Source organism: Gordoniibacillus kamchatkensis, from assembly GCF_000829455.1.
GTDB classification, from domain to species: domain Bacteria; phylum Bacillota; class Bacilli; order Paenibacillales; family NBRC-103111; genus Gordoniibacillus; species Gordoniibacillus kamchatkensis.
In genome coordinates this window covers 57,167-157,281 of sequence record NZ_JXAK01000006.1, presented here as the reverse complement: position 1 = coordinate 157,281, position 100,115 = coordinate 57,167, and the positions used below count along the sequence as shown (strand labels likewise).

Below are 100,115 nucleotides of genomic sequence, written 5' to 3'. Positions count from 1 at the left end.
GAGCGCAAAGAAAGCTAAACAAGCTGACGCCGGCAGAGTACCGACGTCAGCTAGCAGCTTAGGGCTTTTTTCAATGTCCGCTATTTGGGGTCTTGACCAGTCCGGGCCGGGTGCTTTGTTTTTTGACTTGGCAGACTCATTCCGGCTTATCGCTGCCGGCGATGCCGCACGAACCCGGATACCCGTCGTTCATGCGCCACTCCTCGAGTTTGCCGCGCATCTCTTCGTCGCTCGGCGCTTCCGCCACGAGCTTCGCCGCAGGCTGCCGGAACCCGACAAGACCTTTGCGCTTTCGATCTTGCATAGTGCGTTCACCGCCGTTTCCGCCGTATAGTATGGGCTCCACCACTATTGTGCGAAGCGGCAAGGCAATTATGCGGAAGAGGCGCTTGCCGGGATAATCGCCCCAACAATCGGAAAACATATCCTCTAAAAAGGAGGGAACGTTTGCGATGCCCGACGAAAAGCTGCGCACGGAAACCGACGGCGACCCGACAACCGCCTTCGAGGATACGCAAAAACACGAACGGACGGGGCTGAAGCTCGGCGAAGACGACGAAAATCGAAAGTCGTCGCATTGGGACGGCTACGAAATATAACGCGAACACACTCTTCGCACCTGGCGCCAGAAACCCGCATCGGTTACGAGCGGGTTTTATGGCGTGGTGCCGGGCTCTCGCGGCGCAGCAGCTCGACGTCTTCATCTGCGATGTCTCCGTCGCCGCCGCTGTAGCGCGCCTTATAATAGAGCTCGATGAGCTTATCGGCTTGCCCGCTGCCGGCGCCAGACACAGAGCTGCGGCCCGCGGCAGCTTCCCGCTCCCAATCGGCGGCGGCGCGGCGTATTTCTTCCGGCGTCAGATGGCCCGGCGCCGCGAAGCCCGCGCGGCGCAGCCGGCCGAGCCATTGCCGGTATAAATACCGGACCCGTTCGCCATTGCTGCGCAGTTCGTTCCACCGCACGCCCGCGGCGCCGCCGGCGAACCGGCGCAGCCAGCTCCGTTTCAGCGCCTTCTCCGCCAGCTCCCACGACCAAATGACGGATTCTTCATCGGTGTAGCCGGCATTTTCGGCCGGCCGGCTTGCGCGGCCGAGCAGCGCCGCGATTCGCGCCAGCATGCGTCCGGCCCAGGCCGCGATTTCGCGGCGACGGCGGTACGCGCTGCGGGCCAGCAGCAGAATGGCGGCCGCCGCCGCGGCGATGCCCGCAACATAAACCAACAGGTCCAGTGCGCGAGCGAGCCAGCCCGGCTCTCCTGGCGGGGGCAGCTGCGGCGGCGGGGGCTGCGGCGGCGGCGGCACGTCCGCTTGCCGTTTGCCGGGAGCGGAAGCAAGGATGCCGATGAGCTCGCGCAGCAGCTGCAGCAGCATGCGTCCGACCGCTTCCGACGTAGCGGCGGCAACGAACGTGCTTAGCACGATGACAGCCGCGACCATGAGACGGTTATGCCGCCGCGCCGCGGCCGGAACCGGCCTGGACTCTGCCGACAGCGTCTCGCGCTGGAGCAGCTGGCCGTTCCAGCGAAATAACAAAATCGCCAAAGAAACGATGCCCGCAGCCGTCAGCCACGGCATATATGCCGACCATTCCGGCAAACGGCTGCAGACGATACCGCTGATCGCATAGGTGGCGATGCCGACGCCATACCGCGGGACATCGGCCGCCCGCGATGCGGCGGAAGTAACCGCCATGCCGCGCCATACAGCGGCTCCGCTGCCGGCGGCGATCAGCGCCCCCGGCCACCAGAACGTCGGCGCAAGCAGTGCCCCTTCCAGCGCTCCGGCGGCGAAAGCAAGCACCCCGCGGAGCCAGACTCGCCGGACAAAATGCGCGGATAAGGCGCCGACAAGGACGGCGAGCGGCAAATGGAACAGCCACAGCAGCTGTCTGTAGCCTGTATCGAAGCCGTAAACGGCCGGGATGAGCCATACCGGCGCATACAGCAGCAGCTCCGTTACGCCGCGCAGCCAAAACAGGAGCAGCCTCCTTATCCGGCCATTAAGCTCGATTTCCGGTTGCTGACGTTCCATAGGCTTCATCCCCCCCGTTCACGCCGGTGTCCGGAACGATGACGAATTCGACGCCGTTGCCGCTTCGCCGCAGCGCCTCCGCTCCGGCGATCATGCCGTCTGCCTGATGACAAGTGAGAATGAGATAGTCCGCGCCCGATTCACCGCTCTCCAGCTCTTCCTGCAGCAGATCGGCAAACATCATGACCGATTCCAGCTCGAGCCGCGCCATCGCTTCCAGCAGCAGCTCCAGCTGGCCGGAGCCTCCTTGCGGCGCGATGCGGACCGGACGTTTGGCCGAGCCAAGGCACCAGGCGTTGCAGAGCAGGCCCGTCTCGATTCCCCGCTCCAGCGCCGCTTGCGCGATTGAAGCGGCGTAACGGATCGCTCGCTCGATGCGCGGCGGATCCGTCACCTGCTTCCACATCGATTCGCTGATTTCGACGTTGAGGGCGATCCACATCCTATGGTCGGCGGTCGCCGGCCGTTTGTGCACTTGCAGCGTTCCGGCGCGGGCCGTCGCTTTCCAATGAATGGAACGAAAGCTGTCGCCAGCCTCATACTCGCGCACCCCCGTCGTCAGAAACGGATCTTCCAGAATCCAGCGTTTGACCTCGAGCTCGCCGAGCCAGCTGTGGCTCGGCAGCGGCACGTCCCGAAGCGGCAGCGGCTTCGGGTATACGAGCAGCTGCAGCGATAACGGGCAGCGGACGGACACAGTCCCGAAGCCGAACGGATCGCCCGCCGTCATCGTCGCCGAATCGAGCGCGTACACGCCTCTCGCCGCGCAGCGCACCAGGTGGCGGCGCACGATGAGACGATACGGGCGCAAGCTGAACAAGCTTATATGATTTTGGAACAAATCGCCGCCGCGAATGTCGAGATCGGCTTGCCGCTCGAACACGAGGCGCGACGACAAGAGCGATTCGAGCCGCAGCCACGGCAAGGGCAGCAGCTTGCGGTTCGCGATCCGCTCGATCATCTCGATCGTATCGCCTTCGCTCGCTGCCGCCGTGGAGAACGTACGCTCATAGGAAACGTGCCGCAGCGCCCGCCGCTTATACAGCCAGGCGAGAGCCGCAAACACGAGGCCGGTTATGAACAGGAGCTGCAGCATGGCCGGCCCCTCTAACGCATATCCGCCGGTTCGGCCGGCACTTCGACCGACGCCAGCAAGCCGGCTACGAGTTCGCCGCTGCGGCGGGCGTCCGGCCGAAGATCGCGCCTGGCGACTAGACGGTGGCCGAGCACAGGCGCAGCGAGACGTTTGATATCGTCAGGAACGATATACGCCCTCCCTTGGACGAAGGCGTATGCCTGCGCTGCGCGCAGCAGCGCCTGGCTGCCGCGCGGCTGACGCCAAGGGCGACGTCCGGGTGCCGGCGCGACGCCTCGGCGATGCGGACGATGTACCCGAGCAAATCGTCGCTTACCCGCACATCCGCCGCCAGCCGCTGTGCATCGGCCACTTCCGCCGCGGATGCGACCGGGACCACTTCGCCCAGCGGGCTTTCCGCGCGGAACCGTTTGAGGATGCCGACTCCTTCTTCAAACGACGGGTAGCCCATGCTCAGCCTCATGAGGAACCGGTCCAGCTGCGCCTCGGGCAGCGGAAACGTACCGTGCTGCTCGACCGGATTTTGCGTCGCGAGCACGAGAAAAGGCTGCTCCAGCCGGTGCGTCACGCCGTCGATCGTCACCTGGCGCTCTTCCATGCACTCCAGCAGGCTGGACTGCGTGCGCGGCGTCGCCCGATTGATCTCGTCGGCGAGCAGCACGTTGGTGAACACAGGCCCAGGCCGAAACTCGAAATCGCTCTTTTTCTGATTGTAAAAATAAATGCCGCTCAAATCCGAAGGAAGCAAATCGGGCGTGAACTGAATGCGTCTGAACGTGCCGCTTATCGTGCGGGCGAGCGCCTTCGCCAGAAGCGTTTTGCCGGTGCCGGGAACGTCTTCCAGCAGCGCATGCCCTCCTGCCAGCAAACAAGCAAGGAGCAGATCGACCGTGTCCGTCTTCCCGACGATGACGCGTCCGATCTGCTCCCGTATATCGCGAATCATATCAACCGGCCGACTCCAACCGTTCTCCGTCATGCCGCCTCTCCACCTTCCGCTCTAGTGTAAGCTGCCAGTTTCTATTGTAAACGATTTCCTGATAGCTGACAAAACAATTGCGAGACGAAAATTTCCGCCCCAAGACAAAGAGAGGCTGCCCGGTTTTGTCGAAAAAGCGGGGCTGCGCTGCGGAACGGGAATGGGGGGCCTCCGCCCTCCTCGATAGCCTGAGCTGCCCGGAGCGGGCGGCTCACTGTTTTGCATTGGACAGCTCGGATTTGTTCAGAAATTTGCTGTGCACAAATCCCCAGCTGCACATATCCGTCAAAATCGGCCCCAAAGTTTTGCCGTGTTCGGACAAGGAGTATTCCACACGGGGCGGCACCTCGGGATACACCTTGCGGACGATCAATCCGTCCTGTTCCATTTCCCGAAGCTGGCTGGTCAGCATGCTTTGCTTCACTTCCGGGATGAGCCGCCGCAATTCCCCGAATCGTTTCGTCCCCTCGTGCAGCAGGATGAACAGGATGAACGGTTTCCACTTCCCCCCGATCGCCTGCAAGGTCGCCAAAATCCCGTTTGTATCGGCAGAACCGTAAAAACGCTCGTGCATCGTTACCTCCTCCCTAAGCCAAGTGCGCTAAAGCCGCTTTATCCCTCAAAGGTATGGAAAATAGAACTAAGTTCTGAAAAAAAGCGTACTTTTCAACGATTCTTTAACGGTCCATAATGAACGTCGTAGAAACCATCACACTTCCGCGAAAGGATGATCGTAATGAAAACGATGGTCATTGTTGCACATCCCGATCTGAAAAACTCGCGTGCCAACCGCGCCTTGGCGCTTGCGCTGAAAGCTCAAGCGGATATCGCCGTTCGCGATCTTTACCGGGAATATCCAGACTGGAGCATCGATGTGGAGAAGGAGCAGCAATTGCTGATGGAATACGACCGGATTGTATTTCAGTTCCCTTTCTACTGGTACAGCTGCCCGCCGCTGCTGAAAAAATGGTTCGATGACGTGCTTACCTTCGGATGGGCGTACGGACCGGGCGGCGAGCGCTAGCTCGGGAAAGAATTTGTCGTCGCCACTACGGCGGGAGGTACCGAAAAAGCGTACCGCTCTGGTGGAGACAACTGGTTTACGATCAGCGAATATCTCAAACCGGTACAAAGGACGGTCACCCGCTGCAACGGTACGTTTCTTCCCGCTTTTGTCGTGTACAACGCTTCCCGGGCGACGGATGACGAGCTTGCACTGGAAGCTGCGCGGTATGTGGAGCATATCCGGACTCCTTCGCGCATCCTCGTTCATTGAGCAGCGAGTAAATTTTAGCGAAGCGCCGCCGGATCGATTGTCGGCACGAGCCCTTCCTCGGCGGCCCGGCCGAGCAGCGCATTGACGGCCGCGTAGCCGTCGTCGCCCAAGTTCGCCGTGAAGTCGTTGACGTAAAGGTTAATATGAGCCTCGGCTACTTTCGGGTCCATCTCCTGTGCATGGCGCAGCACGTAATCGCGCGACGCTTCCGGATGCGCCCAAGCGTACTCGACGGATGCACGCGTCCACGCGGCAATCGCCTGCAGATCGAGCGAACGGCGCGCAACGATCGCTCCGAGCGGGATCGGCAGCCCCGTATCGGCTTCCCACCAGCTGCCCAAGTCGGCCAGCATCGTAAGCCCGTAGGACGGATAAGTGAAACGCGCCTCGTGGATGACGAGGCCGGCGTCAATCAAGCCGTCTCGCACCGCAGGCATAATTTCGTGAAACGGCATGACGACGATTTCGCCCACGCCGCCCGGAACGTTTTGCGCCGCCCATAAGCGGAACAGCAAGTAGGCGGTGGAGCGCTCGCTCGGAACGGCTACTTTGCGGCCGGCAAGCGCCGCCGGAGCCGTCATTCCGGACGTGCCGCCGACCGTCAGCACGAGCGGTCCGCAGCCTCGCCCCAGAGCGCCTCCGCAAGGGAGCAGCGCATATTCCGACAATACCCACGGCAGGGCTGCATACGAAATTTTCAGGACATCGAGATTGCCTTGGCCTGCGGCGAGTCCGTTTGTAATATCGATATCCGCATAAGTGACGTCGAGCTTCGGCGCGCCGGGCACGAGCCCGTGCACCCAGGCGTGAAATACGAACGTATCGTTCGGACAAGGGGAAAATGCGATTTTCATGATAGCACCTCCGATAAATGTGAAGCCGCCTGCTCCAGTGCCCGGAGCGCGTCGGCGATCCGCCAAGCGCTTCGGTCGCGCGGACCGACGGCGTTCGAAATAGCGCGAATTTCCAGCGCCGGCAAACCGAACGCTTGGGCTGCGACCGCTACGCCGTACCCCTCCATCGCTTCGGCCGCCGCACCGGGTACGCGGGCTCCGAGCTCGGCAGCTGTGGCAGCCGTTCCGGTCGCCGTACTTACGGTAACGATTGGCCCGAGGATAGCCGCGCACCCTGCCGTCACCAGCGACTCCGACAGGCGGGCGGCAAGCTCTGCAGGGGCGGCAATGCGGGCGGAGCCGAATCCAAGCTCGTCCACGCTGCGAAAGCCTTCCGGCGTCTCCGCTCCGAGATCGGCGGCGATCATCTCGCTTGCAACAACGAGCGAGCCTACGCCGGCGCGCCCGGCGAAGCCGCCGCCGATGCCGGCGCTTACGGCCAAATCGTATTCGCGGGCCGCGAGCGCGCGCGCAGCGCCGGCCGCGGCCGCAGCCGGACCGACGCCGGCCGCCACTACGTCAAACCGGCTGTCGCCGCCAAGTCCGCGCACAACCGCGTCCCGCTCCGCAGCAACCGCGGTGACAACGAGTATTCGCCTATAGCCGGAACGCAGCCTGGCGGGGACCGATCCCGATCCCAATTCCGATTCTATGAACATACGTAAACTCTCCCAGCAACGTGTCATTTCGATTCGCGGCGCAAAACAAAATAAGCCTTGCACGCACAAAGCTTCGCCTTTCGCCTGATGAACCGAATTCGCTATGCAACCGTGCCGAAGCGGCGGACGTTTGCAAGCCTTCTGTAATAGTACCGCAAAATGCCTGCCCTGCGCAACGCAGAAGCAGACATCCAGGCTGCCCGGGAAAGTATGGCTGCGCTGCAGATTGGAAATGCGGGTCTCCGGCTTCCTTGAACTCGTGTTCCCTCGAATTGTAATGTGGTGGGAACACGAGTTCAAAGGCGCACGCTGCGCTCCAAGGCCCACATTCCCATCCTCCTCTCCGCCTTCTCGGGCAGCCCGAGGCATTTTGCTTAGGCAGCACGGGCCCGTTCGTTTTTTTGAAACCATATAAACAAGTCGGTTATCCATTTCGACAACAGCGTAACGACCATATAACCGACGAACAAGTAAAAATAATTCATCCAGCCGTACATCTCAAACAGATGCAGCGCCGTCAAAAACGGCTTGATCACGCCCGCAAACACGATGCTGACCCCGGTTTGCACGACATAGTAGTTGTAGCCGCGGTTAAGCGACCATTGGTACATCAGCATGTAGGCGACGGGCACGAACGACGTGTCCAGAGCCAAATTGATCGGCACGAAAGGGAGCGCCTTGTACGGGTACTCCCACCATCCGTTCTTCGAACCGAACAAGTCGATATACGTATAGCAGACGTGCACGCTAAATCCGTAAAAACCAAGCAAGAGCGCTTTTCGCCGATCCATCCATAAGAACACGGCGACAAGCGGCCCGACGAGCAATAGGACGATGAACCAAAACTGCCACGTTCCCATGTGCGAATAATGCATCCAATACGATGCCCACGAGCTTGCCGCATCGGATTCCAAATTTTTCAGCTGCTTCAAATGTTGAATTTGGTCGGGCGCCATGCGTTTACCACCATTAGTTTTTTTCTGTATTATGAGGAAGCGGACGCAAAGCTATGCGCAGATTACCGATTCGGACCTCCGCAATGATGACGACATGGAACAGGACTCGAACGCGTTCAGTCCTGTTCTGCGCCGCCTATTTCAAGTAAGCCTGCAGCTCCCGATGGATCAAACCGTTGCTGCAAAATACGTCCTTCGTCGCGAGCCCGAACGGATTGCCCCGCGTATCGGTAATGCGCCCGCCGGCTACCTGCACGATGAGAGCGCCGGCCGCCGCGTCCCATATGTTCAGGCCGTGCGGCAAGGTTAATTTACATATAAACCATGCATAGCTGCATCTCCGTTCGTTCATGTAGTATAGTTTTATAGGGTTGTTATTCAGAAAGGGTTGATGTTCAATGCAGGATGTTTTGAAGCAACAATACGGCTTAATTAAGTCCACGAGACAAACTTTGTTTGCGTTTCTGGAAGAGATTCCGTTGCAAACGTTACATATCACGGTTCCAAACTTCGGCAGCGGCAGCATTATAAAGACTCACATACACGTTGCTGATTGCTATCGCTACTGGCTTGGGTCCTTCGCCTTTAAACTGAGGCGAGCCGACTTTTCGTTCGCTTCCGCGCATGATATTGAGCATTCGGACGTCAGGAAGGTTCGGGACAGATTCGAGGCAGCGGACGAGGCGGTGCAGAAGTTTTTGGATGAATTCCATTCCCGCATGCTCGAGCCTGTGGCGAATCACGTGAAGTGGCAGGAAGAACCGTGGAGCACGACTCCGTTATGGCTCTTAACCCATACCGAGACACACGAGTTTCATCATAAGGGACAAATCGTCTCGATGGCTCGGCACTTAGGTTACAATCCTCCCGATACCGATCTTGTTTGAAATGAGCTGAAAATGCGAAGAAGCCTTGCAAAGCAAGGCTTCTTCACTTCATGCTAAGGTCTTAAATACAGCCATTTCCCTCTGATTTCGGAGGGGATTAAAAAGCTCAAGTCTTCCCCGTCCTTGGAGTACATTTTGTTGGTGACAGCCGATTTTATCGGGATTCCGGTTTTAAAATAATTTTCTGCCTCCTCAAAAAGGCACTCTTCCCAGACCGGGGTGGGAGCTGTTACTTCAGCCGTTGCCTTTGAAGATGCTTCATAACCGCTTTTGCGGTAGACCCACTTCCCTTTATATTCCTCGGGACTCAAATGAAGTTCCATGGTGCTTTTGGAAAACTCCTTATTGCTGACAAGAGATTTGATTAATTTGCCCGCATTATATTGGTTTTCCGCTTCTTCAAACGTGCATTCTTCCCAATCGGGGGGAACAATTTCCAAACTGAGAACTTCAAATGTCCTGACTAATAAGTCCTCCATATCGAACGGCTTATTAAAGCAATCCAGCGCTCCATATTCGAAGCTCCTTTATCATATCTAATTCGCCGTATGCCGAAATCATGATAATCTTTGCTATTGGATCCGTTTTTTTGATTTCTTTCAATACTTCGAGTCCATCCATCCCAGGCATTTTCATATCCAAAATCACGACATCCGGTTTCACTTCGCGATAGATCTCAAGCGCAAGTTTGCCATTCGATGCTTGGTATGGTTTTAAACCGTGCCTCCCAAACTCCACCATCAATAAGACTCTAATACCGTTCTGATCATCGACGATAAGTATCTTTTTTCCCGAAGCTTGCGCTTCCCTTTCTTTCTCCAGCCTTTGTTTCTCTTTTTCGAACCGCTTTTGTTCTTTTTCTTTCTCGAGAAGCAGTTGTTGCTCTTGAAATTTCTTTAGTCTTTCTTCCTCACGTCTTCGAAGTGCTTCTCGTTGACGGGTTCTTTCGTCAATTTTCATTCCTATTTTGTATAAAATAAAACTTATCACAAAAAGTATTAACAGCCCCACTATAGACCAAAAAATGATGGGATGATGGTTAAATATCCATAATACTCCCGAACCTATTAGTAAAACGATGACTATAACTGCAGTTCCTGCATCACCATCGCCGTTTTTATTTTGGTTATGGTAATCCGATCTTGCTTGCTGGCGTATCATTTCGTCGTTATAAATTCGCTGCTGTCTTTCAAATTCGTTCATCCGTGTTATCCTCCGCTGTTGATGCAACAAAATTCGACGCTCTTCCCGTTTTTTCCTGCACAAAAAAGATTGCCGCAGCAGTTCCCGCAATGATTCGTATGATAAGTTCCTCACAACAAAAAAAGCTCTTTTGCAAGAGCTTTTTTGTGATCGCCCCGGACCGATTTCGGCTATTGCGCCTTCAGTACGATGTGTACGGCCGTCAGCTTCGGGATCGTGTACGCAAAGGTCGAACCGCTGATGCCGGTGACCGGCGCCCGTTCCGTTACGGTCGGGCTGCTGCCGTCGAAGGCCCAGACTCTGGCCGACGCATACCGGGTTCCTCCGGCGATGTTGAAGACGGCGTTCATGTCAAAGTCGTTATTCTTGTTGAGCGCGATCAGGTGAAGGTCATTGTTGCTGTCTTTGAATACCGAGCCGTAGATGGAGCTGTTGTCGATATCCGATGTTTCCGCTTTGATCTTCGTATCTCCGAACGCGGAATGATTGCCGTCATAGTTGGTGTACAGGTTGAAAGCCGAATTGATGTAAGGAGCATCCGTCAAGCCGTTGACCATTTTCCAGAAATTCGTTTCGTACACCCCGTATTTGCCGAAAATACCGAGCAAATCCGCTTCCGCGATACCGCCGTATACGTTATTTTCTCCGCCGTAGTTGTATTCCGTAATGGCGATCTTCGTATCGGGATTGTACATGTCGATCGACTGCTTCAGCCTCGGAATGAGCGGCAGGTAGGAGCTGCGCCATTGGCTGATCCAGCTGTTCTCCGTGTAGCTCGGATCCCACAGCGACCGCGGCGCCTGCATGCGCGCTTTGTTCGCTTCCAGGTTGTCGTAGGAGGCGCGGTCCGTAATCCGGTAGCCGCCGGCCTGCACTTCGGGATACCAGTGAATATCCAGTACGTCAAGCAATCTCCGGCCCTCTTGAAGAGAAGCGATTCTGAATTTGTCCAGATAGTAATCCATATACCAGCTGTAGCTGCCCTTCACCGAGATCCAGTCGTCGGCGCCGTGCATATCGTACATTTCGTCGATGCCGTAGGAGACGGGACCGAACATTTGAGCGGAAGGGTCAACTTTCTTGACCGCTTTCGCCAGATCGATTCCTTTGCTCACCACTTCGGCGGCCCCAGGTTTGGAAGGATGCATATAAGGATGGGAGCTGTACCACAGGCTAGGCTCGTTATCGATCTCATAGCCTTTGATTCCCGTCGGTGTCGAGGCGTCGCCGAACTGGTGCGCCATCAGGTTGACGAATTCGTCCATGTACACGACATGATCGTTCAAATCCGGGGTCAAGCTGAACGGTGCTCCTTTGGCCGCCTTGACTTCGTCCCATCTTTCGGAAGGTGCCGTTTCCCCCTGCGTCACGTCCCCGTTCTTATCTCTTGCCACATACCCTGCCGTCTGCAGCGTCGCCAGGGTGAAGGCTTCCCTTCTCCAGAGATTTTCGATGGAAACCCGCCACGCCGACCCCGGGCTCATCCATATTCCCGCCCCAAGGCACGCCGCCATAGTACCAAGGAATGTAGTTGTCGCTTCTATTGAAATAGTCGGCACCGGCATTGGAAGCGTTGTTCTCCCAGTTGTAGGTGGACATCCGGTTGCCGCCAATTCTTCTGGCGCCCCACTTGTCGATTCCGGCAAGATCTTCGTTCGTCCCGTAAATATAAGGGCTGATCGGCGCTCTGTCCGCTGAAGTGTCCACCTGGAAGTTCACCGTGAACGGTCCTGTCGGCACAAAAATCGTATTCGCTTTGATCAAATCGCTCCAAGGACCGAGTGTGCCGCCGTCCTTCGCTCTAACCCTGTAAGAGTGCTGAGACCCGGAGACGAGGCCGCTATGCTGGTAGGTTGTGTTCGTGCTGACGTCCGTAACGGTACCGTCGACCTCGATGTCATAGCCTGTAACGGCTTCGGTCAAGCGGTCCCAGGTGACGGTCACCGCAGTCTCCGCCGGCTTCGCTTTAACATTCGCAGGCGCGGGCAGCACTTGCTGGCCTGTCGTCTTCACGGTGAGCGGAGAGCTCCATATGCTTACCTTGCCCGCTTGCTTGGTTCGCACTTTATAAGTGTGCCACGTTCCAGGCCGAAGCCAGGAGTCGGTGTAGCGCGATTCGGTCAAATTTTCGATAAGCCGGCCGTCCGCCTCCACATCGTATCCGGTTGCGTCCACTACGGCATCCCAGGTGACGGCAATGGACGTATCCGCCGCAGCGGCGGTCAGATTGGACGGATAAGGCGGGATGTCGAGCAGCGCGGGCTCAGCGCCCCAATTCAAGTGACCGGACAAGTAGCCGGTTGATTTTACGCTGTCCTGGACTGCGGAAGAGTTCGTAAACGAATAATCATCGGTCTGGTTGAAGGAGGACCAATCCTGCTTGTTGAACCATGTGTATACGCCGACTTTGGCGTTTGGCGCCAGCGTCCCGGCGGCGGCAGTAAACCCGATCTCCAAATAATAATCCGCGCTGGCCGACGGAACCGGCATTTTGACGAAGCGCGCCGTAACGTTCGCTTTTGCCGTTGTCGTCCAGAAGTCAACCGCCAACGGCTTCTCGCCGTCAATGGTAAAATAATATCTCGCTTTCATGTCGCTGAGATTCAGCGGCTCATTGCTCACATTCGTAATTTCGAGGCCTGGACTCGGCTGCTGGGTGGACGCGTTCGAGTTCGTTTTTACGCTTACTTTGATTTTGGAACCGCTCGTGGAGGAAGCGACCGTAAATTGCCCGGCATCCGCGTTCACATGGTACGTTTGGGTGCGGTCCGGTTTCAGGACGTCGATCTCCACTTTATACGGGCCTGCCGGCGCATCTTGCGGAACGGCCCATGAGGCGGGAAAATGTTTGGCTTGCGCCGCTTCAAACGTTTGCGCAAACGTTTGTACCAGAGCCTTGACGCCGTCCGGCCGGATCACATTGACGTCAACCAGCGCTTCGGCATATACGCTGGCCGTTACGGTAGCGTCAATGCCGACCGAATTGCCTGGCGCGAGACTGCTCGGGGTCGCCGCCGCGCTGCTCGTAAAGCCGGGCGCGGAGGAGCCGCCGCCGCTTACATTGATTTTGGCTGCTCCCGCTTGCCATTTGTACTGGCCGTTCCAGCCGGCGCCGAAGATGCCGAGGCTGACGATATAGCTGCCTTGCGGCAGATTGGCTGGGACGCTCCACGTGAACGGGACCGTCGTCTGCTCACCTGCAGTTACATTCACATTATCCTTGAACATTTGCGCCACTTTCTTCAAGGAAGCATCGAAAATTTCCAAATCGACTAAGACAGATAAATTTTCCGGAGACTTGACATTCACATTCACGACGGTGCTCGAACCGGGACTCACGGTCGCCGGGAGCGCTTCGGCGGACGTTTCTATGGAAACCTCCGCTGCCGCGGAATTGGCCGGACCGAACAATCCGAAGACGCTCAGCATCAGCACGCAAGCCATGAATGCTGCCGGCAGACGAAGCCGGATTTTGTTGAATCGTACGAACAATACAGGTATCTCCCTTCCAAGGTTTGGATGAACAACAAATCGGAGTATACCTGACAACTCGCGCTGCAGAAAGGGTGATTTTTCTCACCCCCTTCATTCGTCCTGACGATCGTCGGTCCGCAGTTTATTTCTGATGCTCTTCAGCTGAGATTTGATCGTGTTGACCGATTTGAACAGCTTTTCGGCAATTTGGTTTTTGCTTAGTCCCTTTTCCCGCCATTTATAAACCTCTTTTTCCATCGGGGTAAGAACGCTCAGCTGCATTTCCCGGACAAGCACCGGAGCGGCATCCGGATGGATGGCCGACCTGCCGGAGTAAGCGTCTCGAATCGCCTTCAGGATGTCCTCGCAGCTTGATTTGGTCATATAGTTCGTTGCGCCGTTCTGAAACGAGCGAATAATGACGTCTTCTTCGTCTATGGAAGTCAGCATCACGATCCGGATCGGGCGCTGCTGCGTGGATAGGCGGTTTATTTCTCTGGCTGCCTCCAAGCCATCGAGATTATTTTCCGTCAAGTTGACATCGAGCAGGACGACATCCGCCTCGCTCCGCCGCAGAACGGCTACCGCTTCCTCCCGGTCGGTGGCCGTTCCCACCACCTCGATATCCGCCTCGGCGCCCAAATCCCGGGACAATCGCGATCGCCAAAAAGCGTCGTCTTCCACTAGCAAAACTTTGATTTTGCTCATCGTATCCCTCTTTTAATGAAACCGATTTTCCATTAATATCTTCATTATATGGGCTTCTATTTTTTAGCAGAAGATCTCTTTTTTAGGGGGCTACTCCTATCGTTTATATCCTTATGTTTATAGCCGTTTGGTCTCTTTCGATTATCCTGATTCGCAACGGAAAAACCGGATTTCCGCTCATGATAGGAATCGCTTTGGCCATCGGGGGCTGCAGCAGCTTCTCGGCTTCTACGAACCTGGTCATCATCCCCTTCCTGGAACGACACCATCCGCTCCCGCTCCCGTTCAAACAAACGCTGATCACGATCACTGTCATCGCGGCATATATGTACTGGTACTTTCTACATTGGGCTTTCCTGGCCAGCTCCTTCTACTTCTGCAACTGGAAATTCAAGCGGAGGAAAACCGTCATCGCTCTTCTTGCGCTTCCGCCTCTCCTCCTGCTAATCTACCATCTCGCCACCAGTCCCTTTCACGTCATCGACATCGCGTCCATCCGATACAAAGTCGGCATCTATATGCTGGCCGGCTGCATCGGCTTTGTTATCGGCTGCTGGAAAGAAAAAAATGCCGCGATCCGCAAGGGCCATATTCGAACGGCCAGCGTCACTATTATCGCCCTTCTCTGGTCCTACTCTATGGATTTCGCCGGCACCTCCCGGCTGACGTTTGAGCTCTCGGGAGTGACCATCGAAAGCAACGGCCTGTGGCAGTTCAATTATTTGCTTATTTTGCTGATGGTTGTCTGCTTTATCGTTTACGGCGTGAAATACGGCATGTGGGGAATCAAAGTGCGGTTTGAGAGAGAGAGGTACGATTACTCGATGCGAGCTTTGACGTTAGGAACGTCCATCCTCAGCCATTCGCTCAAAAACGAAATCTCCAAAATCAATTACTTGAACGAACGAACGAAAACTTATATCGAGAACGGGCAACCTGAGACGGCTGTCGAACAGCTGGCGGTCATTCACCAGATTACGAGTCATATGCTGAACATGATCAACCGGATCAAGGAGAAGGCGAACAATATCATTCTGATCGAGCGCCCATATTCGCTCCAGACGATTATCGACTATACGATTCAAACGATTGCCCCGATCCTCGAGGCCAAGCATATGAAGCTCATGACCCGCTGCGAAGCGGACGGAGAATTGATCTGCGACATCGACCATCTGAAGGAAGTGTTGAACAACCTATGCCTGAATGCGGTTGATGCGATGCGGCCGGGCGAGGGGGTTCTCGAAATATCCACCAAATACAGCAAAAATAAATTGACGATCGCCGTCAAGGACAACGGTTCCGGCATCGCCGACGCAAACATCGAGAAAATATTCGATCCCTTCTTTACGACCAAAAGGAATCCGGACCGGTTCGGGCTTGGACTCAGCTATTGCTACGGCGTCATGCAAAAGCACGGCGGCTCTATTCTAGTAGCCGAAACGGAGCGCGACAAAGGAACTACTTTTGTACTGCGCTTTCCGGGCAAGCAGTTCACGCCAAAGCAGGTGCCCGGACATGGGTGACCGTCATCGAGCTCTCGAATCTCATTCGAGGCTTATTTTTTGGGATGAGCATAGCCGCTGTCGGGGGTGTTCGTCATCGGCTCATCGCACTTCAGGTAGACACTATAGGTCTTCTATCCGCTTCCGCCACCTGCGGCGCAGCTGCGACTTTCACCCTCGAGCATTGTGCGCTGCCGATCGCGCATCAAAAAAAGCCCTTTTGTTAAAGGGCTTCTTCCGTAATAAAACTAATGACTCGGACTGGGTTCGAACCAGCGACCCCCACCCTGTCAAGATGGTGCTCTCCCGGCTGAGCTACCGAGTCATGCTAGCGTCGTTTTGCGGCGACAAGTTGTATGATATCAAGGATTGGAACAGATGTCAACCGCGGACAAAGCATTTTTAACGAAAACAAGCTATCCGCCGACGACAACAATCGCCACGTCTTTCCCCTTCGCATGCCGCTAATCTGCAGCCGGTGTCGAACGCGACCGATTCCTGCGCTCGCCCGGGAAATAGAAGGGCCGCATCGCGGTTTGCGAAGCGGCTCCGAGGCAGGCTGCACCGGGCACAGCCTGTCTTATTTTTGTTCCAGGTTCGCCACGATGAAGTTGTCGCCGGATTTCTTCATCGTATAGACGGCTCCGTCCTTCGTCGTGAACTTCACTTGATCTTTCGTGTTGGCCGCGTCGAAGGCAATCTCTTCTTTCTTCGAGTCGGTGAGAGATTTTTTGTAGAAGTTGTCCTTGTTAATGATAGGCGAGTCGCCGGATTTTTTGTCGGTCACGTAGAACGCCACCATGCTCTTGACGAGCGCCGGATCATAAAATCCGGACAAGAACGCCGTTGCCTTGTCTTGATCAGGATAATACTTGTTCAAAATGAAATTGCCGTCTTTGTCTTTGTTATCGTGAAAGACAAAATCGATTTTTTCTTGCGCCATACGCGCTGCCAAATACGCTTTCGTATTGATCGCGTCCTGGGTTTCCGCGGGAGCGGCGGCTGGAGTCTGCTGCCCGGCGGCTGGCTGCTGCTGGCCTCCGGCGTTAACGGTTTGAGTCGCTCCGGAATCGTTCTTGCCGCAAGCTGCGCCGGTCGCAATAACAGATAAAAGCACTGCGCCGGTAACGAATTGTTTCATCATAAAGAATGCACCTCTTGCTGAAAATGGTAGTATTGGCGGATCATGCTATAAAACGACTAGTCGTTCTATTTAAGATCACGATTAGTACTATACCGAAATCCGCTCTTTTTGGCAAGAGTCTCCACCGGAAAAAATTGTTATAAATAAGTGGTCGGCGCTCCTCGAGCGCCGCTCCGATGTTCCCTAATAAGATTACTGCTCGATGACGATCCGCTTCCCCTCGCGAGCGGATGTAAGGCAAGCTTCCAGCGCTTTCATGTTCCTTACGCTATCCCACGGATCGAACGGCTCCGGCTCGCCGAACAGTATCGTCCTCGCAAACCGGTCTACCTCCAGCGCGAACTGGTTAAGCCGCTCCATCGGCTCCTCGCGCGTCTCCCCACGCACCGTCACAAGCAAGTTCGGATTCAGCGGGTCGCGCAGCGTAAACGCCGACGGCAGCACGATCAAGCCATCCGTCCCGCGGATTTCAAGCCTGTTCGTGAACTCCGCCCACATCCCGCATTGGAACGTAAACCCGACGCTGTTCGGGAACTCCAACAGACCGGAGGCCATCATGTCGACATCGTCATATTGCGGAGAAAACAGAGCCTGCACCGTCGCAGCGACCGGCTCTTGTCCGAGCACGTATCTGGCCGCGCTGATCAAGTAGCAGCCGACGTCGTACAAGCCGCCCCCTCCCATCTCCCGCGAGAAGCGTACGTCTTGGGCTACGGCAGACTTGTTGAACGTGTACGTTCCGTGCATCGCCCGAATGTCGCCTAGCTCCCCGGAAGCCACGATTTCACGGACACGGTCGTATCGGGGGTGATACCGGTATACGAACGATTCCTGCAGTTTCACACCGAACTGCTCGCACGCTTCGACCATTTGCACCGCGTGCCGCTCCGACAGCGACATCGGCTTCTCGCACAGAACGTGCTTGCCAGCCCGCGCGGCGCGAATCGTCCATTCGCGATGCAAATGATTAGGCAGCGGAATGTACACGGCATCGATATCCGGATCGGCCAGCAGCTCGGCATAGCTGCCGTAATGCTTCGCAATGCCGTGCGTTTCGGCGGCTGTACGCGCCTTCTCCCGGTCCCGGCTGGCAATCGCGGCGACCTCGCCGAACTGCGACTGCTTGACGGCCGGAATGAACGATCTGAATGCAATTTGGGCGCAGCGACAACGCCCCAGCGCAAACGTCGATTCATATGTAACACCTCCGCAACAGGATTGGAAAATGGTCCGATTGCTATTGTAGCATATCGCTACCATTTTATATGAGCTTATTTCAAATTTACTGCGCATTATGTACATGCATGCTTCCCCTGCCAACGACAAATAATGAGAAAGTTACGAGCCGAGGATGACGGGAGGTCAGGATCCATGCGACAAGCGAAACAAGCGGCGGTCCGGCTCGTTGTGTCGGTACTTGCGGCAGCGCTCGTTGCCGCCGCCGGAGCAAACGTACTGAAACCAGCAATAGCAGCGTCTGCTGCTAACACCGTCACAGCGGGCATAAGCGCACGAACCTTATCCTTCCTGCAAAATATCGCACCGGAACCGGAAGCTGGGGATGCGGAACAGCCCGGGCAACGTTCGGCTGCAAGCGACTCGCTCGATGCCGTCGTGCTGACGGTGCGAACATCCCGCACAGCGGCATATGAAGCGCGCGAGGAGCTGCCTAGCCGCGGCTTGCGCCGTGCGTTGGAAAATGCGGCGCAGCATCGGGAGGACGCTCCGCAATCGCGCACGCGCACGGAGCGGCTGGATACGTTCGTATCCTGGCCGGGCACGAACGGGACATACGCCGTCGACGAAGACGGGTCCGTCGTCGACCTTGCCGCGGGTGTCCGGCTCCAATTGTCCGAACGGTGGCGGCGCGAGCTGCGCAGCGCGCAGGAGCGCGTGCGAGCCCGCTTTTACGGGGTATTGCTCCCGTGGAGCGAGGCGAAAGCGGCGGTGCCTCGCATGGCCAAGTTCGATGTTATCGATCTCGAGACAGGGCTTACGTTCCAAGCACAGCGGCGGGCAGGCAGCGCCCATGCAGACGTTCAGCCGCTTACCAAAAACGACTCGGCCACGATGAAACGCATTTACGGCGGCAGCTGGAGCTGGGACCGGCGCGCGGTGCTGCTTCGTTACGACAACCGGCTGTTCGCAGCCTCGATGAACGGCATGCCCCACGGCGGCGACGGCATACCCGGCAACGGCTTCAACGGCCATTTCTGCATCCATTTTCTCGACAGCATGACGCACGGCAAAGCGAATATCGATCTCGCCCACCAAACGATGATTCACAGGGCCGCAGGAAAGCTGCCTTCGTTTTTGCGCGGCCTGTCTCCTTATCAAATCTCAGAGCTGTTCGTTATTGCTTATAATCAGCAAGACCGGCAATTGCTCGATATGCTAGCAGCCGAAGGCGATGCCCAAACCATCGTCTCGGACGCTTTCCGGGACAGGAGAGTGAAGCTTCTGCGCGTTAGCGAACCGCTCCCCCGGTGGGAAGATGCGGAACGGTTCGAAACGGGCGAACCGAGCGTCGCCTGGACGATGCACGTCACCTTATATGAGGAAGGATCGTCCAGAGGCCGCGGCGCCGATTTGACCTTCGACCTCGTCCGCAGCCCGTCCGAAGGTTGGCTCATTCGCAGCATCTCGCTATAAAAAATGAAAAAGCGCCGAGAGCGATCTCTTGGCGCTTTTTTTTCAGCCATCCCTGCCGAGATGGAACCGTTGCCTATTCCTAGACCGGGATCAGTTCTCGTCATCGGGCTGTTCCCATTTTTTCGCATAAGCTTTGTTTGTTACCCAGATCGTACCCCACAGGATGAGAGCTGCGATCACGAGCGAGAAAATTAAAGTGGGTATCACGGGAAGAACCCCTTTCAATGTCAGCACAAATGCGCGATTATCGTCACTTATGCATTTATTTTAGCACATCTGCCTTCGCTATCGCTACCTCGTGCGTCTTGCCGGTCAGCCAAATACGTCTATGCAAAAAAACCTGCCCGCAATCGGGCAGGCTTAATCAATATAAAAGGTTATGATGAAAAGCCTAAAAGCTAAAACAAAGATTTGTGCGACAATTCTGACTTCCACATCTCAAGTATAAACCTCTATATATAGTATGTCAATTGTAAATTAAATCAAAATATAGAGTTCGTCATGCTACTCGGCGGCAATGCTCTGGGAGATGCTTCTCGTTCGATCGATGATCGCGCTCAGCCTTTCACCCAGCTGCGCCAAAGTCCCGGCCAGATCTGACGACGCCTGGATCAATTGAACTTGTTCGTTCGATAGCGATGTAACGCCTTGGACGCTCTCGGCTACCGTCCCGGAAGTTTGCGAAATTTCTTTGAACGAACTTACGATTTGTTCGCTGCTGGCGGAAATTTGTTGGGAAATGGCCGACACGTTCAAAATTTCCTCGGCGACTTTCTGCGTAGATTCAAGAATATTGTTCAGCGCTTCGCCGACAATTTGAATCGCCTGCATGCCCTGCTCCACTTCCTGCCGCACTTCGCCCATGGACGTGCTTGTCGTCTCGATTTCGTGCAAAATATGCCCGATGAACTCGGAAATTTGGTTCGATGAGTTGCTCGATTGCTCGGCGAGCTTTCTTACCTCGCTGGCGACGACGGCAAACCCTCTTCCCTGCTCTCCTGCCCGAACCGCTTCGATACCGGCATTAAGCGCCAATAAATTCGTTTGAAACGAAATGTCCGAGATGACGGAGGCAATGTTGTTGATTTCTTCCGATCGGCTTTTTACGTTTGAAAATTTATCGATTGCCCGTCTCACCGCTTCGTTCGCCCCCGTTATGATGCGGACGGCTTCCGCGGCGGAAGTGGCGCCCTTCTCCACCTCGCCGCTAACGACCGAAGACGATTCGGCGACATGAGAGGATGTTTCCGCAATCGAGCTCACCCCGACGGAAATTTCCTCTATCGAGCGTAGGCTATCCTCGGAGCCTTGGTACAATTTTTCCGCTACGCGGTTGACATTCGCCATGAGGCCCGCGATGTTGCCGGTCAGCTGAAGCAGCTGGTCCGAGCTTCCCGCGAGTACTTTCGAATTTTGTTCGACATGGGACGAGGATTCGGAAATGTCCGATACGATGTGGCTGACAGCTTGTTGAAATTTGGCCTCCTGCTCTTGTTTATACGCGGCGGCCGCCCGCTTCCTGGCAACGAGCTGATACACGACGCTGGCCATAAAGAGCACAACGAAAACAAGATGGATGCAAACCATCGCGAAGGAGTAGTCTTTGGACCCGAACACAAGCTCCGGCATCACAAACAGACCCGCGATATGATGAATGGCGAAAAGGACGGCGCTGATCAACAGCAGCGGAATCATTTCGTAGTACAGCAGCATGGCCAGTACCATGAAGACGGAAAAATGATACTCCACCATACCCGAGCCGCCGGCTATGATCGAAATGCTTCCAAACGTTAACGTGAGCATATTGAGATACGGAATCCATACTTGGTTTTTGCGAATCGCGTAGCAAACGACGGTTATTGCGAAGAAGAGAACCGGGATGGCGAGCAGCACGTTCAGCGTTACGGCCCCGACGCTCCCTTCGCGATGAAAAAGATGACCGGAGCGGTGTAACGCGTGCACAATAAATGACAATACGATTAGCAGCAATGACATCAGGATCATGACTCGATTTTTGGCGGCAATCATGCTGAGCACCCCTCGATTAATAAAGAAATGAATTCTGTACAATAAGTTTGACAGAATCGGCCAAAATCCCTCTAATTTCCTATGAAATTTTAAATTTTTTTTGATAGCGAATGCGAAGTTTGGCGAACAAGTCGAAAAATGGAGAAAGACGCCTGTAATGCGTGGCGCTGCAAACGAAAAGCCCGCGCTGTTGTCTCGGCATTTTCAAGACAACGAATGGCGGGCTTCCTTTTGGGAAAAAATAAAAAAAACCTTACAATTGTAAGGGTTGCGCGATATCGAATGGGCCCTGCAGGACTCGAACCTGCGACCAATCGGTTATGAGCCGACCGCTCTAACCAACTGAGCTAAGGGCCCCTGCGAATGTGAAATTGGTTGCGGGGGCAGGATTTGAACCTGCGGCCTTCGGGTTATGAGCCCGACGAGCTACCGGGCTGCTCCACCCCGCGGTAACGTCCAATCGGCTGCAAATCGCAATTCGCAGCGACAAAAATAAATATACACTAATTGAAAGCTCGAAGTCAAGGAAAAAAGGAATTTTTTCTGCTTGGACAAACTAAAGCGAATAGCGGACGCCGAATCGTCCTTTGCGCGATTTGTACACTTCCACCTGCTGCGGGCATTCGTAGCCGTAGATCCACCAGTCTTCCTCCATCCGCTTCGCCAAGCATCCGGCTTGGAATTTGCTGTCGTACAGCTTGGCCCAGTACACCCATTGCATGACGGTTTGCACTCCTTGTTGTCAGGGATTGTCTGTCCTTTAGCATATCCAAAAACCGGCCCTTCTAACGGCTTGCTTCACGATATGCTGCTGCGATGCGTGCATCCTCCCAATTTAGGGTAAACTGTAGACGGTGCGGCTTTGCTTGCAGCCCCTGTTCCTTTATAATAGATCTAAACAGTCCGGAGGAGGGATTTCCGTGCAATTCGGCATCGCCGTCTTCCCATCGAAAGAAGTGCAGGATATCGCCAACAGTTTCCGCAAACGGTATGACCCTCATTACAGTCTCATCCAGCCGCATTTAACGATTCGGGAGAAGGATGAATGGACCGACGAGCAGCTGGAGCGGGCAGTCGCTTTGCTTGAGCAGGCCGCTCAAACGACAGCGCCGTTCACGATCCATTTCAACCGCTTTAGTTCGTTTTATCCGGTCGCGAATGTCGTCTACATGGCCTTGTCCGATACAAAGCCGATGCAGCGTCTGTACGAGGCAATTTGCACCGGCGGGTTAGAGGAGCCGAAACGGACGTACCTGTTCAATCCACACCTGACGATCGGCCAGGCAATGAATAGCGACGAGCTGCACGACGTGCTCGCCAGCGTCAAATCGAAAAAGCTCGACTTGACGAGCCGGATTGACCGTTTCCACCTGCTGTACCAGACCGACAACGGCGCCTGGACGGCGCACCAAACGTTTCTGCTGCGCGGCTGACGGCCGCAACTTCCCGCTATGGCAAAAATGCCGCGTCCGCCCTGCAGGGCGAACGCGGCATTTTTCATGGCGCGGTATTACTTCAGCGTCGTCAGCAGCCGTTTGGCCACCTCGCCGTTCGTGTTCGTGAACGATTCGTAAATGCGGAACGTGAACGGAATTTCCAGCTGCGTGGTAGCAGCGCTCAAAGAAATTTCGTTGGAACCGTTGATCAGCGCGTTCACGCCGGTCAAGCCCAAGTTCGGCAAGCTGGCGATAACGCGGCCGTCGGAGCCTACGACATCGATCTGCAGCTTCGGCGAAGAGCTGTCGACGATCGCTTGCGGATCTTGCTGAATATCGAGGTCCAGCTTGAGCTTGTACGTATATACGCCTTGGAAGTTGGCGCTGGCCGTCCAATTGTTCATTTTCAGCTTGAACGGATACATATTGAGCTCTGTGACCTGAATCGTATCGTCCAGCTGGGCATCTGCACGAATGGCAGCAATGACCGATTTGTACGGCTTCACCGTTTGCGCGTCGAGCAGGCGCAGCTCCAGATCCGTGCTCTCCTGCGACTTCGGCACTGTAAACGAGTACGATACGGTCGTCGCTCCGCTCGGGATGACGCGCTGTGCCGTTATCGCTTGAGCGAATCCGGCATAGACGTAGCCATCTGTGCTGACCAGCTCGGTCGCGAACGACGGCACCGGCAGCGGACGATCGCTTTTGTTCAGCAGCTTGAATTTTGCGATGGCTGTCTTGAAGCCGTCTCTGTCGTTATCCTGGACGTGAAGCTCGACGAGAGATACTTCCAAATTCTGGTGAATGATTTTGTTCAGCTTGTCGAATGCGATCGGCGTACCAAGCTTGTATTTGGCATCGCTTGCCGACGGAGCGGTCACTGTTGCTGTCGGCAGCACGATGTTCAAATGTCCGACATTAAACGTCTTCTGCCCTTCAGCGCTCGCATACTTTTCGACGGTAAGCACATTCAAGCTTTGCAGCACGGTATCGATATCCGTTTGGATGGCGAAATGCACGTAACGCTTCTCGCCGGCTTCAAGCACGATCGGGCCTTGCTCGACGAGCTGGCCGCTGTACACGTCGGTCGCCGATTTGCCGTCCATCGCCAAGTCCGGCAGTGCCTGACGGTCGGAGGTCGGGTTTTCGACGAGCACTTGAACGACGCTGACCGGGCTTTGGCCGTTAAAGTCGCGGGTCAGATCGACCGGCTTGTAGACGAGCGGAGAATTCAAAGACGGCAGCGTAAAACTTTCGCCCCATTTTCTCATCGCGTTGCTGTCCTCGATTGCGCTCTCTTTGCCTTCCCAGATCATGCCCGCGGCCGGAATGTCCAACATGAGCGTTTCTTTTTTCGGATAGACATAGAGATCGACGTCAACCCATTCGATATCGGCGATCTTGATGTCGTCGGAGCGGTCGACAGTCAGCATATAGCTCAGCTCACGGGTCGCTTTGCCGTTCACGGACGGCACGTTCGTCGCGCTCGGCTGCAGCGTATATTCGGTGCCGTCTTCCGTCTTCAGGCGCAGCTCGTAATCCGGCACCCGGGTTAATTTGCCGGTCGTGTTCGTCAGCCGGACGACCGCGCCGAGCCTTGTTCCGTCTTTCACCCGTTCGTTCAGCACGCTCTTCACTTCGACCCGCAGCGAGTCGTTCAACGTGTAGGACTGAAGCGTAGCCGGCGCGCCTGCCGGTTCGCCGTCGGCGCGAGCTGCCGGCAGAGCGGAAGTGGCGATGGCTGCGGACAACAGGACGGTTGCGAATGTTGTTTTCAAATATTTTTTCACGGATAAGTCCTCCTCGGTTATTTCGCTAGCTGTACTTTGTCTTTATCCTTCAGCAGATGCTGGCCGGTCACGACGAGCTGTTCGCCTTCCTTGACGCCGGACAGCACTTCCTGGTTCGCATCCTTCAAGCGTCCTAGCTCGACTTTGCGCTTCTCGACATGGTCGCCGTTTACGACAAACACATACGTATCGCTGCCTTCGCGCACGACGCTCAGCGTCGGAATGGCGACAACGTTCTGATCCTGCGCTTCGGTGAGCAGCACTTGCGCTTTCGTGCCGGGACGGATTTTGCGGTCCGGATTCGGCACTTCCAGCTCGAGCGTGTACGATTTGGTCGTTGCGTTCATAACGTCGGCCAAATAGCTCACTTTCGCCTTCGTCTTGTCGACGACGCCGGGTATGTAGAACGTGAGCTCTTGTTTGCCGCGGACGAGCTTGGCGGTTTCCTCCGTCAATTCGGCTTTGATTTTGATCGGATCGAGCTGTTGAACGGTGCCTGCCCGGAAACCCGACGGCACCGACATGCCGACTTCGATGCCAAGGTCCGTCACTACGCCGCTTGCCGGCGCTTTGACTTCCAGGTTGCCGAGCGCCCGGTCCGCTTGCTTCAGGCTTACGCCAGCGAGATCGGCGGCAACTTGGAGCTGCTCCAGCGATTTGTTCGTCTCCAGCGCATTCAGCTTGTCGCGGGCACTCTGCAAATCGAGCTTCGTATTGTTCAGCTGGGTTTCCGCCTGATCGACCTGCGGTTTGGCGACTAGTCCGGCGTCGTAATCGTTGCGCAGCTTGTTGTACGTCTTCTCCAGATCTTTGACCGCTTGCTCGAGCTTCGCGACTCCGTTGCGGGCGTCGGTTTTGCTGTTTTCGATATTATCTTTGGATATGCTGTACTGCAGCTGCGAATTGCGCTGATTCAGCTCCGCCTGCTCATGCTGGAGCTCGATATCAGTCGGGTCGATGCGGAAAATGACATCGCCCTTGTTCACCAACTCGCCCTTCTTCTTGACGATTTCCAGCACGTCCCCGCCAGTCTTCGCCACGACGTCGAGCTGAATGGCGGACACGACGTCCGCCACTTGCTCGAGCGGATCGGCGATCATCGTTTTGGCAATGGGCTGTACCCGGACGGCAGGAATTTGTTGTTCCTGGGCGGCTCCTTGCGCCGGTTTGGCCGGCGCCTTGGAGCAGCCGGCGGCCAGGGCCGCCGTCAGCACGACGGCGCTGATCAGCTTGGCGCTTTGGAAAGCTATTGTAGCCAGCGGCTTTTTCATTTCGTTCGTATGACGCATTCTCATTGGTTTTCTCCTTTATCCCCTCAGTGTGTTAGGCCCGCGTTCGAATGTCCGGCTTCGGCTTTGTCGTGCTTGTGAAATATACGGCGGGTACGTTTTTTGAACGCATCGATAAGTTCGTAAACGATCGGCACGACAACGAGCGTAAGCAGCGTGGAAGTCGTCAATCCGCCGATGACGACGATTGCGAGTCCCTTGGAAATAATCGTCCCCTTCGATAAACCGAGAGCAAGCGGCAGCAGCGCTATGATCGTAGCGCCGGCAGTCATAATGATCGGGCGCAGGCGAGTCATCCCCGCTTCCAGCAAAGCATCGCGCACTTCGTAGCCCTGCTCGCGCAGCTGTTGCACGCGGTCGATCAAGACGATCGCATTCGTTACGACGATCCCGATCAGCATCAGGAAGCCGATCAAAGCCGTAATGTCCAGCGTCTGGCGGGTGATCAGGAGGCCGAGCAGTCCGCCGATGAGAGCGAGCGGCAGCGAGAACAAAATGGCGAACGGCGCGCTGGCGTTTCCAAACGCCAACACCATGATTAAATAGACGATAAAGATCGATGCGGCCATAGCCAGGAACATTTGCATAAAGCCTTTCTGAATATCGTCGGAGACGCCCTGCACTTCGGTGCTGACGCCCGGCGGAAGCTTCAATTGGTCGAGTGCCGCTTTCACTTTGGCGCTGACGCCGCCTTTGTTGTTCGAATCGATCTTGGCGCTCACTTTCAGCGTCTGGCTTTGCATCTCGCGGTTAATGGAGACCGGAGCTTCCACTTCCGCAACTTTGGCGATTTCGTTAATTTGAATGACAGCCCCGGTCTGGGTTTTGATCGTAAATTCGCCGATTTTTTTGACGGAATCTTTGAAAGAAGTATCGATCATGACCTTGGTTTTGAACAGCGTATTGTCGAACTTCAGATCGCCCAGCTTCGTTTCGGCAATCCAGCCCGCGACGGTGCTCAGCACCATTCCGGAGTTCAATCCGTACATTTTTGCTTTGTTCTCGTCGACGGTAATCTCGATCTGGTTTTTCTTGTCCGCCATGCTGTCGGTAATGTCGCGCAGCTCGGGGAACTCTTTCATTTTCTCCTTGACCATCTGAACGGCCTGCTCCAAATATTGCTCGTCGTCGCCCTTCAGCGCATAGGAGAAGTCGGCGCCGCTGCTGCTTGGAGGTCCTGCCGAGAACGTGCTTCCATTCACCTCGGAGCCTTTCGGCACTTCCGCTTTAATTTTATCCTGCCATTCTTTGGCAGCTTTCTCCGCATTCGTTGTCGCGGATACTTCGGCGAACATGGTCGTCAAGTAGGAAACGCGGTCGCCGGAAGTGGCGCTGGAGGCGTTGGCATTGTACCCGACCAGCGATTCCACGTAAGTAAAAATCGGCTTCCCGTTCGAATCTTTCGCATCCAGCATCATTTGCTCGAGCTCTTTTGCCTTAATATTCATCGATTCGAAGGAAGTCTCTCTCGGCATCTTGATGGAGAAAAACATTTGCTTCTGCGACTCGTCGGCTCCAAAGAAGGCGACCGGGAGATTAGGTACAGTGACCACGAGCGTCAAAACAAATACGAGGAAAGCAAGTCCCAACGTTCTCTTCGGCCGGGTCAGCGTCCAATTCATAATGCCTTTGTAGCGGCGCATAATCGGACCGACGCGGTTCTCGTCGTGGTGGGGCAGCTTCTTCGACCTGAGCACAAGCAGCTTAGCCAGCATCGGAATAACCGTGAGCGCAACGATGAGCGACGACAAAATTGCGCAAACAATCGTAATTGCAAACGGGCGGAATACGGAGCCGACGACGCCGGATACGAAGGCGATTGGACCGAACACGCCGACCGTCGTAATGGTCGACGACGTAATGGCAGCCGCCACTTGCTGAGTAGCGAACTTGATGACCGATTCGTCGCGTTCATGGCGCTTTACCAGCTGGCTGTATATGTTCTCGATGACAACGATGCTGTCGTCGACGACACGCCCGATAGCGATCGCCATTCCGCCGAGCGTCATAATGTTGAGAGAAATATCCATAACACCCATCAGCATCAGTGTGATGAGAATGGAAAGCGGAATGGAGACTAAAACGATCAAGGTCATACGAACGTTTTTCAAGAAGAGCAAAATCATGATCGAGGCCAAAATGGCGCCCAGTATGCCTTCCTCCAGCATACCGCGAACCGATTCCTTGATGTCGGTCGCTTGGTTGTAAATCGTTTGGAATTTCACGCTGGGCAGCGTCTTCTTCCAGCTTTCAATCAGTTTGTCGGCCGCTGCGGAGAACTCGACCGTATTGGCTTCCTTCGTCTTGTAAAGAAGAACGCCGATCGCCGGTTTCCCGTTCAAACGGGCATAAAATGTCGATTCGTTGATCGCTTCCACTTTGGCGATTTGCTTTAGCATCAAGGTATCGCCCTTCGGGGTCATGAGCGGCATGTTCTGCAAGTTATATACGGTGTTCAATTGGCCTTTGATTCGCACCATTTCCGTATTGCCGTTAAAGTCTACGGTACCGGCCGGGCTGGATACGAGCGCCGCCTGCAGCATGCTCACCGCCTGCGGAGGGGTGAAACCGTAGTTGTTCAGCGCATTGACGTCGAGCTTGATCGTCATCGTCGCTTCGGCGTTGCCGACGGAGTCGACATGGTCGATGCCCTTGATCGAATTGAAACCTGGCAACATGGTGTCCTTGTATGCTTTATCCAGATCGTTTTGGTTCATGCCGTCTTCGCCGTACAAAGCCAAATAATAGACCGGCGACGATGCGAACCCTTGCGTCACCACTTTCGGCTTCGCCGCTCCATCGGGCAGCTTCACGTTGGAAATCAGGCTCTCTACGTCTTTCTTGATGTCCTCCGGTTTCTGGTCGCCGTCAAGAGTAATGAAAATTTGCGAATAGTTGTCGGCCGACGTAGATACGAGATTTTTGAGACCGGAGATGCCGGCGACCGACTTTTCCAGCGGCTTCGTCACTTGATCGAGCACATCGCTTGGCGGAGCGGTGTACTGCGTTACAACGGCGACGAAAGGAAACGAGATGTCCGGCATCGATTCCACTTTCAACGAGGAAGCCGAGTAGGCTCCTCCGCCGATCAGCAGCAGGATGAGGATAAACACTGCTGCCACGTTTTTCATGGCGAAATTGGTTAATTTGATCATCCTTAAAGTTCCTCCACTTTCCTCTTCCGTTTGCATGCCTTACTTGCGTATGTACATCCTGACCCTAATTGTAATTGGAGATCATTTGGAAAAAATGCGGCCATTGCGAATTTTTTGTGATATTTTTCCAGATACCTCCCACTCCTTCCGAGCCTCCCCTTCTATAGACGATGCCACTGTTGTCATTATAGCGGTTCTCCAGCCACCCGTAAGGTGAATACAGTCATGATTTGACGGTGAAAACAGTCATATCACTGCCGTATGACTGCGCATGACTGCATCTTACTTCGGGTTGAGTCAGCGGCCATTTCTCATTATAGCGGCTTCGCGCTTCGGCCAAATCATTCTCGAGACCGATCTCCACAGCAAAAAGACTCCACCTGCAGACGTAGCCAGGCGGAGTCTTTTTCAAGGTTATGATGGTAGCGATCGATTAGTCCTGAGAGTACGCAAACCAAGTATTCTTCACGGTGCCTACCAAACGGCGGTGGCCCTGGAATTCTTCGTAGATGTTGAAATCGTATTCCTTCAGGAATGAAAGCTTGTATATCAAGTCTTCGTTGTTGAGACTAATGTGGAAGCCTTTGTATTGGCCTACCCTCAGTTTCGTCTGGGCCGTATCCGGGCTATCGCTCGATTGCGGCTCGAAGCTGCTTAAATCGGTTGACCATTCAATGGCGCGCAGCCCGTTCGTATCGTTGAGCTGGAACACGACTTTGCGGCCTTCCGTATTCACTTGCGTGCCCGTATCTTTCGTAATTTCGTAGTCGAACTTTAATGTCAGCACCCTGTTTTCCAGCGACGTTCCGATATGATCGATCGACAGCGTATACGGCGCTAGCGGGATGTCTTTCAGCGGCGTCTTTACTTCGTTGTTCACTTGCGGCAGCCAGAACGCGAACGGCTTCACGTACATATCAGGGTCAGAAGTTGCAGTCGTGGTGGTATTGTTCGTGTTGCTTGTGCTTCCACCCCCACCTGACACGACCTTGCCGTCGGACGACACCGCTTCGCCGAGCAGCAAGTTCATGCCGCTAGCATTCGCGCCTTTTGGCAGAACGCAAGATACAATGAGCAAAGCTTTACCTCCCGGCCCCACTTTGTCCTTCACGTCCAGGACGCTTGCCGGATATACGGTCCCGTCAGCCGCCCGCAAGTTCGCGACCAGCTTCGCGACGTTGGCATACCGTTTCTCCTCGTTCGCCACCAGCACTTCCGCCGTATACAAATCGGTCGATTTGCCTTCGTACTTGCGCATGGCCTGAACCGAAAATTTGGAACGGTAGCCCGGGTCGGTAAGCGCGAACGAAGCGGCCGAATCGGAGATTGGCACGTTCAGCACTTCCGCCGGCGTTTCGAATTCCAGCACGTCTACCGGCGTTTGATCCGCCGCTGTTTTATCCGCCGGCTTCTCCTGCAGCACGAGCTTGAGCTTCTTGAACTCGTACGTGTACGGCACTTTAGCCGCTACCTGCAGTCCGACGGAGCTGCCTTTCGCCATGCCGAGCACTTTGGCCGGAGTAACGACTTTAGCTTCCACCTTCACCGCGTCATCCAGCAAAAAGTACCCGCTCATGTTCGGCACCGGCAGTGAGTCCGAACCGTTGTTCGACACCGTCAAATCGGCGGTCAGTATGTCCTGGTCTTCCCAAGGGAGACGGTACATGCCGTTCATTTTCGCCGTGTACAGCCCGTTCTCGTCCGTGAACTGCACTTCCTCGCCCGCTCCGCCGCTATCCTGCTGATTGGCGGCCGGAAGCTGGAAAAAGGCGATCGGCACGTTGAGCTTCAGATCGGCCAAGTTTTGCGTGATCACGAGCTGCAAGCCGTCGGTCGAGACGGAGATCGGGACGCTGCCGGACAACGTGACGTCCTTCGTCTCCTGCGGATTGATGACAAGGTCTTTGAGTCCTTTGGCTTCCATCGGATACGTGTACCCTTGCGACGTGCGGACCGCGAACTGATACGCCGGCATCGTCAAGCTGTGGTTGTCCACGTTTTCCAGCTTCAGCTTCACGTTCGGCAAGCTGTACTTCTCGTTTTTGCCGAGCGTGAATTTGTCGACGTAGAGCGACATGTTCGTACCCGACAGCTTGACGGTTTGCGAGCTGCCCGCCGGCGCCACGCCCGTGAAATCGTCCGGCACCGGAATTTCGCCGAGCGTGCGCTCGAAATTGTCGAGGGTGAAGTCCCACTTGATGATGCGGAACTTCAAGTCGCTCAGCGACGTCGCTTCGTTGACGGTCGAGTAGAACGACAGCTCTTGCGTCGAGCCCGCAGGAATGGTGTTTTTGTCCTTATCCTGCGGCATCATTTTCACCGTGAACTGGGCTCCGCTTTTGCTGATGAGGCGCACCCAATAATCGATGAACGAGACGTCCTTCCCGCCGGTGTTCGTTACGCTGAGCGTAAAGGTGACGACTTTGCCGTTTTGATCGGACAGCATGTTCACCTGCTTCACCTCGGCGTAGCTGCTGCCGTTCAGATCGACACGGCCGAGTGCGGCCGCCGTAATGGCGTCGCGGCCGTCGTCCGCGAATGCAGCGGCCGGCAGCGCCGAACCCGCCAATACTGCTGCGAGCAGAGCGGTCATGACGAGCGGGGCGCGCTTGCGGCTTTTGGTCATGGCTAGCATCCTCTCATCGTTTAATAGGTAAATTTCGTAAAATCATAGCTTCATTATACCTTATTTTTCCGCAGAAATCCCCATCGGGGTTATTGGTCCGGTCGGATTTTCTTTCATTTGCTTCAGCATCGCATCGCCGTCCGTTTGCCACTTTTTGAGCGCGTCGCGGACCGACATTTTGCCCTGCAGCGCTTGCATGAAGTTCTGCTGGCCGAGCCCTTGTACGGAATAAATGTTCGGCAGCTCGCGCGTAATTTTGTAATCGTTAATATTAATAGGCACCGGCTTCGTGTTGTAGAACGCTTCGATGTTGAACGTCGCTCCTCCCGGCGGGTTGATGTACTTTTTCCGAGAAACGAGCTGATACGAGCTGTGCGACTTGAGCCGCGCCCAGTCTTCGCCGTTGACGAACTGGATAAACTTCCAGGCGTCTTGCGGGTTTTGCGCTTTGACGTTGATGCCCATAATGCCGTTCATGTAAATTTGCCCGCCGATTCCGGGCGCTTCCGGATGCGTCGGCATCGAGACGACGTCCCACTCGATCGGCGTATAGCCTTGAATGGAGCTCTTGTTGGCGTTGATCAGCTGCGGCAGCCAGCCGTAATTAATTACCGCCATCGCCAGCCGTCCGGACATGAAGTCGTCATAGGCGAACGGCGTATTTTGGTCCGGCTGCACCATCTTGGCGCGGTTGCCCGGCTGGCTGAAATCGATCGCCTCCGGCATCACCTTGTCTTTCTGCAGCTGAATCATCGTCGTCCACACTTTTTCCCACTGGTCGGAGTCGACGGTCATTTTCTCGCCCTTCTCGTCCCACATGCGCAGCTGCAGCGGCTGGGCGTAAATTTGCGTCGCCCAGTACATGTCGCCGCCGTGCGCATTCGTGTTGAAATTGAAGCCGTAAATCGGCTTGTCGCCGTCCGGCTTCGCCACGCGCTTGGCGAGGTCGAACGCTTCCTGCCACGTCATGCCGTCTTTCGGGAACGAGACGCCGGCATCCTGGAACAATTTTTTGTTATAAATAACCGCCGAGGAGTTGAAGAGCGGCGACAGCGCGTACAGCTTCCCGTCGGGAGCGGCAGCTTGATGCCTTCCAGCACGGCCGGAACGATGCCGCTCGTATCGAGCTTATCTTTCTGAATGAGCGGGTCAAGCGGAGCCAGCAAACTGCTGCCGATCAGATCGGGCAGCTGTCCGTAATCGACCATGACCAAATCCGGCGGATTGTCGCCCTGCATCGCTTCCTTCATCTTCTCGAACGGATCAGGAATTTTCTCTCCCGGCTTCGGGCCGCCGCCATAGCGGAACCGGTCGTCCATCGTCGGTACAAATTCGATTTTAATGTTCGGATTGGCGAATTCGAATATTTCCGTGAACTGCTGGCGGAAATATTCGTTGTCGTCGCCGCCGCCGTACATCGTCGTCGCGATGCGCAGCGTATGGGGACCTTCCGTTTCTTTTTTCGTCGCCTTCGTACAGGCGGTGGCGAGCGGGACCGTCAGCGCCAGCACGACGGCGGCCGACAACGTTTTTCTGAGCAATGGTTTCATTCTCTTTATTCTCCTTCCAACGATTTCGGGGGTTTGATAATAATTTGTTCGCCGTCGAATTCCATCGACGCTTTGCCGCTAATGTTGAGCTGCTGCAAATATTCCTTCGGCACCTGAAGCCGTCCGGCCCGGTCAAGCACGACGTATTCCTCGTGCACCTGATAGACCGTGCTGCGCTCCTCACCTCCTTGCAAATTCAAGTTCGGATTGCGCTTCACGAATTCGGTGCTCGTCATGCCGTCGCGAATGGCGACGACCCGCCCGACTTTGCCGGCCATCGACAAGTCGTGGGTAACAATCACGATCGTGACGCCCAGCTCTTTATTGAAGCGGCCGAAAATGTCCATGATCATGTCAGCCGTCCGGGTGTCGACGGAGCCTGTCGGCTCGTCGGCAAGCAGCAGCTTCGGCTTGTTCGCCAGCGAGATCGCGATCGCTACCCGCTGCTGCTCGCCTCCGGACAGCTGGTGCAGCTTATTGTTCATCCGGTGGCCGAGACCGACCCACTCCAGCAGCTGGCGGGCGTACGCGCGGTCGTACGTGCCGCTCAGCATCATCGGCATTTCCACGTTCTCGAGCGCAGTCAGGAACGGAATCAGATTGCGGGCGTTGTTCTGCCACACGAACCCGACCGTGCTGCGCTTGTATTCGACAAGCTGCTTGTCGGTAATTTTGAGCAAGTCCCAGTCGCCGACTTTGACCTGGCCGGCGGACGGCCGGTCGAGGCCGCCGAGAATGTTCAGCAGCGTCGACTTGCCGCTACCGCTGTTGCCGATAATGGCCATCATCTCGCCTTGCTCGACGTGAATGTTGAGCCCTTGCAGGGCAACGACTTCGAGGTCGTCGGTTTTGTATATTTTGACGAGTCCGTCGCACGTAATCATGCCGTCACTTCTCCTCCCCGAGCTTCACGGCCTGGTGAACGCGCAGCCTGCGAATGTGCAGGAACAAGAGCGCAGCGCCGATGCCCATCATGACCGCAACGACAACGTACAGCTGGCTCGTGTCGCGGGCGTTGAACACGACCCGGAAAGGGGGGACTTCCGTCTGCACGTTTTCCGACGTTTGCAAAAACGGCAGGAACAAGTAGCTGGTCAGCTTGCCGATGCCGATGCCGAGAGCGATCGACAATCCGGCAGTGAATATTTGCTCGAGCAAGAGCATGCCAGTCAGCCCTTTGCGGGAAAGCCCCATCGCGCGCAGCACCCCGAATTGCACGACCCGGCTCGACAAGTTGAAAAACCAGTACAGCATATAGCCGATCAGCGAAACGGCTACCGAAACGAGGAAGCCGAGGCTGAGTATGCCGAACACGCCGCCGCGCGCCGGATGCTTGCCCTGGGTAATCAATTCGTTGCGCACGTCCTTGACGGAGGCGACTCCGATGTTTTTGGCCTGCAGCGCCTCCAGCAGCGGCGCCACCTTGGCGCCTTCTTTCATCTTGAGCCAAACTTCGTACGGAACGATCGGCGCCTGATCGTAGACGTAATCCAGATTCACGACAAAGAACGGCTTCTGATCCGGATACTGGCTCGGCCAGTATGGCAACATGCCGACGATGACGAACTCGACCGGCGTCTGGGCGATGCTGATCGTGACGAGATCGCCTTCCTTGAGCTGATACTTTTTCGCGAAGCCGGTCGGCACGATAGCCGCTTGCTCGTAGCTGCCGAGCAAATTCAAGTAGCGGTAAGGGTGGGCCGGAAACAAATCGTCACGCCACCACGCCACTTTGGCGAAGTCGACGTTGTCGATGCCCAGCACGCTGCCCTCGCCGACGCTTTTACCGGAGACGACGACGTTGCCGTTCGTGCGCAGCACGCGCGCCGCGTTCGATACGCCGGGCAGCTCGCGGAAGACGGCAAACGGCGGCTCGACGTAACGAATTTTCGCCGGCTGCTGAACGCCGCCGGGTCCGCCCGCACCGCCTTGCCCGGGCGCGCCCCCGTTCTGTCCGCCGCCGGTTTGGCCTGAGCCTTGCCCGCTTCCTTGACCGCCTCCGCCGCTTTGTCCGCCCTGGCCGCCCTGACCGCTCTGTCCCGCATTCGGGTCGGTCGGCAAATCGTCGGAAAACCCTTCCCACACCGCTTGAACGATGACGTCGGAACCGTACCGGTACAGCGTCCGCTCCGTCGAATTGAGATCGATCGTGCGCGCCGCCGACGAATTGTAAACGCCGAGGCCGAGCGTCAGCACCAGCAGCAGCATGAGCGGATAATACGACTTGGCCGAGCGCGACAATTGCGCCAGCGTCAAGTAGAGCGGCACCGGCAAAAACTTGCGCCCGAGCCATCCGAACAGGCGGAGCAGCCATGGGAATACGCGCAAGAAAAACAGTCCGAGCGCAAAAATCGATAGGGCCGGCACGAAAAAGAGCAGCGGATGCACTTGCAGCTGATCCGTCGTCAGTCCCGTCTCCACCGAAAGCAGATGGCGCTGGTCGAACAAATAGTAGCCGTAGGCGACGAGGCCGAGCAGCGCGACGTCGAGAAACCACCGCTGCCAAACGGGCGCCCGGTCGGAGCGCGCCAGCTGCTGCTTGTAGGAAACGATGGAAGCGCGGGCGAAGCCGACCGCCGGAACGACCGTGGCGGCGATCGCCACGGCAACGGCGGCAATGCCGTACAGCAGCGACTCGCGCGTAAAGCCGACAGGCACCGCTTTGCGGTCTACGAACTGGAGGAAGCCGTTCGACGAACCGATGCTTTTGGCCATCAGCCAGCCGAGCAGCGGACCGACCAGCAGCGCAACGATGCCGAGCAGCAGCCCTTCCAGCAAGTAAACGCCGATAATTTGCCGCGTCGATCCGCCCCGCGAGCGGAGCACGGCGATGACGCTGCGCTGCCGGTCGAGCGACTGGCGCGCGTTCATGACGATGTAAAAAAACACCATGGCGATCATCGGCGCCGCCAGCGTAAAGAGCATGATTTGCAGCTGCACGCTTTCCCGTTTGAAGTCGTTCAATATCGACACGAACGAGATGTCGACCTTCGTATTTTTGAGCGTCTGGTACAAGTTGATGTCGAGCCGGTTCAGCTTCGCTTCGAGCGGGCCGAGCTGGCTCGTCTTGATGTCCTTCAAATTGAACGCATAGTACCAGTTGGCAAGCTGCAAAGGAATGTTTTTCTCCTTCAGCAGCGTCCCTTCCATAACGGAAAGACTGACCGCCATCGTGCCGACAAGGCCTTCCAGGCCTTGGTACCAATAAGCGTCGGTATCGCTTTTCGGCTTGAAGCTGCCGACGATTTTCACTTTCAGCGGCGCCTGGCCGGTCGGCACCGGATACAGGAACACGTCGCCGATATGGATGTCGTTCCGGTACAGCGCTTCGTCGAGCACGACCGCTTCGATGACGCCGTTCTGCGGCGAAGCGGCGAACATCGTCCCGTTCGTCAGCTCGATATGGTCTTCCAGCTTCTCCAGCGAGGCCAGCGTCATTTGGCGCCGCTTGCTCGGATCGACTTTCTTCGGATCCTCAGGAGACAGCTGCGCGCCGCGAATCGAATACGTGCGGGCGAACGCATCGTAAGGAAATCCGATGTTGTTCGGGATATCGTTCTTGATGTACGCGTCCACCTGGCGCAAAGAGTCCAGATCGGCCCGGTCGGAGCCGGCCGCCTGGTAGCGAATGAGCAGCGAGCCTGCGGGCAAACCCGAGCTTTTCTCCTGCAGCGATTTGGCCACCACCCGCTTGAGCGAGCCATCGGCGTACATCGGAATGCTCGTCGTGAAGGCGACTGCCATGACGAGGCCGAGCAGCGTGCTGAGCGTCAGCCAGCGCGTGTTCCACATTTTGCGGTACAAAAATCGCAGCATTTGCATACGTTTATCGACCTACGACTTTCTGTCCCGGGGTAAGCCCCTTCACAATCTCCACGTCCGTCGCCGTCTGCTGGCCGATCTCGACGTCCACTTCCTTCTTGTTCCCCTTCTCGTCGACTACCTGCACGTAGTTGCGTCCCGAATACGAGCGCAGCGCCGCAACCGGAATCGTCACCGCCTTCTCCTTGCGCGACGTTATGACCGATACGCTCAGCGGCGTGCCGCGGTTCAGCCCGTCCGGAAACTTGTCCAGGTCAATCAGCACATAGTTGTCGATCGAATCGCGCTGCGCCCCGTTGCCGTCTCCGCCCGGGTAAAATCCGCCGCCGGCCTGGCCGCCGTTATTGGTTTGCGTTTTCGGGTTCGGCAGCTGCTTCACCTTGCCTTTATGCGTGCCGGCACCGTTAATGTCGACCTGTGCTTCCATGCCGACCGCGATTTTTTTCAGATCGTCGCCGCTAATGTTCGCCGCAACGGTCAGCTGGCTCAAATCGGCGACGGTAGCGATCGTATCGTACGCTTTCATCTGGTCGCCTTTCTTCACGTACAGAGCGACGACCGTGCCTGCGAACGGCGCCGTAAGCTTCGCCTTGTCCAGCTTCGTCTGCAGATCGGTCAGCTCTTTGCGCTTGAGCTCGAAATCGATTTTTTGCTTCTCGATCTGCTCCGGCGTCAATTCGTCGGACTTGCGCAGATTTTCAATCATCGTTAGCTCGTCGCTGCGCGTCTGCAGCTGTTTCTGCTTCAGCTGAGTCGCCAAATCGTCCACGTCAAGCTCGGCGATAAGCTGGCCCGCTTCGACATGGTCGCCGACTTTGACGGGCAGCGTCTTGATCCGCTTGCCGTCGTTCTCTTCGGTAAAATACAGCTCCTCTTCGGTCGTGCCATCAGCTTGCCGCTGCCGCGCACTTTCGTTTCCAGCGTTTGCGTTTTTACGTCGTAAGTCGGCTTTTGCGACAGCTTCGGCGGATTGATGGCCGGCAGCTGCTCCTCCTCTTGCTCTTTCGGCAGGAGCGAACAGCCGGACGCCAGCAATAGGGCGGCGGACATGCCGATCGTCAGCAGCGGTTTCATGCGGGAATTAGGATACGAACGTTCCGTCCACCATTTCGTAAACATGGTCGGCAGCCTCCATAATTGTAGGATCGTGTGTCGTCATGCATATCGTCACGTTCTCCGAACGGATAATGTCGCGGAAAACGGCCATCACTTGCGCGCCCATCTGTGAATCGAGCTCCGCCGTCGGCTCGTCGGCCAGCAGCAGGCTCGGCCGGTGGGCGATCGCCTTGGCGATGGCGACGCGCTGCTGCTCGCCCCCCGACAGCTCGAACGGACGGTGGTGCATCCGCTTCCCGAGCCCGACGAGCTCGAGGCAATGCTTCACGCGCGGCTTCCATTCGTCCTTCGGCGTACCGGCCATACGCAGCGAGAGCTCGACGTTTTCCCAGGCGGAAAGCAGCGGCAGCAGCGCGAACGATTGGAAAATGAAGCCGATCTCCCGGCGCCGGACGGCCGTCCGCTCCTCGTCGCCGGCTTCATGGAACTTGTGCCCCCGGAACACGATTTCGCCCCGGTTCGGCTGGTCGAGTCCGCCGATCAAGTTGAGCAGCGTCGTCTTCCCCGAGCCGGAGCGCCCCCTCAGCATGACAAGCTGCTGCGGAAACAGCTCCATTGAGATGCTCTTCAACACGGTCAGCTTTTCCCCGCCTACTTGAAACGAGCGCTCGACCCGCTGTACGGTCAAGATCGGGCTTCCCGGATCCGCCTTGCCGGCGCGCCAGGACGGCCGCTCATGCCCGGCTTCGCGGGCCGCCGCCTGCTCGGACTGTGCATCGCCCGGGCCGGGCCCGGAGTTCGCTGCTAACGACGGACTGTCCGGTATAACCGACGGCGAGCGTTTACGAAACCATCGTTTCATCTCTATTTCTCTCCCCCATCCGTTGGACTACTCAACTATAAACGGAACATAGAGTGAAAAAGTTACAAGCTGAGGGAAAATTTTCTGGTGAGGAGCCCCAAGCGGTTTGCATCGCGCCCGGACGGTTCGTTATGATGGAAGAGGCGGCAATAACCTGGCTTGCTGCCCAAATCGGCCAACAGCTGTGCGGCAGGATTTTCCTATGCGGTTAGGGAAATATAAATAAGTTACAACCAACAGACAGGAGCGGTATATAGCGATGGATGTTCAACAGCAATTGGAAGCTTATTTCAGGAACAAGCGCGAAGCGCATCTGGAGGAGCTGAAGCAGTTTCTGCGCATTCCGAGCGTGAGCGCGGTGCCCGAGCATGCAAGCGATATACGGCGCTGCGCGGAATGGACGGCGGACGCGTTCCGCAGAGCCGGCTGCGAGCACGTGCAGATCATGCCGACAGCGGGCCACCCGGTCGTGTACGCGGACTGGCTGCACGCCCCGGGCAAGCCGACGGTGCTCGTCTACGGCCATTATGACGTCCAGCCGCCGGAACCGCTCGAGCTGTGGCAAACGCCGCCGTTCGAGCCGGAGATTCGGGACAACAAGCTGTATGCGCGCGGCGCAACCGACGATAAGGGCCCGCTGTTCCTGTACGTGAAAATGATAGAAGCTTGGTTGCAAACGACAGGTTCGCTTCCGGTCAACGTGAAGTTTTGCATCGAGGGTGAAGAGGAAGTGGCCAGCAAGCATACGCCGGGTTTTGTCGAAGCCAATCGCGAGCTGCTGGCGGCGGATGTGGTCGTCATCTCCGATACGCCGATGAAAGAGAAGGGCCAGCCGGCGATCACGTACGGGCTGCGCGGGCTGATCGGCGCGGAAATCGAAGTGACGGCCGCCAATCAAGACCTTCATTCCGGCGTATACGGCGGCGGCGTGCCGAATGCGCTGCATGCGTTGACCGCACTGCTGAACTCGTTCCATAGCGATGACGGCAAAGTGGCCGTCGCCGGATTTTACGACACCGTGCGGCCCCTCTCGGCGGAAGAACGGGCTTCGCTCGCCAAAGTCGGCATCGACGAAGCGAAAATCCGCACAGAACTCGGACTGACCGAGCTATACGGCGAACCCGGCTACAGCTTCATCGAACGGACGACAGGCCGGCCGACGCTGGAAATCGTATCCGTTACCGGCGGCTTCCAGGGGGAAGGCATTAAGCCGATCGTTCCCGGCAAGGCGCTGGCCAAAATCACCTGCCGCCTCGTAGCCAACCAGACGCCCGACGAAGTGATGGATCTGATCGACAAGCATATCGCGTCGCACACTCCGGCCGGCGTAAAAGCAGTCATGCGGCGGTCGCTGCGCGGCAATCCGTTCCTTACGCCGATCGACCATCCGGTCATGCAGGCTGCGGCCGCCTCATACGAAGCGGTATACGGCAAAGCGCCGATCTTTACCCGCGGCGGCGGCTCGATCCCCGTCGTCGAAGTGTTCAGCCGGCTGCTTGACGCCCCGGTCGTCCTGATGGGCCTCAGCCTGAACGAGGAAAACATGCATGCGCCGAACGAATATTTCGATCTCGACAACTTCGACATGGGGCTGCGCACGCTCGCACTCTATTGGGAGAAGCTGGGGAATTTGCCGAAATAAACACGGTCGACGACGCCTAACGAAAACGCTGCTTACCCCAGAGCGGGGTAAGCAGCGTTTTTTCGTGTTACATCCCAGGGCCCGTTCCTTCGCTCAAAACCATTTCGATGAACTTCCTGTGCGCTTTCGACAGCCATTTGTTTTTGTGGTAAGAGAGTTGCGCATAGAACGTAAGATTGTCGCTCGAGGGCTTGATGATTTTCATTTTCTTGTCCCGCAGCAGCGCTTCCACGCTTATGTATGGCATCAGGCTGATTCCTAGCCCGCTTACGACGCACTGTTTCATCGTTTCCATACTGGTAAACTCCATATGGTTGTGCGTATCCACTCCTTTCTCGGCCAGATACGCTTCAAAAAAACACCGCAACGAGCAATTTTTCTCGCTGAAAATGAAACACTCGCCTTTGGCTTCCTCTATCGTTTTGATGGAATGGCCGCCTTCCCCAACAATAACCAGCGGTTCTTCCGAGCATATTTCCGTTGCGAGCTGCGGATCGCTTACCTTAGGCTCCAACGTTATCGCAATGTCCAGCTCCCCCTTATGGAGCCGCTCCCGCAGAAGGTGACAATGATCGTTGATTAGGGAAATAGCGACCTCGGGATAGCTTTTTTTATACTTGGCCAGCACGGGTCCCAGTTTGTATGCGGTCAACGTTTCCGCAGCTCCGATGCGAAGTTCGCCTTTCATGGCGGCGCCGCCCAAAGACATGTGCTTGATTTTGGAATATGCCGTCAGCAGTTCGACCGCATAAAGATACAGTTCCTGGCCGACCGCGGTCAGTTGAATTTGCTTTCCCAAACGGTCGAACAACGAAGCTCCGAGCTCGTCTTCAAGCTGCTGGATATGCGAAGTGATGGAAGCCTGGGAATACTGAAGCGCTTGAGCGGCTTTAGTGAAGCTATTCAATTCGGCAACGGTTTTGAATGATTGCAGCTGACGGATCTCGATGTGTATCCCTCCGTTGTTCATTTTGTTATCAGAAATTCCAAACGTGCTCATCAGGTATTTCAATTTTACTAATAATGAAGTATAACATATAATCCTCGCAAGGCGCCGAAATCTTGCTTGGAGGATTAAGATGAAAATCTCGTTGAACGCAGCTTTGCTCTTGATTGATGTACAAAATCATTTTGACGATCCGTCGCTTGGCAGAAGAAACAATCCGAACGCGGAACAAAATATGGCTGCCTTGTTACATGTATGGAGGAAAACGAATCGGCCGGTAATCCATATTCAGCACATCAGCGACCCTTCCCTGCCCCATCACTCCGGCCGAGATATAAAAGATATTGTAGCTCCGCTGCCGGGCGAACCGGTGCTGGTCAAGCATGTCAACAGCGCTTTTATCGGCACAAGTCTTGAACGCGATTTAAAAGAAGCCGGGATAGAAACTCTTGTCATTGTTGGGCTGACAACAGAGCATTGCGTCTCCACAACAACCAGAATGGCAAAAAATCTCGGTTTTAACCCGTTCATCGTATCGGACGCTACGGCCACTTTCGATACGGTTAGTTTTGACGGAAAATTGTACCGCGCCGAAGATATCCATAACCATGCTCTTGTCAGCTTGCACGATGAATTTGCTGCGGTCATAGCTACGAAAGGTATTTTGGCACTGCTGTGAGTTAGAAGGTGCAGTCAAACTGCAAATCGTACATCACAGAATGAGGAAGACAGCAAAAAAGCGGCCGCGAGATGCAAAAGGTACAGTTAAATTCGAGGAAATAACCTCATTTCGGCTTCTATGCTCGAAATTGATGCACAAAATGCATGTGATTTCATGTTTTGCGTTGATTTCCGCAATTAAACTGTACTTTTTGCATTTCGCATATTCCGTGCATCGACAAGCAAATCCCGTGTGAGCTTGGACAGCGTATGTTTCGTATCGTCGTCTCCCGGGACGGACGCTCCGGCGACCAGCCGAATGACGTCGGATTCGCTGTTGTCAATGCGGGTGTAAGGTGAAAATAAAACATTAGACTAGAGTCGTTGATTTAACGCGGTTTTTGAACTGAAGAGTCGTCAGCTTTTGAAAAAAAAGTTTTAGACTGATCCATTAAAAGAAACAGCGGCGGACCAAGACTTGAAAAATAAAGTCTTAGACTGCCGCTGTTGTCATTCAACTAACGTCTCCGTTAGTTGAGGAAAGCTGCCGATAACCCGAGGCAGCTTCGTGTTTTACTTTTATAGAGCTATCATATCCGTTAGTGATAATACCTTCCTTTCTTTACACATTCCTCAAACTACCGCTGCCGACCGTTGACTGACAGCCGACTTTCACTCCTACCTTCTACGGTTTAAGACGTTTAATAATGGACGCCAATTTACTGGCAAAAACAATCGGGTTCTCCACCGACTCTACATGTACGTACATCAAACGGGGCTTATCGAACAGCCAATGGTTGTGTACCGCTGTTACCTTTAACCCAAGTCTAACTGCCTGCCGTATAAATCGCTGAACTTCCCGCTGCAACAAAGTAATCTCGGCAGTATTAAGGGATTTCCCATTTTTTAAGGACTGGATTACTATCTCGTGCTCAGTATCATATTTTTTTCCTAAAATCCTTGCATTGAGATTGCGTTTTACCATGATTGTACACTCATCATTTTCGTGCTGGCCCTTTCCTCCAAGGATCCGGGCCAGACGCCGGCAAAGGGATGCGGTAACGGCCATTTATTGGTCCCTCCTCTACTATTGAATATAATATGTTATTCAATAAAATGAGGGAGGATTGGACGCATAAATCAGGTCAAAAACGCTAGAAAATATGTACAAAATCACGATTTATTAAGCATAACTGCCCGTTAGCTTAGCGCCCTAATTAGTCTAATACTTTATTTTCCTAGTCTAATACTTTAATTTTCAGTCTAATAGTTTATTTTCTTCTTACAGCGGGGAAAGCAGATTTCGGCAAACCAAATCTCGTACAACCACCTTTGCACTAAAAAAATCCGCCTGTGCTTGCGCCGCGCGCGTGACAGGCGGATTTTTTACGACATTGACTTCCTTACCCCGTCTGCAGCTCTTCCAAGCCGTGGCCGCCTTTGGCGTGCTCGTACAGCTCCTTGTAGTAGCCGCCTTGCTCGATCAGCTCAGCGTGAGTGCCTTGCTCGACGATGTCGCCGTGCTTCATGACGATGATCCGGTCGGCATGCATCACTGTCGACAGCCGGTGCGCGATGACGAGCGTCGTACGGCCTGCGGATACAACTTGCAGCGCGTGCTGCACAAGCTGCTCCGTGAAAGAATCCAGGTTCGCCGTAGCCTCGTCGAGAATAAGGATGCGCGGCTCGAGCAGCACGATGCGCGCGAACGAGAGCAGTTGCCGCTCGCCCGCCGACAACCCGCTGCCCCGCTCCGACAGCAGCGTGTCGTAGCCATCCTTCAGGCGGCGGATGAGCGGATCGGCGCCGACGAAGCGGCACGCTTCGATGACCTGCCCGCGCGTGTACCGCTCATCGAACATCCGGACGTTGTCGATAATCGAGCCCGAGTACAAATACGGCTCCTGCTGCACGAGTCCGATCATCCGGTGCAGCTTCGCCTGCGGAATGCGGCGCACATCGATGCCGTCGATCTCGATCGCTCCCGCCGTCACATCGTAAAACCGGCACAACAGGCTCATCAGAGAGCTTTTGCCTGCGCCCGTGACGCCGACGATGCCGATCATTTCGCCGGGGCGGATCGATAGATCGAGGCGGTTAATGACCCGCGTCCCTTCCAGGTAGCCGAACTCGACGCCGCGGTAGGCGATTGCGCCGCGCACGTCTTCCAGCTTCGGATCGACGGCCTGTTCCGGCTCCGGATCGACCACTTCCGGCTTGGTGGAAAAAATGCGCCACAGCCGGTCCATCGACACCGTCGCCGACTGCATCGTATTCCACTGCTGCGTAATGGCGTTAATCGGCTGGAAAAATTGCCGGATATAGTTGATGAAGGCGTACAATACGCCGAACTCCAGCTCGCGGTGAAATACGGCCATGCCGCCGATCCAGGTCAGCAAGGCCACCGACACGTTGCCGAGAATGTCGAAGGAACGGTTGAACAGCACGTTCGAACGAATTTCCTTTACGTTGGCTTTCCAATACCGCTGATTTCGCGCCTCGAACTGCTTGAACTGCTCCTCCTCCTGGTTGAACGCCTGAATGAGGCTCATGCCGGCGAGATTTTCCGCGAGGAAAGCGATCATCCGCGACAGCTGCGTGCGCGCCGCCTGGTACGTTTGGCGCAGCCACGAGCGAAAGACGACGGCGATGATTGCGATGACCGGCAGCAGCGTGGCGCTGATGAGCGCCAGTTTGACGTCTAGCTTGAACATAAAGATCAGTATGAAAATCAGCGTCATGCCGTCGCGGATAAGACTGAGCAGCACTTGCGTAAAAAACTGCGAAATCGACTCCGTGTCGCTCGACTCGTGCGTCACCAGGCTGCCGATCGGGAACCGGTCGAAGAACGACATCGACAAGCTTTGAATGTGGCGGAACAAATCTTTGCGCAGCTTGGCGACGATGCTTTGCCCGATGCGCTGCAGCAAATTGTTTTGCCAGTAAGTGAACAGCAAGCTGAGCAGAGCGAGCCCGGCGTAGGTCGCCCCGATCATCCACAGCAGCTTCGCATCCGCCTTGCCGCCCATCAGATGGTCGTCGATTGCGATTTTGACGAGGTATGGCTGCAGCAAATCGGCGAGAATTGCCACGAGCGAGCAGCCGAACACGAGCAGGAACGTTCCGAGATGCGGCTTCGCATAAGCGACGATATGGCGGAACGCCGCCTTGCGTTCGGCGGGAGTCGTCTGGTAGGAGCCGCTGATTTCGGGCTGTTCTTTCGCCCGCTTGCCTTGGCCGAAGCGGAACGGATTACGCATGGGCGATCCCCTCCTCCTGGATGGTATGGAGCGAAGCGTACAGCCCTTCTTGCTGCAGCAGCTCTTCGTGAGTGCCGCGCTGCACGATGCGCCCTTCGTCGAGGACGAGAATGATATCTGCATGCTTGACGGCCGACAGCCGGTGCGCGATCAAAATCGTCGTCTGCTTCGTCTTCGACTTGCGGAGGCCGGCGATAATGTTCGTTTCCGTTACGGCGTCGACGGCGCTGACGCTGTCGTCGAGGATGAGGATCGGCGCCCGTTTGATGAAGCCCCGCGCCAGGCTTGTGCGCTGCCGCTGTCCGCCGGACAGCGTAATGCCGCGCTCGCCGAGACGCGTGTCGAACTGCTGCGGCAAGCTCTCGATGCTGGCCGCGATTTGCGCCTGCTTCGCCGCCTGCTCCACTTCCCCGAGCTCTGCCGAGCGTCGGAGAAGGCGATGTTGTCGCGGATCGTCGTGCTGAACAGGAAGCCGTCCTGCGGCACGTAGGCGATTCGCCGGCGCAGGCTGTCGAGCGTAATGTCAGCGATGTCGCGCCCGCCGACGCGAATCGTGCCGCGCGGCGGGTCGTATACCCGGAGCAGCAGCTTGACGAGCGTCGTTTTGCCGGAGCCTGTCTTACCGACGATCGCAACCGTCTGCCCCGGTTCGATATCGAAGCTGATGTCCCGCAGCGCCGGCTCGGTTGCTCCGGGATAACGGAACGTCAGCCCCCGCACGCGAACCCCGAGCGGCCCTTCCGGCAGCGGCTCGGCTTCGCTTGCGCTGACGATATCCGGCTTCTGGGCGAGCAGCGCGTTAATCCGCTCGAGCGAAGCGCGCGAACGCTGCATCATATTGATGACGTTGCCGATTTGCTGCAGCGGAGTCATGATCATCCTGAGGTACAGCGTCAGCTCGACAAAGCTGCCGAGCGTAATGCGGTGCGTTGCGGTCAGCGTTCCGCCGACGATAATCGCCAGCACCAGCGAGAGCGCTCCCAAAAATGGCAGCAGCGCTTGGAAAAACGACGACACCTTAACGAGCCGCAGTTGGTTGTCGCGGATAGCGTCGACTTTTTCGCCGAAACGGCGCATCGCCATGTCTTCGGCGGCGAACGTTTTCGTGACGCGGATGCCCCCAAACTGCTCCTCCGCAGATTCCGTCATTGACGCAAGAGACTCCTGCACCTTCAGCGAGCGGCCGCGGATCACCGGACCGAAGCGGACGACGATGAACGGGATCGCCAGCAGCGGCAAGACGCAAATGGCAATCAGGTAAAACGGAATCGAACTGAACGACATCATCACAATACAGGAAAGAATGAGGAACACGGCGTTCGTCGTCTGGTTGACGCCGTTCGAGATCGACTCGCGCACGCTCGTGACGTCGTTCATGACGTAGCTGAGCAGTTTGCCGATGCCGTGCTGAGAGAAGTAGTGCTCGCTCAGCTTGGTGAAATGTGCGAACAGCTTTTGCCGCGTCACGAATTCGAAGTGCCGCCCGAGCCGCGCGACCGTAAACTGCCCGAGGCCGAACAGCAGCCCGTACGTAACGCCGATCGCCAGCAGCAGCAAGCCGTAATGCTCGATCGTAGCCGGCGTCATGCCGCCCTTCTGCAAATCGTCGGTGAAGCGGCCGAGCGTTTTCGGAAAAGCGGCGTTCACAATATTCGACATGATCAAAAATCCGATGGCCGTCGCATATATCGGACTGTTGCTGAGTAAGTACGAGGTAAGCAGCCCTCGTCTCGTTTCGGCCAAGATGTACCAGCTCCTCCCATCATGCTCTTTCCGGACTCATGCACCCACACCATTCTACCCCTGAAGGCGGGGTACGGCAAACCCGCTCCGGTCAGGAACGGGTACGGATCGCTTTCATACAGCGGCTATGGGGAACGGTGCAGAACGTTTCCTGCGATTTTGAACGGATTTCACGGTATTTCTCGCAGAAGTTGCATAAGGGAAACATTTGTGCGGAATCGTGTCGAATATATCGCTTAGCGCAGCGATCTTTGCAAGTCCCTCACCTGCCGCCACGAAATCAGCTTGATCTGTTCCCGTTCAAACAGCCTTTTGAACTCGGGATCGAGGAACAGCCTGTACTCCATTGCCCTTTTTGCCGCGTGGGGCATGGCGGCTCTCCCCGCGCCGGCCGCGGCGGGATGAATGACGATTTGCGTGACGCCCGGCCCGGCGTTGCTGATTGCCCGGATCATGGCGCTCTTAAACCGTTCGTACGTCTCGTCGGCTTCCAGCTCGTACGGGAGCGCGATCAGATCGTCGATCAGCATAATGCCGCGCCGGCGCGCCGATTCGATCCTTTTGCGGAACAGCTCCCGCTGCTCCAGGGTGAAATACGGCTGCTGCACCGCCCGCGTCGGTAACAAAAACGGCAGCCCGTACTTCTCGCACAGCTCGAACACGACCTCCAGAAAGTCTCGACCGGTCCGCAAGCCCAAAACGGTTCCGGCATGGCTGTCGAGATGCGTCGGGTCGATGCCCATCGCGAGGGCGAGCCGGATTTGCGCCTCCAATTCCAGCTTCACTTGATCGGGATCGGCCTCCCGTTCGACCGCCAACGCGTCGCGGGGCAGCAATCCTTCCTCTGTCGTCAAACTGTCCAGGCGGAAACGTCGAAAAACCGGCCGGCACTCCACCTGCTCGGTGCTTGTTAACGTCAAGTGGATGCCCGTACTGGCCTGCGGGCAGCTCCGGCATAATTTTGCCGCTTCCCGCGCCGAAGGGCACGGCATCATGATTGAAGCGGAAGTGATGGCACTGCTGCGGAACAAGTCGATAATGGCTGCGTTGGCGGCTGGGGAAAGTCCGAAATCGTCTGCGTTAATGATGAGTAACCGGGCATTCGAATCGAAGCCGAGGCATTCTATCATAATATAGTCCTCCCTAAAAAATATTGGACAAAAAAGGCCGTACGGTCTGCTTCACAGCCAACCCGCAGCGCCTCATTACCGGTGAGTCAAGCCACTGCGGCAATAAGTTGGCGCCCTAGGGCTCCTTCGAATTCGGGTCTTGGTCTCGATCAAGCCCTACTGATTAAATAACGCCCGTGTTCGCTAATCAGAGACTTTGCAGACGCTGAATTTGAGCCAAAATAAAGCATTTGGTCGTTACCGCCTCAAAGGTCGCTCCATGCGAATGTTCGTCGCTATTTATGGACCTTTGGGTCCCTACACCTTCATTTCGTCAAATCGTCGCTTAACAGCGTCCCGCAAGACGTTATATAGCGAACTGAGTCTTAAAATAGAGCACCCCTGCCTGCCCGCTTACGACGACTTTATGACAAGCGCGGTTACGTTAGCGGAATAAGCCTAAGCATAGTCGCGGCTTCTGCGTAGTGACGCTGATGCAGCAACAAAGCCGATCGGCTTGCCGGCTTCACCGCAACCTGCATAGCTTATTGCCGGCGAGTCCGGCCCATCCCGGAGCATTTTCGAAGGCGAGCGGCTTTCAAGTATTACGTTCTTTGAAAAGTGTAACTACACGCTATCGGAACAGAATTTTGGCCGCTGGTAGGTAACGGACTACAGGTACGTTATCTGGACAAAACGGTGGATTTTCTGGCTGCAGCGAACATAGGGTACGCTATTTCTGGAAAATCTGCCCTACCGCCTACATGACGCAGCAGATAACGGATTTTGTGTCCGCTACAACGTATATATAAGTAAAAAAACGAAAATAACGGATTCTGCGTCCGTTCGAAGACGCTTTCCGCAAAAGGACTTCTTCATTACCTGAAGTCCCGGGCGCTGGAATGAACACTAATTTAGGATAGTTATACTAGATTTGTATGGCGGTCCTCGCTTCGCATACCCCTTCCTCAAAACAAGAAAAAACGATCCTCTGGCCGCGACGCGTCGCACTGCCGAAGGATCGTTTTTGACTTGAAGTAGGTTCGGATGGAGCACCGCAAAAGCATCCGTGCCCATTTCATGTTATTCGCGTTACACTTGAGCGCCGTAGGCGGCCGGGTTGGCCCGCCATGCTTGCAGCAGCTCCAGGTCTTCGCTGCGGATCGCGCCTTGCTCGGCTGCGACTTCGAGCAGCGTCGGGTAGTCGGACAGCGTATGGAGCGGCATGCCCGCTTCCGCGAACGCCGACGTCGCTTTGTCCAGCTTGTAGGAGAAAATCGCCAGCACGCCGAGCGCCTGAGCGCCCGCCTCGTTCACGGCCAGCGCCGCCTTGAGCGAGCTGCCGCCCGTGGAGATGAGGTCCTCGATGACGACGACTTTTTGCCCGGGCTTCACTACGCCCTCAATCAAGTTTTCTTTGCCGTGTCCCTTCGCCTTATCGCGCACGTAAATCATCGGCAAGTTCAGCTTTTGCGCTACCCAGGCGGCGTGCGGGATGCCCGCCGTCGCCGTACCGGCGATGACTTCCGCCTCCGGATGATGGGCGCGGATGAGCTGCACGAAGCCGTCCGCGATTTGCTCGCGGATGTCGGGGTGCGACATGGTGAGCCGGTTGTCGCAGTAGATCGGCGATTTCAGCCCGGACGTCCAGGTGAACGGTTGATGAGGCCGCAGCGCTACAGCTTCAATGCGCAGCAGCGAGGCGGCAATCGTGCGGGATAACTGCTCCAGATTCGAGTTTTGCGAATTCATAGGGCGATATCTTCCTTTCGGATGGATTCGATGATCGCTTCCAGCGCGGCGCGCGGATCGGGCGCCCCCGTAATCGGACGGCCGATAACGAGATAGTCGGACCCTTGGCGAAGCGCGGCGGCCGGCGTCAGCACTCGCGACTGGTCGCCGAGGTCCGCTCCTGCGGGGCGGATGCCCGGCGTCACGGCGACGAAGCCGGCGCCCAGCTCGCGCTTGAGCGTAACAACTTCAAGCGCCGAGGCGACGACGCCGTCCAGGCCGGCCTCCTGCGCGAGCCGCGCATAGCGCAGAACCGCGTCTTCGACGGTACCGGGGATGCCGATTTCGGCGTTGAGCGTACTTTGGCTCGTGCTCGTCAGCTGCGTTACGGCGATGACGAGCGGCTTCGCTCCGCCGCCTCCGGCCAGCGCCTTGTCGACGCCTTCCAGCGCCGCTCCATCATCGCCTTGCCGCCGGCGGCATGCACGTTGAACATGTCGACGCCAAGCCGGGTGACGCTTTCCGCGCCGCCCTTCACCGTGTTCGGGATGTCGTGCATTTTCACGTCGAGAAAGACGCGATAGCCCCGCTCCTTGAGCCCGTGCACAAAATGTGGGCCTGCAGCGTAAAACAGCTGCATGCCCACTTTCAAATAGCACGGAACGCCTTGGAGCGACGCGATCAGCGACTCGGCCGCGGCGGCGTCCGGATAATCGAGCGCCACCATAATGCGGCTGGCGATATCGTTTCGGTCGTTCATCGCTTTCGTTCCTCCCGCATTAGGCTCAAGCGTGCGCCGGCATAGCCCGCGACGAGAAGTTGACGGAATCGAGCATGTACAGAAGCGCCCGCACCGTATCGAGCGACGTCAAGCAGACGACGCCGTTTTCGACCGCCTCGCGGCGGATGCGGAAACCGTCGCGCTCCGGCTCTTTCCCTTTCGTCAGCGTGTTGACGACGATTTGCGCTTCGCCGGTACGGATCAGGTCGAGAATGTTCGGCGAACCTTCGCTCAGCTTGTTTACATGAGTGACGCGCAAGCCCGCATCCTCGAGCGCTCTCGCTGTGCCGCCCGTCGCCACGACCTTGTAGCCGAGGCGGGTGAAGCCGGTCATGAGCTCGACGGCTTCCTGCTTGTCTTTATCCGCAACCGTCACGATGATGTTGCCGGTCGGCGGGATTTTCATGCCTGCACCGATAAGCCCTTTGTACAGAGCTTTCGCGTACGTCATGTCGCGCCCCATCACTTCGCCGGTCGACTTCATCTCCGGGCCGAGCGTCGTGTCGACGCGGCGCAGCTTGGCGAAGGAGAATACCGGCACTTTGACGGACACATGGTCGTCCTCGCGCCACAGTCCCGTCTCGTAGCCCATGTCCTTCAGCTTCTCGCCCATAATGGCGCGCGTCGCGACGTTCGCCATCGGAATGTTCGTCACCTTGCTCAGGAACGGCACCGTCCGCGAAGAGCGCGGGTTGACCTCGATCACGTACACCTCATCCTGGAAAATGACGAACTGGATGTTGACGAGACCGACGACGCGCAGCTCGCGCGCAATCCGGATCGTAACGTCGACAATCTTCTGCTTGATCTCGGCAGACAGCGACTGCGGCGGGTACACGGCGATCGAGTCGCCGGAGTGGACCCCGGCCCGCTCGACGTGCTCCATGATGCCGGGAATGAGCACCGTTTCCTTGTCGCAAATCGCATCGACTTCGACTTCTTTGCCAAGCATGTAGCGGTCGATCAGCACCGGGTGCTCCGGATTGATCTTTACCGCGTATTCCATATAGCTGAGCAGCTCTTCGTCGGAGTAGACGATTTCCATAGCGCGGCCGCCGAGCACGTACGACGGGCGCACGAGCACCGGGTAACCGAACTTGGCCGCAGTCCCTACCGCTTCGTCCACCGACGTCACCGTTCCGCCCGGAGGCTGGGCGATGTTCAGCTTGCGCAGCAGCGCTTCGAATTTTTTACGATCCTCGGCCGTATCGATGCTTTCCAGGTCGGAGCCGAGAATGCGTACTCCGGCGCGGGAGAGCGGCGCGGCGAGGTTAATCGCCGTCTGGCCGCCGAACTGGACGATGACTCCGATCGGCTGTTCGCGCTCGATCACGTTCATCACGTCTTCGAAAAACAGCGGTTCAAAGTACAGGCGGTCCGACGTATTGAAGTCGGTCGAAACCGTCTCCGGGTTGTTGTTAATGATGACCGCTTCATAACCGGCGGCTTGGATCGCCCATACGGCGTGCACGGTCGAGTAGTCGAACTCGATGCCTTGCCCGATGCGGATCGGACCGGAACCGAGGACGACGACTTTTTGCTTGCCCGTTTCGAGCACTTCGTCTTCGGTTTCGTACGTCGAGTAGTAATAGGGCGTCGTCGCTTCGAATTCGGCCGCGCACGTGTCGACCATTTTGTATACCGGCTTCAAGCCATGCTGCATTCGCAGCGTCCGGACATCCGGCTCGGCCGTGTAATCCGCAGCCCCCGCTGCGCTCCGCAGTTCGGCGATGGCACGGTCGGTAAACCCTAGCCGCTTCGCTTCGTACAGCAGCTCAGTCGTGAGCGGCTGCGCGCCGATCTTGCTCTCGAACGCGACGAGACCTTCCAGCTTGTGCAAAAACCACCAGTCGATCTTCGTCAGCTCCTGCAGCTGCTCCAAAGAATAGCCGCGGCGGTACGCTTCGGCGATTAGGAAGATGCGCTCGTCGTCAGGCTTGGCCAGCCGCAGCTTGAGCGTCTCGTCGTCGAGCGCTACTGCGTCTTTCAAGTAAAGGCGGTGAACGCCGATTTCCAGCGAGCGGATCGCTTTATGGATCGATTCTTCGAACGTGCGGCCGATGGCCATCACTTCGCCGGTTGCCTTCATCTGCGTGCCGAGCTTGCGGTTTGCGCTCGTGAACTTGTCGAACGGCCAGCGCGGAATTTTGCTTACAATATAATCGAGCGTCGGCTCGAAGCAGGCGTACGTTTGCCCGGTGACCGGGTTTTTCAGCTCGTCGAGCGTATAGCCGATGGCGATTTTGGCGGCCATTTTGGCGATCGGGTAGCCCGTCGCTTTCGAGGCGAGCGCCGAGGAACGGCTGACGCGCGGATTCACTTCGATCACATAGTATTGGTAGCTGTACGGATCGAGCGCGAACTGAACGTTGCAGCCGCCTTCGATGTTGAGCGCGCGGATGATTTTGATCGCCGCCGAGCGCAGCATTTGGTACTCGCGGTCGGACAGCGTCTGGCTCGGCGCGACGACGATGGAATCGCCCGTATGCACGCCGACCGGGTCGAAGTTCTCCATGTTGCAGACGACGATGCAGTTGTCGTTAGCGTCGCGCATCACTTCGTATTCGACTTCCTTCATGCCGGCGATGCTTTTCTCGACGAGGCATTGGCCGATCGGGCTGTAGCGGATGCCGGACGAAACGATCTCGACCAGTTCCTCGTCCGTGTTGCAGATGCCGCCGCCAGTGCCGCCCAGCGTATACGCCGGACGAACAATGATCGGGTAACCGATCTGGTTGGCAAAATCGACTGCCTGCGCCACCGTCGTCACGATCACGCTCTCCGGCACCGGCTGCTCCAGCTCGCGCATCAGCTCGCGGAACAGATCGCGGTCTTCCGCCTTTTCGATCGCGGTCAGCTGCGTGCCGAGCAGCTTCACGTTTTCCCGCTCCAGCACGCCCGCCCGCGCCAGCTCGACCGCCATGTTGAGGCCCGTCTGGCCGCCGAGCGTCGGGAGCAAGCCGTCCGGCCGCTCCGTGCGGATAATTTGCGTGACAAAGTCGAGCGTGATCGGTTCGATATATACTTTGTCGGCCATGTTCGTATCGGTCATGATCGTCGCCGGGTTGGAGTTGATCAGCACGACCTCCATGCCTTCTTCTTTGAGCGCTTGGCACGCCTGGGTGCCGGCATAGTCGAATTCCGCTGCCTGGCCGATGACGATCGGACCGGAGCCGATGACGAGTATTTTTTTCAGGTCTTTATTTTTGGGCATACTGCAGCTCTCCTTTCCGATTGTCTGCCGCTCCTGTACCGGCGCTTTCCCGCCACGCCGCCTGCATTTGCGCCTGGCGCGGCAGCTGCGGGTTGGCCAGCTTGTGGCTGCGGATCATGTCCAGGAATTCGTCGAACAGGTAGGACGAATCGAACGGCCCGGGAGCCGCCTCCGGATGGTACTGCACGGAGAAAGCCGCATGCTGTTTATGGCGCAGCCCTTCGATCGTGCCGTCGTTATTGTTGATGTGCGTCACTTCTAGCTCCGTGCCGGCGATCGACTCTTCGACGACCGTGTAGCCGTGGTTTTGCGAAGTGATGTAGCAGCGGCCGGACAGCAGGTCCTTCACCGGATGGTTGCCGCCGCGGTGACCGAATTTCAGCTTGCCGGTATCGGCGCCGCACGCGAGGGCGAACAGTTGGTGGCCGAGGCAAATGCCGAAGACCGGCACTTTGCCGAGCAGACGGCGAACCGTCTCAACGGCATGCGGGACGTCTTTCGGATCGCCGGGGCCGTTCGACAGCAGCACGCCGTCCGGCGACAAGCGCAAAATTTGATCCGCCGTTGCGTCCTGCGGCTCGACGACGACGTCGCAGCCCCGCTTCGACAAGTCGCGGATAATGCCGCTCTTGGCGCCGTAATCGATGAGCACGATGCGTTCCTTCGTCCCCGGCGCACTGAACACGCTTTTCGTCGAGACGCGGGACACTTGATCGGTCATGAGCGGAGTCGCTTGTAACTGCTCCATCAGCTCCTCTGCGCGCTTGTCGGACGTCGTCAGCAGCCCTTTCATCGTGCCGTGATGGCGAATGCGCCGCGTCAGCATGCGCGTGTCGATGTCGCTGATGCCGATGATGCCATACTCCTTGAGGAGACTGTCGAGCGTAAACTCGGCGCGCCAGTTGCTCGGCGCCAGCTCGTGCTGCCGCACGACGAAGCCGTGGATGAACGGCCGCACCGACTCGAAGTCGTCGCGCGTAATGCCGTAATTGCCGATGAGCGGATACGTCATCGTCACGATTTGCCCGCAGTACGACGGGTCGGACAGCACCTCCTGATAGCCTGTAATCCCTGTATTGAACACAACCTCGCCGACGGAATCGCCCGTAGCGCCGAACGCCTTCCCCGTAAAGATCGTGCCGTCTTCCAGCAGCAGCCTTGCCTGCATCGTCTTCAGCTCCTTTACTATCCTTGTGTCTGTTTAAGCCAGCTTTGTATGTGTGAAAAATTTTTTGAGCCCGGCGCCAAGCCGCGCTATGTTACTCCGCCCATACGACCTTGCCGCCGAACATCGTCAGCACCGGCCAGCCGTACAGCATCCAGCCGCCGAACGGCGTATTTTTGCTCTTGGACAAGAACGTCTCCGGCTGAACCGCACGTTCCGTCTCCAGATCGATGATCGCGATATCCGCAGCAGCGCCCTCTTCCAGCCTTCCGTACGGCAGGCCGAACACGTCCGCCGGCTTTTCCGTCATCCGCTCGATCAGAAACCGCAGCGACCAGCGCCCTGTCCGCACAAATTTCGTGTACAGGAGCGGGAACGCCGTTTCGAAGCCGACGATGCCGAACGGCGCGAGCTGCATCCCTTTCGCCTTTTCCTCGGCGGCGTGCGGCGCGTGGTCGGTGACGACGATGTCGATCGTGCCGTCCTCGATCCCTTCGATGACCGCCTGCACGTCGCGCGGGGTGCGCAGCGGCGGGTTCATTTTCCAGTTGGCGTCAAGCCCCGGAATGTCTTCGTCCGATAAAATCAGATGGTGCGGGCACACTTCCGCCGTCACCTGCAGCCCGAGCCGTTTTGCCTGACGGATGAGGCGCACCGACTGCTCGGTCGATACGTGGCACACATGGTAATGAACCCCCGTCGCCTCCGCCAGCAAAATGTCGCGCCCGACGTGGATCGCCTCGGACTCGTTCGGGATCCCTTTCAGCCCGTGCTTTCGGGCGAAAGCCCCGTCCGTCACCGGCGCGCCTTCGACCAGCGTATTGTCTTCGCAGTGCGCCACGATCGGCAGTCCGAGCGACGCCGCGAGTGCCATCGCGTCCTTCATCATTTGCGCGCTTTGCACGCCGACGCCGTCGTCCGTAAAGCCGATGGCGCCCGCTTCTTTCAGCGTGGCAAAATCGGTGAGCTCGCGGCCCAGCTCGTTTTTCGTGATGCAGCCGTAAGGCAGCACGCGTACGACGCCTTCGCCGGCCGCTTTATCCAGCACATACTTTACTGTACTGACCGTATCGATGACCGGGCGCGTGTTCGGCATGCAGGCGATCGTCGTGAACCCGCCTTTCGCCGCCGAACGCGTTCCGGTCGCGATTGTCTCTTTATGCTCGAAGCCGGGCTCGCGCAAGTGCACGTGCATGTCGATCAGCCCGGCCGTCACCAGCTTGCCGCCAGCGTCGATCGTCTCGTGCCCCGCCGTCTGCGGTAGCCCCTGGCCGGCGTCCACGATGCGGGCGATCTTTCCGCCCTCGATGAGAAGATGCTGATGTACATGGCCTTCGCGTCCGACCGTAAGTCCATCAAATCCAAGTTCCCACTGCACAGCCTCCGTCTATTTGTATTTTCACCGCTGCGTCCGTTTCCGGCGCGCCCTAGCTTGTCAGTACGCGCTCGATGACCGCCATCCGGATCGGTACGCCGTGCTCCATTTGCGTGAAAATTTTGCTGCGGCCGCATTCCACCAGCTCGTCGTCGATCTCCACGCCGCGGTTTACCGGCGCCGGGTGCATAATGATCGCATGCGGCTTCATGCGGGCCGCGCGCTCTGCGGTCAGGCCGTATTGCTCGCGGTAATCTTCAGCCGAGCGGATCAGCCCTTTGTCGTGGCGCTCCAGCTGGACGCGCAGCATCATAACGATGTCGGCTTGCAGCGCCTCGTCCATCGTGACGAAAGGAGCGTAATGTTCAAGCTCGGGAGCCTGCATCGTATCCGGCGCGCAGAAGGCGACGTTGGCCCCCATCGCCGTCAGCCCCCACAAGTTCGAGCGCGCGACCCGGCTGTGCTTAATATCGCCGATAATCGATACGGTCAGCCCCTTGATTTCGCCGAAATGTTTGCGCATCGTGTACAGATCGAGCAGCGCCTGCGTCGGATGCTCGTTGTTGCCGTCGCCGGCGTTGACGAGCGCAACGTTCAGCTTGCCTGCCAGCTCTTCGAGCACCCCGGTAGGCTTCAGCCGGATGACCGCCGCATCGATGCCGATCGATTCGAGCGTGCGCATCGTATCGTAGATCGATTCGCCCTTCTGCACGCTCGATTCCGCCGCCGAGAAGTTCAGCACCTCCGCGCCGAGCCGCTTTTCCGCCATTTCGAACGAGAAGCGGGTGCGGGTGCTGTTCTCGAAAAACGTGTTGGCGACGAACTTGCCGCGCAAAGCGTCCGACACTTTCGGCTGCCGCTCCCAGTAGGCCGCGCGATCGAGAATGTCTGCGATGTCTTGCCTGTCCATGCCCTTTAGCCCGAGCAAATGCTTCGACTTCACGCTAATAGCTCCCATCACGCATTCCCCCTGTTTTGGATGATGACGACGCCGTCCTGGCCGTCTACTTCCGTAAGCTGTACGATGATGCGCTCCTGCTTGGAGGTCGGTACGTTTTTGCCGACGTAGTCGGGGCGGATCGGCAGTTCGCGGTGGCCGCGGTCGACGAGCACGGCCAGCTGGATGAGCTGCGGCCGGCCGAGGTCGATCAAGGCGTCGAGCGCCGCCCGCACCGTCCTGCCCGTATACAGCACGTCGTCGAACAGAATAATTTTTTTGTCGTGGATATCGATCGTGCCGCCTTTCGGCACCGCCTCGACCGATTTGGCGCGCGCCCGGTCGTCGCGGTATGACGTAATGTCGAGTTCGCCGACAGGCACCGATACGCCTTCGATGTCCCGGATCCGCTCGGCCACCCGCTGCGCAAGGTAAATGCCGCGCGTGCGGATGCCGATCAGCATGCAGTTGTCCACGCCTTTATTTTTTTCCAGGATTTCGTGGGCAATCCTCGTTACGCCCGGCGCACGGCCATGTCGTCTAGAATGAGACGCTGTTCCTCGGTCAAACTCATGCTGCCTCCCTCCGTTCGCTTCGTATTGACGCCAGCTCCAGCAAAAAGCCCCTTGTCCGTCGGACAAGGGGCGCGCTTGCGTCGCTGTGCAGCTTCGTGCCGGCATGCGGCTTCCCCGCTTATGTGCAGGTAGGCGCAAGCCGACTCGCATATCTGCGCGTCTCGCGCGCAGACCGGGTCGCTGCGTTTCGTCACCTTGTCAGCCTCTCTGGACTGAGTTTAAAGGCTCTTTTGTTATTACTAGCGATTATGACACTTTCGACAAAAGATGTCAATAGGGCCGTTTCGAAGACTGGCAGCATTGGCTCCGGGCCGATGTTCTGGTAATATAGATGAGGTTAAACCTACCACCGAAGGAGCTGAACGGATCGATGAGTGAAATGAATACGATGGAAATTATCCAGTTCATTCGCGACAGCAAGAAGAAAACCCCAGTGAAAGTGTATGTGAAAGGCAATCTCGAGGCAATCGATTTCGGCGATAGCATCCAATCGTTCGTCTCCGGCAAAAGCGGCGTCCTGTTCGGTGAATGGTCGGACATTCAGCGCCTGCTGGACGAGCATAAAGCGAACATCGAAGATTACGTCGTCGAAGCGGACCGCCGCAATTCGGCCATTCCGCTGCTCGATCTGAAGCCGATCAACGCCCGCATCGAGCCCGGCGCGATTATCCGCGATAAAGTCCATATCGGCGACAACGCCGTCATTATGATGGGCGCTCTGATCAACATCGGCGCATCCGTCGGCGAAGGCACGATGATCGATATGAACGCCATTCTCGGCGGACGAGCCCAAGTCGGCAAAATGTGCCACATCGGCGCCGGCGCCGTCGTTGCCGGCGTGATCGAGCCGCCTTCCGCACAGCCTTGCGTCATTGAAGACGACGTGCTTGTCGGCGCCAACGCCGTTATTCTCGAGGGCGTGCGCATCGGCCAGGGCGCCGTCGTCGCCGCAGGCGCAATCGTAACGCAGGACGTCGAGCCTTATACGGTCGTGGCCGGAGCTCCGGCGCGCGTCATCAAAAAGGTTGACGACAAGACGAAATCGAAGACGGAAATTTTGGCCGACCTGCGCAAGCTGTAGTACGCAGCGCCGTGGCCGCTCATTGGCGGGACTTTTCAGGCTGCCCGGGAAAGCGGGCTGCGCTGCGGAATGGGAATGTGGATTTGCGGCTTCGTTCAACTCGTGTTCCAATGAATTCGAAGATAACGAGTTCAAAGGCTAATGCTTGCATAGCGAGTTTTGCTACGCAAAACTTGTAGCTCCTAGACCCGCATTCCCATCCTCCGCTCAGCCTTTTTTGGGCAGCCTGATTGTTCCGTCTAACTCAACAACAGGAAAGGAGCGGGACCCGCACGTGATTAGCCCATTCGTAGAGCTGCGCCGCCGGCTGCATCAAATACCGGAGCCAGGCTTTCAGGAATTCAAAACGCAGCGGCTGCTCTTGGACGAGCTGGCGAAGCTGCCCCAGGAGCGGCTGGCGATCCGCACGTGGCGCACCGGCATACTTGTCCGCATCGCCGGCACCCAGCCGTCGCGCCGCTTCGGCTACCGCACCGACATGGACGGGCTGCCAATCGCCGAACAGACGACGCTGCCGTTCCCTTCCACGCATCCCGGCTACATGCATGCATGCGGCCACGATATGCACATGGCGATCGCGATGGGGATCGTTACCGAATTTGCTTCGACCCCGATGAAGGACGACCTCATCGTGCTGTTTCAGCCGGCGGAAGAAGGTCCGGGCGGGGCATTGCCGATGCTTGGCGCTGACGAACTGCAGGACTGGATGCCGGAGCAGATCGTCGGGCTGCACATTGCGCCCGAGTATCCCGTAGGCACGGTCGCCACGAAGCCCGGCATTTTGTTCGCCAATACGTCCGAGCTGTTCATCGACTTGACCGGCAAAGGCGGACATGCCGCATACCCGCATCGGGCCAACGATATGGTCGTCGCCGCGGCGCAGCTTGTCGGCCAGCTGCAGACGATCGTCGCCCGCAACGTCGATCCGCTCGATTCCGCCGTCATTACCGTCGGCAAAATCGAGGGCGGCACGAAGCAAAACATCATCGCCGAGACTGCTCGCCTGGAAGGCACGATCCGCACGCTTTCGGCGCAGTCGATGGAGCTTGTCAAAGGCCGCATCGAAGCGATCGTGCGGGGCATCGAGCAGTCGTTCGAATGCAAGGCGGCGATCGACTACGGCTCAAACTACCGGCAAGTGTACAACGATCCGGCGCTTACCGGCGAATTCATGGACTGGCTGCGCGGCGAGAACGAGTACACGGGCGTTAGGCTCGTAGAATGCACCGAGGCGATGACCGGCGAAGATTTCGGTTACTTCCTCGAGCGCATTCCCGGCTTTATGTTCTGGTTCGGCGTCGACACGCCGTACGGCCTGCACCATTCCCGCATCGAGCCAAACGAAGACGCCATCGAGGCGGCGATTTCGACTGTCACCCGCTACTTGCGCTGGAAATCGGGCGAGTAAGTGGTTTCGAAACGGGACAGTGTTCAAATGATCGCAATGAACTGATGCAATCTCAATCAAAATAAAACCAGGTTCGCTAATCAGAGTCTTTACGTACGCTGATTTTGCGCCAAAATGAACAAATGGCCGATTAGCGCCCCAAAGTTCGCTCCATGCGAATTTTCGTCGCTATTCATAGAACAATCGGTCTTGTATGTTCCTTCCGTCACATTGGCGCCTAATACGCCCGGCACGACGCTGTTTAGCGAACCCCATCGTTAATTACAGAGCCCCCCCCTGCCTGTTGCCAAGATCAATTGCCTAGCCATCCGCTTACCCGCAGCGGCATCGGCAGCGCGAATGGGAACAGCTAAAACTTGACCGAGAGAGCCATGAAAACGGCACGCCCTCCAAACCGCGGAGGACGTGCCGTTTTTCATGAATGAAGCTATGATCGGAAGAGTCTCTTCACAAAGAAACCTGGTTACAGCTTCCGCACAAACTTTTCCAGCCTGTCCAGCGCTTGCTCCAGCACGCTCTCGGCATACGCGTACGAAATCCGGATATACCCTTCGCCGTAAGGCGTGAACGCATCCCCGGGCACGACGGCCACTTTCTCTTCCTCGAGCAGCCGGTAGGCGAATTCCTCGGAGCTCAGCCCGTATCCGGCAATGGACGGGAACACGTAAAACGCTCCGGACGGCTTCTCGGCTTCGAGTCCCATCGCCTGCAGCCGTTCCAGCACGTAGTGGCGGCGCTTCACATAAGCGGCGCGCATCGGCAAAGCGTCGTCAGCGCCGTTCGTCAACGCCTCGAGCGCGGCGTATTGGCTGACCGAGCTGGCGCAAGTAACGTTATACTGGTGCACCTTGACCATGTGCTGCGTGAGTGCGGCCGGCGCGAACGTGAACCCGATCCGCCACCCCGTCATCGCATGCGATTTGGACAAGCCGTTAATGACGATCGTCTTCTCCCGCATTTTCCCAATCGTGGCAATGGAGCGGTGCGGCGCACCGTAGACGAGCTCGCTGTAAATTTCGTCGGACAGCACGAACAGCTCGCGATCCGCGAGCAGCTCCGCCAAAGCGCGCAGCTCATTTTCCTCCAGCGTTTGTCCCGTCGGATTGGACGGGTAACACAGGATGACACAGCGCGTCCGCTCCGTCAAATGCGGCTCCAGCAGCTCGGCAGTCAGCTTGAACCCGCTCTCGCGCGTATCGACATAGACCGGCACGCCTCCGGCAAGCCGGATAAGCGGCTCATAGCCGGGGTAGACCGGCGCCGGCAGCACGACTTCCGCGCCCGGCGTCACGATCGTGCGCAGCACGATGTCGACCGCTTCGCTTGCCCCGACGGTGACGATAACCTCGTCCTCGCCGCGGTAATCCAGTCCGTACTTGCTCCGCACGAACTGCGCCGCGGCTTGCCGCAGCTCCAAAATGCCGGGATTGGGCGTATATACGGTCCGCTGCGCGTCAAGCGCCCGCTTCCCCGCTTCCACGATATGCGCCGGCGTCGGAAAATCCGGCTGCCCGATCGTGAGCGTCAGCGCCCCCGGCATGCCCGCTACTTTGTTCGAAATTTTGCGGATGCCCGATATTTGAATATCTTTCACCTGCGGATTGATGAGATGCTCCATGCTCATGACCGTTCCTCTCTCCCATTTCGGCCAGTCTACCCGCTGCGCCACACTGTCACGACGTCCGCAGCACGTGCAGCAAATGCTCCATATCGTCCGGCAGCGGCGCCTCGAACAGCAGCTGCTCCTTCGTCCGCGGATGCTCGAAGCCGAGCACCGCAGCGTGCAGCGCCTGTCCGTCCATCGTCAGCCCCTTGCTCCGGCCGTACATCGGGTCGCCGACAAGCGGATGCCCGATAAATTTCATATGAACGCGGATTTGATGCGTCCGCCCGGTCTCCAGCTTCAGCTCGACGAGCGTGTAGTCCCCGAACCGCTCGACGACGAGGAAGTGAGTCACCGCCGGCTTGCTGTTTTTGTCCGTGACCGTGTACATTTTCCGGTCGTGCGCGTCGCGTCCGATCGGGGCGTCGATAGTGCCGTGATCGTGGGCGACGTTGCCGTGCACGAGCGCGATATATTTGCGCGTCACCGTATGCCGCTTCAGCTGCTCGGCGAGGCCGGCGTGCGCCTGATCGTTTTTGGCCGCCATGAGCAGCCCGCTCGTATCCTTATCGATGCGGTGCACGATGCCTGGCCGCAGCACGCCGTTAATGCCGGACAAGTCTTGGCAATGGTAAAGCAGCGCATTCACGAGCGTGCCCGACGTATGTCCCGGAGCCGGATGAACGACGAGGCCGCGAGGCTTGTTCACGACGATAACGTCCGCATCCTCGTACACGATATGAAGCGGGATCGGCTCCGGCCGCACGTCCGCGTCCACCGGCTCGGGAACGGCCACGTGCACCGCATCGCCCGCAGCCAGCTTGTAATTCGGCTTCACCGCCGCGCCGTTTACAGTCACATGGCCGTCCTTGATCCACAACTGTACTTGCGTGCGCGACGTCTCCGTCTGCAGCGAGTCGGTAACGAACTTGTCGATACGCTCGCCCGCCTCCGCCTCCGAAACTATCCATTCCAGCGTCTCGAGCTCGGCCTCCTGCGCATCTTCGCTTGCCGCCGGAAACCGCTTCGGCTCAGCCTTGTTCCCGTTGTTCAAGCTCATTGGCCGCCTTACCCCGCTGTTTGTCCTTTTTCCAGCCGAACAAGCGCCTCGAGGAAAATCAAAGCGACGCCGACGACGATCGCCGAATCGGCCACGTTAAAAATCGGATACGTGTAATACACTTCTTTGCCGAACCAGAAAAAATGAAAATTGAATTGCAGAAAATCGACCACTTCGCCCGTAAAAGCGCGATCGATCAAATTGCCGACCGCCCCGCCGAGCAGCAAGCTGAGCGCGGTGCACATGAGCGTGCGGCGTTCGCTGCGCATGCGCTGCAAATACCAGATGACGCCCCCTACGACGACGAGCGTGATCAGGATGAAAAACCAGCGCTGCCCTTGCAAAATCGAAAACGCGGCGCCCTTGTTGCGGTGCGACGTTATGAGAAAAAAATCGCCGATAACCGATCTCGCTTCGCCGAGCGTGAGCCGGCTTTTGACGATCCATTTGGTCAATTGGTCGACGGCGATGATCAGAAGCGCATACACATAATATCTCAACTCCGAATTCCCTCCTTCAATTTCCTCACTAAAACGGCCGCGGCTGGCCAACACTAACGGCACAGCGCGTAAAACCCGCACGACTTGCGAAAGGAGCTTTTCGCGGATGACCCAAACGAATCGTCTGACCGACGCGCAGCTAAGCGAGCTCAGGCTGAAACTGCTGGACGAAAAGGTGAGCCTGGAACGGCGGCTTCACGACACGGAGCATTTCGGCCTGTCCCACGACTCGCAGCGCGAAAATACCGCCGAGCTCTCGACGTATGACAACCACCCTGCCGACATTGGCACCGAAACGTACGAGCGGGCGAAAGACATCGCCTTGACCGAAAGCGCCGAGCATCAGCTCGAGCAAGTCAATACTGCACTCGAAAATATCGAACAGGGCGCTTACGGCATTTGCAAAACGTGCGGCGCTCCGATCGGCTACGACCGCCTCGAAGCCATTCCGACGACGGAATATTGCAAAGAGCACGTCCCCGACCCGCATCCGTCGGAACGAAGGCCGATCGAAGAGCGGCTGCTCGAGCCGCCGTTCGGCCGCACGAGCCTTGACGAGCTCGCCAGCTCGCAAAATCAGTTCGACGGCGAAGACGCGTGGCAAATCGTCGCCAGCTGGGGTACATCGAACACCCCCGCCATGTCCGAAAACCGCAACGTCGACGACTACAAAGACGTCTATATCGAGGCAGACGAGCACGAAGGCTTCGTCGAGCTGTACGAAAGCTTCCTGGCTACCGACATGTACGGGCAGAACGTCACCGTCGTCCGCAGCAAAGCGTACCGGGATTATATGAGCAGCGGCGAAGGCGAAGGCCTGCTTGAGCCTGACAGGACGGAAGAAACATATTGAAAGGGAGCCCGCTTCGGGCTCCATTTTTCACATTCAGCTTCAATACACGTAGCCGTCATGCTCTAATTGCATTTGCACATGCTTGACTACTTCCGCGATATATCCGCCGATGATCGGCAAGTCCAGCGCCCCGAGCATGCGCAGCAAATAAACGATGGACGAGGTAAAAATCGTAAACCCGATTGCAATACCGACGCCGCGGGAGATGCCGGCCACAAGGTTCAGCCAAATGAGCCGCCGCGGCTTGTGCATCAGCTGCACGTAATCGGCGATTTGCGATTTTTCCATGGTTTGTGCAATTTGTTCCACGCGTTCGCGTAGCGTCGCGACCAGCTTGCGCTGCTCCGCTGCCGACGCGGCAGTGTCATCCGCTGTCCTTGCCATTTCCGAAGCCTGCCTCCGAACCGGCCCCCGGCCTTGCCGGAGCGCCCCGCGCGCGGGACTGAACCGCCGCAGCGAAGCGGCCATCAAGGAGGGATCCGTTAGTGTTGACCGGCGTAATGCGTCTGCACGACGTCGTTACACCTGTTGCACAGAGTGGGATGCTCCTTATTTTGCCCGACTTCCGGCGTTACTATCCAGCAGCGCTCGCATTTGCCTCCTTCCGCCGGCACGATTTTGACGGCTGTGTGCTTGCCTTTCAGCGCGTCGTTCGGTGCTTGTTCGAAGCTTCCGGCCGTCTCCGCTTGCGAGACGATGAACAGCTGATCGAGCTGCTCGAAGCCGCTGAGCAGCTTCGCCGTTTCCGCAGTCGGATACAGCAGCACTTTGGCCCCGAGCGAGTTGCCGATCGCTTTCGCCTGGCGGGCTTCCTCCAGTGCCTTCAGCACCTCGTCGCGGACGAACAGGAACTGTTCCCACTTGCGCTCCAGCGCATCGTCGAACAGCGACGCGTCGACTTTCGGCAGCTCCGCCACCTGCACGCTGAACAGGTCCGTGCCCGGGATGAACTTCCACACTTCATCGCTCGTATGCGGAATGATCGGCGACATCAAAATCGTAATCGCCACGAGCGCATCGTACATAACGGTTTGCGACGCCTTCCGCGCCGGGTCGTGCACAGCGCCGGCGTACAGCCGATCCTTGATGATGTCGAGATAGAACGAGCTCATCTCCACCGCGCAGAAGTGATGGATCGTTTGGTACACCAAATGAAACTCATAGTTGTCGTAAGCCTTCACGACGCGTTCGATCATGCGGTGCAGCCGCGCCAGCGCGAACCGGTCGAGCTCGCTCATCGCCCCGGCCGGCACCCGGTCTGCGTTCGGATCGAAGCCGCTCAAGTTGCCGAGCATAAAACGGAGCGTATTGCGGATTTTGCGGTACACTTCCGTAATTTGATTCAGGATCGCATCGGAAATGCGATGGTCGGACTGGTAGTCGACGGACGACACCCACAGCCGCAAAATGTCGGCGCCGAGCTTTTGGCACACTTGGTTCGGGTCGACCGTATTGCCGAGCGACTTGGACATTTTGCGACCTTCGCCGTCAAGCGTGAAGCCATGGCTCAGGATGCCCTTGTACGGTGCGGCGCCCTTGACGGCGACACCGGTGATGAGCGACGAGTTGAACCAGCCGCGGTATTGGTCGGAGCCTTCCAAATACAGGTCGGCCGGCCACTGCAGCTCCTCGCGCGTTTCCAGCACGCCCATGTGGGAAGAGCCGGAGTCGAACCAAACGTCCATAATGTCCGTCTCTTTGCGGAACTCGCCGTGCCCGCATTCCGGACATTTCGTCCCGGCCGGAAGCAGCTCCTCAGCTTCTTTCAGGAACCACGCGTTCGAACCTTCGCGCTCGAAGATGCCGGCGATATGCTCGATTGTGTCCTTGTTGACGAGCGGGTGGTTGCACGAGCGGCAGTACACGATCGGAATCGGCACGCCCCAGGCGCGCTGCCGCGAAATGCACCAGTCGCCGCGCTCGGCGATCATGTTGTGCAGCCGCACTTCGCCCCATTCCGGCGTCCACTTCAAGCGCTTGATTTCGTCCAGCATCGCCTGCCGGAACTTGTCGACGGAAGCGAACCACTGCTCTGTCGCACGGAAAATGACCGGCTTCTTCGTCCGCCAATCGTGCGGATACTGGTGCTGGATCGTCGACTGCTTCAGCAGGTGGCCGCTTTCCTCGAGCTTGGCGATGACCATGCCGTTGCCCTTCTCGTAAAACACGCCCTCAAAGCCCGGCGCTTCGCTCGTAAAATGCCCCTGGTCATCGATGGGGTTAAGTACGCCGAGATTGTAGCGCTGGCCGATAGCGAAGTCGTCTTCGCCGTGCCCCGGCGCCGTATGGACGCAGCCGGTACCGGCGTCCAGCGTCACATGCTCGCCGGTCATGACGAGCGACTCGCGGTCATAGAACGGATGCCGGCACGTGACGTACTCCAGCTCGCTGCCTTTGACGGTCGACAGCACTTTCACATCGGTCCAGCCGATTTCTTTCGCCGCCGCTTCCAGCAAGCCTTGCGCAAGCACAAATTTGCGGCCGCCTGCTTCCACAACGGCATAATCGAATTCCGGATGGACGCTGATGCCGAGGTTCGCCGGCAGCGTCCACGGCGTCGTCGTCCAAATGACGATGGCCGCGTCTTGCGGCAGCTTGCCCTTGCCGTCTTTGACGCCAAACGCCACGTAGATAGACGGAGACGTTTTGTCGCGGTATTCGATTTCGGCTTCGGCGAGCGCGCTTTCCGACGACGGCGACCAATAGACCGGCTTCAGCCCTTTGTAAATGTAGCCTTTCTCGACCATACCGCCAAACAGGCGAATTTGCTGCGCCTCGAACTGCGGCTCAAGCGTGATGTACGGGTTGTTCCAGTCGCCGCGCACGCCGATCCGCTTGAACTGTTCTTTCTGCTTCTCCACCCACTGCAGCGCATACTCTTTGCAATATTCGCGAAATTCGGACACGCTCATCTTTTTGCGGTCGACTTTGCCGCTGTTGGCGATCGCCTGCTCGATCGGCAGGCCGTGCGTATCCCAACCGGGCACATACGGAGAGTCGTAGCCCTGCAGCGTCCGGAAGCGGACGACAATATCTTTCAGCGTCTTGTTGAGCGCATGGCCGATATGAATGTCTCCGTTCGCGTACGGCGGACCGTCGTGCAAAATCCATTTCGGCCGGCCGCGCCGGCTCTCCTGCACTTTCGCGTACATGTCGACTTCGTCCCACCAAGCCTGCATTTTCGGCTCCGCCTGCGGCAAGTTGCCGCGCATCGGAAACTCCGTCTGGAGCAAATTGAGCGTCTTGCTGTAATCCATCTGTCGTAACCTCCCTTACAAAATCAAAAAAGCCCCTCATCCCAAAAGGGACGAGGAGCTCTCGCGGTACCACCCTAATTAACATACCGCCGGCTCTGCGCGCTGCGTGGCAGCACGGAACTAGCGCATGTTCGCTTGCGCCATCGGTAACGGAATGACCCGGCCTTCCATACTGAACGGACCGCAGCGATGCGCAAAAACGCAAGCTTGCGGCAGCCGTCGTTCCGGCGGCACTCTTGGGAGATTTTCGCTCGTGTCCGAAGGGTCGGGCTTCCACTGTCCCCGATTCGCTGGCTTCGCATGGACGAACTACTCGGCCCAATCATCGTGTTGCTGTCATGACTTATATGTTCGAAGTATAGCGAATCGCAGGCTTATAGTCAACATGGCAGCCATCCCCCCGGCCCCGGGGCTTTCGCCGTTCAATACGAACGGTTGTCCGTGTCGGATTCGACCGGCTCAAGCGCCTTCCAATCGTCTTTGCTGAGCAGCTCGAGCTGGGCTTCGACAAGCGTTTTGAAGCGGGTCCGGTAGACGGAAGCCTGCTTCTTCAGCTCCTCGATTTCGAGGGCGATTTTGCGCGAACGGGAGAGCGCTTCATTAATAATGCGGTCGGCGTTCTTCTCCGCTTCTTTCAAAATGAGCTGCGCTTCTTTCTTGGAATTGTTCTTGACCTCGTCCGCCGCCTCCTGCGCGACGATGATCGTTTTGCTCAGCGTCTCTTCGATATTGGCGAAATGGTCGAGCCGCTCCTGCAGCGCTGTGACCTGGTTTTGCAAGTCTTTGTTTTCGCGAATGAGCACCTCGTAATCTTTGATTACTTGATCGAGAAACTCGTTCACTTCATCTTCGTCATATCCGCGGAAAGAACGACCAAACTCTTTGTTGTGTATATCGAGCGGCGTTAACGGCATTGGTGCACCTCCGGCAAAAGTAGAAATCGCTATGTACTCCATTCGACAGGAAAGAGGGAATTCCTGCAATCCTCGCGACAAAAAATTAGCGGCGAAGCGTCATGACGCTTCGCGCCTGCGGCTCCTGCCGCGGTCCCGCCAATTCCGTGCCCGTTATACGTACTTCCCGACTTTAACCCGCATGCGGCCGCTCTTCGTCACGCCTTCGACATCCAGCACTTTAAACCGCCCGAACCCTTGCATCGACACGATGTCGCCCGCTTTCAGCTGCGCGCTCGGGTTCGCCTCCGGCTTCCAGTTGACGCGGCAGCGGCCGGCTTGAATCGGGACGATCGCCTTCGCCCGGCTGAGCCGGAATACGTCCGAGACAATGCCGTCCAGCCGCATCGAGGCGACCGACAGCTGCAGCTCCTGCAGCTTCGATTCGGTCGCGATAAGCCGATCCGGCGGCAGCACCTCCGTATGCACGGCGACTTTGCCGACATGAGTCAAGTTCAGGTGCAAATAGTCGGCAGCCTCTTCCTCCACCAAGTAGTGGCAGCCCGTCGGGCCGGCATGGATATCGCCGATTTTATCCCGTTTCATGCCGAGCGCCAGCAGCGCCCCCATATAGTCGGAATGGTCAAGCTCGGCGATCTTGGCATCTCCCGACGTCACGGCCAGCACCCGGATGCCCATATCCTCGTCGTCAAGCCGCATATAATCCGGAGCGATCAGCGCTCTTCGCCGCTCCGCCCCGGGATACCCGCCGTCCAGGCGAAGCTGCGCATCCGGATTGCGGTTCAACAGCGTCGTCAATATAAAGGCCTGTCTCGGGTCGAGAAAATCGGTGCGCCGCAGACGATGCTGGTCTACGGCGCGCTCGATCCAATCCCGGGCTTTATCCACAAACGAATGCTCGTCGGGATGAAAATGTTTATGAATTTCCGTATTCACCGCACGTTACCCCGCAAACCTGCCGAAAATGAATTCGATGACGGCAAAAAGACCGAGCGCCACGAAGCGGAGCGCAATAAGGGCGACGACCGGCGAAATATCGATCGGTCCGATCGACGGAATAATGCGGCGGAAAATACGCAAATACGGCTCGGTGAACGTCGCAAGCAAGTTGCCGATGAAACTGTCGCGCGCGTTCGGAAACCATGACAGCAAAATGTAGCCGATAATCATGTACGTGTAAATTTCCTGCAGCACGCTGATAGTTTTCAGGATGTACACTAGAGCCAAACGGTTCACCTCAATTCCGAAGGGCTTCTACCCCTCATTAATCATTTCCGTAATCGAGCCTTGAATGTCGACCGAATCCGGCGTACACAGGAAAATGTTCGGCCCGACCTTGGCGATCGTTCCGTTCAGCGCATACACTGTACCGCTCAGAAAGTCGACGATCCGGATCGCCTGATCGGCGCGCACGCGCTGCAAATTGACGATAACGGGGCGGCGCGAACGCAGATGGTCGGCGATTTCCTGCGTCTCCTCGTAGGAGCGCGGCTCGTTGAGCACGACTTTGACGTTTTTTTGCGAATGAATGCTGACGATATTGTTTTTCCCTTTACTATTACGTGCCTCGAACGGGTTGGTTTCAGGTTCTTCGACTTGTTCCACGATTCGTTCCCGCTCGATCACTTCTTCTTCTTCCTGCAGCCCCAAAAAATTCATGAATTTGTTCATAACGCCCATAATGTCTCCTCCCTCATGGTGAACTATGTATGTTCGTCTTCCATCCGTGCCGGGAAATTAGAGCTCCTTGCCGACGAGTACCGTGCCGAGCCGAATCCAGGTGGCCCCTTCCTCGATGGCGATTTCGAAATCGCCCGACATGCCCATCGACAGGTGCGGCGCTTCATAACCGAGCGAGCCGCTGCGGTTCAGTTCGTCCCGCAATTCGCGCAGCGCGCGGAATACCGGCCTCGTCGCCTCGGCCTCCAGCTCGAGCGGAGCCATCGTCATCAGGCCGACGACGCGGATATGCGGCATGTCCCGCAGCTGCCCGGCGAAGTCCGCCAGCTCTTGCGGCGGCAAGCCCTGCTTGCTCTCTTCGCCGGATACGTTCACTTGGACAAAGCAGTTTTGCACGATACCGAGCCCCGCCGCTTTTTTCTCGATTTCCTTTGCGAGCGACAGCCTGTCCAGCGAATGAATGTAGGCAAACTTGCCGACAACGTCCTTCACTTTGTTCGTCTGCAGATGGCCGATAAAATGCCATGTGCCCCGCTCGTGCAGTGCTTCCCACTTGGGCTGAACGTCTTGCCAACGGTTTTCGCCGATATGCATCAGGCCGAGATCGAGCGCCTGCTTCGTCGTCTCCAGCGATACATATTTCGTGACGGCGATGATCTGCACCTCGTCCGGCGATCTGCCGCACCTTGAGGCGGCAGCCGCGATACGGGCGTTTACGTGTTCGATTCGCTCTTCCATCGTCATTGCTATCCGTTCTCCTTACGTTTCCGTGCCGTCCTGGCGCAGCGCGATCCAAGCGACCATGCGCCCCGTTCTCCCGCCTTCCTTGCGGTGCGAGAACAGCCGATCGGTGCTGCAGCCGGTGCACAACGTTGATACTTCGATACGAGACGACAATATTCCTGCTTTTGTCATCAAAAGTCGATTCAATTTTTGCAGGCTCAGCTGATATTTGCCCGCTTCCCGTCCGGCCTGCAGCACTTCGGCGCTTTCCTCCGGCGCCGCGTCGTGAGCGCTGAGCGCCTCGCGCACTTTTCCTGCTACCGTCTCATCGACCTCGTAGCAGCATGCGCCGATCGACGGACCGATCGCGGCGAGCAGCTCCTCCGGCTTCGTGCCGAACGTTTCCTGCATGCGCAAGACAGTCGCCCGCGCGATGTCGCCTACCGTACCTTTCCATCCGGCATGGGCAAGCCCGATGGCGCGGCGCACGGGATCGTAAAAATAAAGCGGCACGCAGTCCGCATACATCAAATTGAGCGACACGCCGGGCTCCGCCGTGACGAGGCCGTCCGTATCGGCCAACGCCGACTCGCGGCTGGCGCGGCCGGCTCCCCGTCCGTTCAGGCCGACGACGGCCACGTTCGTGCCGTGCACCTGCTCGGCGTACGTATGTCCCGCGAACGGGACGCCGACCGCCCGCGCCAGGCGCTCCCGGTTGGCGACGAACGCGCGCCGGATCGTCTTCGACGTGAAGGCCGCAGTTGAACGTGCCGTACGGAGGCTCGCTGACGCCTCCGTGGCGCGACGTAAAGCCTGCCGTGAGGCCGGGGTAACGCTTTGTCCACGATTCCAGCACATAAAGCGAGGGCCCATATTTCTTATCCGCTTCTCTATATATGAACGGTTCCATCCATGTCCGCTCCTTTCCGGCTTCGCCATGCGGCGCTGGCTTCAGTGTACCACATGCAAACGCTGTCGGAAAAACGGCATTTGTGGCCGTAGCGGCTAAATGTGTGCGCAGCCTCGCCTTTATCCGCGGAACTGCCGGTTGTATTCGTAATATTGCTGCTGGTCGACTTCTTCGGGCACGCGGTTCACGCGGACGTCGTCCAGTTTGACGAGCACGACGTCCATCCCGATCTTGACGATGTTTTTCCACGGAATGATGACGTCCGTGCCGCTGCCGAACAAGCCGAAAAATTTGCCCTGGCTCGGCACGACGATCGCATCGATCCGCCCTTGCCGCAAATCGAGCTCGAGGTCGCTCACTTGGCCGAGCTTTTTGCCGTCGACAATGTTGATGACGTCTTTCGTCTGGAAATCGGAAATTTTCAAGCGCCAGTCACCACGCTTCGTTAGGAGATCGCCTATCTGTTTTAGTATATGTGCAAGCCGGGCAAAATGTCCGCCTGCGCCCTCCGCGCACAAAAAAACGCCCGGCCCTTGTCCGGGCCGGGCACGTGTGTCGGGAAAAGCGGAGTGGAGGATGGGAATGTAGGCCTTGGAGCTACAAGTTTTGCGTAGCAAAACTCGCTTCGTAAGCATAAGCCTTTGAACTCGTGTTCCCACCATGTTTCTTATTCGAGTTCAATAAAGCCGGAGACCCGCATTCTTAGGTCCGCAGCGCAGCCCGCTTTCTCGGGCAGACTTACCCGCCCTTTATCCGGGCCGTGCTCGCTAGCGTGCGTTACGTTTTGACGTGCTTTTGCATTTGCGAGATGGCCGACTTTTCCAGCCGCGACACTTGCGCCTGCGAAATGCCGATCTCGTCGGCAACCTCCATCTGCGTCTTGCCTTCGAAAAACCGCATCGATAAAATCATTTTCTCCCGCGCGTTCAGCTTCCGCATCGCTTCCCGCAGAGCGATTCCCTCGATCCACGACATATCCTTGTTGCGCTCGTCGCTAATTTGATCCATGACGTAAATCGGATCGCCGCCGTCATGATAAATCGGCTCGAACAGCGATACCGGGTCCTGGATCGCGTCCAGCGCGAACACGACATCTTCCTTCGGCACGCCGAGCGCTTCGGAAATTTCGTAAATCGTCGGCTCGCGGGAGTTTTTGTTCGTCAGGTTGTCCCGCACTTGCAGCGCCTTGTAGGCGATGTCGCGGAGAGACCGCGATACCCGGATCGGGTTGTTGTCGCGGAGGTAGCGGCGAATTTCGCCGATGATCATCGGTACCGCGTAAGTCGAGAACTTCACATTTTGGCTTAAGTCAAAATTGTCGATCGCCTTCATAAGTCCGATACAGCCGACCTGGAACAAGTCGTCCACAAATTCGCCGCGGTTGTTGAAGCGCTGAATGACGCTCAGCACAAGCCGCAGGTTGCCGTTCACCAATTTCTCTCTTGCCGATCGATCGCCCCTCGTCTGCAGCTGTACAAAAAGCTCGCGCATTTCGGCGTTGGTCAGTACGGGCAGCTTTGCAGTGTCGACACCGCAAATCTCGACTTTGTTTCGGGTCACCGTGAATACCTCCCAAGGAGAAACATTACTGTACATTATCTCCTCGGGCGGCATTTTTATGCGATGCGAACACCGCTGAGAGCGCTTCCGCAGCGCCCCGCAAACGGCAATCGCAGATGCGCCAAGCAGCGGCAACGCTTCCACAATCAAGAAAAAAAATGCGGACTTGCGCCCGCTGTTCGGTCGGCCTTACACCATTTTGTTGAATTCTTTGCGGAGCCGCTTAATGATCCGTTTTTCCAGACGCGATATGTACGATTGGGAAATGCCCAGCAAGTCGGCGACGTCTTTCTGCGTCTTCTCCTCGCCGTCCTGGAGCCCGAAGCGCAGCTCCATAATGATCCGCTCCCGTTCGGTCAGCTTGTCGAGCGCCTTGTGCAGCAGCTTGCGGTCCACCTGCTCCTCAATGTTGCGGTAAATCGTATCGTTCTCCGTGCCGAGTACGTCCGAGAGCAGCAGCTCGTTGCCGTCCCAATCGATGTTCAGCGGCTCGTCGAACGATACTTCCGTGCGGATTTTGCTGTTGCGGCGCAAGTACATCAAAATTTCGTTCTCGATGCAGCGCGACGCATAGGTCGCCAGCTTGATTTTTTTCTCGGGATCGAACGTATTGACCGCTTTGATCAAGCCGATAGCGCCGATGGAAACGAGATCCTCGATGTTGATGCCGGTATTTTCGAATTTCCGGGCTATATAGACGACGAGCCGGAGGTTGCGTTCGATGAGCATCGCACGGATCGCGGCATCTCCGGTCGGCAGCTTCTCCAGCAAATATTCTTCTTCTTCCCGGGTAAGCGGCGGCGGTAGCGCTTCGCTGCCCCCGATGTAGTAAATTTCCTCGCCTTTCAGCCGCAGCAGCATGAGCAGCCTATACATCTGCAGCTGCAAACGCATCTTCCACTTCCAAAGCATCGCAGTTCCTCCCGGTTATGCTTGTGCTGTCGCTAATAACGTCAATTGGCGATAATCGCCGGATGAATGATGGCTTGGTACGCGCTGTCGTGGGATAACGTGCCGCCATCAAGCCCGATAAGCACCTTCGTGATGTCCCGCGTTTGTTCCCCTTGCCTGATAACGACCCGGTCCGGCTTCAGCGCGAGCATAAATTGCGTGCTCCGCCCGATGCCGCGAAACGGCACGAGCCGCAGCCGATCTTGCCATATGAACGGTTCGCCGCCAAAACCCGCGATAAGCTGATCGACTTCGCAGCGGCGTATGCGCTCGAGCCAGGCGGGCGGCAGCCACGGCTTGAGCCGCTCCGCTTCCATCACGAGAACCGGCGTGCGGGTAAGCGGATCGTACAGCTGGTTGCCGGTGTCGATAAGCCCTGTGCACGTCGCCTGCACGTTGCCGATCATAATGGTGACTTCCGCCAGCAGCTCGGTCATCTCTTGCTTCCGCTTCGTGAACACGAACACGTGGCGCACGAGCACGATCGCGGCGACCGCCGTCACGACGGTCAGCAGCGGGCCTGTGCTGAACTGGTACAACGTGCTGCCGGTCTGCGTGAGCAAAATGCCGTTCAGCACGTCACCGGACGACAGGAGCAAATAGCGGAGGCCGAACATGCAGCCGGCATAAGCGAAGTTGACGAAGTAGAACATACCGAGGTCGCGGGCCAAATTTTGCAAGCTGGAGAAGCCGAACGCAGTCATAATCATGAAAACGGAAAATATACTTTTCACAGCGAAGGTGAAGAGCACGTGCAAGCTCGGCAAAAACAAAACGAAAACGTATCCGGCGCCCAGGGCGGACGCCAGCGCCAACCTCCACCAGACGACGCGCTTGCGTCTGGCCCATGCGGTCGTGGCCAAGACAGCCCCGTCCATGAGCAGGTTGGTCATGAAAATGAGATCGAGGTACACGACCATCGCCTTGTGCGCCCTTTCCCGACGGATGAGAACAGTATAGCGAAGTACGTTCATGAAGTCTGTCTAATCGCGCCGGGAGGCTATGACTTATTTTGTCGAGATGCGGAGTTGGCGAAAAAAGAAGCAAGCCGGACGTTAGCGGCTTGCTTCTTTTCGTTTGCGATCCGGCACGAAAAAGGTGGCGGCGAAGGCGAGCGCGAGGACGGCGGCGAGCGCTTCGTAAGTTAGCATGTAGCTGCCCGTTTTGAGCAGAGCGAGCGCAACGATGGGGCCGAGCGTCGCCCCAACGAATAAGACGAACATATAGAGCGTGATTGCGGCACCGCGCGCATCACCCGCTATGCTGCCGACCATCGAGATCAGCGTAGGGACCGTGAGCGAAATCCCGGCGACAAAAACGACGCTCATGACGATGGAAACCGCAAGGCTGGAGCTCATGCCGACTGCCGCAAGTCCCGCGGCGGCAAGCGCAAGTCCCGCCCGCAGCATCTCCTCCATCCCGTACTTCGCCACAAGCCGCCCCGCGAAAGGAGAGCAAATCATCCCGATCGCCCCTAACGCTCTGACCGCAAAAATTTGATTCGCGTTCAAAGCAAATGGGGCATGGGATAAATAAGTGCCCAGCACCGCATACATGCCGACAAACGAAAAAAGCAGCGTCACTGCGATGAGGTAACAGACGGACAACGATCGTTGGAAACTTACTGTACCCATTTGCTTGAAAAATGCCAGCACCGTTGCCGGAGAACGGCGGGGCTCCCCTTTCGGCACGAAGGCGCCGACCAGTACGGCGGATAACAAATACAGGGCGCCCAGAAAATAAAATACATAAGACCAGGTCAGAAGCCCGTTGACGACGCTGCTGAACAGCTGTCCGGCAATTCCCGCCACCAAAAAACCGGTGCTGACAAACCCGACGGTCGTTACCCGTTTTTCCGCCGGATACGTTTCCCCGATGTAAGCGAGCGCGGAAGGGGCAAAGGTCGCCGCCGCCAAGCCTTGTACGGCGCGGAATGCGATGAGCTCGGGCAAGTTCGCGGCAAATCCCATGAGAACGGTAATGAAGGCCAAAGCGGCAAGCCCCCATAAGATCGTGTGCTTGCGGCCGTACCGCTCGGACACGGGGCCGAATAACAACCCGCCGGCGCCATAAGCAAGCGAAAAAGCGCTGCTGGTCCATGCCGCCATATCCGGCGAAGCATGAAAAGCACCCGCGAATACGGAAACCATCGGCAGCGTAATGTATAAGCTTGACACGACAACGAGGCCGCACCATACGAGCAAGCCGGTCGTTAACGGGTAATTCGGGGCAGCCGGCCTGGTTCTTTTTTCAGCCCATTGCATCATTCGATACCACTCCTTTTATATAGTGCACATAAAGTGCACGTTTTGAAAATGATGGACAACGTTGATATTCTTCGTAAATTGTAATATTTCTACAATCATTGTCAATAATATTTCAATCATTGAAATCATCGTTCGTATAACGTAAAATGAAGACAATAAGGCCAAACAGAAGGTGTAGATCATATGAGCACAAACGAACCGTTGGACCTTTGGCTGCTGGATGTCGAGCTGTTGAAAAAACTGGTGGTCGGTATCGGGGAAGTATCGGAGATCACCGGAGTGCCGCAGCGGCAAATTCGCTATTGGGAAGAAAAGGGAATTATCCGGGCGGTCAAAGAAGGCGAAGGTACGACGCGCAAATACGATTATCTCAGCATCAAAAAAATACTTTTGGTGAAAGAGCTGCTCGACGACGGCTATACGCTGGACGCGGCCGCCAAAAAAGTAGAAGATCGAATGCGGACGGTCACAGAGGTATTTAAAAAGCTGGCGGACCGCACGGAAACTGCAAACGAGTAATCGAGACGCAACCGTTGTAAGGGAAGCTCTGCCGCATATGCGGCAGAGCTTCTTGCGGCTGCAGGTTCTCCGGCTATCTCGCGAGCTGCTGCCATGGATTTGAAACATGCACCCGCTCCGGCGTTCTAGCAATGTAACTTCTGCATCATAACGGAACTCCGTTCCGCTATGCGTTGCATTTCCCGTTATTTCCCGGAACTAACGGAGCGAGGTTCCGTTATTCTCCTACAAAATCGTGTTTGCTCAGCAATTTCGTTCTAATAACGGAAAGAAATTCCGTTATTTTGCCCGATTCATCCTCATTTCGTGAAATAGCGGAACACAGTTCCTCTATGGCCTGCCAAGTGCGGTTCCCGGGCGCAGACGCACCTCGCAGTCCGAACAGCTGGATGCCGAACGAATATCGCCCTGGCAGTTACCGGTTATCGGAGGAGGCAGGTACCGAACTACAGCAAGTTCCTTTAACAAGGCCGCTGCTTTTCTATGCGCAGCCCTTTCGCCAACGCTAAAAAGCCTGCCCAGGGAATGCAACGTCCTGACAGGCTTTTTCATATTTATTTGTTAATTACCCCAATTGAGAAGGTCATAGTTTGAGGCTGGAATTTCAAGCTGGGCGCTGAATTAAGGAAAGCTTACTTATCCGTATTCCGTCGGTTGCGCAGGAAAGTCGGGATGTCCAGCTGGTCGCCGGACGGCTGGGCGCCGAACGGGCGCAGGTTGCCCGTGCTTGGGCGCGGATCGTGCTGCTCCTGGCCCATCGGACGTCGTACCCCCGGCGAAGCCGAAGCACGGTGCTCGAAGCCGGTTGCGATAACGGTGACGATGATTTCATCCTTGAGCGCCTCATCGATGACCGCACCGAAAATCATGTTCACGTCCGGGTCGGACGCGGAAGCGACGATGTCGGCCGCCTCGTTTACTTCGTACAGCGACAAATTGAGGCCGCCCCGAATGTTCATCAGCACGCCGCGCGCGCCTTCGATCGAAGTTTCGAGCAGCGGGCTCATGATCGCTTTGCGCGCCGCTTCGGCCGCGCGATTTTCCCCGGTGCCGGTCCCGATGCCCATCAGCGCGGAGCCGCGCTCGGTCATTACCGTCTTCACGTCGGCAAAATCGAGGTTGATCAAACCGGGCACAGCGATCAGGTCGGAGATGCCCTGCACCGCTTGGCGCAGCACGTTGTCCGCTTCGCGGAACGCTTCCAGCATCGGCGTCTTCTTGTCGACGATTTCCAGCAGCCTGTCGTTCGGGATAATAATGAGCGTATCGACTTTTTCCTTAAGCGCCGCAATGCCTTGCTCGGCTTGCATCGCCCGCTTGCGGCCTTCGAACGTGAACGGCCGCGTTACGACGCCAACCGTCAGCGCGCCGCATTCCTTGGCGATCTCGGCAATGACCGCCGCTGCACCGGTGCCGGTGCCGCCGCCCATGCCGGCGGTAACAAACACCATGTCGGCGCCGCGCAGCGTATTCATAATCAGTTCTTTGGACTCTTCGGCCGCTTTCTTGCCGATTTCCGGATTCGCTCCGGCGCCGAGCCCGCGAGTCAGCTTGTCGCCGATTTGCAGCTTATGCTCGGATTTCGCCAAATGCAGCGCCTGCGCATCCGTATTGACTGTAATAAACTCGACGCCCTTGACGCCGTTCTCAATCATTCGGTTTACGGCGTTGCTGCCGCCGCCGCCGACGCCGATTACTTTAATTTGCGCCAGCTGATCCATTTCAAGATCAAATTCCAACATGCGGGTCGTTCCCCCTCATTGTACTATCGGTGCATTTTAAATAAACTCGCTAAGCCAGTTTTTGAATCGTTCGAACACGCCGGGCTTGTCCGCCGGCGTCTTTTTCACCTTGGCGGCGGACGTCTTCGCCGGTGGGGTCGTCTTTCTTGCGGCGGACGGCTGGCGGCTTCGCATATATTTGGCTGCGAATTGTATGATGCCAACGCCGCTTGTAAAGGAGGGGTCCCTAACGCCGATAAAGTCAGGCACCGCAATGCGGACCGACGTTTCCAGCTCCTGCTGCGCGACGGCGAGCATGCCGGGCATCGATACGGTGCCGCCTGTCAGCACGTAGCCGCCGGGCAGCTCCCCGTAACCGAGACGCTGCACTTCGGCACGAATAAGCTGAAAAATTTCCTGCACTCTAGGCTCGATGATGTTCGCCAAATCGATCTGGGAAAATTCTTTGTCGACGTTGCTGCCGATTCGCGTCACTTTGAACAGCTGATCGCCCGCCGCATCTTCCACGACCGCGCAGCCGTATTTCAGCTTGATCCGTTCCGCCGCATCGACTTGCGTCCTGAGGCCGATTGCAATGTCGTTCGTAATGAATTCGCCGCCGATCGGAATCGTCGTAGTAGCGACGAGATTGCCGTTCTCGAAAACGGCGATCGTCGTCGCTCCGGCGCCGACGTCGACGAGAACGGTTCCGATCGACTTTTCGTCTTTGGACAGGGCCAGTTGGCCGGCTGCAAGCGAAGATAAAATCAATCCGCTCACTTTGAGCCCCGCCTTGTCTACGACGCGAAGCAAGTTGTGAATCGACGTCTTCGCACCGGTGATGATCGACGCTTCGACCTCGAGCCGAACTCCGATCATGCCGCGCGGATCGTGGATTCCTTCTTGGCCGTCGACCAAATATTGCTTCGGCACGACACCGATAATTTCCCGCTCCGGCGGCAGAGCGATGACCCGCGACGCTTGGATGACGCGATCGATGTCCTCGTCGCCGATTTCCCGGTCTTCGTTGGAAACGGCAACAACGCCGTGGCTGGACTGAAGAAGAATATGATTGCCGGTGATGGCCACGTATACTTCGTCAATCGTGATGCCAACCATGCGCTCCGCATGATCGACCGCGCTGCGGATCGATTGCACGGTCTGGTCGATATCGACGATCGCTCCCTTGCGCATCCCTTCCGAATCTGCAGAGCCAACACCGATTATATTAATGGATCCGTTAACAACTTCTCCAATAATCGCTCGCACTTTGGATGTACCGATGTCCAAACTGACAATGATGTCATTACTGCTCAAGCCCTTGGCACCTCCCATTTCATCGATAAACTCGGGCATGGAGTCTCGAACCTTCTGTACTTATTCCACACAGCGCTCTACTTTCCTCTTTTTTCAACAATTTTTTTCAATATTCGCCGTTTCGTATGCTAGGGTACGTTATGTAGCATGGCTAGAAAGCCCGCAAAATTCCATAATAATAATTCTATCACGGTTTCTACCAGTTGAGTAGTCTATTTTTTCAGGCATGAGGCGGAAAGTACAAATGAGGGCATTTCCAACATTTCCATACTTTATCAGTTTTTCCGAATGGTTAGAAGAGCGATGCGCAAAGCAGCGCACCGCTCAGCCCTGCTTCTTCTCGTCGCTCTTTGTAGGCCCCGGTTTCCCGCCCGGCTTGCTTTCCTTGCCCGTATCTTTGCCGCCGTCTTTGCCGCCGGATTTAGCGCCCCCGCCGGCTCCCGCGCCGGAATCTTTGCCAGCGGACGCGTCCGCCGCATCCTTGTTGCCGCTTGCCGCATCGTCTGTGCCGAGAGGAGCGTGGGAATCCGTCAGCAGCATCGTGATGACGCCGCCGTTCACGTTATTTTCGTGCAAGTTGTCGACGATGGACGGCAGCCGTTCGATTTTATCGGGAAGAAATCCTATCGTCGTCTCCACGATGAATTGCGAGCGCGTATACATGCGGATTTTGTCTTCGAAACCGGTTGTCGGATCGGGCTTGATTTCGGAAATGTCGCTGAGCAGAGCGGCCGGAATTTGCCCGAGCGTCTTGCACAGCTTCAGCCTGAGCGGATCGCCCTCTTTCCAGCCGGTAAGCAGCGGCTTGTCCGGAACGGCGCCTTCTTTTTGCAGCGGCGCGCTCGAGCCGTCCGCGAGCACCGCTTCAAGCTTGCCGCCCTCTCCTAGCTGGAAAGCTACTTTCGGAAACTCCTTCACTTCGATCGTGACGAGCCCCGGGAACCGCTTGGTCACGTGAACGGACTGCACCATATGCAGCGAGGCAACGTTTTTCTCGATGCTTGCTCCGGAATGCGCAAAAAAATGGTCGCCAACCCGGAGGCCGGAAGCTTGTCCGATCGCTTCCGCCGACAGAAACTCGTTGCCGCGAACGTCTATTGCGGTAATTTTGCTAAGCGAGGATTGGAAGAATAAGATCAGCAGCACCGTCATAAAAAATAGAAACAAGAGCGCAAGCAGCTTCCGATTGCTGCGGCTGCGGCGCTTCGGTTCGCGAAGTACCGGCATGACGCGATCGTCAGGCACGTGAGCATCCACCTCTTCCAACTCGGGAAATAAACGGCTTACGCCGTCCATGGGACGCACGCGTTTACCGTAGCGGAATCAGCCAAGTATATGCGCAGCTTATACTTTCTGATGCGGAGAAAAAAGAAACATCCCTTATCCCCTCTCGCTGCCCGGCCAGAAGGGATAAGGAACGAGACATAAGAACGGGTCAACCGGACGTTTCGGTCATGACCGGCGAATGTTGGCGCCGAGGCGGTTCAGCATTTGTTCGATGCGGTCGTAGCCGCGATCGATATGATGCACCTGCTCGACCACCGTCGTGCCGTGCGCAGCCAAACCGGCAATGACAAGCGCGGCGCCGGCGCGCAAATCGGTCGCTTCCACTGTCGCCCCGTATAAACGCGGAACGCCGCGAATAAATGCCGAGTTCAGATCGACGCGAATATCGGCGCCCATGCGGGACAGCTCGTCGACGTGCTTGAATCTGCCTTCAAAGATCGTTTCCTTAACGATGCTGGGCCCGTCGGCCAGCGTCAAAAGCACCATGATTTGCGCCTGGAGATCGGTCGGGAACGCCGGATACGGCGACGTCACGATCCGTTCGACCGCACGCGGGCGACCCAGGCAGTTCACATTTATTATATCATCACCGACGGTCATTTGAACACCCGCCCGTTTCAGCGCATGAATGACCGACGTCAGATGGGCCGGATTTACGTGCTCCAGCGTCACGTTCCCTTTCGTCGCTGCCGCAGCCACCATGACGGTACCCGCCACGATGCGGTCCGGGATAATCCGGTACGCTACCGGCTGCAGCTCCGTAACGCCGCAAATCGTGATCGTATCCGTGCCTGCTCCGATGATGTCCGCTCCCATTGCGTTCAAAAAGTTTTGCAAATCCTGAATTTCCGGTTCGCGGGCGGCGTTATAAATCGTTGTCCGCCCTTTCGCCTTGACGGCCGCCATCATAATGTTCTCCGTCGCCCCTACGCTGGGAAAATCGAGCACGATATCGGCTCCGTGCAACTGGCCTGCAGTGCAGATAATGGACTGCGGCGTTTCTTCGATGCGGGCGCCAAGCGATTCCAAACCTTTCAGATGCATGTCGATTTTGCGTTCGCCGATCGCGCAGCCTCCGGGCTGAGATACGTGCACGCGGCCGAACCTGGCGAGCAGCGGCCCCATGAGGAAAATCGAGGAGCGCATCTGCTTCATCAATTGTTCGGGCACGTGATACGAATCCGCCGTCGCCGTATTGATCGTAACGGTATCCCCCTGCAGCTCCGCTTTGCAGCCGAGACCGCAAACAATTTGAAGCATCGTTTGAATGTCGAGCAAATCCGGTACGTTGTGCAGGGTGTGTACGCCGCTCGCCATCAAGCTGGCGGCTAAGATGGGCAGCGCCGCGTTTTTGGCGCCGTGAATGCTGATCGCTCCGGAAAGAGGTCTCCCGCCTTCGATGAAGAGCTTCTCCAAAGTTCCACCTCCGAGTTTACCGCTCCCCCACCACCAGTACTTCCGGATTCAGCTGCACGCCGAACTTCTCCATCACGACGCGCTGCACCTCCTCCATGAGGGAGACAACATCATGAGCGGTCGCTTGCCCGGTATTGACGATAAAATTGGCATGAAGCGGAGACACTTCCGCCCCGCCGACGCGGTAGCCCTTCAGGCCTGCTTCTTCGATCAGTTTGGCGGCGAAATGGCCTTCCGGATTGCGGAAAACGCTGCCGGCGCAGGCAAGCTGCAGCGGCTGCGTGCGCAGACGCCGGTCTTTGAAAGCGGCCAGAGCGGCCGCGATTTCTTTCCGGTCCCCGTGTTCCAGCTCGAACACTGCTTCGGTCACAATGCCCCGCAGCTTGTCGTGCAGCACGGAATGCCGGTACGCATACTCCAGCTGCTCCCGCTCCAACGTCAACAATTCCCCGTTTTCCAGCACAAGCTCGGCTCGTTTCAAAATGCGTGACACATCGGAACCGTGAGCCCCCGCATTCATGTAGACGGCGCCCCCTACCGATCCGGGTATGCCGCCCGCGAATTCCAGCCCTGTCAATCCTTCCTTGCCGGCCATTACCGACAGCTTGATGAACGAGTACGCTCCTCCCGCAATGAGCCTCGTTCCTTCCACGCGCAGCGTATCGAGCGCCGGTCCCAGCTTGATGACGAAGCCGCGAATGCCTCTGTCGCCGATCAGCACGTTGGAGCCGCGCCCGAGGACGGTCCACGGCTGTCCGTGCGCGAACAAAAGCCGAACCGTCAGGGCGAGCTTCTCTTTCGTGCGGGGAACGAGCAGGACGTCGGCGGGTCCGCCGATCTTCCAGGTCGTATAAGGAGCAAGCGGCACGTTCAGCGATATGTCGCCGATATCGGCTTTTTGCAAGGCGGCAATGACGGATTGCATATTAGGCTAACCTCCTTCACAGAACGCTGAGGGCTCGGCAGACAGCGCAACGCGCGTGCCGCCGGCTTTCGGCCATCCGGCCCCCGGCGCGATGGTGGCCACTTCATCGCGCGGGCGGTTTGACCGCCTCAGTTGTCTGTCACGGTTATAGTGTAGTTTATGTGTAAGCTCGGAGAGTGTGACAATCGCCTAGGCGTTTGGCCGGAGGAGCAACGCCTGTTCAATGGACAAACGCTGCACGGCCGGCCAAACGCCTGGGCGTTAAGCCGGAGGAGCAACGCCTGCCTGTTCAATGGACAAACGCTGCACGGCCGGCCAAACGCCTGGGCGTTAAGCCAAGGGACAACTGTCCGGCATCGTGCTGACAGTTCGTGGTTGGCTTAACGCCCCGTTTTCTATGCCCCGGCGGATTTCCGGATCAGCTCGAGCACCGCATCGGTGCCGCTAACCGCAGCGGCGGCCTGCATCGCCTCGCGCATTTCGCCGGCGCGCGCCTGTACGTCGCGGATGCCTGCCGCAAGCGACGCCGGCGTCAGCTCTTCTTCCGCCAGCACGGCGGCATAGCCGCGCGCCCGGAACGATTCCGCATTCAAGATCTGATCGCCCCGGCTCGCCTGCCTGGACAGCGGAATAAGCAGCATCGGCTTGCGCAGCGACAAAAATTCGAATATCGACGTGGAGCCGGCGCGGGAGACGACAAAGTCGGCCGCAGCCAGCAAATCGGGCAGCTCTTCCTGCACGTACTCGAACTGCTTGTAGCCTCTTTTCCCGGCGAACGCCGAATCGACGTTGCCTTTGCCGCAAATGTGCGCAACTTGCACGAACGGCAGCAGTTCGTCAAGCGACGCCCGCACCGACTCGTTGATTTTTTGCGCGCCAAGCGAGCCGCCCATGATGAGCAGCACCGGTTTTTGCCGGTGGAAATCGCACAGCGTCAGTCCGCGCAGGGCGCTGCCTTGCGCCAAGCCGTCGCGGATCGGCAACCCGGTGCATACCGCCTTGCCGCCTTTCACGTGCTGCAGCGTCTCGGGAAACGTCACGCACACTTGCTTCGCAAACGGCACCGAAAGCTTGTTCGCGAGGCCAGGCGTCATGTCCGATTCGTGGATGAGCACAGGGATCCGGTTCATCCACGCCCCGACGACAACCGGCACGGAGACGAACCCCCCCTTGGAAAAGACGACGTCCGGCTTCAGCTTGCGAAGCAGGACGCAGGCGTCCACGACGCCTCTCATGACCTTGAACGGGTCTTTGAAGTTTTTCAAATCGAAATACCGGCGCAGCTTGCCGGAAGAAATATGGTGGAACGGAATGCCCTCGTGTTCGATGATCTCTTTCTCGATGCCGGCGTTCGAGCCGATGTAATCGACGCTCCAGCCGAGCTTCTGCAGCCGGGAAATGAGCGCCAGATTCGGCGTCACGTGGCCGGCCGAGCCGCCGCCGGTGAAGACGATTTTATGCATGAAGTCCGTTCACCTCGAATAGCGCGATATGTTGAGAAGAATGCCGAGCGAGGCCAAAATGAGCGTCAGCGACGAGCCGCCGGCGCTGACGAGCGGCAGCGTAATGCCCGTAACCGGGAACATGCCGATGACGACGCCGATGTTGATGATGACTTGGACCGCGATCATGCCGGTAATGCCGACGGCAAGCAGCGACCCGAACGTGTCGGGGGCCGTAACGGCAGCGCGCATGCCGCGCCAGATGAGCAGCAGGAACAAAAGCAGCACCGTCGCAGCGCCGATAAAGCCAAGCTCTTCGGAGACGATGGAGAAGATGAAGTCCGTTTGCGGTTCGGGCAAATAGCTGTATTTTTGCCGGCTCATGCCGAGACCGAGGCCGACGAGGCCGCCGGGGCCGATGGCGTACAGCGACTGGATAATTTGATAGCCGGCGCCGAGCGGGTCGGACCACGGGTCGAGAAACGCCGTAATCCGCTTGAGCCGGTACGGAGCGGCGATAATGAGGCCGACGAAACCGGCAAGCCCGACGAGCCCAAGCAGGCCGAGGTGCTTGAGCCGTGCGCCCGCCGTGAAAATGATAAGCAGCGACGCGCCGCAAAGCACGGCGCCGGTGCCGAGATCGGGCTGCAGCATAATGAGTCCGAACGCGAGCCCCATAAGCGCGAGCGGCGGCAGCAAGCCTTTGGTAAATTCGGTAATGCCGGATTGCTTCTCGGAGAGCAGCTTGGACAAGTAAATGATCATGCCCATTTTCATAAATTCGGACGGCTGAATGCCGAACGAGCCGATGCCGAGCCAGGAGCGCGCGCCTCCGCGCACGTCGCCGATGCCCGGAACGAGCACGATCAGCAGCAGCGCGAAGCAGACGAGGAGGCCGATTTTGGCGTACTTTTTCCATATCCAGTAATCGACGTTCATCGTGAAAAACATGGCGACGACGCCGAGCACGGCGAACAAGCCTTGGCGCTTCAAGTAATAAAACGAATCGCCGTGCTCGCGGAAAGCGAGCACAGCGCTCGCGCTGTACACCATAATAACGCCGATCGTCAAAATGAGCAAGGTTGCGGTAATCAAATAAAGGTCGGGTGCGGATCTCGCTTTTGCCATAGCTAAAGACACCTCTGCCGTTGCATACTGGGGCGGCGGCCGCATCGTCCGGGAGCTTGTTTACCGCCCTAATCTCAATTTATGCACGGACTCCTTAAACATGCGTCCCCGTTCCTCGTAGGACGTGAACATGTCCCAGCTGGCGCAGGCCGGCGAAAGCAGTACAATATCGCCGGGCCCGGCCATCGCGAACGCGGCTTCCACCGCCTCGCGCACGGCGTCCGCCGCATGTTCTCCAGTATCGACGGTTTTGCGATTCGATACACCCGCCAGCTCGGCGACGCGATCGATCTTGGCGCGCGTCTCGCCGAGAGTGACGAGCCCTTTGAGCTGCTCCTTGAATGCCGGCAGCAGCTCCATATAGTCGGAGCCGCGGTCCAAACCGCCGGCGATCAGAATAAGCTTCTGCTCGAAGGCCCCCATCGTGCTCAGCGTAGCGGCTGGATTCGTCGCTTTCGCATTGTTGTAAAACTGTACGTCGTCGATCGTCGCAACCCATTCGAGCCGGTGCTCGACGCCCCGGAATTCGCGCAGCGCTTTCGCGATCGACGCGAGGTCAGCCCCCGAAGCGATGGCGATGGCGGAGGCGGCAAGAGCATTTTCCACGTTGAAGGAACCGACAATGCCCAGTTCTCCCACCCGCACGATCGGATGCTCGGCGCCTGCCGTGTCGCGGTACACGAGCATACTGTCGCCCGGGCGCACGTACAGCCCGTACGGCAGCGGCTCCCGGCGCGAGAACGGCAGCAGCTTGGCGCGCAAGTTTTTCGCTAATTGCTTGCAGACGGCGTCGTCCCAATTGAGCACCGCTGTGTCGTCTTCTGTCTGGTTTTCGAACATTTTCACCTTGGAGGCGATATAATCGTCCATTCCACCGTGGTAATCGAGATGCGTTTCATATATGTTCAGTAGGCAGCCGATAGCCGGACGGAACTGCTCGGTCCCTTTCAGCTGGAACGAGCTCAGCTCGACGACCATCCGGTTGTCCGGCTCCGCCTCTTGCGCCGCCTCCGTCAGCGCCCGCCCGATGTTGCCGGCAACGATCGGCTTCAGCCCGCCCTCCTTCAGCATGAGCCCGACGAGCGTCGTCGTCGTCGTTTTGCCGTTGGAACCGGTAATGCCGATGATTGGCGCGCGGCAAATGCGATAAGCCACCTCGACTTCGGTGACGATGTCGATGCCTAGAGCGGCGGCGCGCTGAAGCGGTTCGACACGGTAAGGGATGCCCGGATTTTTGACGACGAGCGCTACGCCTTCGTGAATCAGATCGTCCGGATGGCCGCCGCATAACACAGAAATGCCCAGTGCCTCGAGCTCGCCCGCTTCGGGACACTGGGTTCGGTCTTTTTTATCGCTCGCCGTTACGATCGCGCCGAGCTTGTGGAACAGTTTGGCGGCGGCGACGCCGCTGCGGGCCAGGCCCAGAACGACGACCTGTTCGCCCTTGTATTCGCGCGGATGCTTCATCTGTTAGAACACCTCGTTAATGTAAAGTCCAATTCCCGCCAGCACGAGTCCCGCCGTCCAAAACGTCAGCACAACGCGCCATTCGGACCAGCCGACCAGCTCGAAGTGATGATGGATCGGGCTCATGCGGAACACGCGCTTGCCGCGCGTTTTGAAAGATACGACTTGAATGATGACGGACAGCATTTCCATCACGAACACGCCGCCGATAATGACGAGGAGCAGCTCCGACTTGGTGAGGATGGCTGCTGCCGCCAGCCCGCCGCCGATGCCGAGCGAGCCGGTATCGCCCATGAACACCCGGGCCGGATGGGCGTTGAAGACGAGAAAGCCGAGCACCGCGCCGATCATGCCTGCGCAAAAAATGGCAACCTCCGGCATCGTATTGTTCATCGCGATGACGGCGTACGCCCCGAACGCGATCGCGCTCGTACCGGCGAGCAGCCCGTCGAGTCCGTCCGTGAAATTGACGGCGTTGGACGAACCGAGCATGACGATGAACACGAACGGAAAATAGAGCCAGCCGAGCGGCACGCTCATATGCGTAAACGGAATCGGCAGCGCAGTGCTGTGGCCTTGCTGAATGAGCAAAACGCAGACGATGACCGAAACGAGAAACTGGCCGAGCAGCTTTTGCTTGGCGGTTAAGCCGAGCGAGCGCTTGAGCGCGATTTTGATGTAATCGTCGAGGAAGCCGACGAAGCCGTAGCCGAGCGTCGCGATCAGCATGATGACGAGATCCATGTTTTTATCCGCGAAGCGGATGACGGACAGCGTCAGCGCAAACAAAATGATAATGCCGCCCATCGTCGGCGTGCCGGCTTTTTTCTGGTGCCCCTGCGGCCCTTCCGTGCGGATTTGCTGGCCGAACTTCAGCCTGCGCAGCAGCGGAATGAACAAGGGCCCGGCTATAAGCGCGATTAGGAACGCCGCCCCCATTGTAAACAGTATGACTTTCAGTTCCACGTTGGTGCCTCCTAAAAACTTTCCCGCCAGGGAAAGTTGCTTCGTAAGCGTGTGCTACGTTTTCCCGATAGGGAAAAAGCTTCGTAAGGGTCAGCTTAACTTTTCCGTTAGGGAAAGTTGCTTCGTAAGCATATGTATTAACCTATTCGCGGGACGCTGCCGATTACGGGGAGTCTCCGCGCAAAAATGGGCGATTGCAGTACGCGGCAGAACGATCCCACTCAGGCGACGTGCGGCTTCTCGCGGTTTCCATCCCGAATTTTTCTGGCGACCATCGACAGAGAGAGTGACTCAAGCGGACAGACAAGCCGTTATTCGGCCCTTTTTCCTTGTATGGACGTTGTAACGGACACGAGATCCGCTAATTGGAGCTTCAAGCGGGCAACGGGGCCGTTTTTCTCGGAATAACGCATCTTTTGTCCGTCGCCCACTGAAAAACCGTCGTTTTTTACAAATAACGTATCTGCGGTCCGCCCGTTGCGTCCACATTACCGGGCGATTTTGCGCCAGGGGCGTGAGGTTCCGTTTCTTTAGGAGACGCACTGCTAATGGGCGCCCGCGTCCTTGCCGGTCAGCGCGCTGACGACCGTTTCAAGCTCCATGCCGCGCGAGCCTTTGACCAGCACGACGTCGGCCGGCTGCACGAGCCGGAGCAGCTCAGCGGTCAGCTGCTCCTTGTCGCCAAAGCTGAGCACGCGCTCCGCCGCCATCCGCGCCGCCGCTCCGGCGGCGATATGGCGGGCGCGTTCGCCGTACGTCAGCACGTAATCGGCGACGTCCGGGCCGAGCTCCGCGCCGATGTCCAGGTGGAACTCCGTCTCCTGCGGACCGAGCTCGAGCATGTCGCCGAGCACCGCAAACTTGCGGGCGTACCCGTTCAGCTCGCCGAGCAGCTTGAGCGCGGCGCGCATCGACGTCGGGCTGGCGTTGTAAGCGTCGTTCAGCACCGTTAAACCGCTCGGCGCCTTCAGCACTTCGATGCGCATGCTCGTCATTTGCACGGCGGCGAGCCCGGCAGCGATGGTCTCGTCGCTGAGGCCGTATTCGCGACCGACGGCGATAGCCGCCAAAGCGTTGGTCACGTTGTGGCGGCCGAGCAGCGGGATGAAAAATTCGGTGCCCGCTCCGGCATTCACTCGAAAATAAGTGCCGTTCGCTTCCGTGCGTACAGCCGTCGGGTACAGGTCGAACCCCTGTCCCATTCCGAACCGCAGCAAACGGAATCGCTCCGGCTGCGGCATTTGAGGAAGCACCTTTTCGATGAGCGGCGATTCTCCGTTATAGACAAACAGGCCGTCTTGGCGCAGCCCGCCCACAATTTCCGTCTTCGCCCTGGCGATCTCCTCGCTCGAGCCGAGCTGCTCCAAATGGGATTCGCCGATGATCGTAATAACCGCCGTATCGGGTTCGGCAATGCCGGACAGCAGCGCGATTTCGCCGCGTGCGCTCATGCCCATTTCCAGCACCGCTATTTCCGTATCCTCGTCCAGCTGCAACAGCGTAAGAGGCAGCCCGATATGGTTGTTGAAATTGCCTTTCGTCTTGTGCACGCGGTACTGCGTCGCCAGCACGGCGTTGGGCCAAATCTTTGGTCGTCGTCTTACCGTTGCTGCCGGTAATGCCGACGACGCGCACGTTCAGCTCCCGCCGGTATGCGTGAGCGAGCTGCTGCAAGGCCGCAAGCGTATCGTCGACGACGAGCGCCGGCGCTCCTTGCGGCGGAGGCGCTTCGTGCCCGGCTTGCCACAGCACGGCCGATGCGCCGGCGTCCACGGCCTTCTGCGCATATAGATGTCCGTCGAACCGTTCTCCTTGCAGCGGGACGAACAAATTGCCGCCAGCGATCGTGCGCGTATCCGTCGATACGCCGGCCACGAGCCGTTCTCCGCCTGCGGCGGGATTACGGGGCGCCTCAACAAGCCGGCCGGAAAGCATGCGCTCCAGCTCGGCGATCGTGCGGCGAATCATCGGCCTCGTCTCCTTATCGCTTCTTCCGCCACGAGGCGGTCGTCGAAATCGTATTTCACGCCTTGAATTTCCTGATACGTTTCATGTCCTTTGCCCGCTATCAATACTACATCGCCAGGGCCTGCCCGATCAATAGCCTTTTGTATGGCAATTTTTCGGTCCGCTATCGCTTCGTACCGGTCTTCCGGCAAGCCGGCCTCGGCGAGCCCGGGCAAGATGTCGCGCAATATCGCTTCCGGATCTTCGCTGCGGGGATTATCCGAGGTGACGTACACGTAGCCGCTGTACTGCGCCGCCACCCGGCCCATGATCGGACGCTTCGTCCGGTCGCGGTCGCCGCCGCAGCCGAATACGGTAATGACCTGGCCTGCGGCGAATTCGCCTATGGTCGTTAACGCCTTTTCGAGACTGTCGGGCGTATGCGCGTAATCGACGAGCACGAGGTACGGCTGCCCCGCATCGACCCGCTCCATTCTGCCGGAGACTCCCTGCACCCGCTCCAGGCTATCCTTGATGTCGTCAAGCGCAATGCCTTCGGCCAAACAGGCGGCGATTGCCCCCAAAGCGTTGTATACGTTGAATTTGCCGACGAGCTGCATGCGGAATTCGGCGCTCCCGGCAAACGATTCGACCGTAAAAACGGTTCCGCCCAAAGTCATGCGGATGCTTGTCGCCCGCACGTCGCAAGGACGATCGATCCCGTAGCGGATCACTTGCGCGCTTGTCAGCCGGGCAAAGTAATCCGACGCTTCGTCGTCGGCGTTCAGCACGGCGTACTGCCGCTCTTCCGGCACGGCGGAGAACGTGTTGCCGAGACGGGAGAAAAGCAGCCCTTTGGCCGCCCTGTAGTTGTCCATCGTATGATGGAAATTGAGATGATCCTGCGTCAAATTGGTGAATATCGCCGTACGGAACTTTGTCCCCTTCACCCGCTCCTGCTCCAGCGCCTCGCTGGACGCCTCCATAACGACATACTGCGTCCCGGCATCCGCCATGAGCCGCAAATTGCGCTGCAAGTCCGGCGCTTCCTGCGTCGTCCGCTCGGCTTTTACGGTAACGCCCCCGACCGTCGTCCGGATCGTGCCCATGAGGCCGGTCTTCCAACCGCGATCCGCCAAAATGCGCTCGAGCAAATAAGTCATGGTCGTTTTGCCCTTCGTGCCGGTGACGCCGATGACCTGCATGCCGTGGCTCGGATAGCCGAAAAAATGCGACGCGATGACCGCCATCGCATATCGCGCGTTGGGCACGACCAGCTGCGCAGCCGGCAAGTCCAGCACACGCTCCGTCACGAGCGCGGACGCTCCCGCCGCCAGCGCCGCCGGGGCATAACGGTGCCCGTCGGTGACGTAGCCGGGCACACAAATGAACAGATGGCCCGGCCCAACTTTCCGCGAATCGAACTGAATATCCGTGAAAGCCGTATTTCCGTCTCCTACGATTCGGGAATTAACGAACAGCGACGCGAGCTCCTTCAATTGCATGACGAGTCCTCCTCCGGTAGCCTTGCGGCAATAGCAATCATTATTGACTTGTATCTGCTAAGTATACGCGTATCGTCGATCCCTTCTCCACTCTCGTTCCGGGCTTCGGCACCTGGTTGACGACGGTGTTGCCGGTGCCGGATTTGGCCAGCAGGAAGTTATCGTTCATATCTTCCAAAATATCTTCGATCGTAGCGCCGATCAAGTTGGGCACTTCGACGATCTGCGGAGTTGTGTCTCCATAAGTGTATTCCCTCGGCAGCTGTTTTTTGCTCGGCTCGACCTTCAAATACCGGAGCGATTCGGCCATGATGTTTTTGACGAGCGGCGCGGCGATCAGACCGCCGAACTGCAGCCCTTGCGGGTTGTCGACGGCGGCGTAAACGACGATGCGCGGGTTGTCCGCCGGCGCAAAGCCGATGAACGACACGATGTGCTCGGTCGGCGAATAGCGGCCGCCGATCACTTTTTGCGCAGTACCGGTTTTGCCGCCGACGCGATAGCCGTCGATAAACGCGTTTTTGCCGGTGCCCTGGGCGACGACGCTCTCCAGCGCCTCGCGCACCTGCTTCGACGTATCCGCGCTGATGACGTTGTCGCGAACGAGCTTCGGCTCCATGCGCTGTACCACTTCACCGTTATCCGGATTGATGAGCGCCTTGCCGACGTGCGGCTGGAACAGCCTGCCGCCGTTGATCGCCGCCGACACGGCAGCCACTTGCTGGATCGGCGTCACCGACACGCCTTGCCCGAACGCCGTCGTTGCCAGCTCGACCGGACCGACGCGCGAAGGCTTGAACAAAATGCCGTTCTCCTCGCCGCCGAGGTCGATGCCCGTCTTTTTGCCGAAGCCGAACCGGTTAATGTAGTCGAACAGCGTCTCTTTGCCGAGACGTTGGCCGAGTACGACAAAGCCGGGGTTGCACGAATTTTCCACGACTTCGAGGAACGATTCGCTGCCGTGCCCGCCCCTTTTCCAGCAGCGAAGCCGGGCGCCCCCGACTTCGATCGCGCCGGGATCGTGGAAAAACTCGTTTTTCAAATCCACCTTTTTCTCGTTCAGCGCAGCTGCCAGCGTAATGATTTTGAACGTGGAACCGGGCTCGTACGTCATCCAGATCGGCAAGTCGCGGTTGTACGTTTCGACCGGATAATCGCGAAAATGGCTCGGCTCGAACGTCGGATACCCGGCCATCGCCAGCACTTCCCCGTTGTTCGGGTCCATCATGATCGCAATCGCGTGCTCCGCCTGATATTTGATCATCGCCTGCTGCAGCTCGCGCTCGACGACGGATTGCAGATGATAGTCGATCGTCAGCTGCAGGTTGAGCCCGTCCAGCGGCTTCGCGAACTGGCTCGTGGAGCCGGGCATCTTGTCGCCGTTCGCCTGCGACAAATACGAGATGTAGCCTTTGACGCCGGTCATCTGCTTGTCGTACGTCGCCTCGACCCCCATGAGCCCTTGATTGTCAATGCCCGTAAAGCCTAATACATGGGCCGCCAGCGATCCGTATGGATAGAAGCGCTTGTTGTCCTCCGTTACGATGATGCCGGGCAAATTCATTTCGCGGATTTGCTGCGCCTTCTCTTGCGTAATCTTGCGGCCTGCCGGCTTGATGTAGACGGATGACGCGCTTTTCTTCAGCAGCTTGTAAATGTCGTCCGCCGGCATGTCCAGCACGGCTGCGAGCCGCTCCGCCACCGCTTTCGCGTCCTCGACCTGCGCCGGTACGGCCATAACGGTCGGCGTGCTGATGTTGTAGGTCAGCTTCGTCCCGTTGCGGTCCCATATTTCGCCCCGCTTCGGCATGACCGTAATTTGCCGCCGCCAGTTATCTTCGGCTTCGGCGGCGAGCTGCTTGCCTTTCCAGAGCTGCACGTACGCGAGCCGCACGAGAAGACCGGCAAATAGCAAAGTGCCTGCAAGCAAAATGAAAAAAAGCCGGCGGCGGACGGTAACGTTGGATACGCGCATGCGGCTAACCCCTCCAGTCCTTGGGGGCCAGTCCGTACCGGAGGCACGGACAGACTCCGAGTCATGATCGTTCATCACATGACTATTCGGGACAAACAGGGGTTAGAACAAGCTGTGCGTTATCGGCTTGGCCCGCCCGTCTTTTTGGCCGCATTCGTTTTGGCGCCGGATTTGGACGGGGACGTCTGGACCGCATTTTGGGCAGCGGGGGGCGTTCCCGCTTGCGCATCTGCCGCAGCGCCTTCGCTCGCCTCGGAAGAAGACGGCGAAGCGTCGGGAGCGCGCAACTGCAGCGCTACGCCGCCGCCATCGGCAGCGCTTTGGCCGACGACATAGCCTTCGCCGCTGACCTGGCAGGCGGTGCCGACGAACGCGCACATTTCCATCGCTTCGCGCAAGCTGCGTCCCGTCAAGTCCGGCAGCGGCAAAGCCCCATCCTGAAGGGCGACGGCGATACGATAAGAGCCGCTAATTTGCGTCCCCGGCAGCGGGAATTGGCGCAGCACCTTGTCTCCTTTGCCGAGCGCTTCGATTTTGAGCCCGTATTTGCCGGCGGCCGTTTTGGCCGCATCCGGCGTCATTCCGACGAGGTCAGGCACCGACAGCGTTACTTCCTTCAACGTGGCCGCCGTCTGTTTTGGCGATTGTTTACTAGAAGGGATCCCCAAATATTTCAAGGACTGCGCCATAATGTCGCGGAATAGCGGCGGCCCGACTTCGCTGCCGCGATGGTAATCTCCGCCCAGATCGGGGTCTTCGACAATAATGGTGACGAGCAGCTGCGGATCGTCGACCGGCGCATAACCTACGAACGAAATGTTCCAGCGCTTGTCCGCATAACCGCCGGTCTTCGGGTCGACGAAGTTCGCCGTTCCGGTTTTGCCGGCGATGCGGTAGCCGTCGATATAAGCTTTTTTCCCGGTGCCGATGTCTTGATCGGAAACGACTTGCTCCAAATATTCGGAAACTTGCTTCGCCGTCCCGGGATCCACAACTTGCCGGACGACTTTCGGCTCGAAGCTTTGCACGACTTGGCCGGTTTTCGCATCGACGATATCTTTGATGACGTGCGGCCACATCAGCTTGCCGCCGTTCGCCACAGCCCCGTACGCTGCCGCTTCCTGGATCGCCGTCGCGGTCAAGCCTTGGCCGTAAGTAGACGTCGCATATTCGACAGGGTTGCGCAGCGGGACGAGGCCGGGCACCTCTCCGGGCAAATCGATGCCCGTCTTGGCGCCGAAGCCGAAGTTCATTATATATTGCTTGAGTTTGTCCTGTCCAAGCATCTCATAGCCGAGCTTGACGAAAGCGACGTTACTGGAGCGCTTCAAGCCGTCCAAAAAGGAAATGCGCCCCCAGCCGACGTCGTTATGGTCGTGAAGCAGGCGGTCATATACGGCAATCGAACCCGACTGGTACGTATCGTTCGGACGAAACAAGCCTTCCTTGACGGTACCGGCCAACGTCACAAGCTTGAAGGTGGAGCCGGGCTCGAATTGCGCAGCGACGGCCCTGTCCAAAACACGTCGTTTTTTTTCACGGCCCAATATTTGTTCGGATCAAACGCCGGATAGCTGGCCAGCCCAAGAATTTCCATCGTTTTCGGATCGGCCGCGATGACTGCCATGCTTTTCGGATGGAACTTGTCGGCCACTTTGGCCATGGCGTTCTCGATATAGAACTGGATGTTTTTGTCAATTGTCAGCCGCACCCGCTTGCCGTCCACGGCCGGTTGAATCGTCACTTTCGCGTCCGGCAGCTCGACGCCCGCAGCGTCTTTCTCATAATTGATGCGGCCCGGCACGCCCTTCAGCACATCGTCCATCTGCGCTTCCATGCCCATCACGGCGTGGCCCTCTTTGTCGCTGTAGCCGAGCACGTGCGCGGCAAGGGAGCCTCCCGGGTAGTACCGTTTCTTCTCCTCGGACGTGTAGATGCCAATGCTGGACGACTTTGACCGCTTCAGCTTTGCTTGCAAGTCGGCGACAAGCTGATCGATTTTATCCTTTTGCTCCTTGTCGATTTTCCAGCCTTCCGGCCTCACCTCGACCAGCTCCATCGGCTTGCCGTCTTTGTTTTTCTTGTCCAGCAGCTTGCGGATTTTATCCTGCAGCGCCGCAAGGTCGGAATTATCGTCGGAAGCGTTCAAAATGGCGGACAAGCCGGACACGACGTCGTCGGCGATGCCGTTTTCGGCGATGAGCCGCGGGGAAATGCCGACGGTATAGGCCGGTGCGTCTTCAGCCAGCACTTTGTCGTGGCGATCGACGATGTCGCCGCGCACCGGAGCAATCGTCTTGTCCGCCTCCCACCGTTTTTGCGCCTGATCGAGCAGCCACGCCGCCTGCACGACCTGCACCCAATACAATCGCCCGACGAGCCCAACAAAAAAAAGGGTGAAAAGCCCCCCTATCAGCATGGATCGAAGTTTCAGTTTTTTCGGCATGTCAACCAGCCCCGTAACGTTAGTCGTGCATTTATGCTTCGTTTATTTCGATTCCGCTCCCGCGCGGGGAGCGAACAATCGATAGTATTTTCGGACGTCAGCCGTTAACGGCTCATCGCGACTTTCGTACCGCCAGCCGGCGCGCTTGTCTTTTTCGCCCCGGCCGTTTTGGCGTCTGCGCCTTTGCCTTGCGGCTGCTGCGCCGAAGCCGTAGATTTCGACGGCGCTGGCGTTTGCTGCTCCGACTCGTCGCTCGGCACCATGCCGTAGCTTTCCGCCAGTTCCTTCAGCCGCTCCGGGCTCAGCCCCTTGTCGATCTGCTGCTTGAGCGCCATGTTCTCGGCTTCAATCCGCTTGATATCCTGCTGCATTTTCAGGATCGTCGCATTCATTTGATAAATTTGCGCATAGCGCCACAGGATAACGCCCGCCACAAGGACAAGCACGGCCACCGTAAATAAATATAACAGCTTTTCCTGTGTTGGCAACGATTTATTGCGGTATACGACTTTTCGCGTCTCTTTTACTTTGACTGTGCGGCTCGGTTCGCGCTTCGGCTCCACTGCCAAATTCCCTTGAATGTATGCAGCCATGCTATGATCCCTCCTTGGGCAATTTTTCCGCTATGCGCAGCTTCGCCGACCTGGCGCGAGGGTTCGCTTCCAGCTCCTCCTCGCTCGCCGTGATCGGTTTCCGGTTGACGAGCTTGAGCACGCCCTTTTTCTGACATACGCAGACAGGAAAATCGGGCGGGCACGTGCACGTTTCAACATTTTTCGCAAACAATCGCTTGCAAATCCTGTCCTCGAGCGAATGAAACGTAATAACCGCCGCCCTCCCGCCGGGAGCGAGGCAGGCAATCGCTTGCTCGAGGGAGTCTTCGAAGGCGCCGAGCTCGTCGTTGACGGCAATGCGCAATGCTTGAAAGCTGCGCTTCGCCGGATGCGGACCGCTCCGCCGCGCCGCTGCCGGGATGCCCGTCTTAATGAGCTCGGCCAGCTGCCCCGTCGTTTCGATCGGAGCGTTGCGGCGTGCCTCGACAATGTTTGCGGCGATGCGGCGCGAGAACTTCTCTTCGCCATATTCGAACAAAATTCGTGCCAACTCTTCGGCAGGCCACTCGTTCACGATCGTTCTCGCCGTTAACGGCGACGATCTGTCCATGCGCATGTCGAGTTCGGCGTCCTGATTGTAGCTGAAGCCGCGCTCGGCTTCGTCCAGCTGCGGCGACGAAACTCCCAAATCGTACAAAATGCCGTCCACGGCCGGGACGCCGTCCCGCATCGCGCGCGGCTCCTGCCGCAGCACGTCTTGCAAATATCGAAAATTGGATTTGACCAGCTTTACGCGGTCGCGATAAGCGGCTAGCCGCTGTTCGGCGTTAGCAAGTGCGGCATCGTCCTGATCGAGCGCGATGAGCAGCCCTTCAGGTCCGAGCCTCGAAGCGATAAGCGAGCTGTGGCCCGCTCCGCCAAGCGTGCAGTCGACGTAAACGCCGTCCGGTTTGACGGCCAAGCCGTCAACGGACTGCTCCAGCAATACGGTAACGTGATGAAACAACGAAGTTCCCTCCTAGTAACGGTTCGGAGCGCCCGGTTACAGATCAAAGTTGAAATCGACGAGCTTCTCGGCGATTTCTCCAAACGACTGTTCGGACTCATTGAAGTAGTTTTCCCAAGTTGATTTACCCCAAATCTCCACCCGGTTGGAAACTCCGATGACAACGCAATCTTTATCCAGCTTGGCGTGCTCGATCAGGTTGTTCGGCAAATTGACCCGGCCCTGCTTGTCCAACTCGCATTCGGTCGCTCCCGAGAAAAAGAAGCGGGTGAACGCGCGGGCGTCGGACTTCATGAGCGGCAGCGCCTTCAGCTTCTGCTCCAGCACGGCCCATTCGGATTTCGGATAAACGAACAAGCATTGATCGAGACCGCGGGTGACGACGAAGGTTTCGCCGAGAGCTTCACGGAACTTGGCGGGAATAATCATACGGCCTTTCTCATCGATGGTGTGCTGATATTCCCCCATGAACATTCCGCTCGCCCCCCTTCCCTCCACTTTACCCCACTTTCCACCACTATTTAATATAAATTCTCCACTCAAACAAAAAATCCTGCTAATTGAGCAGGATTTTGAAAATTTATTTTCATTCCGGTCACTCCGGTTTGTCCGTTTCCGTACGCTCCTGGGTCGTTTCGGCAGGCGGCGCTTCCCGCCTCAGCTCGGCGCGCACTTGCTGCAGCTTGCGTTCGCGCCGCTTTCTGACGGCTAAGTAGACGACGGCGCCGATGCCGGCCAAAACAAGGACGGGGAGCAGAGCGGCAACAACGATTACAATGCCTTGCGCAATTTCGGCAACCACTTTCCACGAGCCGGCCGTCGCTTTTTCCAGCCGCTCCAGGAACGTCGGGTCAGCGCTTTTCTTCGTATTGTCCTTGGCATCCAGCTTCTGGTACATGCGCAGCTCGATCGTCGACAGGGCGACATTCTGGTCTAAATAGCGCATGCGCCCTTTAATTTGCTCGATGTCCGTCTGCACTTTCGACAGTTCATTCGAGAAGGCGACGAGGTCGTCGGTTTTTTGCGCCTTCTCCATGAAGGCGAGCAGCCGCGCTTCCACCGCCTGCTTCGCCTTCAGCCTGGCCTCGAGGTCGACGTACTCCTCGGTCACGTCCTGGCCTTGAACGCTGCGCTGCAGCGAGGGGGAAATGCGCTCGAGCCCGTCGAGGAACGAGGCGAAGCCTTGCGCCGCCACCTTGATCGTGTAGTTGCCGCTGCGCTCGCGGTCGTTCGTCGTCTCCGTGAACTGGAGAATGAACGCGCCGCTTAAAGCCGCGAGATTGCGCAGCTTCGTCTGCGCGTCGCCGTAGTCGGCCACTTCCATAACCAGATTCGCTTTGTAAATCAGCTTGCGGTTGAAGCCTTCGCTGCTGTCGGCGGCAATGGGCGGCGTTATGCTCGCGGCAGGCGCGTTCGGCACCGCGCTTCCCGCCGGTTGTTTCGGCGCAGCGTTCGTTTGTGCCGCCTGATTGCTTACCGATGCCGCGTTTTTATCGGCCGCCTGATCTTTTTTCG

The 100,115-nt window shown here is 57.4% G+C and carries 79 protein-coding genes, 3 tRNA genes and 8 pseudogenes (1 of these 90 cut by a window edge); 12 read left to right on the top strand and 78 right to left on the bottom strand.

Going from position 1 to position 100,115, the window contains the following annotated elements; translation table 11 throughout:
* Positions 1-136 precede the first annotated feature (136 nt).
* Positions 137-304 (bottom strand): hypothetical protein, encoded by a 168-nt coding sequence (locus SD70_RS36795; RefSeq protein ID WP_197080949.1) that lies wholly within the window; start codon positions 302-304, stop codon positions 137-139.
* Between the two features lie 148 nt (positions 305-452).
* On the opposite strand from SD70_RS36795, the gene SD70_RS36790 reads away from it, so the two are divergent.
* On the top strand, positions 453-599 hold the full coding sequence (locus tag SD70_RS36790; RefSeq protein ID WP_197080948.1) for a hypothetical protein: 147 nt from the start codon (positions 453-455) through the stop codon (positions 597-599).
* Between the two features lie 43 nt (positions 600-642).
* On the opposite strand, the gene SD70_RS05460 is transcribed toward SD70_RS36790, so the two are convergent.
* From SD70_RS05460 to SD70_RS05445, 4 genes and pseudogenes are all read right to left on the bottom strand, one after another.
* The gene (locus SD70_RS05460) at positions 643-2,031 is read right to left on the bottom strand and encodes a DUF4129 domain-containing protein (RefSeq protein WP_041046351.1); all 1,389 of its coding nucleotides are present in this window, start codon (positions 2,029-2,031) and stop codon (positions 643-645) included.
* Positions 2,000-3,127, bottom strand: a complete 1,128-nt coding sequence (locus tag SD70_RS05455; RefSeq protein WP_052487078.1) for a DUF58 domain-containing protein — start codon at positions 3,125-3,127, stop codon at positions 2,000-2,002. The genes SD70_RS05460 and SD70_RS05455 overlap by 32 nt, the downstream gene beginning before the upstream one ends.
* 11 nt (positions 3,128-3,138) lie before the next feature.
* Positions 3,139-4,106 (bottom strand): annotated as a pseudogene (locus tag SD70_RS05450) (AAA family ATPase).
* A gap of 211 nt (positions 4,107-4,317) precedes the next feature.
* A complete protein-coding gene (locus SD70_RS05445) occupies positions 4,318-4,680 on the bottom strand; it encodes a winged helix-turn-helix transcriptional regulator (RefSeq protein WP_041046349.1) in 363 nt (120 codons plus the stop codon).
* A 162-nt stretch (positions 4,681-4,842) separates the two neighbouring features.
* Between SD70_RS05445 and SD70_RS05440 the strand changes: the two are divergent.
* Positions 4,843-5,382: pseudogene (locus SD70_RS05440) on the top strand (NAD(P)H-dependent oxidoreductase).
* A 14-nt stretch (positions 5,383-5,396) separates the two neighbouring features.
* Here SD70_RS05440 and SD70_RS05435 read toward each other — a convergent pair.
* The 4 genes from SD70_RS05435 to SD70_RS34580 form a co-directional block, all read right to left on the bottom strand.
* Positions 5,397-6,236 carry a 1,4-dihydroxy-6-naphthoate synthase gene (locus tag SD70_RS05435; RefSeq protein WP_041046347.1) on the bottom strand — a complete coding sequence of 280 codons (840 nt, stop codon included), beginning with the start codon at positions 6,234-6,236 and terminating at the stop codon, positions 5,397-5,399.
* Positions 6,233-6,934, bottom strand: a complete 702-nt coding sequence (locus tag SD70_RS05430; RefSeq protein WP_082053148.1) for a futalosine hydrolase — start codon at positions 6,932-6,934, stop codon at positions 6,233-6,235. The genes SD70_RS05435 and SD70_RS05430 overlap by 4 nt, the downstream gene beginning before the upstream one ends.
* A 374-nt stretch (positions 6,935-7,308) precedes the next feature.
* Positions 7,309-7,890, bottom strand: coding sequence for a CBO0543 family protein (locus SD70_RS05425; RefSeq protein WP_041046345.1), 582 nt, complete (start codon positions 7,888-7,890; stop codon positions 7,309-7,311).
* A gap of 136 nt (positions 7,891-8,026) precedes the next feature.
* Positions 8,027-8,242: an inositol monophosphatase family protein gene (locus SD70_RS34580; RefSeq protein WP_082053147.1), complete on the bottom strand. Its 216-nt coding sequence runs from the start codon at positions 8,240-8,242 to the stop codon at positions 8,027-8,029.
* Positions 8,243-8,288: 46 nt separating this feature from the next.
* On the opposite strand from SD70_RS34580, the gene SD70_RS05420 reads away from it, so the two are divergent.
* Positions 8,289-8,777 (top strand): DinB family protein, encoded by a 489-nt coding sequence (locus SD70_RS05420; RefSeq protein WP_041046343.1) that lies wholly within the window; start codon positions 8,289-8,291, stop codon positions 8,775-8,777.
* Between the two features lie 53 nt (positions 8,778-8,830).
* Here the strand turns inward: SD70_RS05420 and SD70_RS37655 are convergent, their stop codons facing one another.
* The 5 genes and pseudogenes from SD70_RS37655 to SD70_RS05405 all read right to left on the bottom strand — a co-directional run bounded on the left by SD70_RS37655 (position 8,831) and on the right by SD70_RS05405 (position 14,162).
* Positions 8,831-9,256, bottom strand: coding sequence for a hypothetical protein (locus SD70_RS37655; RefSeq protein WP_231571054.1), 426 nt, complete (start codon positions 9,254-9,256; stop codon positions 8,831-8,833).
* Positions 9,245-9,518 (bottom strand): annotated as a pseudogene (locus SD70_RS37650) (response regulator); the annotation flags it as partial. The gene SD70_RS37655 and the pseudogene SD70_RS37650, both read right to left, overlap by 12 nt.
* A 632-nt stretch (positions 9,519-10,150) precedes the next feature.
* Positions 10,151-11,464, bottom strand: a complete 1,314-nt coding sequence (locus tag SD70_RS05410) for a glycoside hydrolase family 44 protein (RefSeq protein ID WP_197080947.1) — start codon at positions 11,462-11,464, stop codon at positions 10,151-10,153.
* A complete protein-coding gene (locus SD70_RS32875; RefSeq protein WP_052487076.1) occupies positions 11,361-13,472 on the bottom strand; it encodes a cellulose binding domain-containing protein in 2,112 nt (703 codons plus the stop codon). The genes SD70_RS05410 and SD70_RS32875 overlap by 104 nt, the downstream gene beginning before the upstream one ends.
* 93 nt (positions 13,473-13,565) lie before the next feature.
* Entirely contained in the window at positions 13,566-14,162 is a 597-nt protein-coding gene (locus tag SD70_RS05405; protein ID WP_041046341.1) for a response regulator transcription factor, read from the bottom strand.
* Between the two features lie 179 nt (positions 14,163-14,341).
* Between SD70_RS05405 and SD70_RS32870 the strand changes: the two genes are divergently transcribed.
* On the top strand, positions 14,342-15,685 hold the full coding sequence (locus SD70_RS32870; protein ID WP_197080946.1) for a sensor histidine kinase: 1,344 nt from the start codon (positions 14,342-14,344) through the stop codon (positions 15,683-15,685).
* A 231-nt stretch (positions 15,686-15,916) separates the two neighbouring features.
* Here SD70_RS32870 and SD70_RS05390 read toward each other — a convergent pair.
* From SD70_RS05390 to SD70_RS05380, 3 genes are all read right to left on the bottom strand, one after another.
* A tRNA-Val gene (locus SD70_RS05390) sits at positions 15,917-15,989 on the bottom strand.
* Positions 15,990-16,244: 255 nt separating this feature from the next.
* Positions 16,245-16,808, bottom strand: coding sequence for a hypothetical protein (locus SD70_RS05385; protein WP_041046337.1), 564 nt, complete (start codon positions 16,806-16,808; stop codon positions 16,245-16,247).
* A 192-nt stretch (positions 16,809-17,000) separates the two neighbouring features.
* Positions 17,001-18,110: a Gfo/Idh/MocA family protein gene (locus tag SD70_RS05380; protein WP_331436723.1), complete on the bottom strand. Its 1,110-nt coding sequence runs from the start codon at positions 18,108-18,110 to the stop codon at positions 17,001-17,003.
* Positions 18,111-18,179: 69 nt separating this feature from the next.
* Here SD70_RS05380 and SD70_RS05375 point away from each other — a divergent pair, with 69 nt between their 5' ends.
* On the top strand, positions 18,180-19,460 hold the full coding sequence (locus SD70_RS05375) for a hypothetical protein (RefSeq protein ID WP_052487074.1): 1,281 nt from the start codon (positions 18,180-18,182) through the stop codon (positions 19,458-19,460).
* A gap of 504 nt (positions 19,461-19,964) precedes the next feature.
* Here the strand turns inward: SD70_RS05375 and SD70_RS32865 are convergent.
* The 4 genes from SD70_RS32865 to SD70_RS36785 all read right to left on the bottom strand — a co-directional run bounded on the left by SD70_RS32865 (position 19,965) and on the right by SD70_RS36785 (position 22,209).
* Complete coding sequence (locus SD70_RS32865; protein ID WP_052487073.1) at positions 19,965-21,488, bottom strand: methyl-accepting chemotaxis protein; 1,524 nt, start codon at positions 21,486-21,488, stop codon at positions 19,965-19,967.
* A 283-nt stretch (positions 21,489-21,771) separates the two neighbouring features.
* Positions 21,772-21,845: transfer RNA gene (locus SD70_RS05365), tRNA-Ile, on the bottom strand.
* Between the two features lie 15 nt (positions 21,846-21,860).
* Positions 21,861-21,937 (bottom strand) — tRNA-Met (locus SD70_RS05360).
* Positions 21,938-22,044: 107 nt separating this feature from the next.
* Positions 22,045-22,209, bottom strand: coding sequence for a hypothetical protein (locus tag SD70_RS36785; RefSeq protein ID WP_197080945.1), 165 nt, complete (start codon positions 22,207-22,209; stop codon positions 22,045-22,047).
* 199 nt (positions 22,210-22,408) lie between these two features.
* Here SD70_RS36785 and SD70_RS05355 point away from each other — a divergent pair, with 199 nt between their 5' ends.
* On the top strand, positions 22,409-22,921 hold the full coding sequence (locus SD70_RS05355; RefSeq protein WP_041046335.1) for a 2'-5' RNA ligase family protein: 513 nt from the start codon (positions 22,409-22,411) through the stop codon (positions 22,919-22,921).
* 77 nt (positions 22,922-22,998) lie between these two features.
* On the opposite strand, the gene SD70_RS05350 is transcribed toward SD70_RS05355, so the two are convergent.
* The 11 genes from SD70_RS05350 to SD70_RS05310 all read right to left on the bottom strand — a co-directional run bounded on the left by SD70_RS05350 (position 22,999) and on the right by SD70_RS05310 (position 39,074).
* Positions 22,999-24,714 carry a hypothetical protein gene (locus SD70_RS05350; RefSeq protein ID WP_041046333.1) on the bottom strand — a complete coding sequence of 572 codons (1,716 nt, stop codon included), beginning with the start codon at positions 24,712-24,714 and terminating at the stop codon, positions 22,999-23,001.
* Between the two features lie 17 nt (positions 24,715-24,731).
* Entirely contained in the window at positions 24,732-26,009 is a 1,278-nt protein-coding gene (locus tag SD70_RS05345; RefSeq protein ID WP_231571053.1) for an efflux RND transporter periplasmic adaptor subunit, read from the bottom strand.
* A 20-nt stretch (positions 26,010-26,029) separates the two neighbouring features.
* Entirely contained in the window at positions 26,030-29,158 is a 3,129-nt protein-coding gene (locus SD70_RS05340) for an efflux RND transporter permease subunit (protein WP_041046331.1), read from the bottom strand.
* A gap of 433 nt (positions 29,159-29,591) precedes the next feature.
* Entirely contained in the window at positions 29,592-31,784 is a 2,193-nt protein-coding gene (locus SD70_RS05335; protein WP_052487072.1) for a hypothetical protein, read from the bottom strand.
* 60 nt (positions 31,785-31,844) lie between these two features.
* On the bottom strand, positions 31,845-32,792 hold the full coding sequence (locus SD70_RS05330; protein WP_269432423.1) for an extracellular solute-binding protein: 948 nt from the start codon (positions 32,790-32,792) through the stop codon (positions 31,845-31,847).
* Complete coding sequence (locus SD70_RS39145) at positions 32,750-33,334, bottom strand: ABC transporter substrate-binding protein (RefSeq protein ID WP_269432422.1); 585 nt, start codon at positions 33,332-33,334, stop codon at positions 32,750-32,752. The genes SD70_RS05330 and SD70_RS39145 overlap by 43 nt, the downstream gene beginning before the upstream one ends.
* Positions 33,335-33,339: 5 nt before the next feature.
* Complete coding sequence (locus SD70_RS05325; protein ID WP_041046327.1) at positions 33,340-34,218, bottom strand: ABC transporter ATP-binding protein; 879 nt, start codon at positions 34,216-34,218, stop codon at positions 33,340-33,342.
* Between the two features lie 4 nt (positions 34,219-34,222).
* Complete coding sequence (locus SD70_RS05320) at positions 34,223-37,156, bottom strand: ABC transporter permease (protein WP_041046325.1); 2,934 nt, start codon at positions 37,154-37,156, stop codon at positions 34,223-34,225.
* 4 nt (positions 37,157-37,160) lie between these two features.
* Positions 37,161-37,940 (bottom strand): efflux RND transporter periplasmic adaptor subunit, encoded by a 780-nt coding sequence (locus SD70_RS05315; protein WP_449267210.1) that lies wholly within the window; start codon positions 37,938-37,940, stop codon positions 37,161-37,163.
* The gene (locus tag SD70_RS39685; RefSeq protein ID WP_331436722.1) at positions 37,901-38,275 is read right to left on the bottom strand and encodes a hypothetical protein; all 375 of its coding nucleotides are present in this window, start codon (positions 38,273-38,275) and stop codon (positions 37,901-37,903) included. Before SD70_RS39685 ends, SD70_RS05315 begins: the two co-directional genes overlap by 40 nt.
* Positions 38,238-39,074 carry an ABC transporter ATP-binding protein gene (locus SD70_RS05310; RefSeq protein WP_082053146.1) on the bottom strand — a complete coding sequence of 279 codons (837 nt, stop codon included), beginning with the start codon at positions 39,072-39,074 and terminating at the stop codon, positions 38,238-38,240. The genes SD70_RS39685 and SD70_RS05310 overlap by 38 nt, the downstream gene beginning before the upstream one ends.
* 259 nt (positions 39,075-39,333) lie before the next feature.
* On the opposite strand from SD70_RS05310, the gene SD70_RS05305 reads away from it, so the two are divergent.
* Positions 39,334-40,716, top strand: a complete 1,383-nt coding sequence (locus SD70_RS05305) for a dipeptidase (RefSeq protein ID WP_041046323.1) — start codon at positions 39,334-39,336, stop codon at positions 40,714-40,716.
* A 67-nt stretch (positions 40,717-40,783) separates the two neighbouring features.
* On the opposite strand, the gene SD70_RS05300 is transcribed toward SD70_RS05305, so the two are convergent.
* The gene (locus SD70_RS05300) at positions 40,784-41,686 is read right to left on the bottom strand and encodes a LysR family transcriptional regulator (RefSeq protein WP_231571052.1); all 903 of its coding nucleotides are present in this window, start codon (positions 41,684-41,686) and stop codon (positions 40,784-40,786) included.
* Between the two features lie 109 nt (positions 41,687-41,795).
* Between SD70_RS05300 and SD70_RS05295 the strand changes: the two genes are divergently transcribed.
* The gene (locus SD70_RS05295) at positions 41,796-42,341 is read left to right on the top strand and encodes a cysteine hydrolase family protein (RefSeq protein ID WP_041046321.1); all 546 of its coding nucleotides are present in this window, start codon (positions 41,796-41,798) and stop codon (positions 42,339-42,341) included.
* Positions 42,342-43,007: 666 nt separating this feature from the next.
* Here SD70_RS05295 and SD70_RS05290 read toward each other — a convergent pair.
* The 11 genes and pseudogenes from SD70_RS05290 to pyrR form a co-directional block, all read right to left on the bottom strand.
* Positions 43,008-43,391 (bottom strand): DUF1259 domain-containing protein, encoded by a 384-nt coding sequence (locus SD70_RS05290; RefSeq protein WP_041046319.1) that lies wholly within the window; start codon positions 43,389-43,391, stop codon positions 43,008-43,010.
* Positions 43,392-43,725: 334 nt separating this feature from the next.
* Complete coding sequence (locus tag SD70_RS05285) at positions 43,726-45,582, bottom strand: ABC transporter ATP-binding protein (protein WP_082053145.1); 1,857 nt, start codon at positions 45,580-45,582, stop codon at positions 43,726-43,728.
* Positions 45,575-47,241, bottom strand: a pseudogene (locus SD70_RS05280) (ABC transporter ATP-binding protein). Before SD70_RS05280 ends, SD70_RS05285 begins: the two are co-directional and overlap by 8 nt.
* 320 nt (positions 47,242-47,561) lie before the next feature.
* A complete protein-coding gene (locus SD70_RS05275; RefSeq protein WP_041046317.1) occupies positions 47,562-48,455 on the bottom strand; it encodes a polysaccharide deacetylase family protein in 894 nt (297 codons plus the stop codon).
* Positions 48,456-49,526: 1,071 nt separating this feature from the next.
* Complete coding sequence (gene pyrE / locus SD70_RS05270) at positions 49,527-50,186, bottom strand: orotate phosphoribosyltransferase (protein ID WP_041046315.1); 660 nt, start codon at positions 50,184-50,186, stop codon at positions 49,527-49,529.
* Positions 50,183-50,925: pseudogene (pyrF, locus tag SD70_RS05265) on the bottom strand (orotidine-5'-phosphate decarboxylase). The gene pyrE and the pseudogene pyrF overlap by 4 nt, the downstream one beginning before the upstream one ends.
* Before the next feature lie 25 nt (positions 50,926-50,950).
* Positions 50,951-54,160: a carbamoyl-phosphate synthase large subunit gene (gene carB / locus SD70_RS05260; protein WP_041046313.1), complete on the bottom strand. Its 3,210-nt coding sequence runs from the start codon at positions 54,158-54,160 to the stop codon at positions 50,951-50,953.
* Entirely contained in the window at positions 54,147-55,328 is a 1,182-nt protein-coding gene (gene carA / locus SD70_RS05255; RefSeq protein ID WP_041046311.1) for a glutamine-hydrolyzing carbamoyl-phosphate synthase small subunit, read from the bottom strand. Before carA ends, carB begins: the two co-directional genes overlap by 14 nt.
* Before the next feature lie 91 nt (positions 55,329-55,419).
* Positions 55,420-56,703 (bottom strand): dihydroorotase, encoded by a 1,284-nt coding sequence (locus SD70_RS05250; RefSeq protein ID WP_052487071.1) that lies wholly within the window; start codon positions 56,701-56,703, stop codon positions 55,420-55,422.
* A 49-nt stretch (positions 56,704-56,752) separates the two neighbouring features.
* Complete coding sequence (locus SD70_RS05245) at positions 56,753-57,658, bottom strand: aspartate carbamoyltransferase catalytic subunit (RefSeq protein WP_041046309.1); 906 nt, start codon at positions 57,656-57,658, stop codon at positions 56,753-56,755.
* Positions 57,658-58,211 (bottom strand): annotated as a pseudogene (gene pyrR / locus SD70_RS05240) (bifunctional pyr operon transcriptional regulator/uracil phosphoribosyltransferase PyrR). The gene SD70_RS05245 and the pseudogene pyrR overlap by 1 nt, the downstream one beginning before the upstream one ends.
* Positions 58,212-58,582: 371 nt before the next feature.
* Between pyrR and dapD the strand changes: the two are divergent.
* Both dapD and SD70_RS05230 read left to right on the top strand, forming a co-directional pair.
* Positions 58,583-59,293 carry a 2,3,4,5-tetrahydropyridine-2,6-dicarboxylate N-acetyltransferase gene (gene dapD, locus SD70_RS05235; protein ID WP_041046307.1) on the top strand — a complete coding sequence of 237 codons (711 nt, stop codon included), beginning with the start codon at positions 58,583-58,585 and terminating at the stop codon, positions 59,291-59,293.
* A 274-nt stretch (positions 59,294-59,567) separates the two neighbouring features.
* Positions 59,568-60,701: an N-acetyldiaminopimelate deacetylase gene (locus SD70_RS05230; RefSeq protein ID WP_041046305.1), complete on the top strand. Its 1,134-nt coding sequence runs from the start codon at positions 59,568-59,570 to the stop codon at positions 60,699-60,701.
* Positions 60,702-61,164: 463 nt separating this feature from the next.
* Here the strand turns inward: SD70_RS05230 and SD70_RS05225 are convergent, their stop codons facing one another.
* From SD70_RS05225 to lspA, 3 genes are read right to left on the bottom strand one after another with little or no spacing between them, the layout of a single operon-like run.
* Complete coding sequence (locus SD70_RS05225; RefSeq protein WP_041046381.1) at positions 61,165-62,319, bottom strand: aminotransferase A; 1,155 nt, start codon at positions 62,317-62,319, stop codon at positions 61,165-61,167.
* A gap of 55 nt (positions 62,320-62,374) precedes the next feature.
* Positions 62,375-63,364, bottom strand: a complete 990-nt coding sequence (locus SD70_RS05220; protein WP_052487070.1) for an RluA family pseudouridine synthase — start codon at positions 63,362-63,364, stop codon at positions 62,375-62,377.
* An 8-nt stretch (positions 63,365-63,372) separates the two neighbouring features.
* Positions 63,373-63,864: a signal peptidase II gene (lspA, locus tag SD70_RS05215; protein WP_041046302.1), complete on the bottom strand. Its 492-nt coding sequence runs from the start codon at positions 63,862-63,864 to the stop codon at positions 63,373-63,375.
* Positions 63,865-63,970: 106 nt separating this feature from the next.
* On the opposite strand from lspA, the gene SD70_RS05210 reads away from it, so the two are divergent.
* Entirely contained in the window at positions 63,971-64,717 is a 747-nt protein-coding gene (locus SD70_RS05210) for a TraR/DksA C4-type zinc finger protein (RefSeq protein WP_041046300.1), read from the top strand.
* A gap of 39 nt (positions 64,718-64,756) precedes the next feature.
* Here the strand turns inward: SD70_RS05210 and SD70_RS05205 are convergent, their stop codons facing one another.
* The 13 genes and pseudogenes from SD70_RS05205 to SD70_RS05145 all read right to left on the bottom strand — a co-directional run bounded on the left by SD70_RS05205 (position 64,757) and on the right by SD70_RS05145 (position 76,979).
* Positions 64,757-65,101 carry a DUF5665 domain-containing protein gene (locus SD70_RS05205; protein ID WP_041046379.1) on the bottom strand — a complete coding sequence of 115 codons (345 nt, stop codon included), beginning with the start codon at positions 65,099-65,101 and terminating at the stop codon, positions 64,757-64,759.
* A 98-nt stretch (positions 65,102-65,199) separates the two neighbouring features.
* On the bottom strand, positions 65,200-67,974 hold the full coding sequence (ileS, locus tag SD70_RS05200; RefSeq protein WP_041046298.1) for an isoleucine--tRNA ligase: 2,775 nt from the start codon (positions 67,972-67,974) through the stop codon (positions 65,200-65,202).
* Positions 67,975-68,396: 422 nt separating this feature from the next.
* Positions 68,397-68,888, bottom strand: a complete 492-nt coding sequence (locus tag SD70_RS05195) for a DivIVA domain-containing protein (protein ID WP_041046296.1) — start codon at positions 68,886-68,888, stop codon at positions 68,397-68,399.
* Positions 68,889-69,041: 153 nt separating this feature from the next.
* A complete protein-coding gene (locus tag SD70_RS05190) occupies positions 69,042-69,824 on the bottom strand; it encodes a YlmH family RNA-binding protein (protein WP_041046294.1) in 783 nt (260 codons plus the stop codon).
* A 6-nt stretch (positions 69,825-69,830) separates the two neighbouring features.
* Positions 69,831-70,058 (bottom strand): YggT family protein, encoded by a 228-nt coding sequence (locus SD70_RS05185; RefSeq protein ID WP_052487079.1) that lies wholly within the window; start codon positions 70,056-70,058, stop codon positions 69,831-69,833.
* An 84-nt stretch (positions 70,059-70,142) separates the two neighbouring features.
* The gene (locus tag SD70_RS05180; RefSeq protein ID WP_041046290.1) at positions 70,143-70,568 is read right to left on the bottom strand and encodes a cell division protein SepF; all 426 of its coding nucleotides are present in this window, start codon (positions 70,566-70,568) and stop codon (positions 70,143-70,145) included.
* A 57-nt stretch (positions 70,569-70,625) separates the two neighbouring features.
* The gene (locus SD70_RS05175; RefSeq protein ID WP_041046289.1) at positions 70,626-71,312 is read right to left on the bottom strand and encodes a YggS family pyridoxal phosphate-dependent enzyme; all 687 of its coding nucleotides are present in this window, start codon (positions 71,310-71,312) and stop codon (positions 70,626-70,628) included.
* Positions 71,313-71,327: 15 nt separating this feature from the next.
* Positions 71,328-72,201, bottom strand: a pseudogene (pgeF, locus tag SD70_RS05170) (peptidoglycan editing factor PgeF).
* Positions 72,202-72,320: 119 nt separating this feature from the next.
* A complete protein-coding gene (locus tag SD70_RS05165; RefSeq protein ID WP_041046287.1) occupies positions 72,321-72,626 on the bottom strand; it encodes a YlmC/YmxH family sporulation protein in 306 nt (101 codons plus the stop codon).
* A 352-nt stretch (positions 72,627-72,978) separates the two neighbouring features.
* On the bottom strand, positions 72,979-73,761 hold the full coding sequence (gene sigG, locus SD70_RS05160; RefSeq protein WP_041046285.1) for an RNA polymerase sporulation sigma factor SigG: 783 nt from the start codon (positions 73,759-73,761) through the stop codon (positions 72,979-72,981).
* A gap of 189 nt (positions 73,762-73,950) precedes the next feature.
* The gene (gene sigE / locus SD70_RS05155) at positions 73,951-74,673 is read right to left on the bottom strand and encodes an RNA polymerase sporulation sigma factor SigE (RefSeq protein WP_041046283.1); all 723 of its coding nucleotides are present in this window, start codon (positions 74,671-74,673) and stop codon (positions 73,951-73,953) included.
* Positions 74,674-74,714: 41 nt separating this feature from the next.
* Positions 74,715-75,686, bottom strand: coding sequence for a sigma-E processing peptidase SpoIIGA (gene spoIIGA, locus SD70_RS05150; protein WP_231571051.1), 972 nt, complete (start codon positions 75,684-75,686; stop codon positions 74,715-74,717).
* Between the two features lie 81 nt (positions 75,687-75,767).
* On the bottom strand, positions 75,768-76,979 hold the full coding sequence (locus SD70_RS05145) for an MFS transporter (protein WP_231571050.1): 1,212 nt from the start codon (positions 76,977-76,979) through the stop codon (positions 75,768-75,770).
* Positions 76,980-77,162: 183 nt separating this feature from the next.
* Here SD70_RS05145 and SD70_RS05140 point away from each other — a divergent pair, with 183 nt between their 5' ends.
* Positions 77,163-77,498 carry a MerR family transcriptional regulator gene (locus SD70_RS05140; RefSeq protein ID WP_041046279.1) on the top strand — a complete coding sequence of 112 codons (336 nt, stop codon included), beginning with the start codon at positions 77,163-77,165 and terminating at the stop codon, positions 77,496-77,498.
* Positions 77,499-78,130: 632 nt separating this feature from the next.
* On the opposite strand, the gene ftsZ is transcribed toward SD70_RS05140, so the two are convergent.
* The 18 genes and pseudogenes from ftsZ to SD70_RS05055 all read right to left on the bottom strand — a co-directional run.
* The gene (gene ftsZ / locus SD70_RS05135) at positions 78,131-79,240 is read right to left on the bottom strand and encodes a cell division protein FtsZ (RefSeq protein WP_041046277.1); all 1,110 of its coding nucleotides are present in this window, start codon (positions 79,238-79,240) and stop codon (positions 78,131-78,133) included.
* A 36-nt stretch (positions 79,241-79,276) separates the two neighbouring features.
* The gene (gene ftsA / locus SD70_RS05130; RefSeq protein ID WP_041046375.1) at positions 79,277-80,536 is read right to left on the bottom strand and encodes a cell division protein FtsA; all 1,260 of its coding nucleotides are present in this window, start codon (positions 80,534-80,536) and stop codon (positions 79,277-79,279) included.
* A gap of 324 nt (positions 80,537-80,860) precedes the next feature.
* Positions 80,861-81,781 (bottom strand): cell division protein FtsQ/DivIB, encoded by a 921-nt coding sequence (locus SD70_RS05125; RefSeq protein ID WP_231571049.1) that lies wholly within the window; start codon positions 81,779-81,781, stop codon positions 80,861-80,863.
* A 207-nt stretch (positions 81,782-81,988) separates the two neighbouring features.
* Positions 81,989-83,239, bottom strand: coding sequence for a UDP-N-acetylglucosamine 1-carboxyvinyltransferase (gene murA, locus SD70_RS05120; RefSeq protein WP_041046275.1), 1,251 nt, complete (start codon positions 83,237-83,239; stop codon positions 81,989-81,991).
* 16 nt (positions 83,240-83,255) lie between these two features.
* Positions 83,256-84,164 carry a UDP-N-acetylmuramate dehydrogenase gene (gene murB, locus SD70_RS05115; RefSeq protein ID WP_041046273.1) on the bottom strand — a complete coding sequence of 303 codons (909 nt, stop codon included), beginning with the start codon at positions 84,162-84,164 and terminating at the stop codon, positions 83,256-83,258.
* A 395-nt stretch (positions 84,165-84,559) separates the two neighbouring features.
* Entirely contained in the window at positions 84,560-85,627 is a 1,068-nt protein-coding gene (locus tag SD70_RS05110; RefSeq protein WP_041046271.1) for an undecaprenyldiphospho-muramoylpentapeptide beta-N-acetylglucosaminyltransferase, read from the bottom strand.
* 9 nt (positions 85,628-85,636) lie between these two features.
* Entirely contained in the window at positions 85,637-86,734 is a 1,098-nt protein-coding gene (spoVE, locus tag SD70_RS05105; protein ID WP_041046269.1) for a stage V sporulation protein E, read from the bottom strand.
* Between the two features lie 60 nt (positions 86,735-86,794).
* Positions 86,795-88,201, bottom strand: coding sequence for a UDP-N-acetylmuramoyl-L-alanine--D-glutamate ligase (gene murD / locus SD70_RS05100; RefSeq protein ID WP_041046267.1), 1,407 nt, complete (start codon positions 88,199-88,201; stop codon positions 86,795-86,797).
* Positions 88,202-88,204: 3 nt separating this feature from the next.
* Complete coding sequence (gene mraY, locus SD70_RS05095) at positions 88,205-89,167, bottom strand: phospho-N-acetylmuramoyl-pentapeptide-transferase (RefSeq protein ID WP_041046265.1); 963 nt, start codon at positions 89,165-89,167, stop codon at positions 88,205-88,207.
* A gap of 545 nt (positions 89,168-89,712) precedes the next feature.
* A pseudogene (locus SD70_RS05090) lies at positions 89,713-91,135 on the bottom strand (UDP-N-acetylmuramoyl-tripeptide--D-alanyl-D-alanine ligase).
* Positions 91,132-92,619: a UDP-N-acetylmuramoyl-L-alanyl-D-glutamate--2,6-diaminopimelate ligase gene (locus tag SD70_RS05085; protein ID WP_041046263.1), complete on the bottom strand. Its 1,488-nt coding sequence runs from the start codon at positions 92,617-92,619 to the stop codon at positions 91,132-91,134. Before SD70_RS05085 ends, SD70_RS05090 begins: the two are co-directional and overlap by 4 nt.
* A 40-nt stretch (positions 92,620-92,659) precedes the next feature.
* Complete coding sequence (locus SD70_RS05080) at positions 92,660-94,594, bottom strand: stage V sporulation protein D (protein ID WP_041046261.1); 1,935 nt, start codon at positions 94,592-94,594, stop codon at positions 92,660-92,662.
* 119 nt (positions 94,595-94,713) lie between these two features.
* Positions 94,714-96,114: a penicillin-binding transpeptidase domain-containing protein gene (locus SD70_RS35795; protein ID WP_156157892.1), complete on the bottom strand. Its 1,401-nt coding sequence runs from the start codon at positions 96,112-96,114 to the stop codon at positions 94,714-94,716.
* Positions 96,060-97,040, bottom strand: a complete 981-nt coding sequence (locus SD70_RS35790; RefSeq protein ID WP_156157891.1) for a hypothetical protein — start codon at positions 97,038-97,040, stop codon at positions 96,060-96,062. Before SD70_RS35790 ends, SD70_RS35795 begins: the two co-directional genes overlap by 55 nt.
* 104 nt (positions 97,041-97,144) lie before the next feature.
* The gene (gene ftsL, locus SD70_RS05070; protein ID WP_082053144.1) at positions 97,145-97,633 is read right to left on the bottom strand and encodes a cell division protein FtsL; all 489 of its coding nucleotides are present in this window, start codon (positions 97,631-97,633) and stop codon (positions 97,145-97,147) included.
* 1 nt (position 97,634) lies between these two features.
* Positions 97,635-98,600: a 16S rRNA (cytosine(1402)-N(4))-methyltransferase RsmH gene (gene rsmH, locus SD70_RS05065; RefSeq protein ID WP_041046259.1), complete on the bottom strand. Its 966-nt coding sequence runs from the start codon at positions 98,598-98,600 to the stop codon at positions 97,635-97,637.
* Positions 98,601-98,636: 36 nt separating this feature from the next.
* Entirely contained in the window at positions 98,637-99,074 is a 438-nt protein-coding gene (gene mraZ, locus SD70_RS05060) for a division/cell wall cluster transcriptional repressor MraZ (protein WP_041046257.1), read from the bottom strand.
* Positions 99,075-99,195: 121 nt separating this feature from the next.
* Positions 99,196-100,115, bottom strand: partial view of a DUF4349 domain-containing protein gene (locus tag SD70_RS05055; RefSeq protein WP_197080944.1) — the 3' portion only. It continues 4 nt past the right edge of the window; only the last 920 of its 924 coding nucleotides appear in the window; its start codon lies off the right edge, out of view; its stop codon occupies positions 99,196-99,198.

Coding starts and splice junctions, on each gene's coding strand:
- SD70_RS05460 (WP_041046351.1), bottom strand. CDS start 2,031: ATGGAACGTCAGCAACCGGAAATCGAGCTTAATGGCCGGATAAGGAGG.
- SD70_RS05320 (WP_041046325.1), bottom strand. CDS start 37,156: ATGCAAATGCTGCGATTTTTGTACCGCAAAATGTGGAACACGCGCTGG.
- SD70_RS05290 (WP_041046319.1), bottom strand. CDS start 43,391: ATGGCCGTTACCGCATCCCTTTGCCGGCGTCTGGCCCGGATCCTTGGA.
- carA (WP_041046311.1), bottom strand. CDS start 55,328: ATGCAGGCAAGGCTGCTGCTGGAAGACGGCACGATCTTTACGGGGAAG.
- SD70_RS05185 (WP_052487079.1), bottom strand. CDS start 70,058: ATGATTATCGGCTACATTTTGCTGTCATGGTTTCCGAACGCGCGCGAC.
- SD70_RS36790 (WP_197080948.1), top strand. CDS start 453: ATGCCCGACGAAAAGCTGCGCACGGAAACCGACGGCGACCCGACAACC.
- SD70_RS05140 (WP_041046279.1), top strand. CDS start 77,163: ATGAGCACAAACGAACCGTTGGACCTTTGGCTGCTGGATGTCGAGCTG.
- ileS (WP_041046298.1), bottom strand. CDS start 67,974: ATGGATTACAGCAAGACGCTCAATTTGCTCCAGACGGAGTTTCCGATG.
- SD70_RS05205 (WP_041046379.1), bottom strand. CDS start 65,101: ATGGCAAGGACAGCGGATGACACTGCCGCGTCGGCAGCGGAGCAGCGC.
- murB (WP_041046273.1), bottom strand. CDS start 84,164: ATGCAATCCGTCATTGCCGCCTTGCAAAAAGCCGATATCGGCGACATA.
- SD70_RS34580 (WP_082053147.1), bottom strand. CDS start 8,242: ATGAACGAACGGAGATGCAGCTATGCATGGTTTATATGTAAATTAACC.
- SD70_RS35790 (WP_156157891.1), bottom strand. CDS start 97,040: ATGCCGAAAAAACTGAAACTTCGATCCATGCTGATAGGGGGGCTTTTC.
- SD70_RS05295 (WP_041046321.1), top strand. CDS start 41,796: ATGAAAATCTCGTTGAACGCAGCTTTGCTCTTGATTGATGTACAAAAT.
- SD70_RS37655 (WP_231571054.1), bottom strand. CDS start 9,256: ATGGAGGACTTATTAGTCAGGACATTTGAAGTTCTCAGTTTGGAAATT.
- murD (WP_041046267.1), bottom strand. CDS start 88,201: ATGAAGCATCCGCGCGAATACAAGGGCGAACAGGTCGTCGTTCTGGGC.
- SD70_RS05210 (WP_041046300.1), top strand. CDS start 63,971: ATGACCCAAACGAATCGTCTGACCGACGCGCAGCTAAGCGAGCTCAGG.
- pyrE (WP_041046315.1), bottom strand. CDS start 50,186: ATGAATTCGCAAAACTCGAATCTGGAGCAGTTATCCCGCACGATTGCC.
- ftsL (WP_082053144.1), bottom strand. CDS start 97,633: ATGGCTGCATACATTCAAGGGAATTTGGCAGTGGAGCCGAAGCGCGAA.
- SD70_RS05085 (WP_041046263.1), bottom strand. CDS start 92,619: ATGCAATTGAAGGAGCTCGCGTCGCTGTTCGTTAATTCCCGAATCGTA.
- SD70_RS36795 (WP_197080949.1), bottom strand. CDS start 304: ATGCAAGATCGAAAGCGCAAAGGTCTTGTCGGGTTCCGGCAGCCTGCG.
- SD70_RS36785 (WP_197080945.1), bottom strand. CDS start 22,209: ATGCAATGGGTGTACTGGGCCAAGCTGTACGACAGCAAATTCCAAGCC.
- SD70_RS05425 (WP_041046345.1), bottom strand. CDS start 7,890: ATGGCGCCCGACCAAATTCAACATTTGAAGCAGCTGAAAAATTTGGAA.
- SD70_RS05310 (WP_082053146.1), bottom strand. CDS start 39,074: ATGAAACGATGGTTTCGTAAACGCTCGCCGTCGGTTATACCGGACAGT.
- SD70_RS05080 (WP_041046261.1), bottom strand. CDS start 94,594: ATGCGCGTATCCAACGTTACCGTCCGCCGCCGGCTTTTTTTCATTTTG.
- spoIIGA (WP_231571051.1), bottom strand. CDS start 75,686: ATGAACGTACTTCGCTATACTGTTCTCATCCGTCGGGAAAGGGCGCAC.
- SD70_RS05305 (WP_041046323.1), top strand. CDS start 39,334: ATGGATGTTCAACAGCAATTGGAAGCTTATTTCAGGAACAAGCGCGAA.
- SD70_RS05195 (WP_041046296.1), bottom strand. CDS start 68,888: ATGCCGTTAACGCCGCTCGATATACACAACAAAGAGTTTGGTCGTTCT.
- SD70_RS05180 (WP_041046290.1), bottom strand. CDS start 70,568: ATGGGCGTTATGAACAAATTCATGAATTTTTTGGGGCTGCAGGAAGAA.
- SD70_RS32865 (WP_052487073.1), bottom strand. CDS start 21,488: ATGATTGCCGCCAAAAATCGAGTCATGATCCTGATGTCATTGCTGCTA.
- SD70_RS05285 (WP_082053145.1), bottom strand. CDS start 45,582: ATGCGTAATCCGTTCCGCTTCGGCCAAGGCAAGCGGGCGAAAGAACAG.
- SD70_RS05435 (WP_041046347.1), bottom strand. CDS start 6,236: ATGAAAATCGCATTTTCCCCTTGTCCGAACGATACGTTCGTATTTCAC.
- SD70_RS05340 (WP_041046331.1), bottom strand. CDS start 29,158: ATGATCAAATTAACCAATTTCGCCATGAAAAACGTGGCAGCAGTGTTT.
- SD70_RS05245 (WP_041046309.1), bottom strand. CDS start 57,658: ATGGGAGCTATTAGCGTGAAGTCGAAGCATTTGCTCGGGCTAAAGGGC.
- SD70_RS05175 (WP_041046289.1), bottom strand. CDS start 71,312: ATGACGATGGAAGAGCGAATCGAACACGTAAACGCCCGTATCGCGGCT.
- SD70_RS05380 (WP_331436723.1), bottom strand. CDS start 18,110: ATGTACATAATGCGCAGTAAATTTGAAATAAGCTCATATAAAATGGTA.
- SD70_RS05430 (WP_082053148.1), bottom strand. CDS start 6,934: ATGTTCATAGAATCGGAATTGGGATCGGGATCGGTCCCCGCCAGGCTG.
- SD70_RS05405 (WP_041046341.1), bottom strand. CDS start 14,162: ATGAGCAAAATCAAAGTTTTGCTAGTGGAAGACGACGCTTTTTGGCGA.
- SD70_RS39685 (WP_331436722.1), bottom strand. CDS start 38,275: ATGTTTACGAAATGGTGGACGGAACGTTCGTATCCTAATTCCCGCATG.
- ftsZ (WP_041046277.1), bottom strand. CDS start 79,240: ATGTTGGAATTTGATCTTGAAATGGATCAGCTGGCGCAAATTAAAGTA.
- SD70_RS05385 (WP_041046337.1), bottom strand. CDS start 16,808: ATGATGAAACAATTCGTTACCGGCGCAGTGCTTTTATCTGTTATTGCG.
- SD70_RS05410 (WP_197080947.1), bottom strand. CDS start 11,464: ATGAGCCCGGGGTCGGCGTGGCGGGTTTCCATCGAAAATCTCTGGAGA.
- SD70_RS32870 (WP_197080946.1), top strand. CDS start 14,342: ATGATAGGAATCGCTTTGGCCATCGGGGGCTGCAGCAGCTTCTCGGCT.
- SD70_RS05145 (WP_231571050.1), bottom strand. CDS start 76,979: ATGATGCAATGGGCTGAAAAAAGAACCAGGCCGGCTGCCCCGAATTAC.
- SD70_RS05345 (WP_231571053.1), bottom strand. CDS start 26,009: ATGAGAATGCGTCATACGAACGAAATGAAAAAGCCGCTGGCTACAATA.
- dapD (WP_041046307.1), top strand. CDS start 58,583: ATGAGTGAAATGAATACGATGGAAATTATCCAGTTCATTCGCGACAGC.
- SD70_RS05275 (WP_041046317.1), bottom strand. CDS start 48,455: ATGATAGAATGCCTCGGCTTCGATTCGAATGCCCGGTTACTCATCATT.
- SD70_RS39145 (WP_269432422.1), bottom strand. CDS start 33,334: ATGAAACCATTGCTCAGAAAAACGTTGTCGGCCGCCGTCGTGCTGGCG.
- SD70_RS05335 (WP_052487072.1), bottom strand. CDS start 31,784: ATGACCAAAAGCCGCAAGCGCGCCCCGCTCGTCATGACCGCTCTGCTC.
- mraZ (WP_041046257.1), bottom strand. CDS start 99,074: ATGTTCATGGGGGAATATCAGCACACCATCGATGAGAAAGGCCGTATG.
- SD70_RS05110 (WP_041046271.1), bottom strand. CDS start 85,627: ATGCATAAAATCGTCTTCACCGGCGGCGGCTCGGCCGGCCACGTGACG.
- spoVE (WP_041046269.1), bottom strand. CDS start 86,734: ATGGCAAAAGCGAGATCCGCACCCGACCTTTATTTGATTACCGCAACC.
- SD70_RS05300 (WP_231571052.1), bottom strand. CDS start 41,686: ATGAACAACGGAGGGATACACATCGAGATCCGTCAGCTGCAATCATTC.
- carB (WP_041046313.1), bottom strand. CDS start 54,160: ATGCCCAAAAATAAAGACCTGAAAAAAATACTCGTCATCGGCTCCGGT.
- sigE (WP_041046283.1), bottom strand. CDS start 74,673: ATGCTTTGGAAGTGGAAGATGCGTTTGCAGCTGCAGATGTATAGGCTG.
- SD70_RS05445 (WP_041046349.1), bottom strand. CDS start 4,680: ATGCACGAGCGTTTTTACGGTTCTGCCGATACAAACGGGATTTTGGCG.
- SD70_RS05220 (WP_052487070.1), bottom strand. CDS start 63,364: ATGAGCTTGAACAACGGGAACAAGGCTGAGCCGAAGCGGTTTCCGGCG.
- SD70_RS05455 (WP_052487078.1), bottom strand. CDS start 3,127: ATGCTGCAGCTCCTGTTCATAACCGGCCTCGTGTTTGCGGCTCTCGCC.
- SD70_RS05420 (WP_041046343.1), top strand. CDS start 8,289: ATGCAGGATGTTTTGAAGCAACAATACGGCTTAATTAAGTCCACGAGA.
- SD70_RS05375 (WP_052487074.1), top strand. CDS start 18,180: ATGCGACAAGCGAAACAAGCGGCGGTCCGGCTCGTTGTGTCGGTACTT.
- SD70_RS05225 (WP_041046381.1), bottom strand. CDS start 62,319: ATGGAGCATCTCATCAATCCGCAGGTGAAAGATATTCAAATATCGGGC.
- SD70_RS05325 (WP_041046327.1), bottom strand. CDS start 34,218: ATGATTACGTGCGACGGACTCGTCAAAATATACAAAACCGACGACCTC.